The organism is Haloparvum alkalitolerans (genome assembly GCF_055381565.1).
In genome coordinates this window covers 827,964-938,285 of sequence record NZ_AP043938.1, presented here as the reverse complement: position 1 = coordinate 938,285, position 110,322 = coordinate 827,964, and the positions used below count along the sequence as shown (strand labels likewise).

Sequence of the window (110,322 nt, the reverse complement as noted above, 5' to 3'; positions counted from 1 at the left end):
TGGCGAGGTTGTCGTAGCCGATCTTGACCAGCGAGAGCGCCAGCCAGACCAGCACGAAGCCGAGAACCGCCTGGACGCCCGAAGAGACCATCGCGGCGGTGCCGTCCGCGCCGCCTTGCAGGATGTTCGTGTAGATGTTCCGGTACAGGGCGATGAACGTCAGCGCCGTGACGGTGATCGCCACCATCAGCGCCATCGGGACGCCGGTGCTAAGCAGCTGCTTGGACTCGTCCCAGTTGGCGAGCCAGATGGTCGCCGTCAGCAGCGCGAGCGCCGCCAGCAGCTGGTTGGCGCTACCGAACAGTCCCCACAGCGTCACCCACTCGCCGGAGATGACGAGCACGTAGGCGATGACGCCCTGCAGCACGGGGTTGGTGTACCGGCCGCGGGCGAAGCCGCCGAAGTCGCCCGAGAGCCCGGTCGTCGTCTCGCCCGCCGGCGCGCCGACGATCTCCTCCATCATGTAGCGACCCAGCCGGACCGCCGTGTCGGTGGAGGTGAGCAGGAAGCTCACGAGCACGAGCGCCATGAACACGGCGCCGATCGTCTGCGGGATGCCGAGGCTCGTGAGGATGATACCGCCGCCGGCAGCGAAGTTCGGCAGCGCGCCGCCGATACCGCCCGCGGTCGCGTCCGCGACGAAGCCGGCGACCGCCAGCGTCGACAGCGCCAGCGCCGCGAGCAGGCCCTCGCCGAGCATGCCGCCGTAGCCGATCAGGCGGGCGTCGGTCTCCTTGTTGAGCTGCTTCGAGGTCGTCCCCGAGGAGACCAGCGAGTGGAACCCGCTGACCGTCCCGCAGGCGATGGTGATGAACAGCAGGGGGAACAGCGGCCAGACCCCGGCCGCCTCGGTCCCCCAGAAGCCCTCGAACGCGCCGATCGACGAGTCGATGACGAGCGGCTGCGCCGGCGTCGTGATCAGCGTGCCGACGATGATCGCGAGGATCCCCCCGCCCACGCCGGAGTACAGCAGGAACGAGGAGAGGTAGTCACGCGGCTGGAGCAGCACCCACACCGGGAGCGCGCTCGCGACCCCGCCGTAGACGATGATCAGCGGGAGCCAGGCCGCGACGTTCGGCGTCAGGATCGCGTCCGCGGAGACGGTCGCACCGGGGATCCAGCCGCCGGCCCCGAGACCGATCAGCTCCGCGAGGACGAGCGTCCCCTCGGGGTACGCGCCGGCCTCGACGGCCGGGAACAGCGCGAACGGGTACTGGATGCCGACCCAGACGGACGCGAACACGCCGGCGACGAACAGCGCGGTCCCCGGGAGGAACGGTCCGTTGAGCTGGTACAGGTAGACGCCGAACAGCAGCGCCAGCGCCACGTACAGGAACGAGGTGGTCGTCACCTGCGGGAACGCGTTGAACACGATCCCCACCACGAGCGCGAACACCGCCACGACGAGGATGATCGTGAGGAACGCGAACCACAACAGGAGGTTCTTCCCCCGCTCGCCGACGTACTCGCCGACGATGTAGCCGATACTCTTCCCCTCGTGGCGGATCGACCCGCTGAGGGAGACGAAGTCGTGGACCGACCCGATCAGCGGGTTGCCGATGGCGATCCACGCCAGCGCGGGCACCCAGCCCCAGATGGCGCCGGCCGTGATCGGTCCGACGATGGGCGCGCCGCCCGCGATGCTCGAATAGTGATGCCCCAGTAGCACCGGCTTCTTGGCCGGTACGTACTCCTGCCCGTCCTCGTACTTGTGTGCCGGCGTCTCGTTGGCGTCGTCGAGTTCGACGAACCGGGAGAGGTACTTCGAGTACCCCAGATAACCCACGGTGAACGTTACCAGCACGGCAAGCACGATCCAGATTACTTGCGTCATTGTTACCCTACCTCACGCTAAACCATGAGGAAATGGGGACTTAAGTATTGCCACCCAAACCCGGCGAGAAAAGCCGCCGCTGGTGCCGGTTTCACCGGCCTCGGTCTCACTCGGCCGCGGGGTCGACCGCGGTGGGCGGCTCCGCGGCCGTCTCCACGTCGAGTTCCGCGGCCACGTCCGCGAGCAGGTCCCCCTTCACCTCGCTGGTTCTGGTCTCGATCTCCGCGACCAGCGGCGGCGCAAACTCCTCGCGCACGCGGGCGATGCGCTCGCGGTCGGTCGCGACGCGGTCCCGGAGGTAGCGGGCGCCGCGGCCCTCCTCGTCGGGGTCCGGCTCGGGTGTGAGCTTGTTCGCCACCAGCCCGCGGACCGCGAGGTCGCGCTCGCTCATCCCGTCGATGGCGCGGGCGGTCTCGTTGAGCGAGAGCTGGTCGGGGTTCAACACGAGGAAGAAGGCGGCGTCCTCCCGGAGCGCGGCGCCGGCGAACTCGAAGAACTCCTTCCGCTCCTGGAGCCGGGCCAGCACCGGGTCGCCGTCCATCACGCGCCGGGGCTCGCGGTTGCCGATGGCGGCCTTCTCGAAGAGGTCGATGCTCCGCCGGCGCTTGTGGGCCAGCCGCTCGATCCAGTCCTCCAGGAACTCCGGGAGCCCGAGCAGGCGGAGCGTCGAACCGGTCGGGGCGGTGTCGAAGACCACGCGGTCGTACGGCTCGGAGGCGCGCATCACCTCGACGAACCGGTCGAACAGCGCCGACTCGTAAGCGCCCGGCGTCTGGTGGGCCATCTCCAGTTGCCGGTCGATCTCCGAGACCATCGCCGGGGAGACCTGGTCGGAGAGGCGCTGCCTGATGTCGTCGAGGTGGGCCGCCACCTCGTCGTCGGGGTCGATCTCCATCGCGTGGAGTCCGTCGACCCCCTCGACGGGCGTCGGCTCGTCGCCGAAGCGCTGGTCGAACACGTCCGAGGTGGAGTGGGCGGGGTCCGTGGAGACGACGAGCGTCTCCAGCCCCGCGTCGGCGCATTTCTGTGCGTACGCACAGGAGACGGTGGTCTTGCCGACCCCGCCCTTGCCGCCGAAGAAGACGAACGGCTCCATCAGAAGTGGTACTGCTGGCCCTTGCGTTCGATCAGCGTGTCGCGGTCCCACAGTCGGCGCTCCCACGCCTCGAACTCGTCTTCGAGGTACGGAAGCAGTTCGGCCGTGTAGTAGGAGACCGGCGAGGGGATCCCGAAGGCGTCCGGGAAGCACGCCAGCAGGAACGAATCCTCGAGGTCCTCGGCCTCCTTCTCGATCTTCTCGTAGGCCGGGTGGCTGATCATCCCGTGGTAGAGCCCGCGGGCCCACTCGTCGAGGGTCGCGAGGAACCGGTCGATGCGCTCGGCCAGCGTCATGGATTCACACGTAGCGGTCGCCGCGGTAAAAGCTGTCGCGGCTCGGTGCTCGAGACGCCCGCCCGGACCGCGGCTTCAAGGTCGTTCCCCTCCACCGCGTGGGTATGAGCGACGCGATCCCGGTGACGATCCTCTCGGGGAGTCTGGGGGCGGGCAAGACCACCCTGCTGAACCACCTGCTGCGGCACGCCGGCGACCGCGACGTGGCCGTCCTCGTCAACGACATGGGGGACGTGAACGTCGACGCCGACCTCGTCGCGGAGGGCTCGGACCTCGACGTGGAGGGCGGCGTCGCGGAGCTGTCGAACGGCTGCATCTGCTGTGAGCTACAGGACGACCTCGAGACGGCCGTGGTCCGGCTCGCCCGGAATCGCGAGTTCGACCACCTGGTCGTGGAGTCGTCGGGCATCTCCGAACCCGCGCCCGTCGCGCGGCTGTTCACCACCGAGTCGCGCGTCGCCGCGCTGTACGACGTGAACGCGCTCGTGACGGTCGTGGACGCCCGGCAGTTCCGCGACGCGTTCGCGGGCGAGGGGACCCCGGAGCGCCGCGCGGACCCGGACGCCGACGAGCGCCCCCTCTCCGACCTCCTCGTGGAGCAGGTCGAGGTGTCGAACGTCGTCCTGCTCAACAAGGCCGACCTCTGTACCGACGCGGAGCTCGCGGAGGCCGAGGAGCTAATCGCGGCGCTCCAGCCGGACGCGGAGACCATCCGCACGGAGTTCTCCGCGGTCGACCCCGCCCGCCTGCTGGACGTCGACCGCTTCGACCCGGACGAGGTCGGCGACCTGCCGGGCTGGAAGCGCGCGCTCGCGGACGCCGAGGGCCACGGAGGACACGGCGAGGGGGGGCACGGCGGGGACGGGAACGACGAGGGCGACCACGCCCACGACGGCCACGACGGCCACGCCCACCGCCACCCGGACGAGGTGTACGGCGTCACCTCGTTCACCTACCGGCGGCGGCGCCCCTTCCATCCCGGCCGGATCGCCGACCTCCTGCGTGACCTCCCGGAGAGCGTCGTCCGGTCGAAGGGGACGCTGTGGGTCGCGGGCAACGAACACCGGCAGGTCGTCGGGCAGGCCGGCCCCTCGGTTCGCGTGGAGGCGCCCGGGCCGTGGATCGCCAGCCTCCCCGAGATCGACCGGGAGCTCTACCGGTCGAACCGGCCGGACCTGGAGTGGCACGACGAGCACGGCGACCGGCTGACTGAGTACGTCGTCATCGGCACGGGAATGGACCGCGAGGCGGTGACCGAGGCGCTGGACGACTGTCTGGTCACCGACGAGGAGTGGGCGAGACTGGAGGGCGGGGGGTCCCTCGACGCCGCCGACCCCTTCCCCGACGAGCCGGGCGCGGAGGTCGCGCTCCGCGAGCCGGGAGCCTGACCGTTCGCTCGGAAGCCGGCGCAGTCACGCGTCCGGACGCGGCGGTCGCGGACCGGAGCTGTCTCGGCGCTGTGCGACCGCGTATCTGAGGACCGACTGCGGAGTAGAGAGGGCCCGCTGGGGCTTTCCGACCGTCGCGTTCCGAGCAACAGGAGCGACGCGTCGACCCCTCGGTTGAGAAACCCTCATACGCGCGAGCCCCCACCGACCGGTATGGACAGACGGCGCTTCCTCCGGACCGGCGCGCTGGGCGTCGCCGGAGTGGCGTTGGGCGGCGCGGCGGCCGGCGGGTTCGGGGACACGGCGGCCGCGGCGACCGCGAGCGAGCAGGAGTCGACCGCCTACGCCCCGATCGGGCGGCTCGACCTCGACGCCGCTTACGAGGCGGTCGTCGCCGAGGACGGGGCGACCGCCTTCGTCGCCACGGGCGACGGGTTCGTCGTCGTCGACCTCTCCGATCCCGCCGATCCCCGGCCGGTCGCCGAGCGAGGGAACCTGCTCGCCGACCGCGAGAACGGCCCGCTGACGCGGGTCTGGGACCTCTCGGTCGACGGGAGCGACCTGCTGGTCGCCGGCCCCGCGAACCCGAACCGGAGCGTGAACGCCGCCGTGCGCTTCGACGTCTCCGACCCCGCCGACCCGGAACAAGTCGCCGTCGCCGAAGTGGGGTTCCCGGTCCACAACTGCGCGCTCGCGGACGGGGTCGGCTACCTCACCGGCAACGACCGCGACCGGAACCCCCTCGTCGTCGTCGATCTGAGGGAGGATCCGGGGGAGAACGGGAGCGCGACGGCCGGCGAGGAACTCGCGCGCTGGTCGGTTATCGACGCCGACCCCGCGTGGGACGACGTGCGACAGACCCTCCGCGTGGTCCACGACGTGAGCGTGACCGACGGCGTGGCGACGCTGGCCTACTGGGACGCCGGCACGCACCTGCTCGACGTCTCGGACCCCGCGGATCCGGCCTATCTCGGCGGCGTGACGCCGCACGAACCGGGAGAACTGGCCGCGCTGTCGGCCCACGGGGTCACCGTCGAGAACTCGGCGCTCCCGGGCAACCACCACTATGCGGAGACGGACGAGGCCGGCGACCTGCTGGCCGTCAACGCCGAGGCGTGGGCGGTCGAGACCGGCGACGGACTGCGGGGCGGCCCCGGCGGCGTCCACCTCTACGACCGCTCGGACCCGGGCGACCTCACTCGACTCGCGACGGTAGAGCCCCTCGAAAGCCCCGACCCCACGGGCTCGGGCGTCTGGACCACGGCGCACAACTTCGAGCTCCGGGACGACCGCCTCTACACCGCGTGGTACGAGGGCGGCGTGACGCTCCACGACGTCTCCGACCCCGCGGCTCCCGCGGAGTTGGCGCGGTGGCGCGACCCCGCCCACGCCAGTTTCTGGACCGCGCGCGTCGGCGTCCCCGGCGAGTTCTTCGTCGCCCCGAGCACGAGCCACCGGCCCGCGCAGGCCGCCCTCTACACCTTCCCCGACCGCGCCGGCGAGCAGGCCGACCCGCCCGCGCTGCGCGACGCCCTCCCGGACGCGTCGACCGAGACCCCCGCGGCCGCACGGACGCCCGCGGACGCGACCGAAACGCCGCCCCCCGAGACGACCGCGACCGACGGCGCCGCCACGACGGACGGCGAGGCTCCCGGGTTCGGGGTCGCGACCGCTGTCGGCACCGTCGCGGGCGTGGCGGGGGGACTGCGCGTCCTCAGGCGGGTCCACGACGACGGACGTGCGGAATAGTGACACAGTTGCTTGCAAGGAACGGCCGGCCGCCCGAACCGCAAGCTTCCAAAGGCCCCGGCGCCAACTACGGGCAATGAGCGACGAGAGCCTGGCGGACCGGGTGGAGCAGTGGATGGTCGGCCAGATGCCGATCATCCAGATGCACGGCGGGACGAGCGTCGTGCGCGAGGCCGACGCGGAGACCGGCGAGGTCGTCGTCGAACTCGGCGGCACCTGCTCCGGCTGCGGCATCTCCAACGTCACCGCCGAGAACATCCGCCGCGACCTCATCATGGACTTCGACGAGGTGACCGAGGTCCACGTGAAGGTCCCCTCCTCGGGCGACCAGGGCGCCGCCACCGTCGAGGGCGGCCGCGGCGGCGACCTCCAGCACGAAACCGAGAGCGCGGAGCACTTTTAGAACCGACCGTTTTCCCGCCGACCTTTTTCTGCGTTGGGTTCGCGCGGCGCACAGCGCCGCGCTCACCCGTCCTTGAAAAATGTCGATCAAAAAGGGGCCGCGGTCGGCGCTGCGGGCGCTGCGCACCCTCGCGCCGCCGCGGTACCACAACCCCCGACAGAAACCGCAACCCGACCTTTTTCTGCGGTCGGGTCGCGGCGGCGCAGGGCGCCGCCTTGACCGCTCCCTTGAAAAATGTCGATCAAAAAGGGGCCGCGGTCGGCGCTGCGGGCGCTGCGCACCCTCGCGCCGCCGCGGTACCACAACCCCCGACAGAAACCGCAACCCGACCTTTTTCTGCGGTCGGGTCGCGGCGGCGCAGGGCGCCGCCTTGACCGCTCCCTTGAAAAATGTCGATCAAAAAGGGGCCGCGGTCGGCGCTGCGGGCGCTGCGCACCCTCGCGCCGCCGCGGTACCACAACCCCCGACAGAACCGGCACCACACAGCCACAGCACCGCACCGCATCGACACCGCACCACCACAGCACCGCCACAGCACCGCACCGCATCGACACCGCACCACCACAGCACCGCCACAGCACCGCACCGCATCGACACCGCACCACCACAGCACCGCCACAGCACCGCCACCGCACCGCGACCGCGGACGGCAGAGATTGTGTGTCGCGGTACCGTGACACATAATTAAGACGATCCGGCACGTATTGCCGCGTATGGCCTCCGAAGAACCCGTATTCGCGGACGTGACCATCGGACAGAGCGTCTACGACGACGAGGGGAACGAACTCGGATCGGTGCGCGGGGTCGACGACGACGGCTTCTACGTCCGGTCCCCGGACAGCGGCGAGGCGCTGTCGCTCACGCAGGCGCGGGACGTGTTCGGCACCGCCTACGTGATGTGGCGGTGCTGGGAATGCGGCGAGATGGGCGAGATCGGCGACCAGCTCCCGGCGAACTGCCCGAACTGCGACGCGCCGCGAGAGGAGCTCTACTACTGGGCCGAGGACTGACCCGGCGCGCTTCTGACCCCGTCGGTCAGTGCGTGACAACCCCTCACAGGTTCCGAGAGCCGGCTCTAGCGGCGCGAGAGGAGCGCTTTCGAAGGCTTTATTCGCGGCGCGGAGGTGATATCCGACAAGTAACCATGTCAGACAAGCCCGCCTCCATGTACCGGAAGATCGACAAGCCGTCGTACACGCGCCGTGAGTACATCACGGGCATTCCGGGCTCGAAGATCGCACAGCACAACATGGGCGACCTCTCCACGGACCCGGACGACTACCCCGTCGAGATCAGCCTGCGCGTCGAGGAGACGCTCCAGATCCGCCACGGCTCGCTCGAGAGCGCGCGCCTGTCGGCCAACCGGCACCTGCTGAAGGAACTCGGCGAGGGCAACTACAAGATGGTCCTCCGCAAGTTCCCCCACCAGGTCATCCGCGAGAACAAGCAGGCGACCGGCGCGGGCGCGGACCGCGTCTCCGACGGCATGCGACAGGCGTTCGGCAAGCCGGTCGGCACCGCCGCCCGCATCCAGAAGGACGAGGCCGTCTTCACGGCCTACTGTACGCCCGAGCAGGCCCCCGTCGTGAAGGAGGCCTTCCGCCGCGCGTACAACAAGATGTCGCCGCCGTGCCGGATCACGGTCGAGCGCGGCGAGAAGCTGCTGATCTCGTAAGCGACTCCCGTTCTCCCGGTTTTTCCGACGGTTCCAGCGACCGCGTTTCTTCCCCCCCCGGCGTCCTCGTCGGGAAGTGCTTATCAGTCGCGGCGCGGTGCGTACCGGTATGTACGATTTCGCCGTCGTGGGCGTCGGCCCGGCCGGCGCGCGCTTCGCCCGCCGCGCGGCGGAGGCGGGGTACGACGTGATCGCCTTCGAGAAGGGCGAGGTCGGGACCCCGCTGGCCTGCTCCGGGCACGTCTCCGACGACGTGTGGGAGTACGTCCCGGACGCGGCGCGCGAGGAGTTGCTGCAGAACGAGGTGTACGGCGCGCGCTTCCGCGTCGGCGGCCCCGACTCGAAGCCCTACCGCTTCTACAAGGAGGAGCGCGTCTCGAACGTGATCGACCGCGTCGGGCTGGACCGGACGCTCGCCGACTGCGCCCGCGAGGCCGGCGCCGACGTGCGCGAGGGCCACACCGTCACCGGCGTCGACGAGCGCGAGGACCGCGTGGCGCTGGACGTGCGGACGGCCGACCGCGTCGATGGGGGGATCGAGACGGTCGAGGCGCGGATGGTCGCGGGCTGTGACGGCCCCGTCTCGCGCGTCCGGCGCGCGGTCGGCCTCCCGGAACCGGACGAGAAACTGCACGGCGTCCTCGCGTTCGACCGCGACCCGGATCACGGCGACTTCGTGGACGTCCACCTGACGGCGCCCACCTTCTTCGCGTGGCGCATCCCCCGCGGGGAGGCGGGCGTCGAGTACGGGCTCGCCGCGCCACCGGGCGTCGAGGTGAACGAGATGTTCGACGCGCTCACCGACGCCTACGACGTGGAGACGGACCACTTCTGTTCGGGCGCCATCCCCGTCGGCCCGCCGGAGACGGTGACGACCGACCGCGTCTTCCTGATCGGCGACGCGGCCGCGCAGACGAAGCCGTTCACCGGCGGGGGGATCCGCTACGGGATGGCCGCCGCCGACGCCGCGGCGGGGGCGATCGATCCCGCCGACCCCGCCACGCTCGCCGACTACGAGGCGGCGTGGCGCGACGAGTTGGCCAGGGAGATCCGGCTCGGAAAGCTCATCAGGAAGTGCTACTCGCTGCCGGAGCCGGTTCAGCGGCTCGGGCTCCGGGCGCTGTCGGGCGAGATCGGCGTCCACATGGACAGGCCCTCCTCGTTCTTCTCGCGGACGCATCTGCGCCGGCTGCTGCGCTGAGGGGGAGTCGCCGGCTCGCCCCGACCCCCTCCCGGTCCGCTCGACTGCGGCGCCGCGAACGCAGTCCGTGCGGTCAGTCGTCGGCTCCCGATCCGGTCCCGGCGTCGTCGAGCGCCGGGAACCGGAGTTCGACGACCGCGCCGCGGGGCTCCGCCTCCCGGTAGGAGACGGTCCCGCCCACGTCCTCCACGGTCCAGCGGACGAGCCAGAGCCCGATCCCCGAGGCGTGCTCCGTCGGCGTCTCGGCGGTGCCCACGAGCGGCCCCCGGTCGGCCTCCGAGATCCCCGGTCCGTTGTCCGCGACGCGGAGGACGGCCGCGGAGCCCCCGCCGCCGGCCTCCCGCTCCAGTGAGACCCGCACGCGCGGGTCGCGGTCGCAGTGGACGACCGCGTTCGTCAGCAGCTCCTCGACGGCGACCGCGACGCTGTCGTTCGCGAGCACGGAGACGGACGCGAGCGTCGTCTCGATCCCGGCGTGGGGATACTCGTCGCGGATCTCCTCGGCGGCGGTCGCGATCACCTCGTCCAACCGGACCGGCTCCAGGTCGACGTCCCCGCGCAGCGCCGAGCGGAAGCGCCGCGCCGCGTTCGACAGCGACAGCAGGTTCTCGGACGCCTTCTTGATGCGGTCGACGTGGTGGGCGATCTCCCCTTCCCCGGCCTCGATCCCGGACGCGTGCCCGATCACCACGTTGAGGCGGTTGCGGAGGTCGTGTCTGAGCACGCGGTCGAGCACGGCGAGCCGCTGTTCGCGCTCGCGCCGGTCGGTCACGTCGCGCTGGAACCCGAGGAAGTACTCCACTTCGCCGTCCGGGCCGTGGATCGGCGTCACGTCCAGCGCGTTGTACCACTCGCTGCCGTCCGCGCGCCGGTTGAGTATCTCGACGCTGACGGGCTCGCCGGCCGCGATCGCCTCGCGCAGGCGGGCGACCGTCTCCGGGTCCGTGTCCTCCGTCTGGAGGATCCGCGGGTTTCGGCCGAGCATCTCCTCGCGCGAGCGTCCGGTGAGCCGCTCGAACTCGTCGTTGACGTAGATCAGCGGATTGTCCGGAAGCGACGGGTTTGAGATCGTGATCCCGATGGTCGCGTCGTCCATGGCGCGCCGGTAGAGCCGGAGCTGATCCTCCCGGGCCTGCCGGCGCGACACGTCGTGAACGATCACCTGTACCGTGTCCCCGTCGACCGCGGTGGTGGCGATCTCGACCGGGACCGGGCGGTCGTTGCGGCGGATCCGCGCGTCGACGAACTCCGCCTCCCCCGCAGCGTCCGGGTCCGCGATCAGCCGTCGAACGGGGTCGCGGCAGTCCGGATCGATGATGGAGACGAACTCCCGGCCGGCGAGGTCCTCGGGGTCTGTTCCGAGCAGCCGTCCCGCCGCCGCGTTGGCGTAGGTGATCGTCGCGTCGGCGACCAGGAAGGCGGCCGCCGGCGCCTGCTCGATCAGCCGCCGGTAGCGCTCCCGGCTCTCGGCGACCTCGCGCGAGAGCGACCGGGCGCGCGTGACGGTGTTCAGGCGCCGCTCCAGGACCGCGCTTCGGAGCGGGGTCGACAGCACGTCGGTGACCACGGTCGCGAGGTCCTCGGGGAGCCGCGCCAGCACCGCCCCCGGATCGCCCTCCGCCACGAGCAGACACGGCACGAGCGTCGCTTCCCGCTCCCGGATCCGACGGAGTCCGTCCGCGACCGCCCGGAGCGTTCCCGGGTCGGCGAGGCAGCACTCGAAATCCAGCCCCTCGAGGTCGGCCGGCTCGGCGATCACCGGCTCGTAGCCGTGCTCGTCGAGCCACTCCACGAGCAGTCGGCGGTCCTCGCCGGGACGGAGACAGCAGACGACGCGCGGCCGCTCCGGGTCGTCGCCGTCGGTCGGCGGCGAGTCGATGCGGTCTGCTGCCCTCGCTCCCGGTGTGGGGTCACTCATCGTGCGGTGTTCACGCTCACTCGCCGGTGAACTCCGGCGTCCCGGTGAGGATGCCACGCAGGTTCCGGAGCGGCTCGCCGAGAACGATCCCCTCGTCGGTGATCTCGAACTCCCGGAGCGTGCGCTCGAAGTCGCTGGCGCGCATCTTCAGGACGCCCGCCGCCTTCCGGAGTTCGCCCTGCATCTCCAGATAGCGGAGGAACAGCATATTGTCCGCGAGGTAGCTGATCCGGTCGCTCGTCGGTTCGAAGTCCCCCGTGATCGTTCCCACGTCGTCCACGAGGATCGCCGTCACACCCATGTTCCGCAGGTACCGGCACAGCGCGTGGATCTCCCGGAGCAGTTCGTCCGACTCGCCGCGGATCGAGAGGCGGTAGCCGGAGAGGCCGTCGATCAGCACCACGCGGGCGTCGCGCTCCTCGACCTCCTCGCGGACCGCGTGGGCGAACTCGTCCGGCGAGACGGAGAGCGGTTCGACCTCCTCCAGCGCGAGCGATCCCTCACCGGTCATCTCCCCGACCGGGATCCCGACGCTCTCCGACCGGTGGGTGAACGTCGCGGCGTCCTCCTCGAAGAGGTACGCGACGGAGCGCTCGCCGCGGGCGGCGGCCTCCTTCAGGAAGTGCGTCGCGGTGGTCGACTTCCCCACGCCGCTCGGCCCGGAGATGACCGAGACGCTGCCGCGCTGGATCCCGCCCGACAGCATGGCGTCGAGGCGCTCGACGCCGGACGAGATGCGTTCGTCGGTGAGCGAGCGCCCGTGGTCGGTCGGCACCAGCTTCGGGAACACGGACATCCCGCCCTCGTCGATCCGGACGGTGTGTTGGCCGGACTGAAAGCCGGAGCCGCGGAACTTGGTCACCTCGACGGTGCGGCCCTTCTCGGCGTGGCTCAGGTGAACGCTGCCGTCACAGAGGAACTCCAAGTCCTCGACGCTCCCGGTGGTCCCGGGCTGGGTCGAGAAGAGGACCGTCGCGCCCCCCTCAGTGAGGTAGCGCATGAACGACGCCGCCTCCCGGCGGAACTGGTAGTCGTCGCGCACGAGGTGTCTGAGCTGCGTCAGCGGGTCGACGAACACGCGGTCGGGATCGACGCGGTCGACGGCGTCGACGATGGCCGCCGTCACCTCCTCGGACTCCACCTCGTCGGCCGCGAACACGCCGTAGGTGCGGTCCTCGGCGAACACGTCCGCGCCCGGCGAGAGGTCGAGGAACTCGATCCCGTCGAGGTCGAACCCCAGCGACGCCGCGTTCTCGCGGACGCGCTCGGTCGACTCCTCGAAGTTGACGAACAGCGTCGACTCCCCGCGGTCGCGCCCCGCCGTCAGGAAGTGGTAGCCGAGAATGGTCTTGCCGGTCCCCGGGCCGCCCCGGAGCATGTACGATCGGCCGGAGAGGAACCCACCCCGAAGTACCGAATCCAGGCCGGGAATACCCGTCGCCAGCCTACCTACCTCTGACATATTAAACCAGGAGGGGATAGGACCTATTCAATGTGTGTCATAGCCAGAATGAAATTATTCGGATAATATTTACTCCTCAGTCCTCGTAACGTGGCAGACGGGCGGACCGAACGCTCCCGTCGACGAACGGGAGATCCGATAGTTCTGCTGACACTTCATCACCAGCGACGCGCACCGCGAGGTCGGTCGCGTCGAGATCGTACTCGACCAGCGCGAGCGCGATCGGCTCGTCGAGCGTGGGGCTCGCGACGGCGCGGGTCACCTCGCCGACCGCGGCGTCGCCCGCGAACACGGCCGCGCCGGCGTCCGGGAGGGCGTCGTCCGGGGAGTCGGCGTCCGCGTCCGCGTCCGGCTCGCCACCCAGCCGGAGTCCCACGAGGCGGCGGCTCGGGCGGCCCTGGTTCTCGACGCGCGAGACGACCTCCTGGCCGACGTAACACCCCTTCTCGAAGTCGAGCCCGTTCCGCAGGCCGAGGACGTTCGGGACCGTCCCCTCGAGTTCGTACTCGAAGAGGGGGGTGCCCGCCTCCGTCGCGAGCACGTCCCACGTCCGGTAGCCGAACGGCGCGGCGTTGAGCCCCCGGTTGACCAGCGTGTCGAACACGTCGCCGGCGTCCTCGGCCGCGCAGACGACCTCGTAGCCGTCCTCGCCGAGGGGGTTGTCGGTCGCGATCACCGTGACGCCCGCGTCCACCATCGTCCCGCGCTCGAACGTCAGCGCGGGTTCGGGCGCGCCCGCGTGGTTCAGCACGGAGGCGACCTTCTCGGTCGCCATGGGACCGTGGACGCCGAAGACGCCGAACTCCGCGGAGGCGTCCCGCAGGTCCACGTCCTGGATGAACACCTTCGAGGACCAGTCCTCGAGGAGGGGCTCGGCGCGCTCCGGCGGCGTGAACACCAGGAGCCGCTCGCCGGCGTTGTAGACGTACATGTCCGTCTCGATGCCGCCCTGCGGGTCCAGCAGGAGCGCGTAACAGCCCGCTCCGTCCTCCGCGGGCACCCGGTTGGTGACCGCGTTGTCGACGAACTCGACGCGGTCCTCGCCCCTCACGGCGAGGACCCCGTACCCCATCTCGATGGTGCCGACGACGTTGCGCACCGCGCGGGCCGCGCTCTCCGGCCGCCCGTAGTGGTCGACCACCTCGCGCCCGCCGCGGTCGCGGAACGTCGCGCCGTGGTCCGCGTGGGCGTCACTGACCAGCGTCATGAGCGGAGCAAGTGGTGGCGCGGGGAAAAGGGCGCTGGATACGCGGTGTCCGTGAATGCGGTCGTGGATCCTGCTTATCGGAAGGAGAGTGTTCTGAAAGTCGGAGCCGGCTCGACCTAATACTGATCTGCTGCAGACTCTGCTGCTCGGAACAGCACCACCCGGAAAGCCCCAGCCGGCTCGACCGGCCGTCGTGAGACGGTCCGGGCTGCCTGCAGTGGCGGGCTGCCGGGCTGCGACTCACGGGCTCCCGCTCGTTCCTCGCGGGAACGCGACACACGCTGCGCTCCTCGCTCCGCGCCTGGCGAGACAACCCGCGTCTCGCCGCTCTCCGGCGTGCAGTAGCGCGCTGGAGACACCGCTCGCTGCGGTGCCTGAGACGAAGTCTCAGACTAGCGAGTGCTTCGCTCTCGCGTCGCTTGCGGAGCCGGGACCGGATCGAGCCGACTGCCCCTTTCAGTCCCACCCACCGCGACCGCACCGCAGCCTCACACTCCCCAGCCTCGCCGCAGTCGCGGTCGCGCGACTGCGCCGCTGCGCGACCGCGACTGCGGGCTCCACCGAAAATCGGAGATTTTCGAGCAGCCGGCGTGCGGTAGCGCACCGAAAACCGCAGGTTTTCGAGCCGCCGTTCGCTCCGCACCGCGCTCACGGCGACGCCGGCGACCTCGCGCGCGTTTCTCGCGCGCGCCGACCGCACTGCACGTACAGCACCACTTCCGGCGGGCCGAACGTTTTTCGCGGATGCGGCGGAACTCCCGCCGTGAGTGCAGTCGGGTCGGGTGGTCTGTGCGACTCGGTGTCGCGTCCGGCGGGTCAGGCGTCGAGAATCAGGGCTGGCTCTATAACCGGGAGCGGTCGCCCGTCCCGCCGGTGAGCGCGCTGGCGAGGGCGCCCTTCACCACCACCTCGTCGCCGAGGTCGGTGAGTTTGATCTCGGGGAGGTTGATGAACACCATCTCCGAGAGCTGCTCGCGGACCGGGTCGAGCACCAGTTCCGGGTTGTTCAGCGCGACGGCGCCGCCGACCGAGACGACCAGGGGCGCGTACGCGTGGATGACGTTGGCCAGCCCCATCGCGTTCCAGTGGGCGACCTGTGCGACCACGTGGTCGGCGAAGTCGTCGTCGCCGGCGGCGTCGAAGACGTCCTTCGCGGAGAAGTCGGGGTCGTCGACCGGTAGGCTCGTCTCGACGGGGTCCTCGGCGTGTAGCTCGCGGGCGTATCGGGGGATGTTGTTGCCCGAGCAGTAGGCCTCCCAGTGGCCGTCGGAGCCGCAGCCGCACCGCATGAAGCCGTGGGGGTCGAGCGTCATGTGGCCGACCTCGCCGGCGTTGCCGTCCCAGCCGGCGAGCACGTTCCCGTCGACGGAGACGCCCGCGCCGACGCCCGAGGAGATGGTGAGGTACACCATGTCGTCGGGGTTGCGGTCGGCGTGGAACCGCTCGCCGATGACGCCCGCGTTGGTGTCGTTGTGCAGGTGCACCTCGTCGGTGTCGAGCAGCTCCGAGAGGGGGCCGGTCAGGGGGATCCGGTCGATCGCGTCGGGGAGGTTCGCCGGGTTCTCCACGACGCCGGCGGCCAGGTCCAGCGGGCCGATGGAGCCGATCCCGGCCGCGGCGACGGTCGTCGGGTCGACGCCCGCCTCCGCGCAGGCCTCGCGGACGACGCCGAGGACGGCCTCGGTCACCGCGATGCCGGTCGGCCCGCGCGGGGTCGGGCGCTTCGCGGAGCCGAGGATCGCCGCGTCGCCGTCGCCGACGACCGCACGGACGTTGGTCGCGCCGAGGTCGACGCCCACGTAGTGCATCTACGCGTAGGGGGGCTCCGGCGGCACTTAATTGAGACGCTTCCGGGCGCTACTTCGTCCCCTCGCGGACGAACGTCACCGGGCACGGCGAGGAGAGCATGACCTCCTGGGCGACGCTCCCGAAGACGGCCTTCCCGGTGGGGGAACGCTGGCGCCCGCCGACGACCACGCGGTCGGCGTCGGTGTCCTTCGCGACGTCGACGATCTCCTCGCCGCGGTGGCCGACCGCGCCCCGGATCGCGTAGTCGACGCCCGCCTCGTCCATGATCGTCGTCAGGTCGCGGATCGTCGCGTGGCGCTTGGCCACGCCGTCGGGCGTCGCCTCCTCGCTGTCGGGGTCGATACTCAGCTTCTCGCAGGTGTCCTCGAACTCCTCCCTGGTGAACACGTGCGCGAGAACGACCTCCGCGTCGCAGGGGCCGGCCACGTCCGTCGTCTCCTCGCCGAGTCGCTCCACGCGTTCGCGGTCGTCCGCGCCGACCGCCAGCAACATCGTGTCGATGCTCATGCCAGCCCCTTGCCTCCCCGATAACTTAAAACCACCGTCCGTTTACTCGATTTTGAATTAATTTTCAGACCCGAGTTACCACCTCACACGACGAGGCTTTGCCGGTGCGGACGGATCGTCGGGTATGATCGAGCCGGATCTGTCCGGGCGGGTTGCGCTCGTCACCGGGAGTGCGCGGGGGCTTGGACGATCGATCGCGCTCGCGTGCGCCGAGGCGGGCGCGGCCGTCGCGGTCCACTACAACACCAGCGAGGCGGCCGCGGTCGCGACCGCGGAGGAGGCGCGCGAGCGCGGCGCGCCGGCCGCAACCGCGGTCGGGGCGGACGTGACCGACCCGTCGAGCGTCGACGCCGCCTTCGACGCGGTCGCGGAGGAACTCGGCGCGGTCGACGTGTTGGTGAACAACGTCGGCGACTTCGCGCCCGAGCACTGGGAGGCGATGAGCGTCGCGACGTGGGACCGCGTGCTGGAGACGAACCTCAAGGGGACCTACCTCTGCACGCGCCGCGCGCTCCCCGCGATGCGCGAGGCTGAGTGGGGACGCGTGGTGAACGTCGGCTACGCCGGCAGCGACCGCGCGCTCGCGAACCCGAAGAACCTCCCGTACTTCATCGCCAAGACGGGCGTCCTGATGTTCACGCGGGCGGTCGCGCGGGACACGACCGACGACGGCGTCACGGTCAACGCGGTCTCGCCGTACGTGGTGGAGTCGAGCGACGAGTTCCCCGACGAGGCGCCTCGCGGGCGGTGGGCCACCTTCGAGGACGTGCGGCAGGCGGTGCTGTTCTTCCTCGACGAGGGGTCGGCGTACCTCTCGGGCGAGAACGTGGAAATCGACGGCGGCTGGCTCCCCGAGCGGCTCTAAGTCCCATCCCGATCGTCGTCCGCGCCGGCGTCACGGCCGCGGGTCGCTCCGTCGCCACGGTCGTCCGCGACGCCATCACGGTCCGCCGCGTCCGTCGTCGCGACCCCGTTCCGATCGCCACGCTCCAGCGCCGCGACGAGCGTGACGAGGTTCTCGACCGCCTCGTCGGCCAGTTCCCGTCCCTTCGCGGCCGTGGCGCTCGTGGGGTCGCCCAGGTTCCCGGTGTCGGTCAGCGCCGCCATGTCGGTCGCGGTGAGCGCCCACCCCACGCGGTTGTCGCCGAGCGCGTCGTAGTCGGTGAGCGGGAGGCTCTCCGCCGGCGGGTCGACCGCCTCGGCCTCGTCCATGCGGACGAGGTCGGGGAACAGCTCCAGCATCAGGCTCGTCTCGAACTCGGAGGCGTGGAACGTGACGCTGCTGTCGCGGACGCGCGCCGCCGCGTCGGAGAAGACGTCGATCAGGGGGACGTGGAACGCCGCGAGGTCGAACTCCGTCCGGAGGTCCCGCACGACGACCTCGAGTTCGGGGTCCTGTGCGAGGTAGTGGCCGTTCAACAGGAGGACGTTGTCGATCCCCCACTCGGCCGCGGAGCCGGCCACGTCGCGGACGTAGCGCCGGAACGTCTCGCTCTCGACGGTGAACGTTCCCGGCTTGAAGGTGTGGTGCTCGCTGACGCCGTAGGGGACGGCGGGCGCGAGCAGCGCGGGCACCTCCTCGGCGACGCGTTCTCCGATGGCCTCGGGCATCAGCGTGTCCACGCCGAGCGGCATGTGGTGGCCGTGCTGTTCGGTCGCGCCGACCGGCAACAGGAGCGTCGACGTCTCCGCGGTCGCCGCCTCCACGTCGCGCCAGGTCATGCGCTCCAGCCGGAACTCGTCCAGGCCAGCCTCGGACTCGGTCATGTCCCCCGATGCGGTCGCCCGGAGGTAAGCGGTTTCGGCACGGGACACGGCCGCGAACCGATTTTTGAACCTCGGAATGCGGTGCTGATGCGGTCGCGGTGCGGTGCTGATGCGGTCGCGGTGCGGTGCTGATGCGGTCGCGGTGCGGTGCTGATGCGGTCGCGGTGCGGTGCTGATGCGGTCGCGGTGCGGTGCTGATGCGGTCGCCTTGAGGTCGTGGTACCGCGGCGGCGCGAGGGCGCGAAGCGCCCGGAGCGCCGACCGCGGCCCTTTTTGATCGACATTTTTCAAGGACGGGTGAGCGCGGCGCCTGCGCCGGCGCGACCCGACGCAGAAAAAGGTCGGTTTACATGAAGTCAGCAATCCCGCTCTGCTTGTTGGTGTCGTCCTCGAAGACGGACTCCAGCGATTTCTCCAGCACGTAGAGCCGCTGTTTCGTGTAGTCGCGGCAGCCGTACCGTTCGGCGACCTCGATGGCGGTGTCCATGTACTTGTTGACGGAGCCCTCGTGGACGGTGAGGTTGACGCGGCCGCCGCACTCGCGGCAGTCGCCCGACAGGGGCATCCGGCGGTACTTCTCGCCGCAGTCCAGACACCGCGTCTCCTGTCGCGAGAAGGCCCGGAGGTTCCCGATCAGGTCCGGGAGGAAGTGGTACTCGATGACGCGCTCGGCCACGTCGGTCTCGTCGACCGCGCGGAGCTTCCGGGACAGCTCCAGCTGGGCGTCCATCTTGTCCATCATCGAGCCGAGGGTCTTGTACGCCGAGAGGTCCGGCCCCATCGCGATGTCCGTCGTGTCGTGGCTGTGCTCGAAGCCGCGGTACTCGTCGTCGGTGCCGAGGGTGTCCTCGCCGAGCTTGATCAGGTCCTCGACGCTCTCGGGGTCGGCCATCTCGACGGTCGCCTCGTAGAACTCGCGGGGGTACTGCCGGACGATGTCCATGTTGTGCGCCTCGTCGTCGATCTCCGCGGGGTCGATCCGCGAGGACATCACCAGCGGCGCGTCCATCCGGCCGCCGCGTTTGTCGGGGAGGAACTCCTTCGAGAAGTTCAGCAGACCGTCCATCAGGAGCATGACGCAGTCCTCGTCGCCGTCGCATTGCTTAACTGACATGTCGTTTGCGACAAGCGAGTGCGTCTCCGCGACCGTGAGACAATAGACGTGGTCGGCGTCGCTTTCGACGGTTCGGATGTCGTCGATCTCCTCAAGCAGGTACTCTCCAGACCCGCCGTCGAACACGCGACGACTCCGTGGTTCGATCTCCGTAGTGCGCCTCTGCAGACGATCCTGCTTCCGGGTCATGTGAACGTTCACGAGTTCGGAGAACCAAACGGCGTCCTCCGAGGAGATCCCGATGACGTAGCTCTGTGCCGTCAGAGAATCGTAGTCCTCCTCGTAGAACTCGGGGAATTTCACGTGTAGCGGCACGCGCGTCGGCCGCTCGACGGTCGCCTTTATTCCGAGGGCGGAGAGGAGTGCGAGCACGTCCTCCTTGAGTTCGGCGCTGACAGTCGTCGCCTGAACGAGAAGCGAGTCGGCATCGACGTTTCCGTCGCCGCTGACGTACCCACCGAGATACGCCGCGATCACCTCTTCGGACGCGTCGAATATCGGTGCCGGAACGCGTTTCGTGTGCGCGTCGTTCCCCGCGTTCAGAACCGTGTCGAAGAATATCCGGAGAAGACGCCCAGAAACCGTCACCTTCGCGTGGTTCTCCTCGTACGGTTCGACCCCGAACTCGTCACGAAGGGTCCGCAGGAAGAACTGGCGTGCCTCCTCTTCGGTCCCGCAGATCGTCGTCTGATGGATCGTTCCCTCCGGGGTCTCCTGTTCCCGGGCAAAGCCCTCCGCCGCGTAGTATCCGAGGAGCGTCGCGACTCGCTCGTCGAGTTCGACGAACCGATCGATCTCGGTCCGGTCGCGCTTCACTCCGAGCGTCACGTCCTCTGGCACGAACGCCAGCAGGTCGTCCACGGACGAGAAGCATTGTTCGAGGTACGACACCGGGAAGCTGCCGCGGTAGAGGTAGTTGCTCAGCGTCTTCTTGTTCGTCCCGAAGACCTCCGTCATGCTCTGCAGCGGGTAGAACTGTCCCTCCCAGTCGTCCGCGAACGTTCCCTCAAACAGGTCGTAGAGACAGTCCTTCTCCATCCCCTTCACCATGAGGCGGTCGTTCGCGATCTCCTCGGTCTCGATGAACTCTTCGAGCAGATCGAACCGCTTTGTAGACTCCGTCCGTCCGTCCCGGTCGACCGAGCTGGGCGTGACGAGCCGGTCGGTCGCGTCGAGTTCTCGCGCCTCCTTCCCGACGAGTTCGTCGGCTTCGCCCTCGTACACGTGGACCTCGTGGTCCGGTGTGAGTTTCAGTTCACGGCCCGATCGCGTGCGAATACGGATCAGGTGGTCAGGTGCGGGATGCTTACTCACGGCCTCGACCCGCTGCATCTCCTGTTCTCCGTTAGCGCTCATCGACGGGACACGAACCTCGGACTCGACGCCGTCGAGCCTCCCGACGACAGTTCCGAAGTCGTCCTCTTCGACCTCGGAACGCTCGAGATAGCGCTCGACGAAGTCGGCGATCTCCGCGTGGTGTGACGTTCCGGACTTGTCCTCGTACCACACCTTCGTCTCGGGGTGGAAGCAGTTCCGGCGCTTCGCCGCGTGGAAGTACGGGTGAGCATAACCCACCGCCGCCGAGGTGAACCCCACGACGCGGCCGACGGTCGCGGCGCTGGTGTGGGGGGCCATCCCGAAGACGAGTTCGCCGACGAGCTCGTCGCGCTCGTTGACGTTGTAGAAGGCCGGCAGGTCGTAGAACTGCTCCAGCAGGTCGTCGACGAAGTCCGCGGTCTTGAGCATGTGCTCGGCCGCGCCGTCCGAGAGGACGATGTCCTGCACCTTCAGCTCGACCAGCTGGTCGTCGTGGCGCAGGGGTTCGCCGTCGATGTCCGTCTCGTACCCCAGCTCTCGGAAGTGGTCCGCGGTCACGTCGAGCTCCGCGGGGCGGACGGACGTGACCGGGAGGTCCGTCATGTCGTAGCGGACGGTGCCGTCCTTGAACGACGTGACGCCGTTCTTCGCGCGGAGGACGCCCTTCTCGATGGCCTCGGGGGTCTTGTTCGTCGAGGTGAGCCCCTTCACCCCCTTCAGGATCTCGAAGGCGGACTCGCGCTCGCCGACCGACTCTAGCGCGTCGCGATAGGCGGCGTGCACGTCGATCTCGCGGCGGTCCGCAGCCGTGACCTCCCACTCGCAGCGCGGGCAGACGACACGGCCGGCCTCGTCGGGCTCGCACTCGGTGCCGCACTGGCCGCACTCGTAGTGCGGTTCGGTGTGGGTCCCGCAGTCCGGACAGGCGTTGCGGTAAGTGTGGCTCTCGCAGTCGGGACAGACCCGATCCGCGACCTCGACGTTCAACACGCCGCGGCGACCCTGGTCGTCCATCTGTCGGGACGCCTCGGCTACGTCGCGCTGCGTCCCGCCGGCCTCGCCGATGGGGAACAGGGTGTGAACCGCGGGGGAGAGGTCGCGGCTCTCGGACTTCTCCGGGCGACCCATCCGGTTCCCGATCCGGGTCGGCGCGCGCTCCCGGATCTCGAAGGGCGCGACCTCGTTGACGGCCTTCGTCGCGTTCTCGCCGTCGGCCCAGTTCAGGGCGGCCTCGGAGAGGTCCGACTCGTCCCACTCCTTCCGGAGCCCGTCGCCGAGCCCGAGCGAGTGCGCGAGCGGGCGCCACTCGGGGATCCGCAGGGAGTCCGGCGTCTCGGTGTGCGTGACGAGCAGGCGCTCAAGCGCCGCGCGCGTGGTGTCCGTGTGCTCGATGGCGAGGACGCCCTCGACCACGTCGCCGTCCGCGACCGCCTCCGCGAGCGTCAGGAACGACGCGACGCTCACGTCGTGCCAGAGGTAGGTGTAGTCGGGGTGGAGCGGGCAGTCGTACTCGCGCGCCCACTCGAACGCCTCCTCGACGGAGGGGTGCTCCAGGTCCACGCGGGGGTCGTCACGGAGCGCCTGCACGTCCGCGCCCGCCGCCTCGAAATCCTGTACCCACCACTCGAAGACGTAGGAGGCGGGCGCGAGCGGGTGGTTGTTCTCGACGAACTCGCCGTAGTTGACGAGGTACTCGCCGAGGTCGAGGATCTTCTCGACGCCGTTCCTGACCGCCAGCGCCTCCTCGGGGTCGTCGATGTGGCGCACCTCGCCGTTGGCGAGTTTCACGGTCGGGCCCTCGATGGAGTCGACCGGGACGACGCCCGCGGCCTTCCCCGGGCGCTCGGTCTTGATCTGCGTCCCGGTCGCGAGGAAGTCGTCCACGAGGTGCATCGTCGCGGGGTGGACGCCCGCGGTCGCGAACCCGTGGTTGCGCGCGCGGCCGTATCGGAGCCGGAACCCGCCCGACTCCGAAGGGTGCGAGAACACCGGCCGTCCCGCGATCAGGTCGCGCAGGTACTTCGTGGCGGGCTCGACGCGCTCCGGGCCGGCGGGTTCGTTCCCTTCCGGTTCGTCTTCGGACCCGGCCTCGTCAGCGACGGTCTCGCCCGCGCCGTCCGCGTCGGCGGCCGCAGACCCTTCCGAGTCCTCGGCCTCTCCCTCGGCCTCCGCCCCGTCGCTTTCGGTCTCGTCGCCGCCGTCCTTCCCGATGGTGCCGTCGATGAGGTCCTGCAGCCACGGCCAGTCGATCTCGTCGAGCTCGCGGGTGTAACGCTGGATCTTCGGGGCCTTCAGCGCGATCCCCTCGGCCAGAACCAGACACATCCCGCCGCGGGCGGAGTTGGTGTCGACGCGTTCGAGGTCGCGGAAGCCGGACACCTCCTCGTCGCCGGTCGCTTCGCCGTCCAGCATGATCGGCATGTGCTCGGCGATGAACTTCGTCTCCTTGTCCTTCGGCGTGTACTGCAGGCCGGTCTCCTTGTCGTACAGCGCGACCTCCTCGGCGTAGCGCTCGACCTCCTCGGACCGAGCCTTGTACTCGTCGATACCCAGCAGCGCGCGGGCGTAGTCGCCGACGAGCACGGACAGCGCCTGTGCGGTCCCGCCCGCCGAGCGGATCGGGCCGGCGTAGTAGACGTTGATGAACTCCGTGCCGTCGTCGTTCTCCAGCAGCTCGACGCGGTCGATCCCCTCGATGGGTGCCGCGACGACCCCTTCGGTCAGCAGCGCGACCGCGGTCCGGACCGCGCCCTCGACCTTGCCCGCGCGAGAGTCGTAGTCGCCGACGGTCCCCTCGACGAAGTCCGTCACCAGCTCCAGGGCCGCCTCCTCGCGGGACATCTGCCCCTCCAGCTCGCGGACGCGCTCCGCGACGCCGTCGATGCCGAGGATGTTCTCGACGCGGTCCGCCATGTCCCGGGCGACCGGGATCTCGATTTCGGCCTCCGGGTCCTTCCCCTGCGCCTTCGCGGCCTCGGCCACCTCGAACGCCTCGTCCAGCCGGTCCTCGATCCGCGCGAAGTAGCGCTCGTCGTCGGGCCGCACGTCACCGCACCCCCCGCCACGCGCCCGCGGGCATCACAGCCAGAGGTCCAGGTCGGTCGCCTCGTCGTGCGCCCGCTCCAGCGGCTCCTCGAACGCGCGCAGGTACACCTCGCCCGCCCACACGGTCGCGGAGTCGAGGTGGCCCGCGAGCGCCTGCCCGCTCGGCCGCGAGAGCACGGCGTGCGTGTGCGCGAACGTCTCCCCCTCCAGCAGCGAGACGTTCCCGACGCAGGCGGCTACCTCCAGCGGCTCGTCGAACGTCACCGACTGGTACTCCGTCTCCTTCTGGTCGTAGAACCAGACGTCCGCGTCCTGCACCGCGCCCATCGCCGTGAACCAGCCCGCCTCGACGTCCTCCGCGCGGGCCAGCGACTCGATCTCCTCGCGCCAGTCGGCGCCCGTCTCCAGTCGAGCGACGTACTCCGCGCTCGACTCGACCTCCCGATAGTTCATGGAGTCGAGTGACGCGCCGCGAGCAAAAAGCGTTCCCCGTCCGCCGCACCTCGCCCTCGGACGTGACTCGATGGCGCATTTCTGTATCGCGCTATCTGATTTATCGGGGCGTCGGCATCGGCCACGGTCGAACACGACGCCCCGGACGAAATCCGCGTTACAACCGTTCGAGACGGCGATCTACGCCGTTTCCGGAGGCGGGACTGTCGCACGCACGGATGGCACTCAGTCGTGTGCCTCCGAGTGCCTCGGTCGTGCTGTCGGGAACGGCTCGAACAGCGCGGCCGCTCCGGAGGTGAGAAAAACGGGAAGAAGACGGCCTCAGAACGGGGCCTGCGGGCCTTCGTCGTCCTCGCCGTCGGACTCGCCGGGGAACGAGGGACTCATGCCGCTGTCACCGCTGCTGGTGCCGCCGAGGTCGCCGTCCGCGCCGGCGCTCATGCCCGTGTCGGCGTGGACCGTGTCGATCTCCGGGATCTCCTTGACCATCCGGGACTTGATCGCCTGGATCGTCATCGGCGAGATGCCGCAGCCGGAACAGGCGCCGCCGAGCTGGATGTGGACCTCGCCCGCCTCGCGGTCGAGGTGGCTGATGGCCGCGTCGCCGCCGTGCATCTGGATCTGGGGGAAGTTGCGCCGCAGGAAGTTCGTGATGCGGTCGCGCAGGTCGTCCTCCGCGTTCGCGGGTTCCGTGCTCATACGCGTGCTTGGCAGTGTGGCGGCTTATGCCTTTGGTTCAGGTGTGCGCCGCGCGGACGAGAACCCGCCACGTCAGGGCTTCTCGACGCCCAGAACCCGGTGGAGCTCCTCCTCGATGGTCTCGACGTACACCTCGAGCGTCTCCTCGAACTTCTCGTCGTCGACCAGCACGCCGGTGAGCCGCTCCCGCGGGTTCTCGGGGAGTTCGACCCGGAACTCCCCGTCCTCGTAGAACGGTTCCGACTCGTTGAGCACCATCTGGTCGATGCCGTGGATCAGTTCGGAGTCGTACCGCTCGTTCATCTGGTTGAAGGCGTTCTTGTACGCCCGCTGGAGTTCCTGGAAGTAGTGGACGTACTTGTCCTCGAATTTCTCGGGATCGAAATCGGTCATGGCCGACGCTCCGCCGCGGCCGGCAAAAAGTCGGCCGGTACGCGTCTCGAACGCTCGGATCCGTGTACGGCTCGCACGGCATAAACCTCTTAGCGCGATATGGAACGATTGGGTCTGGTCTCCCGTCGGCTCTTGAGTTGGTCTCGGAACCCTAACTGATAGCGATACTGAGTAGAGTACGGTAGTTGTGCTGTTTTTCTGTCAGATTATGCTTCCATAACTGCTGTTGAGCCTGCTGCTCTAGACAGCAACGTCTAGAAAGCCCCAGCCGGCTCGACCGCGCCGGGCCTCGCTGTGCTCCTCGCTCTCAGCACCGCCCGCTGCGGTGCTTGCGTCGTCCGGGCGGGTTCGAGCCGACTGCCCCTTTCAACCCCACCCCGCCCCGCGACCGCACCGTAGGCCTCGCACCTCCCCAGCCTCGGCGGTGGCGCGGCCGCGAACCGCACCGCAATGCGGCCGCGCCGCCGCCTCCCTCGCGCGGTCGCGGCGACACAGGGTCGCCGCGGCGCGCGCCGACAGCACAGCACCGCAACCGCCCCGCTCCGCGACCGCACAGCACCGCACCGCCGGGAATTTCAGAAATGTGGGTGTTTTGCTTCCGTCTGTAACACCCAGTATCGCTATCGCTCAGAATGTCGTCCAGTCACTCGGCCCGTCGACCCGTTCGCGGACGCGGAACTGGCGCTCGTCGCCCTTGACGCGCGTCTCCACGAGCGCGTCGAACGCCTCGTGGAGCGTGTGTCTGACCGATTCGTCGTGCATCGTCGACCCGAGGGTCGCGACGAACGGCCAGCCCTCGTTCGCGGCCTGTGTCGCGAGCGCGCGCGCGAAGCGGTGGACGCGTTCGGGGTCGGAGAACATCAGCAGCTGCGAGAGCGAGTCGAGGCCGACCGCGCGGGAGGCGGTGGGGCCGCCCCCTTCGACGAGCTCCGTGAACTGGACGCCGAGGTCGGTGAGGTTGCCGGGCGAGGCGACGTAGCGGGTCTCGTCGGCGCCGTCGGCCGAAAGCTCGCGGTCGCGGGTCATGCAGTCGATCACGACGACGCGGTCGTCGGCCGCGCCCGTGATCCGCTCGTGGTCGGTCCTGACCTTCCCGGCGGTGCGGCCGGTGGAGATCACGATCGGCGACGAGGCCCACTCGTGGAGCAGACGGTGGAACAGGTCGTACTCCCCGCTCATCGGTGGCCCGGTGAGGAGCACGCTGTCGGCCGCTTCGACGGCCGCTGAGAGGGGGGTCATCCCGCCTCCGCCCGCTCCGTTTGGATACGGAATTGCGTCATGTCGTCGACCCGCAAGCGGCCCCTCTCCGCGTGCTCGTGACGGAGGAAACGTCCATACGTGGATCCACGCCGAGCGAGCGATAAGTGTTTGGTCCCAATTGTCAGCGGTGAGAACTGTGCGGGCGGTGAGAGCCGTTTTCGGTCTAAGGGTGTTACTTCGAGAAACGGAATCATAAGTGCTTCCCCCGTTCTCGCGTTATAACCCTGTGAGAACACGCGTTCGGGTTTGTAAGGTCGCTCCGAGTACGTTCACTTGCTTATGACGAACCAAATCGGCGCTCCCGGTACGGAGCTCTCACGGCGGGATTTCGTGCGTGCGACGGGATCGGCGGGCGTTCTCGGACTTGCAGGGTGTGCTGCGCCCCGAAACGGGACCGCCGACGGGAACGTCGTCGCGCAGGCGGAGGGGGGTGACCTCCCCGCGGCCGCGGCGCCGCAGGTCGTCGACCTCACGGAGCAGAACAATCAGGTGACGCTCCGGTCGGTCACCTCGCGGCTCCCCGTCCATCCCGGCGACGCGATGGGTGGGCCGGTCGAGCTGCCCCGCGTGTGGGCGTGGCAGGCCGACGACCGCGCGCCGAGCGTGCCCGGTCCGGTCCTCCGGACGACCGAGGGCGAGGACGTGGAGGTGACGCTCGACAACACCGACGCCAACATGCCTCACACGGTCCACTTCCACGGCGTCAGCAAGACGTGGGAGAACGACGGCGTCCCGACGACCACCGGGATCACGGTCGCGCCCGGCGAGAGCCACACCTACGAGATCCCCGCGAACGTCCCCGGGACCCACCTCTACCACTGTCACTACCAGACCCACCGCCACATCGATATGGGGATGTACGGCTTCTTCCGGGTCGACCCCGAGGGGTACGAGCCGGTCGACCAGGAGCTGTTCATGACGGTGAAAGACTGGGACTCCCGGCTCAACCGCCAGTTCGCGGGCGAGGACGTCTCCTACAGCGCCCGGGACCGGAGCCCGGACACGTTCACCATCAACGGCCGGTCGGCGCCGCGGACGCTCCACCCCGAGGACGGCTCGCCGATCATCGTCTCGCAGGGTGACACCGTCCGCGTCCACTTCGCCAACAACGGCTACATGAGCCATCCGCTCCACACCCACAACCACCGGTTCAAGGTGGTCGAGAAGGACGGCTCGCCGATCCCGGAGGTCGCCCAGTACGACCAGGACGTGGTCAACATCGCGCCGGCCGAGCGCAAGACGATCGAGTTCGAGGCCGACGCCGACCCCGGGATCTACCTGCTCCACTGCCACAAGGTGAGCCACGCGATGAACGGGAACAGCTACCCCGGCGGGATGGTCGGCGGTATCGTTTACGAGGAGGCGATGGACTCCGACATCTTCGCCCAGCTGATGGACTACGCGGGCTACGAGCTGTAGCGACGACGGGCGGCGGCCGCGCACCGGACCCCCGACCGTTCTCCCGATCGCCGATTTTGTATCGTCGCTTTCGATTTATCAGCGCGTCGCGAACCGCCGGGACGACGGCGTCGGACTCTATCGAACAGCAAAGCCTAATGAGGTGGGCGTCGAATTCGCGCCTGATGCCCACGGTAGAATACCTCAACTACGAAGTGCTCGACGACCACGGTTGGTCGATGGACGACGACGACCTCTTCGAGAAGGCGGCGGACGCCGGCCTCGACGGGGAGGATTACGGCACCCTCGACGTGAACCAGGGCGAGTACATCCTCGAGGCCGCGGAGGCGCAGGGCTACGACTGGCCCTTCTCCTGCCGCGCCGGTGCCTGCGCGAACTGCGCGGCCATCGTCAAGGAGGGTGAAATCAACATGGACATGCAGCAGATCCTCTCCGACGAAGAGGTCGAGGAGAAGAACGTTCGCCTGACCTGCATCGGCAGCCCGGACGCCGAAGAGGTCAAGATCGTTTACAACGCGAAGCACCTCGACTACCTTCAGAACCGCGTCATCTGAGGCCACTCGGCCGCGAGGCCCGACGAATCCGTTTTTTGCCTGACGCCACGCCGCCCGCCAACTCCCCGTGTTCTCCGCCTCCTGTCACTCGCTCTCGTGGGTGTCGCGGCTGGACGACGGTCGCGGCGATGAGCACTCCGCCGGTTCGCGTCTCACCGACGGCGATCCGAACCCCTAACTCCCCGGCGGCCACGGCTCGGGTATGATCGCCTCGGCGCCGGACCTGCTCCGGCTCGTCGCGGTCCCCGTCTTCGCGTGGGCCGCCTATCGCGACGTGCGGACGCGCCGCGTTCCCAACCGCGTCTGGCCGCCGCTGTACCTCCTCGGCGCGGCGCTGCTGCTGTGGGACCTTCTGGCACGCTGGCCGCTCGCGGGAGTCGCCGGTGACCTCTTCGTGACCCGGGTCGCGGTCAGCCTGCTCGTGGTCGCGCCGCTCGGGTACGCCTTCTGGTACGTGGGGGGGTTCGGCGGCGCGGACGCGAAGGCGCTGATCGCGCTCGCGCTGCTGTTCCCCACGTACCCGAGCTACTTCCTGCCGGTCGCGTGGCTCCCGGCGTTTCCGGCGGTGCGGACCTACGTCGGCGTCTTTTCGCTGACGGTGCTGACGAACGCCGTCATCCTCGGTGCGCTGTACCCGCTCGGTCTCGGGGCGTACAACGGCGCTCGCGGTCGGTTCTCCCCGGCCATGTTCCTCGCCAAGCGCGTTCCGGTCGGGCGGCTCCCGCACCTCCACGGGCGGCTGTTCGAGACGCGAGAGGGGTTCACCCGGCGCGGACTCGACCTGGACGCGCTCCGGATGTACCTGCGCTGGCGCGGCCTGACGCTCGCGGACGTGCGGGCCGACCCCGATCGGTTCCGCGACCCCGCGGGCGTCGGTGAGACGAACGACCCGACGGACGGCGGGACCCATGTCGGCCCCGCGACCGACGGCGGGGAGCGGGTCGACGGGGGGGATTCGGGGTCGGACGCGGTGCCGGAGGGGCAGTCGGCCCCGGAGTCGGAAACGGCCACGACCGCGGACCCCTGGGCGGCGGAGCGCTTCCTCGCGGAGATCGAGGGGTCGGCGTACGGTACCGACCCCGAGACGCTACGTGAGGGACTGGAGACGGTCGCCGAACGCGAGGCGGTCTGGGTCTCCCCCGGGATGCCGTTCGTGGTTCCGCTGTTCCTCGGACTGCTGCTCGGCCTGACGTACGGCGACCTGCTGTTCGCGCTGCTGCGCGCGGTCGGGTTCGTCTGAGGGGCGTTCCGCGGTCGGGCCGCCGCGCGCGGTCCCGGTCGTCCGGGACAGACAAAAGGACTATTCGCGGCCTGCCCGTCCCCTCACGCATGAGCGAGGACGCGACCGCGGCGACCGGCGAGGCGGACGGGGATGCGTCGGACGGCGACGACGGGGTCGAAGTGGACTTCGGCGAGAGCGGTCTCGTCCCCGCCGTCGCACAGGACGCCGAGACGGGCGAGGTGCTGATGCTCGCGTACGTCTCCCCCGAGGCGCTCGAACGCACCCGCGAGACGGGCGAGGCGCACTACCACTCCCGGTCGCGCGACGAGTTGTGGCACAAGGGGGCCTCCTCGGGGCACACGCAGGCCGTCGAGGAGGTCCGCGTCGACTGCGACGCCGACGCGCTGCTGTACGTCGTCGAGCAGGCGGGCGGCGCTTGCCACACCGGGCACCACTCCTGTTTCCACCGGACCGTCGACGGCGAGCACGTCGGCGAGAAGGTGTTCGACCCCGACGAGGTGTACTGATGGTGGACGCGGGAACCGACGCGGACGAGGCCGGCGACTCCGGAGCGGTCGACGCCGAGGAACCGGGACCGACCCCGGGCCCGGTCCGGGAGGCGGCGACGGCCGCGGCCGACCTCCGCGAGGCGTACGACGACCTCGCGGCGGTCGAGGCGCGGATCGCGGACCTCGGTCGCGAGCGCGTGGAGGCCGCGGCGGACCGCTACCGGAACGCGGTCCGAGTGCTCGACGACTACGAGGAGGACGCGGTCGGGACGGGCGACTTCGGCGCGTACGTCCAGTTCGAGAGCGCGTTCGAGGGCGTCACGGACGTCGAGGCGGACGCGCTCGCGGCCGACGCCTTCGCGGCGGCCAACGAGGCGGTCGACAAGCGCCGGCTCTCCGAGTCGGACTTCGAGGCGGCCCGCGAGCACCTCGAGGACGCCCGCGAGTACGTCCGCCTGTTGGAGCGGCGCGACGAGGCGCTCGACGACTATCGGCGCGCACGCCGGGACGCCAACGCGGCGCGCTCCGAACTCGACGACCGCGTCGACGAACTGGCCGACCTGGCGGACGCCGCGGAGGTCGACCTCGACGTCCCCCTCGACCGCCTCCGCGAACCGATAACCGAGTACAACGAGGCGGTCGAGGCGGACTTCCGGCGGTTCAAGAAGGACGAGAGCGCCCGCGAGCTGTTCGACCTGCTGGAGCGGGCCGGGTCCGCGCCGCTGATCGACGTGGACGAGCCGCCGACCGACCTGACGGAGTACGTCGCGGAGTACCCCGCCGCCGAGGAGCCGGTGCCGGACCTGCTGGAGTACGCCGACTACTCGCAGTCGAAACTGGACCACTACGTCGATGACCCCGGTGCGCTCCGCCGGACGGTCGCGGTCCACCGGACGTACCTGGAGCGGCTGGACGGCGAGCCGTTCGCGCTGGCGTGGCCCCCGAAGCCGGCCGAGGAGCTCCGCTACCGGATCGAGGAGCTGATCCCGGTCGTCTCCCGCTTCGCCGACGAGGAGACGGTCGCGACGCTGCGTGACGTGCTGACGGCGACGCGCGACGACGACTACGAGCGCATTCGGGAGGCGGCGACGGTTCGGGCGGAGCTGGACGGCGACGAGCTGGAGCTGGTCGCCTCCGGTGCGGTTCACGACCGGCTCGCGGAGGCGCGGGAAGTCCGGGAGCTCGTGCGGGACGTGCTCGCGGAGACGGAGCGGTAGCCGCCGGGGGACGGAAAAAGGGGCAGTTACGTCCGCGACGCGCTACTCGGCGCGCCCGTGGACGTACGTCTGCTCGTGGTCGGGAAACACCTCGGCGACGACCTCGTCGCCGTCCTCCGCGCGGAGGAGCGCGCGGATCTCCCCCTCGTAGTCGGCCTTCTCGATCTTCTCGCTGGGTCCCTGTTCCACCTCGAAGGTGGCGGTCACGAGCCGGTCGACCGCGTGGCGACCGAACCCAGAGAGGGGGGCGATGTAGTCGACGTCGTGTCTGTCCTCGAGGCTCTGCGCCTGCGCGCGTGAGACGGTGGGGACGCGGTCGTCGCGGCGCGTCCCGTCCGCGACGGCGTCGACGTCGAGCCCCGCGACCGTCTCGAGGGCGTGTTCGTGGATGCGCTGGATGCCGTTGCGCGGGAAGCCGTCCTCGCGCATCGTCGCCGCGGCCTCGCGCGCGACGGCCTCGTCGAGGTCGACGCGCTCGAAGGGGAAGCCGAGCGCCTCGGCCGCCCGCCTGGCGTGTTCGTAGTCGTCCGTCAGCCCGAACGTTCCCGTCACGCAGCGCACGTCGTAGAAGCGGTCCAACAGGAGGGCGGCGAGCGAGGAGTCTTTCCCCCCGCTGTACAGCAGGGCCAGCTCCATCCCCTTACCGCCGCCGGATGTCGAAGCTCTTCTGGTCGGGCTGGAGCTCGCGCAGCAGCTCCTTCATCTGGTCCTCGTCGATCCGGCCCTGGATCCGGCCGCTCTGGGCCAGCGCCGCGACCTGCTTTTTGACCTTCTTGGCGAACTCCGGCTTGGACATCTCGACCGCGTTGAGCCGCTGGCGCGCGTCGTCGGTGAGGTGCTGTTTGAGCACGGCCTCCTGCTGGGCCTCCGCGCGCTCCTGGGCGGCCTGCTGGGCCTCGGGGTCGGCCCCGCCAGCGCCGCCCTCGCCGCCGGCGCGCTCCTGTAGCTCCTGCATCTTCTTCTCGCGAAGCTCTTCCAGTCGTTCGTCGTCGGGGTTGCCACTCATACGCGCACCTTGTGCGTACTCGCGAAAAACGATTTCGGAGGATCCGGGGTCGTCGCTACTCCTCGGCGACCGGTCCGCTTCTACTCCTCGAGGTCTCGATCCGCGGTCTCCTCCGCCTCCCGTTCCCCGAGGTGCGCGCGCAGCGCGTCCACGTCCTTGTTGCCCGCGCCCGTGTTCAGCAGGACGACCGTGTCGTCGGGGCCGAACTCGCCCCGCTCGGCGAGTTCGAACGCGCCCGAGACCGCGGCCGCGCAGGTCGCGCCGACCTCCAGTCCCTCGCGGCGCGCGACCTCGATGGCGGCGTCGAGGATCGCCGCGTCCGAGGTGGCGACCGCGCCGCCGTCCGACTCCCGGACCGCGTCGAGGATCAGCGGACTCGCGCCGGGATCGGGGATCGCGATGCCGTTGCAGGCGGTGTCGACCTCGTCGTCGGCGAGCGGTTCGTGCTCGTCCGCGCCGGCCTCGTAGGCGGCGACGACCGGGGCACACCCCTCGGCCTGCGCGACGTACATCGGCGCGAGGTCGTCGGTCCAGCCCAGTTTCTCCGCCTCGACCGCGGCCTTGTGCATGCCGACGAGGCCCACGCCGCCGCCGGTGGGGTAGACGACCGCGTCCGGCGCCTCCCAGTCGAGCTGCTCGAGGAGTTCCAGCGCCATCGTCTTCTTCCCCTCGTGGCGATACGGCGTGACGAACGTCTTCGTGGAGTACCAGTCGGGGTGTCCGTCCATCGCCGCCGCGTACGCGGCGCCCGCATCGCCGATCTGGGAGCTCCCGGCGGCCCCGCCCACGGGGTCACAGACGTGGAGCTCCGCCCCGTGGACTTCGGTCATCGCCTTCTGCGTGAAGCCGGCGCGCTTCGGCAGGTAGACGTGCGCGTCCAGTCCCGCGCGGGCGGCGTAGGCGGCCGCGGCCTGCCCCGCGTTGCCCGCGGAGTTGAGCGCCACCGTCCCCGCGCCGTGCTGGACGGCCGCGGTCATCGCCGCCGCCTGCCCGCGGTCCTTGAACGTCCCCGTCGGGTTGCGCCCCTCGTCTTTCAGGAGGACGCGGCCGACGCCCATCGCGTCCGCGAGCTCGGGACACTCGACGAGCGCCGTCCCGCCCTCGCCCATCGACACCGCCGCCTCCGCGGGGAACGGGAGCAGTTCCGCGTAGCGCCACATCGAGTCCTCCTCGCGGTCCGCGAGCTGCTCGGGCGACAGATCGACACGGTCGTAGTCGTAGGCCGGGTCGAGGATCCCGCCGCAGTCCGGACAGCGGCCGGGTTCCTCGGCGGGGTCGAAACGGTTCCCGCAATCGACGCAGTCGAGTCCGACGAACGCCTCGGAGGTCTGCATACGCGGTGTCTGTGCGCCCGGGGGGGTAATGGCTGTGGCGCCCGATGCGCGGACACGTCGCGAAGCGACCGCGAGCGGGCGCGGCCTTTCTCGGTGGGCTTCCGAGCACAGCGGAACGCCGGCCCACACGAACCCGACGTCGTTCGCGCGGTCGCGGGCATCGGCAACCGTCCCCGCAGTTCGCGGACCCATCTCTCGGCCAGATGCAGACCCATCCCTCGGCCACATGCGGACCGACGAGCTCTCCGATCGGTCACCCGACAGCGCCACGGTCGGCCGCGAACCCTTTTGAGGGAAAGCGCGCCATCCCGCCGCGTGCCAGGGGCTTTCACCCCGGAGCGGGCAGCGGTCGCGCGACACGTCGCTCCGGGAGCGGTTCGTGTCGCCCGTTCGCCCTGATCCCTACCGTCCCGGCTCGTCCGTGTTCTCTCGCGGCGCCCGGTCCGGGCCGGGGTAGTCGCCGTCCCGGACCTCCGGGTAGAGCCGTGCCGCGTCGAAGACGGCCGCGAACGCCCGCGGTTCGCGGACGCTGACCGGCACGCGATCGCGGAGCGCCGCCCCCGCCCCGGCGCTCGTCAGCCGGTCGTCCAGCGAGAGGACGTGCATCGCGCCGCCCCGATAGGCGGACCCCAGCGCCGGGTGGTCGTCCGGGGGATGCACAACCGGCTCGCGCCAGTCCGCGACCGCCGCGCGCCAGTCTGCCGCCAGCGACGCGTCCGCGGGATCCGCGAGGTCCGCGACGACCGACTCGGCGTCGTCGAGCAGCGCGTCGCTCGCCACCAGCGTCGTCCACGAGTGCCGCCACAGCGCCTCCAGCGCCGCCCGCGCGGAGCCCCCGACCAGCAGGTCCGCCGCGAGCACGTCCGCGTCCGCGACGACGCGCGCCGGGGTCGGTTCGGGCGGCGCCGGCGCCGCGTTCTCGGCCGCGTCGTCCCGGCTCGCGTCGCTCCCCGCGTTCCCGTCACTTCCCGTCCGATCGCGAACGCGCACGAGCGCCTCGCGGACGTCCGCCTCGTCGGCGTCGACCGCGGCGGCGCGGCCGAACAGCGACTGCCAGTCCATGTGCGGTCAACGACCGCTCCGGACATCCAACTTGCGGAGCGTCGCCCACGCCGCGGCCCCGGCGACGAACGCCACGCCGACGTTCGTGAGGGCCCCGAGGAGTCCGACGCCGACCGTGGCGAGGCGGTCGTCCCCGGAGAGCGCGGTCCGCGAGAGATCGGCGCCGACGAGCACCAGCAGGACGCCGAGCGCCGCGAGCGGGAACGCCACCACCACGCCCGCGACGAGCGCAAGCAGGAGGTAGCCGATCCCGAGCAGGACGTTCGCGCCGCCCGTGCGCGCCCCGAAGGCGTGCTTGCCGGCGAGGCCACCGCTGCCGTGGCACATCGGGAGCCCGCCCGCGGGAACCGACAGCAAGGTCATCGCGCCCATGCTTCCCGCGAGTCGGTCCGCGGACACCTCGCGGTCGAACAGGTCCTCGCAGAGCAACGCCGTCGCGACGGCCGCGTTGCCGACGGTCATCGCCAGCTGTGCGGCCGCGCCCTCGACCGCCCCGACCGAGAACGAGGGTCCGCCGCCGGCGAACGGCGTGAGTGTCGGCAGCGACGGCGTCGGAACCCCGACCGCGTCGACGGCGACAGCGAACCCTCCGGCGAGCACGACCAGCGCGCTCGCGCTCCCGTGGCCGAGCGCGTAGAGGGTCACGACGACGAGCGCCGCGGCGACCGCGATCTCGGGCGCGCCGACCGCCAGCTCGGCTCCGGTGACGACGAGCAGCAGCCCAACCGCGAGCTGGATCCCGCGGACGACCGGCAGCCCGACGACGCGCTCGACGGCGCCGACGACGCCGAACCGTCCGGCGATCAGCAGGACGACGCCCGCGAGGAGCCCCCCGGCGACGAGTTCACCGTAACTCATCGCGCCGGCGATGGCCAGCCCCGCGAGCGCCTTCATCGGCTCGACCGAGATCGGGAGCCCGTAGACGACGCCCCACACGATCTGGAAGACGCCGAACGCGACCAGCGCGTGCGGGAGCGACAGCGGCGTCAACGCCCCGAGCGCGACGACGATCGGGAGAACCGTAACCGAATCCCCCAACGCGCCGGTCAGCTCGTCGGCGTCGAACCGCATCTCACGGGCGTCCGAAAAGCGCGTTGTAGCCACGCATATGGGTTCTTCCGGGGATACGTGAACGTTTTCAGAAAACGAACGGAGTTGTCCCCGACCCCCGAGTCAACCGAACGCGATTACCCCAATCCCGGAATTATTATGTGTCCGCGGTCAACCGATGTATCCATGACGAAACAACGACGCGAGTTCCTGAGCGCTATCGCGGGTGCGACGGTCGTCGGAAGCGCCGGGTGTCTGGGATCGGGGCAGAGCGGCGGCAACGGAACCGAAGACGGAAGCGGGAGCGGAAGCGGCGGCAGCGTGCCGCCGGTCGCGGAGGAGACGCTCACGCTGACCACGACGACGAGTACCTACGACACCGGACTGCTCGACGCGTTGAACAGCGCGTTCACCGAGCAGTACGGCGCGGAAGTCGAGGCCGTGGCGCAGGGGACCGGCGCGGCGCTGGAGACGGGGCGGAACGGCGACAGCGACCTGGTGATGGTCCACGCGCGGTCGCTGGAGGACGAGTTCCTCCGCGAGGGGTACGGCGTCAACCGCCGCGACCTCATGTTCAACGACTTCGTGATCGTGGGGCCGTCCGACGACCCGGCCGGCATCAGCGGGATGGAGTCCGCGGCCGACGCGTTCGCGACCATCGCGGAGACGGAGTCCGTGTTCGTCTCCCGCGGCGACAACTCCGGGACGCACACGAAGGAACTCATCATCTGGGAGGAGGCGGGCGTCGAGCCGGGCGGCGACTGGTACCGCGAGGCCGGCGCCGGGATGGGCGACGTGCTCAACCAGGCGAACCAGACGCCCGCGTACACGCTCGCGGACCGGGGGACGTTCATCTCGATGCGGTCTGAGATCGACCTCGAGATCCTCGTTCAGGGGCCCATCGAGGGCGGCCCGGAACTGCTGGCGAACCCCTACGGCGTCATCGCGATCAACCCCGGCGTCCACGAGAACGTCAACTACGACCTGGCGATGTCGTACATCGGCTTCATCACGAGCCCGGAGGGCCAGCAGGTCATCGAGGACTACACGATGAACGGGGAGCAGCTGTTCTTCCCGGAGGCGGTCTCCGAGGACCCGAACTTCCAGCAGTACGTCCCCGAGGGCTGGAGCGCCGACGACTCGTGAGATTCATGACGGAACGCGCTCGGATCGGTAGCGTATGACTCCGACCGTCGCGGCGCTCGTCGAGGCGACCCTCGCGCTCGCGACGGTCGGCATCGGTAGCGCCGCCGACGCGGTCGCGGGCGCCGCGCCGCTGCTCGTCGAGTTCCCGTTCCAGCGGAACTACGTCACGAGCATCGTCCGCGTCTCGCTGTACGTGAGCCTCACCGCGGTCGCGCTCGCCACGCTGGCGAGCGTCCCGGTCGCGCTGCTCGTCGGCTTCGTCGACTTCCCCGGCAAGCGGCTGGTCGTCGCCGTGATCAACACGGGGATGGGGTTCCCGAGCGTCGTCGTCGGCCTGCTGGTGCTGGTGTTGGTCTCCAATCAGGGACCGCTCGGTCCGCTGGACCTCGTGTTCACGAAGGAGGCGATGATCATGTCCCAGTTCGTGCTCGCGTGGCCCGTCATCACCGGCGTCAGCCTCGCCGCCGTGACGAGCGTCGAGGACGGCGTTCGGGACGCCGCTCGCGCGATGGGCGGGACGCGGGTCGACGTGGCACTGGTGACGATCAAGGAGGCCAGATACGGGATCGTCACCGGCGTGCTCGCGGGCGTCGGTCGCGCCATCAGCGAGGTCGGGTCGGTGTTCATCGTCGGCGGCAACATCGCCAGCGCCGACGGCACCTCCATCACGCGGACGCTCACGACCGCGATCCAGTTGGAGGCGCGGCAGGGCCGGTTCGAGACCGCGATGGTGCTCGGCGCGATCCTGCTCGTGTTGGTGCTCGGCGTCAACGCGGTCGTTCTCCGACTCGGCGACCAGCGGGGTGGGCGATGAGTCAGCCACAGGAAACCGAGCGGGAGAGCGAGGCGGTAACCGGGGCGCCCCATGACCGTCAGCGCACGGGCGAGTCGGTCGTCTCGCTGGACGGTGTCGCGCGTCGCTACGGCGAGGAGGCGGTGTTCGAGGACGTGAGCCTCGACGCGCGGCCCGGCGAGACGCTGGCGATCATCGGTCCCTCGGGCGCCGGTAAGTCGACGCTGTTGCGGATGTTCGGGCTGTTCGAGCCGCCGGACGAGGGGCGCGTTCGCGTCGACGACACCGACGTGTGGACCGTCGGCGAACGCGAGCGGCTCGCGGCCCGCCGCCGCGTCGGGACCGTGTTCCAGGAGGCGAACCTGTTCGACGCCTCCGTCCAGCGGAACGTCGCCTACGGGCTCCACGTCCGCCGAGCGTGGCCCGAACGGCTCCGGGAGTCGCTCCGCCGGTTCGTCCGGACCGAGCCGCCCGAGGCGGTCCGGGACGCGCTGTCGACGGTCGGACTCGCCGACGCGGCGACCCGCGACGCCGACTCGCTGTCGGGCGGGGAGGCGCAGCGCGTCGCCTTCGCTCGCGCGCTCGCGTACGAGCCCGACGTCCTGCTGCTCGACGAGCCGACCTCCGATCTGGACCCCCGGAACACCGCGGTGCTGGAGAACGCGGTCGAGACCGCCCGCGACAGCGGGATGGCCGTGGTGATGGCGACCCACGACATGCATCAGGCCGAGCGGATCGCCGACCGCGTCGCGGTGCTGCTCGACGGCGGCCTCGTCGAGGTCGGCCCCGCGGAGCGGCTCTTCGAGGACCCCGACGACCCGCGGACCCGGAAGTTCGTGGACGGTGACCTGGTGTACTGAGAAACCTATACAGGTTTCTTCATCTAGGAAACGGAACTACCGAGGGTTACGCGATCCGAAACGGTTTCGGCGGACGCCGCCGAACCGGCCGGTATGCCGACCCGTCGCCGGAGCGTGATCGCCGCCGGTGGCGGACTGCTCGGTGTCGGCGGGGTCGGGCTCTCGACGCTGTCGACGGCCGACGATCCCGACCCGGCGAGCGGCCGCCTCCGTCTCGCCGTGGGCACGACCCTGTACGACTCGGGACTCGCCGAGGAACTGGCGGCCGCGGTCGCCGAGACGCGCCCCGACCTCGCGCCGGCGCCGGTGCCCCGCGGGACCGGGGCCGCGCTCCGGGCGCTGGCCGCGGGCGACGTCGCCGCCGCGATAGTCCACCATCCGCGTGCGGAGCGACGGGCGGTCGCCGCCGGGGACGCCGTCGACCGCCGGCCGTTCTGTGTCAACGACTTCCTGCTGGTCGGTCCGCCGGGAGACCCCGCCGGCGCCGCGGACGCCGCCGACGCCGCGGCCGCGTTCGACCGGGTCGCCGCCGCCGGCGAGCGGTTTCTCTCCCGCGGCGACGACTCCGGAACCCACGCCCGGGAGCGGCGGATCTGGGCCGCGGCGGACCGCGGCCCGCGCGGCGACTGGTACGGGGCAACCGGGAGTTCGATGGGCGAGACGCTTCGGATCGCCGGGTCCGTGGGCGCGTACACGCTCGTCGACCGCGGGACGTTCGTGAGGCGGCGCGGCACGGTCGACCTCGAGACGGCCTTCGCGACCGGCCTCGCCTCGCCGTCGCCACTTCTGCGGAACGTCTACAGCGTGGTGCGCGCGCCGCCCGATCGCGTGGACGACGCGAGCGCCGGGGCCGCTCGAACGCTCGTGGAGCTGCTCGTCGGCGACCCGGGACGAGGGGCGGTGCGGGGGTTCCGGGCGGACGGCGAACGGGCGTACCGGCCGGTCGAGGGAACAGACTCAAGCGACCGGCGGCGCTCCGTGAAGCCGTGACCGACGAGGACCCGGAGGGCGAACCGGCCGCGACCGCCCGCGCGACCCTCCGCCGGAGCGGGATCGCCTTCGACGCGGACGACGCCGCGCTGCTACGGGCCGTCGCCGCGGAGGGGTCCGTCGCGGGAGCCGCGGCGACGCTCGGCCGTTCGCGGGCGCGTGCGCTCGCCCGACTGGAGACGCTGGGGGGCGCGTTCGGCTCGCTCGTGGAGCGAACGCGCGGCGGCGCGGGCGGCGGCGGGAGTCGACTCACGGAGCGCGGCGAGGCGGTGCTGGCGCGGTTCGACCGCCTCGAGCGCGGCCTGCTGCTGTCCGCGCGGGCACCGGAGACCGCGCTGGACGGCGAGGTCGTCGACGTGGACGGCGAACTCGCGACCGTGACGACGGCGATCGGCGACGTGCGCGCGCTCCACGACGGACTGCGTCCGGGCGACGCCGCGCAGGTTCGAGTGGGGGCGGACGCCGTCACGCTTCAGGGGGCCGACGCCACGCCCGCGGCCGACGAGACGAGCGCGCGCAACCGCTTTTCGGGGACCGTCGCCGCGGTCGAGCGCGGGGAGACGGTCGCGACGGTGCGCGTGACCGTCGCGGAGACCGACGTGACGCTCGCGGCGCTCGTCACGGTCGCCAGCGCCGACAGGCTCGCTCTCGAACCGGGACGGGGCGTGACCGTCAGCTGGAAGGCGACCGCGACCGCGGCCGTGGCGCCGCCGTGACGGAGCCCTCTCCCCGGTCCGAGTCCGTCCGACTCAGGCCGCCTCGGCCGCCGTGAGCTCCGCGCGCACGTCCGCGACCGCCTCGGTGGCCGCCAGCAGCGCGATCCGGTCGCCGGCCTCGACGACCGTCCCGGGGAGCGGGATGGTCAGCGACTCCCGGTCGCGGCCGTGCGCGTAGATGCGCCCGCGGTCGCCCAGGTCGATCTCGTTGACGTGCGCGCCGACGATGGGCGCGTCCTCGGGCACGGTCAACACGAGGATCTGGAGCCCCTCGGTCAGGTCCGCGATGGCGTTGAAGTCGCCGCCCAGCAGCGCGGTCTTCGCGCCCGCGGCGCCGAGCCGCTCGGGATAGATAACCTCGTCCACGTCGTCGGAGTAGCGCTCGTAGACGGCCGCCTCCACGTCCTCGCTCACGCGCATGACCGTCCGCGTGCCGTAGTCGCCCGCGATCAGACAGATCTGGTGGTTCGTCTCCGGATCGCCGGTGAAGCCGCCGACCGCGTCCGCCTCCGCGACGCCCGCCTCCTGGAGCGTCGCCTCTCGGGCGCCGTTCCCCTCCACGACGCGAAAGCCCCGCTCCCCCGCGCGCTCGACCTTCATGCGGTCGTTGTCGACCACGACCACGTCGTGGCCCTCCTCGTCCAGCACGCGGGCGACCCGCGAGCCGACCCGACCGTATCCGACGACGATGACGTTCATGCGAGTCCGGTACGACAGGTGACGGCAAAAGTGTGGGTGGTGGTGCCACGACACGGGGACTGGCGCGGCCGGTGCGACGGCGCCACAGCCGATGCGACGGCACCACGACCGTCCGCCGTCGTCCAGCGCGCCGGTCCGGCTTCCGGGCGAGTCAAAACTATTTATTGACCACCTGTGTTAGCGCCGGTATGGTTACCGTCCAGTCGCACGTGCGTCCCGGCGGAGCGGTGAACGAGGACCTCGTCCGGACCCACGGGAACGCGGTCGTCGTGCTGGACGGGGCGACCGGACTCTCGGACCGGAGCGTCACCGACGCGGCGTCGGACGGGCGGTGGTACGTCGAAGCGCTCGCCGAGGAACTCGGGACCCGGATCGACGAGGGCGGGGGTCGGGACCTGCGGGACCTCGCCTCGGAGGCAGTCGCGGCGGTCGCGGACAGGTACGGCGACCACCCGGGCGCCGCCGAGCAGGACTCCCACGAGGTCCCCTCCGCGGCCGGCGCGGTCCTTCGCTGGGACGACGACCTCGAGTACCTGGTACTCGGCGACTGCGGGGTCGTCGTCGACGCCGGACCCGAGTCCAGAGCGGTCCTCGGCGAGGGGCCGCGCGACCTCGACCGGCGGGTGGTCGAGGAGATGGTGGCGATCCGCGAGGCGGCCGACGGCGCGGTCTCCTACGAGTCGCTCCGCGAGCGCGTGCATCCCATGCTGGTCGACCACCGGAAACGGAAGAACCGCGAGGGCGGCTACTGGACGTTCGGGCTGGACCCGTCGGCGGTCGACCACGCCGCGACCGGCTCCCTCGACCGCCGCGACGCCGAGTTCGCTGTCGCGTTCACCGACGGGTTCGAACCGGTGTGTACGACCTACGACGCGTTCGCGGACTGGTCGACGCTGGTTCCGTACCTCCGAACGGACGGCATCGAGCGGGCGGTCCGCGTCCTGCGTGCCTTCGAGGAGTCCGACCCCGAATGTCGCGAGTATCCCCGTCTGAAGCCGTCCGACGACGTCGCGGTTGCGACGGTCGACCTGAGCGAGTGACCCATGGCCGAACTGAGCGACGACCTCGTCGACCGGATCGAGGCGCGAGCGGACGAGTCGGGGACCGACGACCTGATCGAACTGTTCGGGGACCTCCCGCCCGAGACCGACCGCGAGTGGGAGCTCGCGCTGACGCGGCTGATCGAGGTCGCCCCCGACCGCAAGGAGGACCTCCGGCGGGTCTTCGAGTCGGACGACTTCGGCCAGTCTGACCCCGAAACCGTCCGCTTCGCCGCGTTCTTCGCCTACTGCACGTTCCTCCGGCGACGCGGGAACATCAGCGAGTTCGGCCGCGTCCTCGAGAAGCACGCGGAGTTCGACGACCACCCGATGTACCCGCACTTGCAGGGGCTGCAGGCGAAGCAGCTCCGGACCGGGGAGAGCTACGAACGCGCCATCGAGTACGCCCGACGGGCCCAGTCCCGCGTCGGCCCCGATCACGCCGGCGTGAACCACGCCTACGTCACGGCGATCGTGCAGGCGCTCGAGGAGGACAAAGAGGAGTTCCTCGGGACCCCCCGCGAGCAGCTGCTGGAGGAGGCCGAAGGGATCATGGACCAGCTCATCACCGAGCCGGTCTACCCCAAGTTCAAGGTGACCCTCGGCCGGCTCCGCGCCCTCCAGGGCCGGTACGACGACGCGATCCGGCAGATCAACGAGGGCATCGACCTCGAGGACGACTCGAAGGACAGCTACGTCCTCCGCGTCAACAGCTACCGCAACCATGAGTCGCGGGTGTACCTCGACAAGTACGTCGACGAGATCCAGCGCCGGCAGGACCAGCTCAAGGAGGACGTCGACGACGCGCTCGAGGCGGTCGAGACCGCACAGGAGGAGTCGAAAGACCAGATCAAGAAGCTCCAGGGACAGACGCTGCAGTTCCTCGGGTTCTTCGCCACGCTGCTCGCGGTCATCATCTCGACGGTGACGATCACGCTCGAGTTCTCGATCCTCCCCGCGACCGCCCTGATCGTCGTGCTGATCGGCGGGCTCCTGATCGCGTTCGGCGGCTTCACCGTCATGCTCCCCGTCGACCGGGCCCTGCGGAAGGGCTCCGCGCTGTTCCTCATGGGGCTTTTCACCGCCGGGCTGGGGTTCGCCGTCGCCGCCAGTATCGCGGGCGTCGTCTGACCCCGCCCGGGTTACCGCGTCGACGCCAGCAGCTCGTCGAGGTGGCGGGCGCTCCGCTCGACGTACGCCATGTTCGGCGTGGTCACCTCGACGGAGGCCGACCCCGTCCAGCCGTCCGGCAGCGCCGAGAACAGCCGCGCGAAGTCGATCGATCCCGCGCCGAGGGGCAGGTGCTCGTCGGCGGCGGTCCGCGTGTCGTTGAGGTGGAGGTGCGAGACGCGGTCCGCGTGGGCCGCGAGGAACCGAGCCATCTCCGCGTCGTCGTGGCCGTCGATCCGCGCGTGGCCGGTGTCGAACGTCATCGACGCGTCGGTCCCCGCAAGGAGCCCGGGCACGTCGTCGGTCGCCACGAGCGCGTCGTAGACGTTCTCGACCGAGAGCGTCGCGTCCAGCCCGGCCTCGGCGGCCCGCGCGTCCAGTTCCTCTATCGACCGCTCGACCCGCGCCGCGAGGCGCGCCCCGCCGTGTGCCCGCTCCCACGCGAGCGCGGTCGGGTGGAGCACCGCCGTGTCGGCCCCCGCCCGGTCCGCCGCCCGGTGGCAGGCGTGTAGCTCCGCGACGACCGCCTCGCGGACGCCGTCGAACGGCGACCCGAGGTCGAGCCCCTCGAACGGCAGGTGGACCGCGAGCCCGAGGTCGTCGTACCGCTCCAGCAGCTCCCGGCCCTCGCCGGAGAGCCACTCGCGGTCGGTCGCGCCGTCCAGCATCACCTCGACGTAGTCCAACCCGACCGCGTCGGCCACCTCGAAGTACCCCGCCACGTCGTTGTCGGGCTGCGTCACGACGCCGCGCTCGACGTTCATACCTGCACCGTGGAGCCAGTCGGTGGTAAGCCCCCCGCCTTCGCGTCAGTCGTCGTCAGCGGTGTACGCGCCGCCCCGACGCTTGATACGTGCGACGACGAGCCGCCGGTCGTTCTGTCGGAAGCTCACGGAGAGCCGGAACTCCCCGATGCGGATTTTCTTGTACGGGCTGTTCTGGAGCGGCTCGCCGTAGTCCGGCGGGTCGCGCCACGGCGAGGAGACGATCTCGTCGAGTTTGTCGAGTATCCGGTCCTGGTCAGCGGGGGAGAGTCCGCCGAGGTCGTCTTCGGCGGTCGAGGAGAGTTCCCACGTCCACTCGTCGTCACTCATCGCCCGTGCCGAACCGCTCGCGGGCGTCCTCGGCGCTCGTCGTCCGTCCCTCGCGGATGTCCTCCTCGGCTTCGAGCAGGGCGACGAGTTCGTCGCGGTCGAACGTCGGGAACTCGACGGCGTCCCGGAGCGTGTACCGAATGAACTCGCTCCGGCTGTTGAACCCGCGTCCCTGCCACGTATCGTCGATCTCGTCGAGGAACGACTCGGTGAGTTTGAAGGTCACCGTGGTGATGTCGTCCTCGCCGTCGTCGTTTGTAGCTGCTTTAGACATATCTACGTAATACGTATGTCTTACCAATAGTCGTTTCGGCGGAGCCTCACTCACCGCGTACTCGTCGTGAATCGCCGCATCGAGGGGTTTCTGTCACACTCCTGACTAGGGTTCAGTCATCCCTTTGCGAGCGTTGATTAGCGAAATCAGGAGTGTTCCTTGGGGGACGCGCCCCCGGTCGATATCGGGTCTACCCCACCGCAGTCTGTGAATTGGTTTGTGTGTCCTGACACTTCCCCGAATCGCAATACGGCGAGGGATGCCCTGTTTAGCGAGAGACGCGAATCTTGAACGGGTTTCGTTCAGACGAGTGTAGCCAAAAAGTGTACACACAAGGAGTGTACGGAAGAAAGAGCCTAGGCCGGGATTTGAACCCGGGGTCTCGTCCTTACCAAGGACGCGCTTTACCGCTAAGCTACCCAGGCGCGCGTTTTCTCGTTGACCGGATTCGTCTTTAGGCGTTTCGATCCGGACGCCGTCCGCGAGGTCGTCGCACGGTCGCGGTCTGGCCGTCGGCGCTCGCCCGATGCGGGCTGCTTCAACGCTCGATCCGTCGCTTTCGGGTCGAGAAAGATCGGGGTGACGAGCGAAACGCTCCCTCGGCCGCTTCAGACGCGCTCCTCGGAGAGCGCGGCGATGCGGTCGGCGGTGGCGTCGGGGAGCGCCTGCCCCGGCGGTGGGAACTCGCCGTCGTAGTCGGCGGCGAGTTCGCGGGCGTACGTCTGTAGCTCCGTGGGAGGGTCGCCGCCCACGGCGGTCGTCCCGGCGACGACCGCGAGCTCGAAGACGTCCTCCTCGAGGTTGCGGTCGAGGTCCGCGGCCGCGGCGGGCGCGGCCTCCTCGCGGCGGGTCTGGTCGCGGCCGAACGCGCGGACCACGTCGACGGCGGCGGCGGCGGCCTCGGTGCGCGCGAGCAGGTAGAAGCCCCGCGAGACGAGCACGTCCGCGGCGAGGATGTCGAGGTCGGCGGCGATGTCCGCCTCCGCGACCGCCTCCCCGACCCACGGCTCGTCGTGCGCGAGCCGGCGGGTGAGCCGGAGGCCCTCGTAGATGAGCTGGACGCCGGCGGCGCGGTCGGCGACGGCGTCGAGGTCCGCGGCCGGGTCCAGCGCCCGAGTGGCGACGAGCGCGAGGACGCCGGGCGTCACCGCCGCCGCAGCGAGTCTGTCGTCGAGGACCTCGCGGAGGCGCGCCGGCTCGATGTCGGCGACGGCCTCGCGCGCGGCGGCGCGTGCCCGCACGGCGTCGTCCATCGCCGGAAAGGAAGGCCGGGAAGGGCAAAGACCTTTGGAAACGACCCGTCTCTCCCCACCGTGATCCGCGCGACCGCGGACGGCCCGGTCCGGGTCGTCACCATCGACCGCCCCGCCCGTCGCAACGCGCTCCGCCCCGCGGACCTCGACGCCCTCGCGGACGCGGTGCGCGAGACGAGCGAGCCCGTGGCGCTGCTCCGCGGCGCCGGCGACGCCTTCTGTGCCGGCGCCGACCTCGACGTCGTCGCAGACCTCGACGACCCCGAGGCGTTCGCACGTCGCGGGCAGCGGACCGCGCGCGCCATCGAGACCGCCGACGCGGTGGTCGTGGCGGGCGTCGACGGCGCGGCCCGCGGGGGCGGCGTCGAACTCGCGCTCGCGGCCGACGTGCGCGTCGCGACGCCCGCGGCCACCTTCGGCGAACCGGGCGTCACCTTTGGCCTGTTCGGCGCGTGGGGCGGCACCGCTCGTCTTCCGCGGGTGATGGGCGAGGGCGAGGCGCTCGACTTCGCCTGCTCCGGACGCGTGCTCGACGCCGACGCGGCGCTCCGGACCGGCCTCGTCTCGCGAGTCGTCGACGACCCCCGGACCGTCGCCGACGAGATAGCGGCCAACGCGCCCGACGCGCTCGCGGTCCTGAAGCGCCGACTCCGCGACCGCCGGAGCGCGGAGGAACAGGAGGCGGCGGAGGTGGCCGCCTTCGGCGACCTCGTGCGGGAACACGCCGCGGATCTGGCCGCAGACAGGGAGTGACGGCGCCATCGAGCGTGACGGCACTCTGTCACTCGACCGGGATCCGCGTCCTCCCGCGCTGCCGCCGACGGCGCTCCGCGTCGGCCCGTTCGGCCAGCCGCTCGACGCGCTCTTCGGTCGGGGGATGCGTAGAGATCCACCGCTCCAGCGTCGACTCAGTCTCGCGGTTGGTCGAGAGGGGACCGAGCGGCCACGCCGTCTCGGTCGCGCGCTCGATCCGCCGGAGCGCTCGCGCGAGCGCCAGCGGGTCGCCGGTCACCTCGACCGCGCGGTCGTCGGCGGCGAACTCCCGCCGGCGGGAACGAGCGCGCGCGATCAGGGTCGCCGCGAACAGGACCAGCACCGGCGCGGCGACGACGGCCCGGCGGAGCCGGCTCAGGGGACCCCGCCGGTCGCCCGGTCGGCCGCGGATCCACGCCGACCCCCGGGCGAGTCCCGACAGCGCGAGGATCGCGGGCACGAGCGCGACCGTCAGCAGGCCCGCGGCGGTCTGGACGACTCCCTGCGCGAGCGCGCGGCGGAGGCCGTCGTTGCGCTCCAAGTGGGCGAGTTCGTGGGCGACGATCCCCTCCAGTTCCGCGGGGTCGAGCAGGCGGAACAGCGAGCGGTCGAGGACGAGCGCGCCGCGGTCGCTCCCGCCGACGGCGAAGGCGTTGGGTGCGCCCATCTCCCCGACGTACAGCGTCGGCCGGTCCACGCCCATCCGCGCCGCGAGGTCGTCGATCCGGCGGTGGAGCCCGGGGGCGGCCGACCGCGGCAGCCGGTCCGTCGAGAGGGCGGCGAGCAGCTGGCTCGTGCCGACGCGGTAGCTCAGGTACGCGGACAGCAGGGTCGCGCCGGCCAGGACCGCCGCCAGCGTCGGGGCGTCCGGACGCGTCGCCCACAGCCACAGGAGCGCCCGGTAGCCGAGGAGCGCGGCTGCGAGGTAGCCCGCAAGCAGCACGATCCCGACCGCGGCCATGGCGAGACGGACGACGACTCGGCGCATCGGCGTGGGCTACGCCGGGGACCCTGAAACCGATTCCGGCGGGGCGAGGAGCCGCGTCCGCGGCGGCCGCGCCGCGACAGCGAAACCGGTAACACGGCCGGGCGAGACGGGCGCGTATGGACCCGCGCATCCGCGAACACGCAGAGACGATCGTCGACCATTCCGCCGGCGTCGAGGCCGGCGACGACGTGGTCATCCAGATGCCGAAGGAGGCGGCGGACCTCGCCGTCGCGCTCCACGAGCTGTGCGGCGACCGCGGCGCGAACCCCCTCTGGCTCAACAACTCCGACCGCGCCGACCGCGCGTTCAAGCGCGCCGCCGGCGAGACGTTCGAGGAGCCGGCCCACGAGCGCGCCCTCTACGAGGAGACGGACGTCTTCATCATCGCCCGCGGCGGCGACAACGCCACCGAGGGCGCGGACGTCGCCCCCGAGACGAACGCGGCGTACAACCGCGCCCGCGCCGAGATCAAGAAGGAGCGCCTCTCGAAGACCTGGTGTCTCACGCAGTACCCCACCAGCGCCCACGCCCAGCTCGCGGGCATGAGCACCGAGGGCTACGAGAACTTCGTCTACGACGCCGTCTCCCTCGACTGGGACGAGCAGCGCGAGTTCCAGCAACAGATGGTCGAGATCCTCGACGACGCCGACGAGGTGCAGATTCGCAGCGGCGAGGAGACGGACCTGACGCTCGACGTCTCGGGCATGAAGACGCTCAACGACTACGGCGAGGCGAACCTCCCCGGCGGCGAGGTGTTCACCGCCCCCGTCCGCGACGGCGTCGACGGCGAGGTGTACTTCGACCTCCCCCTGTACCGCTACGGGCGCGAGATCGAGGACGTGCGTCTCACCTTCGAGGACGGTGAAGTGGTCGAGCACTCGGCCGGCCGCAACGAGGACCTGCTGACCGGCATCCTCGAGACCGACGAGGGCGCACGGCACCTCGGCGAACTCGGCATCGGGATGAACCGCGCCATCGACCGGTTCACCTACAACATGCTGTTCGACGAGAAGATGGGCGACACCGTCCACATGGCGGTCGGCTCCGCCTACGAGGACTGCGTGCCGGAGGAGAACGAGTTGAACGAGTCCGCCGAGCACGTCGACATGATCGTCGACATGAGCGAGGACTCCGTCATCGAGGTCGACGGCGAGGTCGTCCAGCGCGACGGCACGTTCGTCTTCGAGGACGGCTTCTAGACCGAGACGCTCGAGCCGCCGTCCGATCCGCGTCTCGAAAGGTCCTGTCCGCCTCGACTACGCCCCGCGCTCGGCCTCCCGGATCCCCAGGTCCGGCCCGAGCGTCACCGTTAGCGTCTCGTCGCCCTCGGGGATGGCCACGCGGAGCGCCCACGGGTCGCGGTCGAGGACTTCGACGTACTCGTCGCTGACGCACCACGGGAGCGTCCAGTAGGGGGTCGCGGAGAGGTCGACGCCGCGCTCGCGGTAGAAGGAGACCACGTCCGACTGGTCCAGAAGCGAGAGGCCGACCGACGAACGGAGCCGGTGGCGGCACTGCGCGCAGACGTGCTCGACGTGGACCGAGAGCCCGAGCGGCGCCTCGTCGGGGTCGTCCGCCTCCACGATCTTCGTGGTCATCCGCCCGTTGCACTCGGGGCAGACGCCGTCCGCGGCCAGGCAGTGGAGGTGGCGCACGCGCTGGTCGAACGCGCGCAGCAGTTCGGTCTCGTCGCGGTCGTTGAGCCCGCCCGGCGGGAACGCGTACTTCCCGTGGGGCTTGCCGCAGTCGGGACAGGCGACCGCGAACGTCTCGTCGGCGTAGCTCGCGCGCAGCTCCGCGCCGCAGGCGACGCAGGGGTCGCCGACGCCGAACGGCTCCACGTCCGGCGACTCGTTGAAGGTGCCCGCGAGCACCGCGCGCACGACCGCCTTGCCCGCGTGTCTGAGGTCGTACCCCTCGTCGGTCCGCACCACGAACTGGTCCGTGAGCTTCCCGAGGTGGTAGTTGAACTGCGCGGAGTCGCGCATGCCGACCTCTCGGCGGAGGTCCGAGAACCGCACCGGCGTCTCCTCGCTCCGCCAGAGGGCCTCGAGGATGGACAGCCGCGTCTCGCTGGCCACCACGGAGAAGGCGTCCGCGGGCGACATGCAGTCGTCGCAGGCCAGAAGCTCCTCCGCGTCCGCCTCGCGTCGACCGCGCCGGTCCCGCTCCGGTGACGTGCTCGCCTCGCTCATGCCCCTAAGTGGCGTGTCCGGCCCCATAACCGTTGCCCGAACCGAATTTTTGTAGAACTTATGAAACGAGTGGCGGGGGCCGGCGCCACCACAAGGAACTTGCGTCCCGGCCGTGATCCCCTGACGATGCTCTCATCGATAGCCCTCCAGGGCGGCGCGGGAGCGATCTTCGGCCTGATCGGCATCTTGCTGTTCGTCGCTCACGTCGCGCTGATCGTCTGGACGTACAGCGACGCCGAGTCCAACAGCAGTCACCCCGCGTTCCTCTGGGCCATCGTCGTCTTCCTCGCGCCGCTTCTGGGGATCGTTCTGTACCTGCTGCTCGGTCGCGACCGCCTGTAGCGCGGTCGCCCGGGTGGCGGCGTATCGCCCGGCGCAGGCCGCGGATTCCTCAAACGAGTTTCAGTAAGCTCCGGTACATAATTGTTTTTCTGCTTACACTTATCGGGGTTCCGGTCCATCGTTTACACGAGTCATGACCCCATCCGACTCGACCCGACGGCGCGGACGCGAGACGACCGGCCCCGGCGGCGTCGGCCGCCGCGAACCGCCCGCAGCCCCCTCGATCCGCGCGGTCGCCGCGACGGCGCTGCTCCCGGCCGCGCTCGTCGCGGGCGTGACCGCGGCGCTGTGGCTCCGCGAGGCCGCCCGCGCGGTCGATCCCTCGGCCGAGGCGGTCGCGCTCGCGGTCCTGCTGGTCGGCGTCTCGCTCGTCGCCCGCCCGCTCCGGCCGACCGCGCTGCTCGGCCGGATCGTCGGTCGGCTGCCGGTCCCCCGGCGCACGACCGCGGCCGACGGGGCGTAGACCGGTCCGCGGCGGGCCGATCGCCCTCGGCGCGTCCGCGACGGTTTCCGGCCGAACCGGTTCGAGGACCGGCCCGTGCGACCGGACTCCGCCGACTGCGTCCCCCTTTATCCGACAGCCGGCGAACGCGTTCGCAGTCGTTCTCAGCCGCGTGGAACGCGGTGCACGCTTGACCGGGCGGCCGCCGTACGCTCGCGTACGGACCCGTCACGCCGACGCGTCGGTCGCGTGCGGTCCCGGGCGGCGTGCCCGACGACGCCGGCCGCGCGCGGTCGGGTCCCGGAGGACCGACCATGAGCACTGACGACGACATCGACACGCCACCCGACGACGAGGAGCGGCACAGGCGACTCCTCGACGAGACCGACTACGACACGGACCTCGGGCTGGAGCTCGCGCGGGACGCTCAGCGCGTCACCGCCGGCGAGTTGAGCGAGGCCGCGTTCTACCGGCGCTACCACGACCGGATCGTCGAGGAGTTCGAGGTGGACGACCGCGAGATCGACCTCCCCGACCCCGACGCGCTCGCCGCGGGCGAGGGGGGCGACGCCGGCGGCGACGGGAGCGGCGGCGCAGAAAGCGAGGGCTTCCTCGACCGCCTCGGGGACGCGCTGGAGGGCTTCGACCCCGACGACGAGGAGTCCCGGCGCTCCGTGATGAAGAAGGGGGCCGCCGCGGGCGCGCTCGCACTCGGCGGGCTCGGAAGCACCGGCGGCGCCGGAGGCGGTGACGGGGGCCCGCCCGGCGCGGCCGCCGCCCAGGAGGAGGACGGCGACGGCACTCGCTGGGGGATGACGATCAACCTCAACAACTGCGACGGCTGCCTCGCCTGCATGGTCGCCTGCGACCAGGAGCACAACCTCTCGCGCGGCGCCAACTGGATGTACGTCTTCGCCTTCGAGGACGAGAATCAGGGCGAGGAGACGAACTTCCTCCCGCGAACCTGCCAGCACTGCACGGACTCGCCGTGTACGAAGGTGTGTCCGGTCGGCGCCCGCCACACTCGCGAGGAGGACGGCCTCGTGCTGACGGACTACGACATCTGCATCGGCTGCCGCTACTGCGAGGTGTCGTGTCCCTACGGCGTCAACTACTTCCAGTGGGGCGAGCCCGACGTGCCCGAGTCGGAGATCGACGACGACCACCAGATCGACGACCGCGGCCGGTGGGTCGGCTCCCGGCCGCCCGAGGGCGTCATGGGCAAGTGCACCTTCTGCGTCGACAGACAGGACGGCCAGATGGGCGAGGAGAAGATCGGCACCACCGCCTGCGAGGAGGCGTGCACGATGGACGCCATCCACTTCGGCGACCTGAACGACCCGGAGAGCCCGCCGAACCGGCACCTCCGGGAGTACCGCGAGTCGCAGGAGAACGACCAGTCGGACTACCCGAACCGGAAGGAGCACACCGTCTCCACGTTCCAGCTGCTGGAGGAGCGCGGCACCGACCCCAACGTCACCTTCGTCGGCAACGCGCCCTCGCAGGACGCCCGGCAGGTCGACGGCCCCGTCACCTACGAGGAGATGGGCCTGACCGACGACCGGAAGGAGGTGCTCGATCAGGGCGCCGCCGCGGGAGGTGAGACGGCGTGAGCGTCGACGTGACCGGCGTCGACCGCGACACGCTCGTTCGGCCGATCCGGACGGTCTCGACGCGCTACCTCGCGGCGCTGGCCGTGGCGCTCGGCATGATCGGCGTGTGGCTGTTCTTCTACCTCCAACAGCTCCGGCACGGCCTGGTCGTCACGAACCTCGCCGACTGGGGCTCCGGCGGCGGCGTGCCGTGGGGGCTCTACATCGGCGCGTTCATCTGGTGGGTCGGCATCGCTCACGGCGGGATCATCCTGTCGGCCGCGGTCCGGCTGCTCGGGATGGACACCTACCAGCCCGTCGCGCGGCTCGCGGAGCTGTTGACGATCGCGGCGCTGACCTGCGCGGGGATCTTCATCCTGATCCACGTCGGCCGGCCGGACCGACTCGTCACGAGCGTCATCCCGGCGTGGCCGACCCGCGTCCAGTGGTCGCCGCTGATGTGGGACGTGACGGTGATCACCGCGTACTTCGTGCTGACCGCGACGTACCTCGGGCTGACGATCCGCTACGACCTCCACCGCCTGCGCGACCGACTGCCGAGCCGGCTCGACCCGATCTACGACGTCCTCCTCGTCGGCTACTCCGAGACCGAGGACGCGGTCGTCGAGCGGATGGTCTGGTGGATCGCGTTCGCGATCATCATCATGGCCCCGCTGCTGCTCCACGGCGGCGTCATCCCGTGGCTGTTCGCGCTGCTGCCGTCGATGGCGGGCTGGGCCGGCGGCGTGCAGGGGCCGTCGTTCCTCTCCATCGCGCTGACCTCGGCGGTGAGCGGGATCATCATCGTCGCGGCCGCGTTCCGGTACGCGTACGGCTGGGAGGCGCTGATCCCCGACGCGGTCTTCCGCGGGCTCGGGCAGTGGCTCGGCTTCTTCAGCCTGCTGTTCCTGTGGCTCCAGCTCCAGCAGGTGATCACGGGGATCTTCGCGGCGCCGACGACGCTCCAGCACGCGACGGAGGTGAAGATCGCGACGCCGCTCTACTGGGCCGCGATCGGGGTGGTGGTCGTCGCGATGCTGTACGTCTTCGCGGCGTCGCTGCGCCCCTCGCTGTTCAGCCTCCCGCTGCTCGTCGCGCTCTCGGTCGGCGTGCTCGCCGGGACGTTGATCGAGAAGGTGCTGTTCGTCGTCGAGGGGCTGATGCACGCGCACTTCGACCTCTACGCGGGCGTTCCGGGCGCGTACACGCCCTCCACGGTCGAGCTGTCGGCGCTCGTCGGGACGGTGGGGATCGTGGTGCTGTTCTTCCTCGTCGTCTCGAAGGTGATCCCGGTCGTGGAACTGCACGCCATCGAGGACCACGGGGAGGTGGAGGGATGACGGCTGCACTGGCTCCCCTTCTGCTCCCCCTGCTCGCCGGCTCGGCCGACTACACGTTGCCGTTCGTCGGCCCGGGGACGTACCTGATCTTCGGCATCGTCCTCCTGCCGGTGTACGTCATGGTCGGCGCGTGGTTCCTCGGTGACCCGAGCGACCGGTTCGCGAACCTGCTCGGCGTGGGCTACCTCGCCGGCCTGACGACCGTGCTGTGGGGGAGCCTGCTGGTGGCGACGCTGGTCATCGGGGCGGTGTTCTTCTGAGCCCGCCCCGGCGCAGCGAGCGACCGCGACGCCGCACCGCCCACCGACCGCCCCCGACGCTGCACCGCCCGCCGCCCGCCCCCGACGCTGCACCGCCCGCCGCCCGCCCCCGACGCTGCACCGCCCGCCGACCGCCCCCGACGCTGCACCGCCCGCCAACCGCCCCCGACGCTGCACCGCCCGCCGCCCGCCCCCGACGCTGCACCGCCCGCCGACCGACTCCGACCCCGCATCGCCCGCCGACCGACCGCGGTCCGACCGACACCACGAACCCATGACCATCACCGAAGCAGAACTGACCGAGCGGCTCCGAGCGGTAGCGGACCCCGAGAACGGCGACGACATCGTCTCGATGGGGCTCATCAACGACGTGACCGTCAGCGACGGCACCGCCGAGGTCTCGCTGGCATTCAACGCGCCCTGCGCCCCGGCGGAGATCGACATCGGCGACCGGGTCCGCGAGGTCGTCGCCGACGCCGGTCTCGATCCGGACCTGAGCGCCGGCGTCGGCGAGGCGCACGGCTTCGACCGGAGCGTGCTGCCCGGCGTCCGCAACGTGATCGCGGTCGCGTCGGGCAAGGGCGGCGTCGGCAAGACGACCGTCGCGGCGAACATCGCGGCCGGGCTCGACGAGCGGGGCGCCCGCGTCGGCATTCTCGACGCCGACGTGCACGGGCCGAACGTCCCCCGGCTGCTCCCCACCGAGAACGAGCCGGGCGTGATGCCCGACGGCGACATCGTCCCGCCGCGCTCCGACGGCGTGCTCGTGATGAGCGCCCACCACATGCTCCCGGGCGACGACCAGCCGGCCGTCCTCCGCGGGCCGATGGTGAACAACGTGATGATGAAGTTCGTCAACGAGGTGGAGTGGGGGCAGCTCGACTACCTGATCGTCGACCTCCCGCCGGGAACGGGCGACGCCTCGCTGAACCTGCTCCAGTCGCTGCCCGTCGCCGGCGTCGTCATCGTCACGACGCCACAGGAGATGGCGGTCGCGGACGCCCGCAAGGGGCTCCGTCTGTTCGAGGACCACGACGCGCCCGTGCTCGGCGTCGTCGAGAACATGGCCGCGTTCCGGTGCCCCGACTGCGGGGACACCCACGAGGTGTTCGGCGAGGGCGGCGCGGCGTCGATCCGCGACGACTACGGCGTCCCGGTGCTCTCGAAGATCCCCGTCCATCCGGACTTCGACAGCGAGGGGAGCGACGGACCCACCGTCCGCGACGACGACAGCGACGTGCAGGACGACCTGTTCGACCTCGTGGACGACGTCGCCGACCGCGTCGGGGCGGTGACCCGCCGGCGGGTCGCGCAGCGCGTCGGTGACTGGGACGCCGGCGGAAGCGAGGGACGCGCCACCGAACGCGGCGGTTCCGACGATCACGACGCCGAGAGGCCCGCGGCCGACGGCGGCGAGGACCCGTCGCGCTGCTCCTGCTCGGAGTGACCGGCGGTCGCCTCGGGCCGGTTTTCCGGGCGGTGAGGCAGTGTGTCCCCCGGCCCGAACATCTTCGGCGGAAGCTCCGGGGTGCCGGCGTTCGAGCGTGCGCGTATGGGCGCGACACGATTCACGACTCTCCTGACGGCGAGCGTCGTCGGCACGTACCTCGTCCTCGCGCTCGGCGCGACGACCGCGACGGCGGGGGAAGCGGCGGCGTCCGGGCCGCTCGCATGGGTCGCGTGGGGCCACTACGCCCTCGCGGCCGCAGTCTGGGCGCTGGTCGCCGCGACCGCCGTCTACGCGCGGCGCGAGGATCGCGCGACGGGCGTCCGTGCGGGGCTCGCGCTGGCGACGGTCGGCGTCCCGGTCCAGGGACTGGTCGGGCTGGCGGGGCGCGTCGGGGGCTTCGACGCCGCGAGGTGGGGCGTCGGCGTCGGGAGGATCCACCTCTTCGGCGGCGTCGCGGCGTTTGCCGTGCTGCTCGTCGTGCTGGTCCGACACCTCGACGCGACGGTCGCCGACCCGGACGCGACGGCGGAGGACACGCCGACCGGGGCCAGTTCCCGGCCGTCGCCGGTCGACGCGACCGCTCCGAACGGTCCCGCGGACCGCCTGCGCGCGTACCTCGCGCTGACGAAGCCGCGGCTGATGTGGCTGCTCTGCCTGCTCGCGCTCGCGGGGATGGCGCTGGCGGCGGCCACGGGCGCGGCGGTCGACGGCGTCACCGTGGTCGCGACGCTGGCCGGCGGCGTGCTCGCGGTCGGCGCGGCCGGGACGTTCAACCACCTGTTCGAGCGCGAGCGGGACCGGAAGATGGCGCGGACCGCGGACCGGCCGGTCGCGACTGCGACGGTGCCGCCGCGGCGCGCGGCCGCGTTCGGCCTCGCGCTCGCCGCGGCGTCCCTGGGGCTGCTGTGGACGGTCGTCACCCCCCTCGCGACGCTGTTGACCGCCGGGGCGATCGTGTACTACGCCGTGGTCTACACCGTCCTGCTGAAGCCGACGACGCGCTGGAACACCGCCGTCGGGGGCGGATCCGGCGCGCTCCCGGCGCTCATCGGCTGGGCCGCGGTGACGGGCGGGATCGGGCTCCCCGCCGTCCTGCTGGCCGGCGTCGTGGTGCTGTGGACGCCCGCGCACTTTTACAACTTCGCCATCGCGCACCGCGGGGAGTACGCCCGCGCCGACTACCCGATGCTCCCGGTCGTCGCGGGCGTCCGGGCGACGCGCCGGCGGACCTGTTACTGGCTCGGCGCCACGCTGGTCGCGGCGGTCGCGCTCGGCGTCGTCGCGGAGTTCGGCGCGCTCTACGCCGTGACGACCGCGGGCGCCGGAGGCGTCTTCCTGCGGTCGCTCGTCCGGCAGTACGACCGAGGGACGGACGCGGCCGCCCTCCGGACGTTCTACGCGTCGAACGCCTACCTCGGGCTGCTGCTCGCGGCGGTCGTCGCCGAGGCGGTGGTGGTCTGAATGGCGGACGCGACCCGGACGCGACTCGCCGCACCGCGGCTCCCCCGCTCCACCGCGGTCGTCGCCGCGGTCGGCGACGCCGCCGCGATCTCGGCGTTTCTCGGCGTCGGCCTGCTCGCGCACGCGATCAACCCGATCGCGTTCCCGCGGCACGCGGCGCTGACCGCACTCCCGTTCCTGCTGGCGTGGGCGGCCGTCGCGCCGCTCGGCGGGGTGTACGCGCGCGCCGTCTCGACGGACCTCCACGCGACGACGCTCCGCGTGACCGTCGTCTGGACGGCGACCTCGCTGTTCGGGGCCGGGCTCCGCGCGACCCCGATGCTTCCGGGCGACGCGCCGGCGACGTTCGTCCTCGTGAACGTCGGGATCGGGCTGGCGTTCCTGCTCCCGTGGCGGCTCGCGTTCGCGGTCGCAATCCGTCGGTTCGAGGGGAAATGAAGGGGTTTTGCGGCTGATCTCGTCACATCGCGTCTTCTTCCCGTTTTCCGGATGCTGGACCCCGGCTGCAGCGGCGAGCACTTCGATTCGGTGTCGTGGCGGTGCTCTTCCACTGCAGCGCGTGCGCTGTCAGCGCGCGAGCGACGCGCGCGATGTCGCCGGCGCCGACGTGAGCGCGGTACGGAGCGAACGGCGGCTCGAAACCCCACCGCTCGGACCGCCTCGTCACCACTCCCGCTAGAAACTCCGAGGAGGGTTGCGGAGCGCGAGGGGACGCGAGCGTCGGCCGCGGTCAGGAGGCGTCGGTAGTGCCGTCGGAACCCGCGGAGTCAGCCGCCAAATCGCCGTCCAGAAACCGCCGAAGCGCGGCCGCGCAGTCGGGACACAGCAGCACTTCGAGGTCGCCGTCGGGGTCGAGCACGTCGACCGCGCCGAACTCCTCGCCGGGGCGGATCGTCGCGCCGCAGCGGACGCAGTCGTGTGGGCGGACCAGGGTCATGCGGGCGTCTCGATCGACTGGATCCGGAGTTCGGGACCGAGGACCATCTCCCGCGTGACGTTCTCGACGGTGAGCCGCACGTGGACCGTCAGCGGGTCCCTGCTCGAAACCGCCTCCTGGCGTTCGACGCGGGCGTCCCAGTGCGGCCACTCGAACAGGTCCACGCCCTCGCTCGCGAACGCGGCGACCACCTGCGGGAGCACCAGCGCGGCCCGGGAGGCGCGCGTCTGCATCCACCAGTGGCACCGCGTGCAGTCGTAGCGGAACGCGTCCGCGGAGTCGGACCACCGTAGGCTCCGGACCGGGCCGAGCGCCCGGAGCTCCACGGAGCCGGCGCAGTACGGGCAGTAGCCCTGATGGAGCGAGAGCATGTCCCGCTTGATCCGCTTGCTCGCGGTCTCGAGCAGGTTCGCGGGGAGGTCGTCGCCGAAACAGCCCCCCACCAGCACGTAGCGGACGAGCACCTCGTCACAGCTGCCACACCAGAGCCGGAAGCGATCGTTGGCGTACTCACACCGCAGCGTCCCTTCGCAGTCGTCGCCCAGACAGGGGAGGTCGGTCTCGAACGGGCCGAGGTCCTCGCGCACGCTGTACGCGCCCGCGAGGATGGCCTGATAGATGTCGATCCCCGGGCGAGTCAGGCGATACCCCGCTTCGACGCGCTCCACGAACGTGCCCCGGAGCTTCCCGAGGTGATAGGCGAACCGGCCGTTGTCCTCGACGCCCACCCGGTCCTGGAGCGCGGAGAACGGCAGCGTCACGTAGCCGTCGCCGTCCTCGGCGGGTCCGCCGAGCTCGCGCACGATGGCGAGGCGCGTCTCGTGGGCCAGCGACGCGAACCGCTCGGACGGCGTCGCCGGCCGGTCGTCGGTCATGGTTCGCTGTCGCTGTCACGAAAGTTATGACTGGCGACCGCGGAGGTTACCGCCCGCTACCGGCTTCGTCCGGGTCCCGCACCGCCAGCACGTCGAGTTCGCCGTCGAACGTCACGACGCGGGTGACGCCCTCGACGGTCATCGTCAGCTCCACGCGGAGCGGGTCCTCGGACAGCACCGTCTCCTCCCACTCGTAGGCGTCGCTCCACTGCGGCACCGCGAACGTGTCGACGCCCGCGGCCGCGAACTCGCCCGCGACGGCCGGCTTGATCAGCGCCACCACGGAGGTGCGGAAGTCGATGAACCAGTGACAGCGCCGGCAGGTCCGGCGGCTGGCCACGGGGTTCCCGGCTTCGGTCGGCTCCCGAAGCCGGCGACGCTGACCGCGGTACTCGATGTCGACGGGGCCGGCGCAGTAGGGGCAGAACCCGAGCTCCATCGAGAAGGTGTCGCGCTTGAGCCGGCGGTCGGCCGCCCGCAGGAGGTCCGCGGGCAGGTCGTCACCGAACGCGTGCGGGTCGACGGGGTAGCGCACGCGGAACGCCTCGCAGCCGGCGCACTCGAGGCGGAACCGGAAGTCCTCGTAGCGACAGACGCAGTCGGCGCCGCACGCCTCCGGACAGGGGACGTCGGTCTCCAGCGGGCCGACGTCCTCGTGGTCCGCGTAGACGCCCGCCTGTATCGCCTGATACACCTGGATCCCGGGGACGCGGAGGCGGTAGCCGCGGTCGGTCCGCTCGACGAACCGTCCGACGAGCCTGTCGAGGTGGTAGCTGAACCGGCCGCTGTCGTCGACGCCGACCCGGTCGCGGAGCTCCGAGAAGGGAAGCGCGTCGAACGAGCCCGTCCCCCCGGCGTCGCCCAGCACGCGGATCACGTCCAGCCGGGTCTCGTCGCTCAGCACGGCGAAGGCGTCCGAGACCGCGTCCACCGGAGGCTCGGTGGTCATCCCCGGATACTGTCAGGCGAAACGGAAAAACGTACCGTGTGGGTCTGGATCGTTGCGCCGTGGAACTTGTCTGCGCCGAAACACGAGGTGAAGGGAGTTTCACCGAGACGTTATAATCCCGGCTTCGAAAGCAACGAACGCCGCGCGGGTACCGAAATCGTGTGCCTCTGACATTCCGACTCGCCCCTCGGGCGAGTCCCCGCCCGCGGCATTCCTGTCCCGCCGAGCGACCGCGTTGGTCGCTCCGGCCGTGGCGTCACGCCCGCGAGCGGTAGCGATTTACCGTCGGCGCTCGCCACTTGGAGCATGACCGCGGACGAGCACGACGGCGAGCGGCCGCCCGTTGCGGACGAGCTCCGGAGCCACGGCGTCAGCGTCGAGTCCGTCGACTCGCGGGACCCGCTGACGGTTACCTACCTGACGGCGTTTCCCGCCAACGAAGTCCACCGCCGCGAGGTGGGCCGCGCCTGCAACGCCCTGCTTGACCTGGCGGCGGACGGCGCGTGGGCGCCGACGCGCGTCGAGGCGACCGTCGTCCGTGCCCCGGGCGACGTGCTCGGTACGTGGCACGCGGAGCCGGAGTGGTTCCGCGCGCTGCTCGCGGACGAGATCACCGAGACGGAGTTCTCGGCGCGCGTCGTCGACACGATCGCGCACGCTGGCGGCCCCGACACGGAGGGTGGCCCCGATGCCGAGAGCGACCCCGATGCCGAGAGCGACCCCGATGCGGAGGGTGGCGCGTGACTCGCCGGGACCCGATCAACCGCGCACAGCGGGACCTCGACCGGCCCGCCCGCGAGCGGTACGCGACACGACGGCTCGCCTTCGAGAGCGGCGGCGCGACCTGTCGCGGCGTCCTTCACCTCCCCGCCTCGACCGACGACCCGCCGCTCGTCGTGCTCGCGCCGGACGTGGGCGCCGAGCGCACCGCCGGGCTCCCGGCGGTCGCGGAGCGGTTGGCGGCGGCGGGCTACGCCGCGTTCACCTTCGACTACCGCGGGTTCGGAGCGAGCGACGGCGACGACCGCCGGATCGCGCCCGCCCGCCAGCGCGCCGACCTCGCGGCCGCGGCGGACCGGGCGCGGCGCGTCGACGCGGTCGGCCCGGAGACGGTCCTCTGGGGTGCGGGCCTCGGTGCGGCCCACGCGCTCCGACTCGCGGGCGAGCGCGCCGACGTGGACGCCGCGATGGCGATCACGCCGATCCTCGACGGGCGCGCCTTCCTCCGACGCAACCGCGGGACGAAACAGTTTCTCCGGGCGGTGGCGGCGGGCGTCCGCGATCGCGTCGGCGGCTGGGCGGGCGCGGGCGTCGAGGTCCCGATCGTCGGCGACCCCGAGGCGAACGCCGTCGTGACCGGTCCCGGCGCGAAGCGCGCGTACCTCGACCTGGTCGACCGCGAGTCGGACTGGCGGAACGCCACGCCCGCCCGGTCGCTGCTCTCGCTCGCCCGCTTCCGCGACGACGCGCTCGACGGCGTGCGCGTTCCCGCGCTGCTACTCGCGGGAACCGGCGACGCGCAGGCGCCCGCGAGCGAGGCCGAGCGCGCGGCCGACGCCCTCCCGAACGCGACGCTCGTCCGCATGCCCGCCGACCACTGGTCGCCGTACGCCGCCGATTTCGAGCCCGCGATCGGTCATCAGGTGGCGTTTCTCCGTGATGCGCTCGACGGCTGACCGGCGGCGTGAGCCGCTCTCCGGCGTGGTTCGCGGCCTCCGCGGGTCAGGTTCAGCCGGAGCCTCTGCCGATCGCAGCGGCGCAGCAGGAACGCTCTCGATGGAGCGCTCCCCGACCGTCTTCCGTCTCTGCCTCGGTCACGACCGCTGGCGTTGCGGGCAGCACCACCCAGAGATACCGCGTCGAGTTTTCGCACGGCGGGTTTCCGTTTCCGTCTCGGTCACAGAGCCTGCTGATCCGGGTAGCGACACTCAGACCGCCCCAGCCGGCTCGACCGGCCGCGCATCGGCAGACGGTTCGGGCTGCCTGCAGTCGCGGGCCGCCTGCGACTCGCTGACTCTCGCTCGACACGCTCGTGACAGCGTCGTCGTGCCGGGTCGAACCGGCTGCCCGTTTTCAGTCCCACCCCGACAGCGCCGCGACCGCCCCGCGACCGCCCCGCGACCGCCCCGCGACTGCACAGCACACCACCCCGCGACTGCACAGCACCGCAGCCTCGCACCTCCCCAACCTCGGGCCGGACGCGGCCGCGGACAGCACCACATCGCGGCCGCGTCCAGCCCTCCCTCGCGCGCGTTGCTCGCGCGCGCCGACAGCTCGGCACCGCGACTGTCCGCCCCGCACAGCACCGCGACCGTCCGCCCCGCACAGCACCGCGGCCGGCCGAACGTTTTTCGCGGATCGCGCGGAACTCCCGCCGTGAGTGCAGCTCCATCGCGCCGGCTGCGGTGCGTCGTCCTGCCGACCTACAGCGCAGGATCGGAGACTCTGGAGCGGAATCCGGGATTCCGAAGCGAAAGAAGAATCGAAAGAAGAAGCGAAGAAGACGAAGCGAGTCGAGACCTGGGCACGGGCCGGGAGGGATTCGAACCCCCGACCGTCCGGTTAAAAGCCGGACGCTCTCCCTAACTGAGCTACCGGCCCTCACCTCTCGGTTGCGTCAGCGCACGCATAAGCGTTTACAAAACCCGGCCGGCGCCGGGTTCGGTGCCGGACCGCCACGCCCAACTCCGGCGATGTGGCACGATCCCGAACCGCCGACCCCAACCGTTATTCTCCCCTCCCGCGACCCCCGATTATGGAGTTCGATCTGCGGGCGTTCACGGACCGACTCTGCGGGTTCGCGACGACCGCGGGCGCGGAGGCCCCGGCGGCCGCGTGGGTGCGCGAGCGGTTCGACGCGCTGGGGTTCGAGACGTACACGTGGGACGCCGACCCGACGCTGCTCGCCGACCACCCCTCGTTCCCGGACGACCCCGCCGCGATCGACACCGAGGGACGCCGGAGCGTGGCGGGCGCGCTGGCGTTCGGCGACGCGACCCTCGACGGCGACGACGCGTCTCCCACGCTCCTGTTGAACGGCCACCTCGATGTGGTGCCCGTCGAGCGGTCGGAGTGGGAGACGGAGCCGTTCGAGCCGATCAGACGCGGCGGACCGGACGGGGACGGAGCGCGCTCCGGGGAGGAGACGCTGACCGCCCGCGGCGCGGCCGACATGAAGTCGGGACTCGCGGCCTGCGTGGGCGCGGCGCTCGACCTCCGCGCGGCGGCGGAGGCGGGCGAGGTCGACCTCGACGGCCGGGTCGTGGTCGAGGCCGTCGCCGGCGAAGAGGACGGGGGCTACGGCGCCGCGACCGCGGCGCTCGCGAACCCGTACCCCTTCGAGCGCGACGCCGCGGTGGTCGCGGAGCCGACGGACCTCCGGCCGGTGGTGGCCACGGAGGGGAGCCTGATGGCCCGACTGGAACTCGACGGGCGGAGCGCCCACGCCGCGACGCGGTGGGTCGGCGAGGACGTGCTCCCGCGCTTCGAGGCGGTCCGGGAGTCCTTCATGGACCTCGAGGCCGAACGCAACCGGACGGTGACCCACCCCCTCTACGACCGGTTCCCGGTCGCGTGGCCCGTGGTCTGCGGGCGCGTCGAGGCGGGGTCGTGGGCGTCGACGGTCCCGGCAACGCTGTCCGCGGAGTTCCGGATCGGCGTCGCGCCCGGCGAGACGGTCGCGGCGGTCGAGGAGCGGTTCCGCGAGCGGCTGGCGGCCGCGACCGCGGACGACCCGTGGCTCGACGAGCATCCGCCGCGGTTCGAGCGGTTCTCGGTCCAGTTCGAGCCGGCCGAGGTCGACCCCGACGAGCCGGTCGTCGCGGATCTGCGGGCCGCGATGGAAGAAACCGGGCTCCCGGAGACGGACCCGCGAGGAGCGACCTACGGCGCCGACTCGCGCCATTACGTGGCGGCGGGAGTGCCGACGGTGCTGTTCGGCCCGGGCACCATCGCGGAGGCGCACTTCCCGAACGAGACGGTCGCGTGGGTCGAAGTCGAGAAGGCACGCGAGACGATCGGGGCGACCGCGCGACGGTTCCTTGGCGCGTAGCTCCGGGCCCGGTATCCCGCTCCGGCTCCGCTACTCGGAGAAGTACTCGCGCAGCGCGTCGGCGACGACCGCGCCGGGCTCCTCGTTCCGCATGGAGGCGCGGCGCCGGAGTTCGACGTACTCCGCGACCGGCAGGTCCAGCGTCAGCCGACCGGGGACGACGCCCGCCTCGCGGAGCGCGTCCTCGGCGTCGGCGCCGTCGTTGACGGCGGAGGCGGCGGAGCGGATCTCCCGAACCGTGAGGTCGCCGTCCAGCACCGCCCACGCGAGCAGGTAGCGGTCGTCGCCGCCGACGCGCGCGATGTGCTTGGCGGCGGTGGGGGCGATGTGGCCGCGGGCGACGTGTCTGCGGATCGCCTGTGGGAGGTCGTGGACGCGCGCCCACTTGCGGATGAAGGAGACGGAGACGGCCTCGCCCGCGCGCTCGGCGGCCGCCTTGTACGACCCCTCGCCGCGGACCAGCGCCGCGCAGGCGGCCGCGCCCCGGAGCATCAGGACGTGGTCGTCGCCGCCGACGGCGCCCGCAGCGAACCGGGCGACGGTGTCGGCGGCCTCCGAGACGCTGTCGGGGTCGGTCGGGTCGAACCCCACCGCCTCGGCGGCGCGCTCGCCCGTCACCTCCGGGTCGGCGCGGACGACCGGCTCGCCGACCGGCGAGTGCCGCTCCGACGGTGGCTCCTCACTCATACCTCGACCTGCACGCCGGCCGGCAAAAGTCCCTCGCACGGGGGCAAGTACTGGCCCTTGCGCGGACGGACCCGCGCGAGGGACCGACCTCTCCGCGCTCCCGTCGCCGACCGACACCTTCTCGGCCGGCGCCGCCCCACTGCCGACGATGCCCGCCGAGGACGACATCTCGCTGGCCGAGAAGCGCGTGTACGCCGGGTCGGCCGGCCGGACCGACGTCTACCTCGCGGCCGGAATGGGGCTCGTCCGGGTCGCCGTCTCCGCCGACAAGATCGGCGAGTTCGGGATCGCCGAGCGCGCGGACGCGCGGGACGTGGCGGTCGCCGGCGGTCCCGCGAAGGCGGACGCCGACGCGAACGGGCGGCCCCGGAGACGCCTCGCGCTCGCGACGGCGGAGGACCTGCTGGTCGCACGACTCCCGTCGAGCGCGGAGGCCCCCGACGCACCCGCAGGGAGCCGCGCCGACGCCTCCCTCGAGTTCACGTCGACGGGGCTCGGTCCGACGGCCGCGGTCGGCGTCCACGACGGTGCCTTCGTCGCGGCGACCGCGGACGGCGATGTCCACCGAGTCGACCCCGAAGCGGCGGTCGGGACCGAGGCGGACCACGTCGCGGAGACCGCCGCCGGGACGAGGCTCGGACGCGTCGAGGAGCCGACCGCGGTCGACGGCCCCCTCGTCGCCGGCGCGGACGGCGTCCACCGCGTCGTGGGCGACACGCTGGAGCGCGTCGGCCTCGCGGACGCTCGCGACGTGGCCGGGACGGGCGTGCCGCTCGCGGCGACGGCGACGGGGCTCTACTGGCTCGGCAACGGCTGGATGGACGCCCTCGCCGGCGGTTTCCGGGCGATCGCGGCCGACGGCGATGGCCACGCGCTCGCGGTCGACGAGGAGGGAACCCTCTCGGTCCACGTCGGCGACGGGTTCGCGGGCGACGCGTGGGACGCGGCGTCGCTGCCGGTGTCGGACCCGGTCGCGGCGGTCGGTTACGGTCCCGGGCTGGCGCTCGCGGCGACCGACGCCGGAACGCTCTGCGTCGACGCCGGGGACGGCTGGCGCCACCGCACCGTCGGCGTCCGCGAGGTCCGCGGGGTCACGGCGGTTCGGGCCGCGGACGGGCGCTGAGTCGCCGCCCCGGCGATCGAAACGTGCTGGCGGCCCCCCACGCCGTCGTCCGAATGTGACAGGTTTAAGTAGGACAGCGGCACACGTACAGGTACGGGAAGCGCACCGGTAGTGTAGTGGTATCACGCAACCTTGCCATGGTTGCAACCCGAGTTCAAATCTCGGCCGGTGCATTTTTCAACGACGTGAGAAAGATATCGTCCGGTTCATCCTCCCGTTTTCGACCGCCGAGCCGCGGCGCTCGGTCGCCGGAGCGGCCGCGCGAGTAAGGAAACCGGTTTAAGCGCGTCCGCGGAACCGATAGCCATGATCGTACCCGGGTCGAGCGCCCAGACGCTCGCGGCCGCGCTGGCCGCGGAGACGGGACGCTCGCTCGCGACGCCGACCTACGAGCGGTTTCCGGACGGGGAGGGGCTCGCGTCGGTCCCGGAGTTCGCCGGAGACGCCGCGGTCGTCGTCGCCAGCACCGACAGCGACGAGGCGTGGGTGGAACTGCTCCAGCTACAGGACGCGGTTCGCGAGGCGGGCGCGACGGACGTGACGACCGTCGTCCCGTACATGGGCTACGCCCGGCAGGACCAGGCGTTCAAGCACGGGCAGCCCGTATCGGCTCGCGCGATGGCGCGCGCGGTCTCGACCGGGACCGACCGCGTCGTCCTCGTGAACCCCCACGAGCCGAACGTCGCCGACTACTACGACGCGCCGACGACCGTCGTCGACGCCGCGGGCGTCCTCGCGGCGCCGCTCCCCGACCTCGACGACCCGCTCTTTCTGGCGCCCGACGAGGGCGCGACCGACATCGCGGAGACCGTCCGCGACGCCCACGGCGCCGGCGAGACGGACTTCTTCGAGAAGCACCGCGACCGCGACACCGGCGAGGTCGAGATCTCCCCGTCCGACGCGCCGGTCGCGGACCGGGACGTGGTCGTCGTCGACGACATCGTCGCCACCGGGTCGACGATGAGCGAGGCGGTCGAAGTGCTCGTCGAGCGCGGCGCCGCCCGCGTGCTCGCCGCCTGCGTCCATCCCATGCTGGCGAGCAACGCGGTCACGAAGCTCCGGCGGGCGGGCGTCGAGCGCGTGGTCGGCACCGACACGCTCGAACGCGCCTGCTCCGCGGTCTCCGTCGCGCCGGTGCTGGCCGAGGAACTGTAAGGGGCCGCTTCCGCGCTCGTCCCGCTACTCCGCCGGGTTCGCGAGCAGCCGCTTCGCCCGCGGGAGGAGCGTCTCGTAGCCCAGCAGGTACGCGCCGCCGTACAGCAGAACGGTGCCCATGAACAGCATCCACGCGCCCACCGTCACGTCGCCCGCCGTCACCGCGGCGAGCCCGAGACGCTCCAGGTAGACGCCAATCGATGAGAGCGCGCCGGTACCGACCACGAGCGCGACGAGCTCGACGATTTCGGCCGCGAACGCCTCGACGGTCTTTCTCATGTCCCCCCTGCGGTGGTCGGCCGTTGTCAACCTTTCGAGGCGCTCGCGGTGGCGAACGGGGAGACGGATGGCACCGAACCGGCGGAAGGGACGGCGACGAGTGGCTGTTTCGGCCGACGCGAAGACGGACCGAAACCGATATTTGGGGTCATCGACTCGGTGGCGCGTATGGCTGGACGCTACGGCGACGCGGACTACGGACGGATGACGAAGGGCGGCGCGCTGGTCGGCGGCGCGCTGTTCGTGGCCGGCGCGCTCGCGGAGTACGGCCTCCACGCGACCGGCGGTGCGACGGAGACGCTGAACACCGTGTTCCTGACGATGGAGTTCCTCGGTCCGGTGATCGCGCTGATCTCGGTCGTCGTCTTCGGGGTCGTGATGCCGCTGACGGAGTGACCCGCCCCCGCCGAGAGAGGTGGGGCGAGGGCGCTGTACGGTCGCGGTGCAGTCGCGGTACGTTGCGGTGCGGTCGCGGTGCCGGGCGGTTGCCGTCCCGATCGGTAGCATCCGCGGTCGAGACAGAAACCTCGGAACGCCGCAAAGGCGGCCGCAGAGGCCGCCGGGCGACTTATCGCTCCGCGAACCACTCCGCGAACTTGCCCAGCGCGCGGCCGCGGTGGGAGACGGCGTTCTTCTCGGCGGCGTCCATCTCCGCGAACGTCGCCCCGTCGTGCTCGAAGATCGGGTCGTAGCCGAACCCGCCGTCGCCGCGCGGTGCGACCATGCGGCCGGGGACGGCGCCCTCGAACAGTTTGACCGGGAGCGGGTCGTCGCGTGCGTCGCCGTCCTCGCCCTCTCCGTCCGGCCCGGCCGCGGCCGCGGCGACGCGGTCCCCGCGGTCGACCGGGTCGGGGCTGGCGGCGAACCCCTCGCCGTCGCAGTAGGCCAGCACGCACCGGAACGAGGCGCGGCGGTCCGCCAGTTCCTCGGCGATCGCCCAGACGCGCTCGACCCCGAGCGTGTCCTCGACGTACGAGGAGTAGGGACCGGGGAAGCCGTCTAAGTCTTCGATGAACAGCCCGGCGTCGTCGACGAGCACCGGTTCGCCGGCGTGGCGGTACGCCTCGCGCGCGCCCCGGGCGGCGATGGGCCCGAGTTCGGACGCCTGGATCTCCGTGTAGTCGAACTCGAGTTGGCCGACCGACTCGGTCCCGAGGTACTCCTCGGCCTCGCGGACCTTCCCGGGGTTCGTCGTCACGTAGTTGAGCATGTCGGCGCTGGGACGGGCCGGGAGGAATAGGCGTCGATAGCGCGCGGCGGTCGGCAGGCAACGCGGCGCCGCGCGGAGCCGACTCGGGGCGTCGGTTTCCCGACTCAACGCTCCTCGCGGACCCGGCGCTCGGCGGCGAGCAGTTCCTCGCGCGTGTTGCAGTTCTCGAAGGTGCGCGCGTCGGTGACCCGGCGGATCTCGGCGTCGCCGACGACGACGTGGTCGAGTTCGAACAGCGGTTCGATGATCTTGCGGGCGCCGGCCTCCAGCGCGGCGTCGCAGGCGTCCGCCATCGCGTCGGCGCGATAGACCGCCTGCGTCGTCTGGAACCACTCGTCGTCGAGCTGCGGCACCGCGGCGTCGTGTCCGGCCGCGGCGTCGAACAGGTGCGCGAGGAACGCGGGGTCGACGAACGGCATGTCGCAGGCGACGACCGCGGCGTACTCCCCGGGCGCCGCCCGGCAGGCGTTCCGGATCCCCGCCATCGGCCCCTGGTCCGGGTCGGCGTCCGGCGCGTACGTCACCGGGAGCGGATACCCCTCCAGCGCCGCGTCGATGGCCTCGCGCTGGTCCGGGCGACAGTTGACCACGAGGTCGTCCACGACCGGGTCGCCGCCCGACGCGCGCGCGGCGCCCGGTGCCACGGGGGCGTCCGCCCCCGCCAGTCGGTTCGCGACGCGCCGGATCATGGGGACGCCCGCCAGTTCCGCGACCGCCTTGTCCGCGTCGCCGAAGCGCGTCGAGCGCCCCCCGGCGACGATGGCTCCCGTCGGCATACCCGCGGCTTCGCGCCGGGGGCGCAAGCCGGTTTCCCTTCGGCCGGCGAGCGCGAGAGAGACCCGGCGCGGTCCGACCGCCGACGGAACACTCCGCTCAGACCGCGTCCGCGACCGCGCCGTCGATCAGCCGCCCGAGGACGACGTGCGGGACGGGCACGTCGCCGTCGTGGTGCTCGTGGAAGGCCGCGGCCACCGCGCGGGCGTCGGCCTCGCGGGCGTCGTCGTCCACCTTGTTCACGAGCGGGATCGCGGTCGCGCCCTCCGGCACGCCCTTCAGTCCGCCCTCGCGGCTCGCGAGGACGGCGCCGACGACCTCGGGGGTGACCGGCTCGCCGACCGCGGCGTCGACGCCCGCCGCCTCCGCGACCGCGACGACGCGCTCGGGGCGGTGGACGCGCTCGTCGGTCAGCGGCTCGCCGACGACGCTCGCGCTCGCGACGGGAACGACTACGTCGGTCCGGCTGGGGATCTGCGGCTCGGTCTCCTTCGGCGCCTTAAACTCGCGCATCCGCGCGCCGTCGGCCTTGATCAGGACCGGGCCGTCGTGGGCCGCGATCAGGTCGTCGACGACCGCGGCGTCGTAGCCCAGGTAGCGGTCCTCGCGCTCGCGTTCGGGGACGAGTCCGAGCGGGAACTCCCCGTTTTCGGCGGACGCCAGCCGACCGACCGGGTCTTCGGTCACCGCGACTGCCCCGACGTGGGAGTCGAAGATGGGGATCCGCACGGCGGCGGTCACCACGGCCCGGTCGAGTCGCTCCGCGAGCGCGTACATCGTGGTCTTCTTGCCGCCCGCCCCGACGACCGCGACCGCGGCGTCGTCGGCGCGGAGGGCCTCGACGATGTCCATGCCGGTCGTTCTGCGGCGGGCGCTAAGTGGCTGTCGGCGTATTTCTGTCGGCGTATTTCTGTCGGCGGTGTTTCTGTCGGCGTATTTCTGTCGGCGGTGTTTCTGTCGGCGTATTTCTGTCGGCGTATTTCTGTCGGCGGTGTTTCTTCGGCGGGAGATCGACCGCCCGATCAGGCGCGTCGGAGCGCGGCGACCGACGCCCCCGCGACGCCGGCGACCGCGACGGGGACGGCCGACTGGAACGTCTGCGTCAGGATCGGTCCCCACACCGGGCCGGCGGTGCTGCCGTCCGCCAGGGTGAACGCGAGCACGAGGTAGGCGGCGATCAGGCCGATCAGGCCGCCGCCGAGAAACAGGGCGAACAGGGGCGCGACGGCGGCGCCCGTTCCGCCGTCCGCTTCGCCCGCCTCGACGCCGCCGTCGCGGGCGATCGCGGCGCCCGCGGCGGCCGCAACGCCGAGCGTCAGCACGAAGCCGACGCTCCGGAGCAGCTGGAGCTGGTAGACGACCGCGGTGTCGAGGTCGACGGCGTCGATCGCGATCGGGAAGCTGGCGACGACCGCCGCCAGTCCGAGTCCGGGGACCAGTGCGAGCAGGGCGTGTCTGAGTTGGAGGGCCATCGAGCGGCGATTCAGGCGGCCCGGATAAATGTGCTCGGGAGTTTCGGCGGCGGAAGCCTCCGATCAGCTCTCGGCCGCCTCGGCGACCGCGACCGCGTCCTCGGGCGGCTCCGCGGGCTCGACCCGACCGAGTCGGAGCGCGTTACCGGTGACGCCGAGGCTCATCCCCATGTCGCCGACCAGCACCGCCATCGCGATGGAGACGTAGCCGAAGGGCGCGCCGAGCGCCAGCAGCGCCTTGACGCCGAGCGAGGCGGCGATGTTCGTCCTGATCACCCGCGAGGCGCGCGCGGAGAGGTCCACGAGGTAGGGGAGCCGCGTGAGGTCGTCGCCCATCAGCGCGGCGTCGGCGGTCTCCAGCGCCGCGTCGGTGCCGGCCGCGCCCATCGCCACGCCGACCGTCGCGGCCGCGAGAGCGGGCGCGTCATTGACGCCGTCGCCGACCATCAGGACGCCGCCGTCGCTCGCCTCGCGGAGTTCGCGGACCGCGTCGACCTTCTCGTCCGGCAGCAGGTCCGCGCGCACCTCGTCGACGCCGACGCGCTCGCCGATGGCGCGGGCGGTGCGCTCGTTGTCCCCGGTGAGCATGACGACGCGGCCGATCCCCAACTCGTGCAGGCGGTCGACCGCCCACGCCGCCTCGGGGCGGACCGTGTCCGCGACCGCGACGACGCCCTCGATCTCCAACTCCGTGCCGACGAGGACGACGGTCTTGCCCTCCTTTTGCAGCCGCGGGATGGTCTCGTTGATCAGGTCGACGTACGCGCCCGCTTCGTGGTCGCAGGCGGCGGTCTCGTCGGTGAGTGGGTCCTGCTCGGCTCCCTTCTCGCCCTCCTCGCCCTCCCCGATCATCGCCCCGCCGTCCGCGCGCAGGTGGGCGTGCTCGAGGTCGAAGCCGAGGTCCGCGAACAGCGCGGGCTTGCCGGCGTAGTGGGTCTCGCCGTCGACCTCGGCGCGGACGCCCTTCCCGGTCAGCGCCTCGAAGCCGGACACCTCGCGGTCGGGGAGCCCCGCCTCCTCGGCGCGGGCGACGACCGCGTTCCCGATGGGGTGTTCGCTCCGGCGCTCCAGCGCGGCCGCACACGAGAGCACGTCGGCCTCGTCGGCGTGACCGACCGGCACCACGTCGGTGACCGACAGTTCGCCCGTGGTGAGCGTCCCGGTCTTGTCGACCGCGACCGTCTCGACGTCGCCGGCGTTCTCGAGGTGTCTGCCGCCCTTGATCAGGACGCCGTTGCGGGCCGCCGCGGTGACGCCCGAGACGACGCTGACGGGCGTCGAGATGACGAACGCGCAGGGGCAGGCGATCACCAAAAGCGCGAGCCCGCGGACGAACCAGTCGGTGAAGCCGCCGGCACCGAACAGCGTCCCGCCGACCACCGTGAGCGCCGCGAGGCCGACGATCAGGGGCGTGTAGACGCCCGCGAAGCGGTCGACGAACCGCTCGGCCTCGGTGTCCTCGGCGGTCGCGGACTCCACGAGGTCGACGACGCGCGCGATGGTCGAGTCGTCCGCGGTCGCGGTGACCTCCACCTCGACGTAGCCCGCCTCGTTTATCGACCCGGCGTACACCTCGTCGCCCGGCTCCTTGTCCGCGGGGACCGACTCGCCGGTGATCGGCGACTCGTCGACCGCGGTCTCGCCCGCGACGACCACGCCGTCGAGCGGGACCTTCTCGCCCGGCCGGACGGCGACGCGCTCCCCGACGGCGACCGCCTCGGCGGGGACGGTCTCCTCCGTTTCTCCCTCCGGACCGTCGCGGAGGACGGTCGCGGTGTCAGGCGACAGCTCCATCAGCGCCGACAGGGAGTTCCGCGCCCGGTCGACCGAGAAGCGCTCCAAGAGCTCCGCGGTCGAGAAGAGCACCGCCAGCGTGGCGGCCTCGAACGGCGCGCCGATGGCCAGCGCGCCCGCCATCCCCGCGGACATCAGCAGGTCGATGTCGAGGCTCAGGGTCTTCGCGGAGTAGTAGCCGTTCCGGAGGATCGGCGGGCCGGCGGCCGCCACCGCGAGCACGTACGCGACCCACGCGCCCGTTATCGTCCACGGGCCGACCGTCGCGAACTGCGGGTTCGCGCCCGGGACGGCCCACTCAAGCGCCAGTCCCGCCGCCAGCAGGACCGCCCCGACCCCGGTCGCGACCCCGCGCCGGGTTCTGAACGCCGCGGTGGCCGACTCGGTCCCGGTGCCGCCCGGGGAACCGCCCGCGCCGGCTTCGACCACCTCGTAGCCCGCGCTCTCGACGGCCGCGATCAGGTCGGCCTCGTCGACCGTCTCGGGGTCGTGGACGACGGACACCTCGCCCGCGGTCGGGTTCGTCTCGACGCCGGTCACGCCCGCGGCCTCGAGCGCCGACTCGACCTTCCCGGCACAGGAGGCGCAGTCCATATCCGGGACCGACAGGCGCGTCGTCCGCTCGTCGACCACCTCGTAGCCGGCCCCTTCGACGCGGTCCTCGACCGCCGCGGGCGTCGTCCGGTCGGGGTCGTACCGGACGATCAGGACGCCGCTCGTCGGCCGCGGGTCCACCTCGCGGACGCCGTCGAGGCCGCGGACGCTCCGCTCGACCTTCCCGGCACAGGAGGGGCAGTCCATGTCCGGGACCGACAGTCGGAGGGTGGCCCCGTCTCCAGGATCGCCCGACGCCGCGTCGTCGGGCCCGTTCGTGTCGCTCATACCCGACGGTAGCCCGCGTGGACTTATTAACGCTGCTGACAGGAAACGGGGGTTATCTGTGTGTCTTTGATAACGATACGGGTAGCCGTTCACAACGTTGCGTGGGGCTTTTGCCACCGCGCTGTCTCCGGGCGGTCATGACCGACTGGAAGGCCGTCGTCTACGGGTTCGCCGCGATGCTGCTCGCCGAGGTACTGGCCGTCATCGTTCCGGTGCTGGGACACGGGCTCGCGGGGCTCGTCGGGGGGTTTGTCGCGGGCTATCTCGCCGGGGGCGGCCTCCTCCGGGGGGCGTGGCACGGGCTGCTGGCCGGTTCCGTCGCGGGGATCCTGATCGGGGTCCTGCTGGCCGTGGCCGGGGGGTTGATCGGCCCCCTCGGTGCCGCGCTCGGCGGGAGCCTCCTGCTCGTCGTGGTCGCGTTCACTCTTCTCGGTGCGATCCCGAGCGCGCTCGCCGGCGCCGTCGGCGGGATCCTCGGGTAGCCGTCCCCGGCGTGAACCGGCCGCCGCGGCGAGTCGCGGCGTTGAAACCCCGGCCGCGACTATGGCGACTATGGAGTTCTCGCGACGCGCGCTGCTGACCGCGGCCGGGGCGGGGGTCGCCGGGACCGCCGGCTGTCTGGATTTCGCGGCCGGCGACGGTCCGCAAGGTCCCGAGGGAACGCCCGCGAGCCTCGAGTGCTCGGACGAGGGGTTCGAGCGCTTCGACCCGCCGTTCGACGACGACGCGGTCCAGTACGTCACCGCGCGGACGCCGGACGGACACCGCTTCGAGCTGGCCGCACAGGGGACACAACAGAGCTACGGCAACGAGCTCCGGGTCACCCTCCGGAACCTCTCGGACGCCGAAATCGAGATCGGCCCGAAGGAACTGGTCAGCATCCAGCGCCGGACGGAGGCGGGCTGGCAGGAGGTCCGCGGCGCCGACGGGGCGATCCCCGCGTTCCCCGACGAGGTGCGGACGGTCGGCAGCGGCGGGGGGTACGCGTGGTCGGTCCGGCTCCGCGAGCCGGAGATCGCCGCGCTCGGTCCCGAGGGGCTGCGCGTCTGCCCAGCGCTCGGCCCCGGCGTTCACCGGTTCGTCTTCTGGGGGCTCCCGGGCGACGCCGCGGCCGGCCGGGAGTTTCAGATCATCGGCTGACGTACTCCGGTCGATCTACCCCGTGTGAACGGTCGGTAGAACTCCCGAGGGCGCGTATTTCGTACTAACGACAAAATATTTACGGTCCCGGAGATCACGTACTGGTGACTCACTCGCCCCGCCGCCCGGGACGTGAGTCGTACCGCTTGGCAGTGGTATCGACGCCGGCCTCCCGCCGGCGTTTGGAACGACGCCCGCGAGCGGCGGCGCCGTTCCCCGCGTTCCGGGCCCGGGTCGACCCGCGGCGTCGACCTACCGGTTCAGGGTGTGGATCGCCTGCCCCAGCGCGTTCTCCGCGGCCTCCATGACCGCCTCCGCGAGGGTGGGGTGGGTGTGGACCGTCGCCGCCACGTCCTCGAGCGTCGCGCCCATCTCGATCGCCAGGGTCACCTCGGCGATCAGCTCCGAGGCCTCCGGGCCGACGATCTGCCCGCCGAGCACGACGCCGCTCCCCTCGTCGGCGACGATGCGGACGAAGCCGTCGGTGTGGCCCGTCGTCAGCGCGCGCCCCGAGGCGTTGAACGGCATCTGCCCGACCGCGGGCTCGTAGCCGGCCTCGACCGCCTCGGCCTCGGTCATGCCGACCGTGGCGATCTCGGGGTCCGTGAAGACGGCCGCGGGGATCGCCTGCTGGTCGAGCGCCGCCGGCTCGCCCGCGATCACCTCCGCGGCGACGATCCCCTCCTTCGAGGCCTTGTGTGCCAGCATCGGCTCGCCGGCCACGTCGCCGACCGCGTGGACGTGCTCGACGCTCGTCCGGGTGCGGTCGTCGGTCTCGATGAAGCCGCCCTCGGTCGTCTCGATCCCGGCGTTCTCCAACTCGAGGGTGTCCGTGACCGGCTGGCGGCCGACTGCGACCAGCACCCTGTCCGCGGCGTAGCTCGACTCCTCGCCGTCCTCCGTCTCGGTCGAGATGAGGTAGCCGCCGTCCGGGCCCTCCTCCCAGCCGCTCGCGCCCTCGCCGAAGTGGAACTCGATCCCGAGATCCTCGGCGCGCTTCCGGACGATCCGGGAGACGTCGTCCTCGTAGGGGACGAGGATGTCGTCGAGCATCTCCACGACGGTCACGTCCGCGCCGAGTTTGGCGTAGACGGTCGCCAGCTCCATGCCGATGTAGCCGCCGCCGACCACGACCAGCCGGTCCGGGACCGTCTCGGCCGCGAGCGCGTCCTCCGCCGACCAGACGTGGTCCTCGGCGTACTCGAAGCCGGGGATCTGGATCGGCCGCGAGCCGGTGGCGATTATGGCGTGCTCGAACTCGATGGACTCCGAGCCCTGCCCCTCGCCGCCGTGGGCGACGCGGACCCTGTTCTCGTCGGCGAACGTGGCGGTCCCCTCGACCAGGTTGACGCCGTTGGCCTTGCAGAGCTTCTCGACGCCGCCGGTGAGCTGCTCCACGACGCCGTCCTTCCACGACTGCATGCCCGCCATGTCGACGGCGGGGTCGGCGTGGATCCCCATGTGCTCGGCGTTGCCCGCTTCGTGGGCCAGTCCGGCGCCGGTGATCAGCGCCTTCGAGGGGATACAGCCGCGGTTGAGGCAGGCGCCGCCGTAGGCGTCCTTCTCGACCAGCGTCGTGTCGAGGCCTTCTTGCGCGGCGCGGATGGCGGCCACGTAGCCGCCCGGCCCGGCGCCGATCACCAGTACGTCAGTCCCGGTCGCGATGTCTCCGACGACCATTATGAGTCAAGTAGCAGCAGGGGGCTTTCAAGGTGGTCCATCACGGTGTTGGCGAACTGCGCGGCCACGGCGCCGTCGATGACGCGGTGGTCGATCGACAGCGAGAGCGGGAGCGTCGGCGCCGCGACGACCTCCTCGCCGCCCTCGTCGCCGAGGAACGAGTCGTCCGGGTCGACCTCGCGGACCACGGGCCGCTTCTCGATGGCGCCGAGGCCGAGGATCGCCGTCTCGGGGTAGTTGATGATCGGCGTCGCGTACTCGCCGCCGATGGCGCCGAAGTTGGTGATCGTGAAGGTGCCGCCCTTCATCTCCGCGGGCTTCAGTTTCCGTTCGCGGGCGCGTGCCGCGAGGTCGTTGACTTCCTCGGCCAGCTCGAAGATCCCCTTCTCGTCGACGTCCTCGACCACGGGGACCATCAGGCCGGCGTCGGTGGCGACCGCGATGCCGATGTTGTAGTAGTTTTTCAGGGCGATCTCCTCGTCGTCCTCGCGGAGTTCGCTGTTGAGGTAGGGGTGCTCCTTCAGGCCGGCCACGATGGCCTTCATCACGAAGGGCATGTAGGTGAGCTTCACCCCCTCCGCCTCGGCCTTCGGCTTCAGCGTCTCGCGAGCCTCCACGAGCGCGTCCACCTCGGCGGTGTCGTGGTGGGTGACGTGGGGCGCGGTGTACTTCGAGCGCGCCATCTGCTTGCCGATGGTGCGCCGCACGCCGCGGTACGGCACCGTCTCCTCCGGTTGCGGGCCGGCGACGTCGGCGCCGGCGGTCTCGGTTTCTGCCGCCGCGCCCGGGGTCGCCGCCGGTTCGGGTTCACCGGCCGCGCCCGCCGCGCCCTCGCCGCGCCGTGCGGCCGCGTACGCCTCCACCTGCTCGGCGGTGACGAACGCCTCGCCGTCGCGGGTCTCGTCGGTCGGCACGTCGTCGATGTCGACGCCCGCCTCGCGGGCGGTTTTTCTGGTCGCCGGGACCGCGAGCGTCGTCTCGCGGCCGGCGGGCTCGACGGCGTCGGACGCGCCCGACGCCGTCGCCTCCCCCCCGCGCTTCGAGACCGCGGACTTCCGGCCGGCGTCGGTCGACGCCGGCTCGGGCGCGGGCTCGCCGCTCCCGCTCGCCTCGGAAGCGGTCCCGGCCCCGGAGCCGCCCTCGGCGTGGGCGCGCACGTCCGTCTCGCTCACGCGACCGCCGGGTCCGGACCCGGAGACGGCGCCGAGGTCGACGCCGAGTTCGCGCGCCAGCCGGCGGACCGAGGGCGGCGCGAACACGCGTCCGTCGGGGGCCGGCGGCTCGGCCGGCTCGTCCGCGGAGTCCTCTTCTTCCGCGGCGGCCGTTTCTGCGGCCGCCTCCTCGTCGACCGGTTCTGCGGCCTCCGCACCGCCGGCTGCTTCCTCCTCGGCCGCCTGCTCGCCGCCGTCGCCCTCCTCGTCGACGGTGAAGGTGATGATCACGTCGCCGACCGGGACCATCTCGCCCTCCTCGACGAGCAGCTCCTTCACGGTCCCGTCGTACGACGAGGGGATCTCCACGAGCGCCTTGTCCGTCTCCACCTCCGCGACCGGCTGGTCCTCGGTGACGGTGTCGCCCGGCGCGACGAGCCAGTTGACCAGTTCGCCCTCGGCGACGCCCTCCCCCACGTCGGGGAGCTTGAACTCCTTCGTCGTCATGGGAAGTTCACCGCCTCCTTGACGCCCGCCTCGACGCGCGCGGCGCTCGGCAGGTAGTAGTCCTCGAGCGCGTACAGCGGGAACGGCACGTCGAAGCCGGTGATCCGCTTGACCGGCGCCTCCTGGTACAGCAGCGCCTCCTCCTGGATGGTCGCGGTGATCTCGGCGCCGAGCCCGCCCGACTTGGGCGCCTCGTGGACCACGGCCGCGCGGCCCGTCTTCTCGAACGCCTCGACGATCGCCTCGCGGTCGAGGGGGGAGACGGTGCGCAGGTCGACGACCTCGCACTCGATCCCCTCCTCGGCGAGGCTCTCGGCGGCCTCCATCGTCGGCCGGGTCATCGCGCCCCAGGTGAACACGGCGATGTCGTCGCCCTCGCGGCGCGTGATCGCCTCGCCGAGCGGCACCTCGTAGTCCGCCTCGGGCACCTCGCCGCGGAACGCGCGGTAGATGAGCTTCGGTTCGAGGAAGACGACCGGGTCGGGGTCGCGGATGGCCGAGATGAGCATCCCCTTCGCGTCGTACGGCGTCGAGGGGATGGCGACCTTCAGCCCGGCCTCGTGGGCGTAGAAGGCCTCCTTCGACTCGGAGTGGTGTTCCGGTGCGCGGATCCCGCCGCCGTAGGGGGCGCGTAACGTCATGGGGAGCGTGAACCGGCTCCGGCTCCGGGTGCGGAACCGCGACATGTGGGAGACGATCTGGTCGAAGCCGGGGTACATGAAGCCGGAGAACTGGCACTCCGGCACCGGCCGCATCCCCATCGCCGCCATCCCGACCGCGGCGCCGATGATGCCCGACTCCGCCAGCGGCGTGTCGATGACGCGGTCGCCGCCGAACTCGTCGTAGAGGCCCTCGGTGGCGCGGAAGACGCCGCCGTTCTTGCCGACGTCCTCGCCGAGGACGACCACGTCCTCGTCCGCGCTCATCTCGGTGAACAGTCCGTCCCGTACCGCCTGCACCAGCGTGAGGTTCTGTGTCTCCGTCATCTCAGTCCTCCAGGAACGCATCGTCGCCGTACTCCTCGCGCACCGCGGCGAACTCCTCGTACTGCCGCTCCAACTCGGGCGGCAGGGCCTCGTAGACGTGCTCGAACATCTCGCGCGGCTCCGGCCGCGGCACCGACTCCGCGGCGTCGATGGCGTCGGCGACCTGCTCCTTGACCGACGCCTCGACCTCCGCGACGCGGTCGTCGTCGAGGACCCCCTCCGCGCGGAGGTACTTCTCCAGCCTCGGGATGGGGTCTTTCGCCTTCCACTTCTCGACCTCGTCCTCGTCGCGGTAGACCGTGGGGTCGTCCGCGGTCGTGTGCGCGCCGAAGCGATACTGCACCGCCTCGATCATCGTCGGGCGGAGCCGTCCCTCGTCGGGGTCGCGGGCCTTCTCGACGGCCGCGGTCGTCGCCTTGTACACGGCGAGGGGGTCCATGCCGTCGACGCGGACGCCCTCGAAGCCGTAGGCCTCGGCCTTCTGGGCCAGCGTCGCGGAGGCGGTCTGGCGCTCGCGCGGGACCGAGATGGCCCACTGGTTGTTGTTACAGAAGAAGACCGTCGGCGTGTCGAAGACGCCCGCGAAGTTGAGCCCCTCGTGGAAGTCGCCCTCGCTGGTGGCGCCGTCGCCGAAGTAACAGAGGAACACGTCGTCGTCGCCCTGCAGCTTTTTGGCCCACGCCGCGCCGGTGGCGTGAGGGATCTGCGAGGCGATGGGCACCGCGACCGGGAACACGTTGACGCCCTCGGGCATCCGGTTGCCGTCCTCGTGGCCCATCCAGTAGAGCAGGGTCTGTTTCAGCGGGACGCCGCGAACCAGCGCCGCGCCGTGTTCGCGGTACGAGGGGACGATCCAGTCGTCGTCCGCGAGCGCGAGCGCGGAGCCGATCTGGGCGCCCTCTTGCCCCGACAGCGGCGGGTAGGTCCCCATCCGCCCCTGCCGCTGGAGGCTCACGGCCCGCTCGTCGAAGTGGCGGGCCAGCTTCATGTAGCGGTACATCGCCACGAATTCCTCCTCGGAGAGGTCGGGCACGTCGCCGACGACCTCGCCGTCCTCGTCGATCACGCGAATCGTGTCCTCGGGATCCGTCTCGAGCACGCTCATCCGCGAACCCTCCTGTGCATACCCGGAAGTCCGACGCCCGGCTAATAGGGTTTTCGTAAATAATTTACTATAGTCAGAAATTCTGCCAACCGTTCGCAAACCGTCCACTCGAACCGAACAAAAACTGACGTTCGGCGATCGAAAGCCGTCCTCGACCGGCCATTTCTGGGAAGATCCTCATTTTCCCGAACAGTAATGGACAAACGGGAAGGATATCCGGATCCCCGACCCCCTGACCGACCCCTTTTAGTCGCCGACGGCCCCGTGGGAGGACGTGACGCTCGACCCGATCCACGTCGACAACATCGCGCGGTTGGCCCGTTCCATCGCGGGCAACGTCGACACGACCGACCACGAGGACCTCGCGAGTCGGGTCTGGAGCGACTTCCTCCCGGACCTGCGCCGCGACGGGCGGACCGTCCTCGAACCGGTCGCGGACCACGCGAAGCGCCGGGTCGCGGTCGACGACGTGGCGCTGACGGAGCGCCCGTTCCCGACGACGCACGGCCTCGACTCGGGGACGATCAACCCCACGACGTTCAAGAACGGGCTGGTGGTCGACGTGGCCCACGCCGCGATGGCCTCGGAGCCGACGGATCTCGGCCTCCACCGCTCGCGGACCATCGTCGCGACGGTCCACTCCGCGGACACGACCACCGACCACGACACGGAGTGGTTCCCGCGCGACGAGGGCCACACCCGCCAGCGCGTGCTCCACGTCCCGACCGTCAACCGCTACGCCGAGAGCGTCGTCCACGCGCTCGCGCTCTACCTCGCCGAGAGCAGCCACGCCCTGGAGCACTTCGACGCGGTCGCGGACCTGCTCGTCCTCGACGGCCCCATCTACCCGAAGGAGCTGTTCACCTGGGTCGACCGCGACCCCGAACTCGGCGACCTCGCCCGCGAGGCGAAGCCGAGCGCCGTCATCGAGAACTACGTCCGCCTCGTGGAGCGCGCCGTCGAGGCGGACGTGCCCCTCGCCGGGTTCGTGAAGAACCCCTCCGGGCGCGCGGTCGTCCGGGTCCTGAACGCGAAGGGCATCGAGGCGCCGTGGCCCGACGACGCGGCGCTTTTCACCCGCCTGCTGGAGCGCCGGGACGACGACGGTGAGCTCCAGACCGACGAGCTCACCTGCACGACGTGGTTCCGCGCCCGCGGCGGCACGGACCGCCACATGGCCGCGGACGGCGACGCGCTCGGGATCGACCGCGAACTCGACCCCGAGGCGTACGAGACGACGTTCATGGTGGTCTACGACCCGCGGACCGACGTGCCCTACAAGGTGGAGGCGCCGTACGCGTTCACCCGCGACCCCGGGGTCCGCGACGCGCTCACGACGCAGGCGCTCGCGGACGTGGCCGCGGCCCGCGGCCCGCCCGAAGCGGTCGCGAAGGCCGACGAGCTCGCGCGGATCGGCGCCGAGGAGAAGGCCTCCCTCCGCCGGAAGTTCGAGCAGGGGTTCGACGCCGAGCGCCTGCGGACGTACGACGACGTGCGCTGGGACGCCGCGGAATACTGATTAGGCGAACACGGCGGATAAAGGCCCTTCACCGTTCGTACCCGGTGATTCCGTGTCGATATTTCTGTCCGAGATGCTGGTTCCGGTGTCCGGGAGCGAGATGCTCAGAAAGCCCCAGCCGGCTCTCTATACGCAGGCGATTTTTGAACGGCTGGCGTGTCTGTTAATCTGGACAGCAACACCCGGAAAGCCCCAGCCGGCTCGACCGGCCGCGCCTCGCTGCGCTCCTCGCTCTCCGCAAAGCCCGCTGCGGTGCTTGCGTCGTCGGGGCCGGATCGAGCCGGCTGCCCCTTTCAGTCCCACCCTCCGCACGGCACCGCAGGCCTCACACCTCCCCAACCTCGGCCGCAGGCCGGCCGCGAAACCGCAACGCAGGCGGCCGGCCCGCGGCCTCCCTCGCGCGGTCGCGGCGACACAAGGTCGCCGCGGCGCGCGCCGACCGCACAGTACCGCGACCGCACAGTACCGCGACCGCACAGTACCGCGACCGCACAGTACCGCGACCGCCCCGCAACCACCTCCAACCGCTCCGCAACCGCGCGGTCACGCCACTGTCCCGAACCACAACCAGCTAATACAACCGAGAGATTATTATCGACCGAACATGACCGACGCGTACGATCCGGTCTCGCGGCCGGTGGCGCTGACCGTCGCGGGCAGCGACAGCGGCGGCGGGGCGGGGATCCAGGCGGACCTGAAGACGATGAGCACTCACGGCGTCTTCGGCACTTCGGCGGTGGCGGCGACGACCGCACAGAACACGCAGGGGGTGACGGACGTGCATCCGGTCCCGACCGACCACGTCGCGGCGCAGATCGCGGCGGTCCGCGAGGACTTCGCGGTGCGGGCGGTCAAGACCGGGATGCTGGCGACCGCGGAGACGGTCGCCGCCGTGACCGAGGCTTTCTCTGGCGCCGAGGCCCCGCTCGTCGTCGACCCCGTGATGGTGGCCGCGACGGGGGACCGCCTGCTGGCGCCCGCGGCGGAGGCCGCCTACGAGGACCTGATCGCGGCGGCGACGCTCGTCACCCCCAACGCCGACGAGGCCGCGGTGCTGACCGACCGCGAGGTGACCGATCCCGACGCGGCGGCGGCCGCGGCGCGGGACCTCGTGGGAATGGGCGCCGAAGCCGCGCTAGTGACGGGCGGGCACCTGCCGGGCGACGCCGTCGTGGACGTGCTGGCGCTGTCGCCCGGCCGCTCCGGCGGGGACGGCGGAAGCGCAGCCATCGACGCATTCCGCATCGAGTCGCCTCGCGTCGAAACGCGCGCGACGCACGGCTCCGGCTGCACACTCTCGAGCGCGGTCGCGTCCCGGCTCGCCCGCGGGGAACCGCTCCGGGCCGCGGTCGAGGCGAGCGTCGGGGAGATGGGCGAGGCGCTCCGCCGCGGCTACGACGTGGGGGAGGGACCGGGCGCGGTGAACCCGACGGCGCTGGACCGGTAGCCGCGGGCCGGGGCTCGCGGTCGTCTCCCCCCGTCACGGAACGGAAAAGCTTCAAAGTCGGGCGAGGGGATCCGACACGTCGCGTCGGGGACCCACCGGGTAGGGGCGGGTCAACGACGCGGCAGCCGCCGAGCCGCAGAGCGGCGGTGCCGTCCCGCCGACACGCGCCGCGACGGATCGGTCCCCACACCCGCGCCGACCCGCAGGGTTTTAGCGCGCCACGGCGGGAGTACGGGTATGGCTCAAGGGATCGTCGGGGAGTTCCTCTCGCTGAAGGCGGAGGCCGACGCGGACCTCCTCGCGATGCAGTGCGGCGACTTCTACGAGTTCTTCGCGGACGACGCCGAGACGGTCGGCGAGGAGCTCGACCTGAAGGTGTCCCAGAAGTCCTCGCACGGCTCCTCGTACCCGATGGCGGGCGTCCCGCTCTCGGAGCTGACCCCCTACCTGAAGGCGCTCGTCGAGCGCGGCTACCGGGTCGCGGTCGCCGACCAGTACGACACGGAGGACGGCGGCCACGCCCGCGAGATCACGCGGATCGTCACCCCCGGAACGCTACTGGAGACGACCGACGCCGACGCACAGTACCTCGCCGCGGTGGTGCGCGCCGGGTCCGGCGGTCGAGATCGCTCCAGCGCCGGCCCCGACACGGGCGCGGACACCGACGCGGACGGCCCCTACGGACTGGCCTTCGCCGACGTGACGACGGGCCGATTTCTGGTGACGGAGGTCGCGGACCGCGGCGAGGCGCGTGCCGAACTCTACCGCTTCGACCCGGTCGAGGTGCTGCCCGGGCCGGCCGTCAGAAACGACGACGCGACGCTGTCGGCGATCCGCGAGGCGGTCGACGCCGCGCTCTCGGTCCACGACGCGGAGGCGTTCGCGCCCGGCCGCGCGAAACACGCCGTCCGCGAGCAGTTCGGCGACGAGACCGCGGACGCGGTCGGCCTCGACTCCGAGCCGGCGCTCCGCGCGGCGGGCGCGGCCCTCGCGTACGTCGAGGAGACCGGCGCGGGCGTGCTGGCGTCGATGACCCGACTCACCGCCTACGGCGCGGACGACCACGTCGAGCTCGACGCCACCACGCAGCGCAACCTCGAACTCACCGAGACGATGAGCGGGGACGGCGAGGGGTCGCTGGTCGACGCCGTCGACCACACCGTCACCAGCCCCGGCGGGCGGCTCCTCCGGGAGTGGATCACCCGCCCGCGCCGCGACCGCGCGGAGCTTGACCGCCGGCTCGACGCCGTGGAGGCGCTGGCGTCCGCCGCGCTGGCCCGCGACCGGCTCCGGGAGGTGCTGGAGGGCGCCTACGACCTCGAACGGCTCGCCGCCCGCGCCACGAGCGGGAGCGCCGGCGCGCGCCAGCTGCTGTCCGTCCGGGACACGCTCGGGCTCCTGCCGGCGCTCGCGGACGCCGTCTCCGACACGCCGCTCGCTGACTCGCCGGTGGCCGCGGTGCTCGACCGGCCCGACCGCGAGGCCGCCCGCGCGCTCCACGACGAGCTCGACGAGGCGCTCGCGGAGGACCCGCCGAGCACCGTCACGCAGGGCGGGCTGTTTCAGCGCGGCTACGACGAGGAGCTCGACGCGATCATCGAGGAGCACGAGGCGGCCAAGGAGTGGCTCGACACCCTCGCGGAGCGCGAGAAGCGCCAGTACGGCCTCTCGCACGTCACCGTCGACCGCAACAAGACGGACGGCTACTACATCCAGGTCGGCAAGTCCGTGGCGGATGAGGTCCCGGACCACTACCGGGAGATAAAGACGCTGAAGAACTCCAAGCGGTTCGTCACCGACGAGCTGGAGGAGCGCGAGCGGGAGGTCATGCGGCTGGAGGAGGCCCGCGGCGACCTGGAGTACGAGCTGTTCGAGTCCCTGCGCGACCGCGTGGCCGACCGCGCCTCCCTGTTGCAGGACGTGGGGCGGACGGTTGCGGAGCTGGACGCGCTGGCGTCGTTCGCGGAGCACGCCGCGGCCAACGACTGGACGCGGCCGGCGCTCGCGGAGCCGGGACCGCTGGACGTGGAGGCGGGTCGGCATCCAGTCGTGGAGCGGACGACCGACTTCGTGCCGAACGACCTCCACATGGACCGCGAGCGCGGCTTCCTGATCGTCACGGGGCCGAACATGAGCGGGAAGTCCACCTACATGCGGCAGGCGGCGCTTATCACCCTGCTGGCGCAGGTGGGGTCGTTCGTCCCCGCGCGGTCGGCCCGGATCGGGCTCGTCGACGGCGTCTACACGCGCGTCGGCGCGCTCGACGAGCTCGCCCAGGGGCGGTCGACGTTCATGGTCGAGATGCAGGAGCTGTCGAACATCCTCCACTCCGCGACCGAGGACTCGCTGGTCATCCTCGACGAGGTGGGCCGCGGCACCGCCACCTACGACGGCATCTCCATCGCGTGGGCCGCCACCGAGTACCTCCACAACGAGGTGCGCGCGAAGACGCTGTTCGCGACCCACTACCACGAGCTGACGACGCTCGCGGACCACCTCCCGCGCGTCCACAACGTCCACGTCGCGGCCGACGAGCGCGACGGCGAGGTGACGTTCCTCCGCACGGTCGAGGAGGGGCCCACCGACCGCTCGTACGGCATCCACGTCGCGGACCTGGCGGGCGTCCCGAACCCCGTGGTCGACCGTGCCGGCGAGGTCCTCGACCGCCTCCGGCAGGAGAAGGCCATCGAGGCGCGGGGCGGCTCCGCGGGCGGGCGCGGCGGCGCGGCGACCGGCGGATCCGGCGGAGACACCGAACAGGTCGTCTTCGACCTCTCCTCCGGATCGTTCGCGTCCGCGGGCGGCGGCGACGCAGGCGGCGACGCGGACGACGGGGACGCGGCGCGGACGAACGCCGACCGCGCGACCAGCGCCGCGGACGGCGGCGAGACCGCCGCGGCCGGGGCGGCGTCCGCGCCGGAAGCGGGGTCCGCGGCCGCCGACGAGCCCGCGCTCGACCCGGAGACGGCCGCGGTCCTCGACGCGCTCGCGGACGTGGACGTCAACGAGACGCCGCCGGTCGAACTGCTGGCGAAGGTCCAGGAGTGGCAGGAGAAGTTGGAGTGACCGGCCCATCCGTTTCGAGTCCTCGGATCGGCGGTAGCGACATCCGCCTCCGTCCTGACGGGTAACGTTTATGACGATCTCTGACGTACTCTGACAGACGCGGACACCTATGCCGATCAAGCTCGACCCGGCGGACGAGACGCCGCCGATCAAACCGGAGACGAACGCGCACGAGCTCCTCTCGGTCCTTCTGGACCACCCGGACATGGGGTTTTCTCCCAAGGAATTGGCAGAGATGACCAGCGTTCCCCATTCGAGCGTCCACAAGACGCTCGCCCGGCTTCGGGAGAGGGGTCTCGTTCGGAAGGTCGACTCGTACTGGGCGGTCGCTGACGACGTCGCGGCCTCGCGGGTCGCCAACGCGGTGAGTCTCCGGGAGATCGAAGCGGCGTACGGCGACGACGCGTACGGCGACGACGATGAGTGGGCCGAGTCGGCACCGGACCTCGGAGAGAACGCGTAACGAATGGCGTACGCACACGGAAGCGTCGTTCTCGCACCGGCGACGTTCAAGAGCGGCGTTCGACCGTACCTCGTCGTGTCCAACCGGAACCGCCCGTTCCACGGAGACCGATACACCGTCGCCGTCGTCACTTCCACGAACCGCGAGACGGCGGTCGAGTTGACCGCGGATTCGCTGACCCAGGGCGAACTCAAGACGTATCCGAGCTACGTTAGCCCGTGGTCGCTCCATGTGCTTCCTCATCAGGAAATCGCGAAACGCGTCGCTCAGGTGGACGAGGAGACGATGGACGCGGTCGCGGGGGTCGTTCACGACCTGACGAAAGTGATCTGAGTCCGGTTCCGAGACGGACCCGGACCACCGTCTCGCGTTCTCCGGACTCGTGAAACTTGATCCTCAATTTAAACTTTATCTCGCTGCTCCGCGTAGGTGTGATCGGTGTTACCATGTCCAAGCAGATCCTGATGATCGTCGGCGACTTCGGCGAGGACTACGAGATCATGGTCCCGTACCAGACCCTCGAAGCGGTGGGCCACAGCGTCGACGCGGTCTGTCCCGAGAAGGAGGCGGGCGAGACGGTCAAGACCGCGGTTCACGACTTCCGGGGCGACCAGACCTACCTCGAGGAGCGCGGCCACGACTTCGAGTTGACCGCGACGATGGCCGAGGTCGACCCGGCGGACTACGACGCGCTCGTCGTCCCCGGCGGCCGCGCGCCGGAGTACCTCCGGACGTACGACGCGGTGCTCGACGCGGTCCGACACTTCTTCGAGGCGGACAAGCCCGTCGCGTCGCTGTGTCACGGCCCGCAGATCCTCGCGGCCGCGGGCGTGCTGGAGGGGTACGAGATGACCGCCTATCCGGCGGTGCGCGCGGAGGTCGAGGCCGCCGGCTGCTCGTGGGTCGACGGCGTCGTCCGCGACCGGAACCTCGTGACCGGCCAGGCGTGGCCCGACCACCCCGAGTGGCTCGCGGCGTTCATGGACCTGCTCGGCGACGAGGTCACCCACGGCGACCCGGCGGCCGCCGCGGACGATTGATCGTGTCTCGCGGCCGCTCGCGGGACTTTTCGTAGGGTGTGGTGACGAGGGCGGTCCGATCGCGGGGGCGTCGTTCGGTTCGGACGTTCCAGTCGGCTCCCTCTTGCGGGTGTTCCGTGTCTGTCGCGGACTCTGCTGTTCGGGACAGCACCACCTCGAAAGCCGACTGCCCCGTTCAGTCTCACCCACCGCAACCGCACCGCAGCCTCGCACCTCCCCAGCCTCGGCCGCGGGCGGGGCGCGGAAACCACAACGCACCGCAGCGCGCCCCGCCCGCGACCTCCCTCGCGCGCGTTCCTCGCGCGCGCCGACCGCACCGATCACTGAACGGACAGCCGTCGACGCTGGGTCGGTCCCTCACTGCGGTTGTGGATGGCGCTCAGTCCTCGGCCGCCGCGTTCTCGATCCGTTCCGTCAGCCACTCGTAGTGGTCGAGCAGCCGCTTTTCTCCTTCGTCGGTGAGGCGGTACACGTCCGCGATGCCGTCGACGCGCGCGGCGAGGAACCCCCTGTTCTCCAGCGCGTCGAGCGTCTGCCTGAACGTCCGCGGGTCCACGCGCTCGTCCGCGTGCTCGGCGAGGCGACTCTTGAGCGCTTGCGCGCGGATCTCGCCCGCCTCGTGGACCAGCGCGCAGATGTCGCGCCGGCGTCCGCTGTGGAGCCACCTGGGCATGCGCCGGCGTTGGCGACCGATTGAGAAACGCCTTTCCCCCCGAGGCGCCCGGTTTGTGGTAATGCATGGCAGGTCTCCGGAGGGCGAGGTGCCGACGCGGGTGGCCGAGGCGCTGCCCGAGTTCGCGGACGCGTTCGGCTTCGAGGAGTTCAACGAGATGCAGCGGGAGGCGCTGCCCGGCATCCTCGAGACGGACGGGAACGTGGTCGCGGCCGCGCCGACCGGCGCCGGCAAGACCGCGCTCGCGGAGCTGGCGATCTGCAAGACGCTGCGGGAGGGCGGCACGGCGCTGTTCATCGCGCCGATGCGCGCGCTCACGAACGAGAAGGAGGCGGAGTGGGACCGCTTCGAGGAGTTGGGCTACTCCGTCTACGTCGTGACCGGCGAGCGGGACCTCAACCCGCGCCGCGCCGAGCGCGCGGACATCCTCGTGATGACGCCCGAGAAGGCCGACTCCGCGACGCGGAAGCACGACTCCGCGCGCTACGACTTCATCAACGCGGTCGACTGCGTCGTCATCGACGAGGTCCACCTGCTCGACTCGGACCGCCGCGGTGCGGTGCTGGAGGTCGTCGTCTCGCGGCTCCGCCGGCTCCGAGACCCCCGGATCGTCGCGCTCTCCGCGACGATGCCGAACATCGAGGACGTGGCGGAGTGGCTCGACGCGCCGCCCGAGACGACCTACGCCTTCGGGGACGAGTACCGGCCCGTAGACCTGGAGACCGGCGTGAAGACGTACAGTCACGGCGCGAACGCGTTCGCCGACAAGTACCGCCGACTCTACCGCGCGCTCGACCTCGCGATCCCCCACGTCCGCGAGGACGGGCAGGCGCTCGTGTTCGTCTCCTCCCGACAGGACACGGTGCAGGCGGCCAAGAAGACCCGCGACGAGCTGACCGAGCGCGACGTGCCGGTCGGCGCCCGCGGCGACTACGAGTTCCACAACGACGCGACGGAGCTGTCGAACGACACGCTCCGGCAGTCGGTGCTCGACGGCGTCGGCTTCCACCACGCCGGGCTGGGCAAGGAGGACCGCGACCGCGTCGAGGAGTGGTTCAAACAGGGGAAGATCGACATCCTGTTCTCGACCTCGACGCTGGCGTGGGGCGTCAACCTCCCCGCCCGCTGTGTGGTGATCCGGGACACGAAGTACCACGACCCGCTGGAGGGCGAGACGGACATCTCGCCGATCGACGTGGTCCAGATGCTCGGCCGCGCCGGCCGCCCCGGCTACGACGACGTCGGGTACGGCTGGGTGGTGTGTGACCATTCGGACGCCGACAAGTACCGGAGCCTGCTCTCGGAGGGGAAGGAGATCGAGTCGCGGCTCGCCGAGGAGCTCGACGCGCACCTCAACGCGGAGATCGCGATGGGGACGATCCGCGGGCTCGACGACGTGATGGGGTGGCTGGAGACCACCTTCTACTACGTTCGCGCGCGGTCGGAGCCCGAGGCGTACGACTTCGAGGCGGTCCGCGAGCGCGTGCGGGAGACGGTCGAGGCGCTGGTCGACGCCGGCTTCGCGGAGACCGACGAGAACCTCGGGATCTCCCCCTCGAAGCTCGGCCGGCTCGCCTCGAAGTACTACCTCCGACTCGACACCGCCGAGCGGTTCCGCGAACTGGCCGACTGCGACGCGGTCACGGCCGACGCGATCCTCGAGGCGGTCGCGGCCGCCGACGAGTTCGACTCCGTCTCGGCGCGGTCCGCGGAGGCGGACGCGGTCGACCGCGCGCTCTCGGCCGCGGGCGTCGACACCGACCTGGAGAACGGTCACCGCAAGGTGCTGGCCATCCTCCACGCGTCGACGGTCGACTCGGTCCCCTCGGACCTGCGCTCGGACGCGTGGGTGATCCGGCGGAACGCGCTCCGCCTGCTCGCCGCGCTCCGGGAGTTCCTCGACGCCTTCGCCGGCCCCCGCGCCGCCAACCTCGGGACGCGCGTGGAGGCCCGCGTCGAGCACGGCGTCTCCCGCAACGCGGTCGCGCTCACCGCCATCGACGGCGTGGGCGCCGGGCGGGCGGAGACGCTGGCGGACGCCGGCTTCGCCTCGCCCGCGGCGGTCGCGGACGCCGGCGCCGACGCGCTCGAGGCCGCGGGGATGGCCGAGGGCGTCGCCAGCCGGATCGTCGAGGCCGCGGCGGAACTCCCCCGGATCGACGTGGACTGGGGGGAGTTCCCGGAGACGGTCGCCGTCGGCGAGAACGAGATGGTCGAGGTGACGGTGCGGAACCGCGGCGGCGGCGCGCGCGTCGGCGTCCGCGTGACCGTCAACGACGTGGAGATGAACGAGACGACGACGTACCTCGACGGGCGGACGGCGGTCCCCGTCGGCGTGTTCGGCACCCCGACCGCGGACGAGTTGGAGTTCGTCGTGGAGACGACGTTCCCCGACCTCCCCCTGATGCCGGTTCGCGCGTCGCGAACGGTCAGGGTGGAGTGAGCCGGTCGGGAACCGGATAGTGACGTGCCCCACAGGTACGGCGGAGGAGGGCGGAAATGCGGGCGGTCACACACCGCGAACTCGTGTCCCTATCCCTCGAACCCGTCCTCCCACCGGAACGTGCCGTTCCGCTGGACGACCTCGCCGTCGACCGCGATGAACGACGACTCGCTCACGTCCGCGATCATGTCGACGTGGACCGCGGAGTCGTTGCCCGACTCGCCCGCGGGCAGGCACGCGTCGTAGGCGCGACCGACCGCGAGGTGGATCGTGTCGCCCATCTTCTCGTCGAAGAGGATCGAGTCCGTGAACCGGTCGATGCCGCGGTTCATCCCGATGCCGAGTTCGCCGAGGCGGCGCGCGCCCGCGTCGGTGTCGAGGATGGCGGCGAGTTCCTCCTCGCCGGTCTCGGCCGCGAAGTCGACCACCTCGCCGTCCTCGAAGGTCAGACGCACGTCCCGGACGCGGGTCGCGTTGATCGTCATCGGCACGTCGAAGAACGCCTGCCCCTCCGTGGCGTACGGCGCGGTGAACACCTCGCCGGAGGGGAGGTTGTGGGAGTCGTACGCGACCGACGCCGCGGAGTTGACCACCGTTCGGCCGTCGATCGACATCGTCACGTCCGTCTTCGGCCGGTCGTCGCGGTCGACGACGATCCGGACCTCCTCGCCGGCGTCGAGCAGGTCCTTCATCGTCGCCATCTCGTCGGCCAGCGCCTCCCAGTCGCGGAGGACGGCGTCGTAGACGAACGCCTGGTACTCCTCGTAGGCCATGCCGGCCTGCTGTGCGAGGCTCCGGGTCGGGTGGACCGTCGAGACCCAGTCGGTGTCCATCCGGGCCTCGCGGACGCCCTGTCGGGCGGTCCGGTAGGCGCGGCGCGTCTCGCTCGGCACGTCCGCGGTCGCGGTCGTGTTCCGACCGCCGCCGATCCGGAGCACCGAATCCGCCCGCTCGTAGAGCGCGAGTTCGTGGGCCGGGTCCTCGTCGAACTCGCCGCCGTGTCCGCGGAGGTACGCCCGCGTCACCTCGTCGGAGCCGTAGGTGGGAACGACGTTGGCCCCGCGCTCGCCCAGTTTCTCCGCGACCGCGACGCCGAGCTCGTGGGCGTCCTCGGCCACGTCGAGCACCACGTCGTCGCCCGCCTCGATCCGCGCACTCCAGTCGACGAGCACCTCGGCGTGCTCGCGGACGCGTTCGTCCATGCCCGACGCTCCGCCTCCCGCGACCTAAACCCCGGCGCTCCGCCGGCCGCGGTCCCGTCCCGCGAGGAGGGATATATAGTCGAGAGGCGACACGTCAGAAGTGGTGGTCTTCGGTTCCATCAGAGATCGACTATCGAATGACAACAGTTCCCACAGAGCATCTGAATCCCTGAAACCTCGTTTTTCTGGCGTTTTGACGAATACCCCGTCCGTTCTGCATCTGTCTATATAGAGGATATAGGGATATATACTGGTCTGAACGGTCGGTAGCACTCATAGTAGCCTTCATACCCGAACCAGCGTTCGTTACGGGTGATGGTCGACAACACCGACGACACGAAGCGGACGTGGGGAACCCGGCGGAACTTCGTCGCGGCGGCCGGCGCGGCCGCGACCGCGGGGCTTGCGGGCTGTACGACCGAGGAAGACGGCAACGGCGGCGGGAACGACGGGCTCTCGGGCGACATCAACATCGCCGGGTCGAGCACGGTCTTCCCGCTGATGAGCGCCATCGCGGAGGACTTCGCGTCCGAACACGACGGGGTCAGCATCGACATCAGCTCGACCGGCTCCGGCGGCGGCTTCCAGAACCACTTCTGCGTCGGCGAGACCGACTTCAACAACGCGAGCCGCGAGATCGCCGAGGAGGAGGAGGAGCTGTGCGCCGACAACGGCGTGGAGTACATCGAACTGGTCGCGGCGACGGACGCGCTCACGGTCATCGTGAACAACGAGGCCGACTTCGTGGACTGTCTGACCGTCGAGGAGCTCGCGCAGATCTGGGAGTCAGACGCGGCCGAGACGTGGGACGAGGTCCGCGACGAGTTCCCGAACGAGGAGATCGAGCGCTACGGCGCGGCCGACACCTCCGGGACCTTCGACTACTTCGTCGAGAACGTGCAGGGCGAGGAGCGCGGCCACACCGACGACTACCAGGCGACCGAGCAGGACAACACCATCGTGCAGGGGGTCCAGGGCAGCGAGTACGCCATCGGCTACTTCGGCTTCTCGTACTACTACCAGAACCCCGACCAGGTGAAGGCGCTGGGCATCGACGACGGCGACGGCTGCGTCGAGCCGAGCCTGGAGACGGCCTCCTCGGGCGAGTACCAGCCGCTCTCGCGTAGCCTGTACACCTACCCCTCGGTCGAGTCGCTCGGGAACGACCACGTCGCGGAGTTCGCGCGCTACTTCCTCGAGCAGACGACCAACGAGGAGCTCGTCGCCGGCGACGTGGGCTACGTGCCGAGCACGCAGGAGACGAAGGAGCAGCAGATGGAAAAGCTTGAGTCTGCCATCGAAGAAGCAAACAACTGAGAGCCCCATGTGCCGACCGACGCACCGGCCGACGACGGACCCGGAGTCGACGCCGAGAACAGCCCCCTCGGGGCCCCGCCCACCCTCGCGGAGTGATCCCGCGTGAGCGGCGACGCGGACGCCCCCGACCTGTCGCGGGCGAGCGGCGCGAAGCGGGTCCGGGAGAGCGCCTACGGCGGCCTCTTTGCGGTGTGTGCCGTGCTCACGCTTTTGACCACGGTCGCCATCTTCGCCACGCTCCTATCCGACGCAGTGGTGTTCTTCTCGGAGGTACCGGTCGTCGACTTCCTGACCGGAGTGAACTGGTCGCCCAACCCGCGAGGCGGGTCGCTGGCGTTCGGCCTGATCCCGCTTCTGGTCGGGACGCTGGTGGTGACGATCACGGCCGCGTTCGTCGCGATCCCCATCGGCACGCTCACCGCCATCTACCTCAGCGAGTACGCAACCCCGCGCGTGCGGTCGATCCTGAAGCCGCTCCTCGAGGTCCTCGCCGGCGTTCCGACGGTCGTGTACGGCTACTTCGCGCTCGTCTACGTGACGCCGGCGCTGAAGGCGACGCTCTTCCCGGAGATCAGCACGTTCAACGCGCTGTCCGCCTCGCTGATGATCGGCATCATGACCATCCCGATGGTCTCGTCGATCAGCGAGGACGCCATGAGCGCGGTGCCCGACGAACTCCGACAGGCCGGCTACGGCCTCGGCGCGACGAAGTTCGAAGTCTCGACGGGCATCGTCGTCCCGGCGTCCATCTCGGGGATCGCCTCCTCGTACATCCTCGCCGTCTCGCGCGCCATCGGCGAGACGATGGTGGTCGTGGTCGCGATGGGCGCACAGGCGAACCTCCCGTCGGTCCGGACGGGGCTGATGGGCATCCCCTACGTCACCCCGGGCGACGTCCTGTTGGAACCGGGCATGACGATCACCGTCGCGATGGTCCAGATCGCCAACGGCGACCTCGTCGGCGGGTCGCTGCCGTACCGCTCGATGTTCGCACTCGGGTTCGCACTGTTCGTTCTCACCCTCATCATGAACGTTATCAGCGACCGGATCGCCAACCGCTATCGGGAGGAGTACTGAATGGCGACGAACGACACCGCGTCCGACGCGGGCGCCACCGACGACGCCGGCGGTCCCCGCAACGCGGCCGACGAGGTCGACTTCGGGGAGGTCAGCCGCATCAAGGGGATCGCTTTCGAGTACCTCTCGTTGGGCGCCTCCGTGGTCGGACTCGTCGCGCTCGCGGTGCTTCTGGTGTACGTCGCCGTCGACGCGTTCGACCTCGCGAACGCCAGTCCGGCGTGGCTCCTCACCTACTTCCTCGCGCTCGTGCTCCCGTACGTCGGCTTCTGTCTGTACGCCGCGAACGACCCCGATCTGACGCGGAAGGCGCTGGTCGCGCTCGGCGGCGGTCTCGTCGCTGTCGCGGCCGCGTTCACCGCCTTCGAGGCGCTCGTCGCCCCGATACCGCGGCTCTCGTGGCAACTCGGGTATCTGTTCGTCGTCGTCGCGCCCGTGGCGGCGATCCTCACGCTCGCGGCGAGTCGGGAGCCGGTCGGGGCGGTCGGGTTCGGGCTGATCGGCCGCGTGGTCGGCGGCGCGGCGCTCGGGCTGGTCATCGGCATCCTGTTTCTGGTGTTCGACGCCCGGCTCTGGTTCCTCGCGTACACGATCGGCGTGGTCCCCGGTGCGGCGCTGTACGGCCTCGGTCGGGTCCGTGACCGTCCCAGACTCGAGACGTTCGCGGTCCCCGTCGCCGTGGTCGGCGTCGTCCTCGCGGCGGCGCTCCGGCCCGTGATCGACACCTATCCGACGGACTTCCCGCTGTTCGTGTGGACGATCGCCGTCCCGCTGTCGGCGGCCGGCGCGCTGCTCGTCGCCCGCCGTGGTCGGCCCCGTGCCGCGGCCGCGGTCGGTCTCGGCTCGCTGGGTGCCGGGCTGGCGGCCGGCCTGGGCGCCGGGACGGTCGGCACCGCGCCGGAGACCGCCCTGCTCGTCACCGTCACCACCGCGGTTCCGACGCTCGCGTCCCTCGACCGCCGGATCGCGGCCGGTGAGGGGATCGCGGGGCTGGCCCTGCCGGCGCTGCTGGTCGGCGGGACGCTCGTCGGCGCCCTCATCGTCCAGACGCTCGGGCTCCCCGCGCCGGACCCGTGGCTCGACCCGGGCTACGTGACCGAGGCGCCCTCCCGGACGCCCGAGGACGCCGGCCTCTACCCGGCGATCGTCGGATCCGTCATCATCATCGCGCTGGTCGCGCTCCTGTCGTTCGCGCTCGGAGTGGGCACCGCGGTGTTCCTCGAGGAGTACACGGCCGAGACGGGCGCTATCGGTGTTCTCACCCGCCTGATCCAGGTCAACATCGCCAACCTCGCCGCCGTTCCCTCCGTCGTCTACGGACTGCTCGGGCTCGGGCTGTTCGCGAACCTGCTCGGATTCGGCTACGGGACCGCGGTGACGGCGTCGCTCACGCTGTCGCTGCTGATCCTCCCGATCACCGTCATCTCCGCACAGGAGGCGATCCGCGCGGTGCCGGACGAGCTCCGGCAGGGCTCGGACGCGATGGGCGCGACGCGGTGGCAGACGACGAAGAACGTCGTGCTCCCGGAGGCGCTGCCCGGAATCCTGACCGGGACCATCCTCGCGCTCGGACGCGCCATCGGCGAGACCGCGCCGCTCATCATGATCGGCGCCGCGACGACCGTGTTCAGCGCTCCCGACAGCCTGTTCAGTAAGCTCAGCGCGATGCCGATGCAGATCTACGCGTGGGCGAACTTCCCGCAGGCCGAGTTCCGGTACGGCGTCGTCGCGGCCGGCGTGGTGACGCTGTTGATCGTCCTCGTCACGATGAACGCGACCGCGATCGTCGTCCGCAACCGCTACGAGCGGAGCGGATAGGCGCCTCGGCCGGAGAAGCGCGGTCCGCGCGGGCGATTTCTGTCGGCGGTTTCGCGGGTGAAAGCGTCGAGTTCACGCCGGAGTCCTCCCGTCGCTCCCCCGAACCGGAACCACTACCTCGGGGCACGCCGACCGCTCGCGTATGCAACTGGGCGTCATCGGACTCGGCCGCATGGGCCAGATCGTGGTGAACCGCTCGCTCGACGCCGGCCACGAGGTCGTCGCGTTCGACCTCTCCGCGGAGGCGACCGCGGAGGCGGCCGAGCGGGGCGCGGACCCGGCCGACTCGGTCGAGGATCTGTGTGACCGACTGGACGAGGGGAGCGGCGATGACGGCAAGCGGATCTGGCTGATGGTCCCCGCGGGCGACCCCGTGGACGGGACGCTCGCGGATCTCGATCCGCACCTCACGGACGCGGACGTGGTCGTCGACGGCGGCAACTCCCACTTCGAGGAATCGGTCCGCCGCGCGGAGGCGACCGAGGCGGCGTACCTCGACTGCGGCACCTCCGGCGGCCCGGCCAGCGCCGAGGCGGGCTTCTCGCTGATGGTCGGCGGTCCCGAGTGGGCCTACGAGGCGATGACGCCCGTCTTCGACGCGGTCGCGACCGGCCCGGACGGCCACGACCGCATGGGCGCGTCCGGCGCGGGGCACTACGTGAAGATGGTCCACAACGGCGTCGAGTACGCGCTGATGCAGGCGTACGGCGAGGGGTTCGAACTGCTCCACGACGGCCGCTACGACCTCGACATGGAGTCGGTCGCGCGGACGTGGAACAACGGCGCGGTCATCCGGTCGTGGCTCCTCGAACTCTGCGAGGAGGCGTTCGCGGAGGAGGGATCCGACCTCGGCGACGTGGCCGACCACGTCGCGGGCGGCTCCACCGGCACCTGGACCGTCGAGGAGGCGCTCGAACAGGAGGTTCCCGTGCCGCTCATCTACCAGGCGCTCGCGGAGCGGTTCGACTCGCGGAACGACGGCCGCTTCTCGCGCCGGCTCGCGAACCGTCTGCGGTACGGCTTCGGGCGGCACGAGGTGGCGCGGCAGGGGTAGGCGTTGGCGACCGGCTAGCTTCCATCTGTATCCCCTTTCGACCTCCGGACGCCTCTACTCGCAGCTTTCTCTCGATTATGCAAGGGTCCACAAACATATATGCGAGTAGGACACCAACATCGTTCCAAGAGGTGCCACGCATGTCCGAACCCTCGGAAGATGGGGTCCGATCGTGGACCGAGTCGATGAGCGCCCGCGAACGCATTCGAGCGGTCGCCGAGACGCTCCGCGAACCGCGGTCGATCAACTGGGTCAGCGAGCAGGCCGACGCCGCCTGGAGCACGACCAACGAGGAGCTCCAATCCCTCGTCGAGCAGGGCCAGTTGCGCCGCGTCGAAGCCGGCGAGACGACGCGCTACCAGCCGGACTACACGCGACTGCTCTTCGAGGAGATCCGCACGCTCATCGAGGAGAACACGCGCGAGGATCTCCGGAGCGAACTGGCGGCGATCACCGAGGAGATCGAGGAATGGCAGGCGACCTACGACGTCGAGACGTGGGAGGAGCTCGAACAGTCGCTCGCCGACGGGGACCTCGCGAGTGCCGAGCTTCGCGACCGCCGCGACGTCATCGCGTTCTGGCGCGAGAACGAGGCGGATCGTCGCCTCATCAAGCACGCGCTGGAACTCTACTCCGACGTCGAAGCCGCTCGCGAACGACTGACCGACGTGGCTGACCGGGCCACGAGCTAATCCTCCGCTCTCACGATGATCTTCCTCGCCGGTCGCGACCGCTATACGCAGCGGACCCTTCTCCGCGACGTCCACGACCGATTGACGAGGCAGGCCGGGTGTGAGACGGTGCAGTATCGCCCGTCCCGACGGCGGCCCCGGTACGTCATCGCGGATGTCGATCCGACGACGTTCCTGAGTGACGCGTACGACGCGGCGGCCGCACGACTGGAGATCCGCTTCTGGTACCCCGCCGGCGTCGACCACGAGTACTACCGCATCAACTGGGTCGAGCCGGACCGAAACCTGATGCTCGGGTTCCACCAGGACGCCGACCATCCGGATCTCGGGCCCTGCCACGTCCAACTCAACTACGACGACACGCCGGTCGATCGGCACAGCGCGGCGTTTCTCGATGAGCATCCACTCGCGGTCCTCGATGACCGACTTCAGCAGTTGCCAGCGCTGGCAGAGGCGGTTCGCTGGGACAACGGGACGCCCTCGCTTCCGACCTGGCCAGTCTAGATGGTGGCTCGGATTAGCGAACGCGGCGGACTGGCTCCGAACGAACCGTCAGGTTTCGGAGAACTCGACGAGCGGCGAACGACTCCCGCCCTCTCAGAAATTCCGCCGACCGCGCTCCCCTACTTCTCCTCGGAGTGCCGGATCTCGACCGCGATGCCGCGCGAGGAGTCGACCATTTCGGGGCCGCTCATGGACGCGCGGCCGACCGCGAACGCCTTCGGGCCCTCGACGACGACCTCGTCGCCGGGCCTGATGTCGTCGCTCGCGTCGAGGACGCCGGGCGCGAGCACCGAGCCGCGGGGGACGAAGCCGTCGATCTCGACGCGCTTGGTGGGGGCGTCGCTCTCCACCCAGCGCTTCCCGCCCGCGAGCGTGAACGAGAGGACGCCGTACTGCGGGACCATGGTGGCGAGTTGGGTGCCGTCGTCGCCGACGCCGTCGGTCCACGACTGGAGCTTGGGGTAGCGGCCGGTCGTCCGCAGGTCCGCGGGGAACAGCGCGTCGCCGGCGCCGTCGCCGAGCTGGTAGTCCGCCATCGCGCGGACGGTGGCGTGCTCGCGCTCGCGCTTGCGGTAGGCCTCCTCGCCCTGCAGCGCGGCGTTGAGCTCGCCGAGCGACTCGTCCGTCGTGGGGTGGTCGACGCAGGTGTACTCGAAGGGGGTGTCCACTTCGGCGGCGACGCGCTCGCAGATCTCGCGGTAGCCGTCCTCCGGGACGTGCGCGATCACGCGCGGGTAGTCGTTGCGCTCGAGGTAGCGCCGGAGCACCTCCGCGACGAACTCGATCTCGTCGCCGGACCAGTCGCCCGTGACGACGCTGTCGTAGTGCTGGGCGGGGTAGGTCGTCTCCAGCTCCTGCGGGACGACGCCGATGGGCGAGGTCATGGAGGCGACGTGGCCGCGCCACTGGATGGCGTCGTGGAACTGGCGGTGGCTCTGGGAGTCGGAGTAGGGCTTCGTCGCCGAGCAGGGGACCAGCACGAGCGGGTGGTCCGTCAGCCGGCTGCGGTAGCGGCTGGTGACGCGGTCCGCGAAGCGCTGGATCTCGACGCGCGAGAGGGTGTCCTCCGTCGCGGCCGTCAGCTCCGAATCGCGGATGAGCGGCGTCCGCTCCTCCAGGTACGCCCACTGGTCGTCCAGCCGGCGCATCGTCGCGGTGAGCCACTGGTCGTGGCGGGCCTGTCCCTCGACGTAGTCGCGGAGCCGCCCCTCGCGGATCCGGTGTCTGATCCGGCGCAGTTCGGCCTTCAGGGCGTTGACGTTGTGCGCGGCGCAGTCGGCGCGGTCGAACGCCTCCCGCGGCGTCGCACAGGCCGGACAGGCACAGGGGAGTCCCTCGAGGTCTTCCAGGAAGTACTCGCCCTCGTCGGTGAGGTACATCCCCTCCAGTCCCCTCGCGCGGGCCTTCGTCGCGTCCAGCAGGTCGACGCCCGCGTAGACGAGCGTCGCGGCGTTGCGCGGCGTGGCGACGCCGGACAGAAAGACGGCGGTGTCGGTGGGGAGCGTCTCGCGCACGTCGACGATCGCCTCGACGAACGCCGCGGCGTGGCCGACGAACCCCTCGGCGTCCGAGAGGAGGTAGGCGTCGGCGCCCACGTCGCGGGCGTCGTCCGCGGCCACGACCGCGGCGCTGGGGTAGTCCACGTCCGGGCCGTCGACCCGGAACGACTCCTTGACGGGGTCGCGGGTGCCGGCGGGGAACGCGCGATGCGGGAGGACGGTCAGCGCGTCGTCGTCGCCGTCGGGAACCTCCTGCTCGGCGGCCCAGAGGCTGCCCGCGTCCGCGAGGAAGGGGTCCGCGAGCGCCGGCGTCGTCACCGGGTCCGCGAGGCGCAACTCGCCCAGTCGGGCGGCGCCGTCGCGCTCGTGGACCTCGAAGTGGTCGGTCATACCCGTTCTCGACGGCGGACGGTCAATTGCGTTGCGTTCGCGCTTCGCTATCGGTGCAACTCGGCGAGGTTCTCCAGCGTCACCGCGTCCGGGACGGCCGCGAGCGCGCGCTCGTCCCAGTCGTCGTGGGCGAGGGTCACGTCGGCCTCGGGATTGGCGGCGACGAGTCGGGCGACGCCCGCCGCGGCCGCGCGCTGGAGGTCCGGGTCGGCGCGCTCGGGCACGGTCGCGGTGAGGGGATACGTCTCCGAGAGCGCCGCGGGCGCGGGGCCGAACGGCGGCCACACCCGCCACGCCTCGTCGAAGTCGTGGTCCGAGGGCGCCTTCGATTGCGTGAGCAGCAGGCTGTCGGGGACCGGCAGGCGTTCGATCCGGTCGTGGTAGCGCGCGACCTCGGGCCGGCGGGCCGACTCCCGCGAGAGGTAGAAGAAGCTCCCCTTCGAGACGGGGTCGTGGGCCTCCACCTGCTCGGCGTGGTCCAGAAGGGTCCGATAGCCGTCGAGCATCCTGGGGTGCCCGCGAGCGCGGCGCTCCACGAGCTCCATGAGGTTCCCCGACGCGATGGCCTGCTTGATCCGCCGCATCTCCTCGAAGGTGACGTGGAGGTTGTGCTCGGCGAGCAGGCGCTCCGTCTCGTCGTCGGGCGCGCCGCGGACGTCAGCGGGCGTGTGCTCGGCACAGACCGGACACGAGCAGGGGAAGTGGCGGAGCTCCTCCAGCTGCTCGGTACCGGAGACGGTGAGGTACCGGCCGTCACGGGCCATCAGCGCGTACGCCGCGGAGTCGAACAGGTCGCAGCCACAGGCGACCGCCAGCGCCAGCATCATCGGGTGGCCGGCGCCGAACAGGTGGACCGGCGCGGCGGGGCCCAGCCCGCGCTTCGCGCCCAGCACGGCCTCGACCATGTCCGCGTAGCGGTAGCCGTTCATCATCGGCACGACCGCGCCGACCGGGAACACGTCCAGGTCGGTCGCGGCCGCGTGGCTGCCCGCCTCCTCGCGCAGGTCGGGATACGTCGACCCCTGCACGGGCGCGTTGACCAGCATCTCGCCGGTGTCGACCGTCTCCGCCTCCGCGAGCGCGTCCTTCGTCTCCGCCAGGTCCGAGACGGCGGTCTCGCGGTCGACGTCCGGCGGCGTGGGGATGTCGACGGGCGTCCCGATGTCGGAGCCGATGGCGCGCTGGAACTCGAGGATCTCCTCGGTCGTCACGTCGATGTCGCCGTACTCCGCCAGCTGGAAGGAGCCGGAGTCGGTCATGATCGCGCCGTCGAAGCCGAGCAGCTCGTGGAGCCCCTCCTCCAGCGCACGCTCGCGAACGCGGTCGGTGTTCCTGATGATGTAGGAGTTGGTGATGAGGATCTCCGCGCCGAACTCCTCGCGGAGCCGCCGCGGTTCGATCGTGAGCACGTTCGGGTTGACGACGGGCAGGAGGGCGGGCGTCTCGACGGTCTGGTCCGCCCGCGGGACCTCCAGCCGGCCGAGCCGGCCCATCCCGTCGTGGTTCCGGACTTCGAACTGCTCGCGCATGGACGCAGTCGGTGAGGGGCGGCGGTAAGGATTGCGTTCGGGCGTGGACGGGGTTGGGGAGGTTTCCGTCTCGGTTGCTGGCTCTTTGGACGGCGATTGTTCTGTCTCAGTTGCGGATCCTGCTGATCGGGACGGCAACACCCAGAACGCCCCAGCCGGCTCTCCCGACGACGCGTTTTCTGTGTCTGCTACTGATCCTGCTGTTCGGGACAGCAACATCCAGAAAGCCCCAGCCGGCTCTCTGGACGACGTTTCTGTTTCTGTCGTAGCTCCTGCCGATCTGGACAGCACCACCCAGAAAGCCCCAGCTGGCTCGACCGGCCGCGGCACGCTCTGCGCTCCTCGCTCCCCGCACAGCTCGCTGCGGTGCTTGAGGCGCCGGGGCCGGGTCGAGCCGGCTGCCCCTTTCAGTCCCACCTCGCCCCGCTCCGCACCGTAGGCCTCGCACCTCCCCAACCTCGGCCGCGGGCCGGCCGCGAAACCGCAGCGCGGGACAACCCGCGTCCCGCTGGCCTCCAGCGTGCAGTAGCGCGCTGGAGACACCGCAGGCGGCCGGCCCGCGACCTCCCTCGCGCGCGTTTCTCGCGCGCGCCGACCGCCAGGTACGTGCTGTACAGCAGCGCTTCCGGTCTCGAAGGGTTGCACAACCGTCAGTCGTCGAGCGTCTCGGTGTACGTCTCCAGCGCCGCGACCGCGCCGTCCTCGAAGCCGAACACGTCGACGAAGGCGAACAGGTCCTCGCCGTCGGGGCCGCGGAGCCGCCCCCGTACCGCGACGCCGATCCCCTCGGGGTAGACGCCGTCGACCGCGTGCGTGGTGTCGGTCATCGGACGCTCGTCGCGCATGAACCGGACGAAGGCGCTTCGCCCCTCGAGGGTCCGGTCCGGCCGGTAGTGGACGAACTCCGGGCGAAGCAGGGCCGCGAGGCGGTCGTAGTCGCCGGCGTCGATGGCGTCGTAGTACGCCCGTGCCTTCGCCTCGGCGTCGGCCGGGGTCACGGTCGCGCCCCGCGCGTCCTCGTCTCCCCCGTCATCGCGGTCCCCCGATCACTCCTCCACGAGTTCGATGGCGTCGTCGCCGTGGGGCACCGTACAGAGGAACGCGGCCCGCGTCGTGCCGTCGTTCTCGTACCAGTGCTCGACGCCCGCGGGGATCAGCAGGGAGTCGCCCGGGCCGACGCGGTGCTCCTCGTCGCCGATACCCACCACGTAGTCGCCCGCCAGCACGTACTGGATGTGCTCGACCTCGTTGGTGTGGCGCGGGACGGTGCCGTCCGGTTCGATCAGGAACTTCCGGAGCGCGAAGTTCGGCGCGCCGTGCTCCTCGCCGATCAGGACGCCCTTCCCCATGCCGTCGGCCGCGCCGACCACTTCGTACTCGATCTCGCCGTCGCGTCGGATGACGGGTTCCGGTGCCGCGCCGCCGTCGGTGTCGCCGTCGGGGTCGGTGTCGCCGTCGGTGTCGCTCATACCTCCCCTCGCGGCCGGCGGGACTTATAAGGCCGGTTCGCCGGTCCGCGGCGCGTCGGGGAACGGTTTTTCGGCCGGCCGCGGCACCGCTCGCCCCGCCTTTATCAGCGCGGCCCGCCAATGGCGAGGCATGCGAGGTATCACGATCGGGCGCCTGTTCGGCATTCCGATCAAGCTCAACTGGACGTTCCTGCTTGTGTTGCCGCTGTTCGCGTACCTGATCGGCTCGGACGTGGCGGCCATCGCGACGGTCGTCAACGAGACGATGGGCGCGGGGATCGACGTCGCGTCGCTGGAGGCGGGGACGACCCCGTGGCTGATCGGGCTCGCGTCCGCGCTGGGGCTGTTCGCGGGCGTGCTCGTCCACGAGTTCGGTCACTCGCTGGTGGCGATACGCTACGGCTACGCCATCGACTCCATCACGCTCTGGCTCCTCGGCGGGATGGCCAACTTCGCCGAACTCCCCGAGGACTGGAAACAGGAGTTCTGGATCGCGGTCGCCGGTCCGATCACCAGCATCGGCGTCGGCGTGGTCTGTTACGGGCTGTTCCTCGCGACGCCCGCGGGCCTCGACCCGCTGCTTCTCGTGTTCGGCTATCTCGCCGTCCTGAACGTGGTGCTCGCCGTCTTCAACATGCTGCCGGCGTTCCCGATGGACGGCGGCCGCGTGCTCCGCGCGCTGCTCGCGCGCGGCAAGCCGCACGCGAAGGCGACCCAGCAGGCCGCGGAGGTCGGCAAGGTGTTCGCGTTCCTGCTCGGCATCATCGGGCTGTTCTCGAACCTGTTCCTGGTGCTTCTGGCCTTCTTCATCTACATCGCGGCCTCCGGCGAGGCCCAGCAGACGACGCTGAAGGCGGCCTTCCAGGACGTGCAGGTCGCGGACGTGATGACGCCCCGCGAGGACCTGGACGTGGTCTCCGAGGAGACGACCGTCGCGGAGCTGGTCGACCGGATGTTCCGCGAGCGCCACACCGGCTACCCGGTGCTGGACGGCGACGACCTCGTCGGCCTCGTCACGCTCGAGGACGCCCGCGAGGTCCGCGAGGTGGAGCGGGACGCCTACGAGGTGGCCGAGATCATGGAGCGGGACATCAAGAGCGTCACGCCCGACACCGACGCGATGGAGGCGCTCCGACTGCTTCAGGAGCACGGCGTGGGGCGCCTGCCGGTCATCGACGCGAACGGCAACCTCGTCGGACTCGTCTCGCGGACGGACCTGATGACCGCGTTCAACGTGATCCAGACCGGCGGTCGCCCGGCGTCGCTCCGGCAGCGCGTGCTTCCGAGCGAGGGCGCCGCCGGCTCCGACGACGCCGGGCCGCTGCGGTGAGGCGCGCGCCGACGAGCAGCGCCGCGGTCAGTCCTCCGTCTCCTCCTGGTCGGCGCCGGGCGCGTTGCGCTTGACGCCGTCGACCGCGTCCTCCGCGGCCGACCGCGAGGCGTACCCCTCGCCCGAGTCCGCGAGGATGTTGCCGTTGCGGTGGCGGAGCCGCCAGCGCCATTCGCCGCCCTGGTCCTCGTACACCTCGAAGGCGGCGTCCTCGACGTCGAGCACGTCGGCCTCGGGCGCGTAGTCGCGGACGCGGTCGACCGCCTCGCGCGCGCCGCGCTCGTCGGCGTAGCCCTGCCCGGAGTCGGCGATGATGTTCCCGTTCTCGTGTCGGAGCCGCCAGCGGTACTTCCCGCGCTTGTCCTCGAAGACCTCAAACGTTGCACTCATGGAACGTGTTACCGTGTCTCGATACTCACATAAAGGTGTGCGCCGGGGTCGGGAAACCGGTCGACGGACCGGCCGCCTCAGACGTTCTCGACGTCGGCGTCGGGCGCGTTCGACCGGACGCTGTCGAGTCCCTGTCGGGCCTTCGAGCGCGAGGAGTAGCCCTCGCCGGAGTCCGCCAGCACGTTGCCGTTCTCGTGGACGAGCCGCCAGCGGTGGTCGCCGGCCGCGTCGCGGTAGATCTCGAAGGCTGCGGGGTCGATCCGGAGGTAGTCGGCGCCCGCGACGTGCTCGCGGACGCGGGCGGTCGCGCGCTTCGCGTTCGACTTCGAGGCGTACCCCTCGCCGGAGTCACCGATGACGTTGCCGTTCTCGTGGCGGAGCCGCCAGCGCCAGCCCCCCTCGGCGTCCTCGAACAGTTCGAAGGTGGCCCGGCTCGCCACGTCCTCGTCCTCCGTGGGGACCGCCACGTCGGGGTCGTCCGCGTCAGCGGGCACCGGCTCCGCGTCCGCCTCGCCGGACTCGACAGCGCCGTCCTCCTCAGCGTCGGACGCATCCTCCTGGCCCTCGTCGGGCTCGATCCGGAGCACGCCCGCGCCGAACGCGTTCCGCATCACGCTGTGCATCCCCTGCTGGGCCTTCTGTCGGCTGCTGTATCCCTGCCCGGAGTCGGCGATGACGTTGCCGTTGCGGTGGCGCAGCCGCCAGCGCGTCTCGCCCGCGCGGTCCTCGTAGAGCTCGAAGCGCGCGCGGCTGGTCCGGAGCGTCTCCAGCTCGGCGCTGGCGGCGGCCAGCTCCTCTTCCAACTCGCGGACGCGCGTCTGCGTCTCCTCCAGCTCCGCGGCCGTTTCGTCGAGCTCCGCGGCGGTCTCCTCCATCTCCGCGGCGGTGCCGGCCGACTCCTCGCGGAGCGTCTCGACCTCCTCGTACACCGGGTCGGTGACCATCGGGACGACCGCGCCGGCCAGTCCGATCAGGACGATGCCGGCGGCGTAGAGCGCGTTGACCACGCCGTTGCCGCCGCTTCGCGACCATCCGTCCGGGAAGACGACGAGGAAGTAGACGACCGCGAGCGCGGTCAACAGCGTTCCGAGCGCCGCGAGCGTCGTCGCCGACCGGCGCAGCGGGAACCGGACGACCGCCCCGAGCATCGCAAGCGGCGGCGAGAGCGCGACCAGCGCGTACCCGAGCGCCCGAACGCCCGTTCGCGGCTCCGTCAGGGCGAAGACGATCACGCCGAGGGCGCCACACAGCACCCCCAGCGCGAACAGCCAGTAGCCGCGGACCTCGTCGTCGGTCCGCGCGGTCCCGATGCGGTCCTCGTACAGTTCGGCGAGCGTTCCGGATGGTTTGGCATCAGACATGTGGGATAGGATCGACTTGTGGCTACTTACCTATATGGGTGGGTCACGTGTCAAAAATCAAAAACGCCGCGCCTAAGCGGCCGATCGCTCGGAGAAGGTCCGGGTGCGAGAATCGAACCCGCGTCTCAGCCTCCACAAGGCTGAAGGATAGTCCACTACCCTAACCCGGACGCGCATTTCTGCGTACCGCGCTGTGACGGATATACGTTACGAATCGGGGGGCGCGTGCGAAGCGCGACCACGGGACGGGCGGGTGGTCGGCGGCGCCGCTCCGAGTGACGATGGACGAAAGGACAGACGGCCGCCCCGGGCGGGGGTCGGGGCGGCTGGGGGACGCGCCGCCGCGGTCGCGGGCGAGCGCGGTCGCGAATGGGCGCGTCCGGTGGGGAACGGGTGATGCCCACGGCGTTCCCCGGCGGCCGACGTGCGTCGGCCGAGTGCGGGACGCGGAGACCGTCCCGCAGCCGGCGACTATCGACGCCGGCGTCCCGAACGGCAGCAGCCACGCGGCGTTCGGGAGCGGGCCGCGGCCGGACCGACGGAGACGGTCGGCCGGGCCCGAAGGTGGTCAGTCGTGTGTGAGCGTCCGCGCGTTCCGACCACCCCCTCCCCGGACGTACGGCTCGTCACGCTGCACGCGGCGCTCGGCGGGACGGCACCGCTCGGACGGCCCGACAGGGTGAACGTCGACGCGCTCGACGACGGGGCGTCGCCGATCGACCGTGGTGTTCACACTGGTTTAGGTGGGCCTAATCTACATAAGCGTTTCTGTTTTTGGTCGCCCTAAACGCTACCGGCCGCGCGCTCCAGCACCTCGGCGACGCCGACGAGGGTACCGCCCGCGGTGACGGTCGCCTCGCGGGCGACCGAGTAGGCGATCCCCGCGCGGTCGGTGCGAGCGACCTGCAGCGTCTCGTAGGTCGTGGGGTCGTACAGCGTCCCCACGCGCTCGTCCGCGGCGACCGCGTCGCCGGTGGAGAGGTCCTCGCGGGGGACGAACAGCCCCGAGTCGGCCGCCCGGACGCGCCCGAGGTGGTTCTTCGCGACCGTTCCGGACCATTCGGCCGCCTCGCCCGCGAGCACGCCGGCGTGTCGCAGCGCGCTGAGGGTTCCCGCGACTCCCACCTCGACCGCGTCCTCGACGACCTCCCGGCTGTGGGCGAGTTCGGGCGTTATCGTGGGGATCCCCTCGCGGGTGGCGGCGACGCGGAGTTTGCCCCCGAAGTCGCGCTCGGCCCACTCCGTGTCGGCGTCGTCGCCCGCGGCCTCCGCGAGCAGGAGGTCCGTGCCGAACGCCTCCGCGAGCGCCCGACACTCCTCGTCGCCGCGCATGTAGACGGTGTGGGTCAGCATCGTCGGCGAGCCGGTGTGGAGGTCGACGATGGCGTCCGCCCCGCCCGCGTACGCCCACAGCTTCGCGGCCATGCGCTCGTGGATCGTCCCGTCGGCGTCGCCCGGCCAGCATCGGTTCATGTTCCCGTTGACGGAGTCGAGCGCCTCCGGCGTCGTGTAGGAGACGCGGTCGAACGTCAGCGGGTCCGCGACCGGCACGGCGACCAGCGTTCCGGAGAACTCGTCCCCCGCCTCACCGCCGACGAGGCGCTCGTGGAGTCGGCGGAGCACTTCAGCGCCGTTCACCTCGCGGCCGTGCTGGGCCGCCTGCGCGTAGACGATCGGACCGTCGGCGTCCGCGATCCGGGTGGGGTCGGTCGCGTCCTCGCCGTGCTCCGCGACCGCCTCGCCGTAGACGTGAACCGTCGTGCGGATCGGGACCCCGGAGGGAAGCCGCGCGAGCGTGAGCTCCTGTGCGGTGTGCATGTCCGGGGCCTCGGCCCGCCCGGCCTTATAAGACCGGCTCGCGGCGAGAGGGCGACCTCCGGACGCCGCGGCGCGAGGAAGCCGACGACCCCGTCCCGCGGGGGTTAAGCCGCGGAGGATCCTACTCCGGGGCGATGCTCGACAGCTACCGGGGCGCCCTCGGGGCGATCCCCTACGCGCTGTTCGCGAGCCGGTCGTGGCTCTTCCGGGTCTACGTCCTCGTCGGGACGGCCGCGGCGGCGCTGATCGCCGTCGTGATGACGCTCGCGCTCGTCGTGGAGATGGGCAACACCGAGGACCTGACGACCGGCGGGCTCGCGTCGTTCACGCGCACGCTGTTCGTCCTCGCGGGCTTTCTGACGGCCGGGCCGCTGCTGGCGCCGACGCTTCTGGTCGCCAGGCGCCACCGCCGCGAGGAGTCGGTCGACGACCGCTACGACGCCGCGCTCGCGCTCGCCGGGTTCGGCTTCCTCGCGTCGATCTACCTCGCGCTGCTGATCTCCGCGCCCGCCGAGCTACGCGAACCGACGACCTCCGCCGTCGTCGGCGCGCTCTATGCGGCCCCCTCCGCGCTCGCGGTCGTCCCGCCGCTCCTCGCCGCGACGGCCATCGCGGCGGTCCACCGGCGGCTTCACGACTGACCGATCCGGCGCGACCGACGGGCCGCCATCACGCGTCGCGCCGCCCGTGCCCGGCTGCCGTCACTCGCCGAACCGCCCCAGCCCCGCCTGTCGTCGCGGCCCGACGCCGTCGGGGTCCGCGACCCACGCGCTCCGGGCGTCACGGAGCGCCGCGAGGTCCGCGTCCGGTCCCTCGTCCGCCTCGAACGCCGGACAGCCCTCGCCGCACTCGCCGCCCGGGTGGACCACGCGGTCGAAGTGCTCGCACCGGGGGCGGCCGTCCGCGGTGACCGCGGCCCGGGCGCACGCCGGCGGCGCCGGCCGCCACCCCTTGCCGTATGCGCGCTCGGCGATCCGACGGCGCTTGCGGGCCTTCGCCGCGGCGTCGACGAGCGCCACGTCGGTCCGGAGGCCGCGCTCCTCGCGGATCTCCACGCCCGGCTCGGTCGGGTCAAGCGGCGTGGCCTCCCGGACCACCTCGCGCTCGCCCGTCTCGGGATCGAAGCGCCAGACGCCGACCGAGTCGGGGATCCGGTTGAGGTGCGCGCGGGTGACGTAGGAGGCGGTCGCGAGCACCACCTCGTCGAACAGGCCGAGCGCGACGTCGAAGCGCAACTGCGCCTCCAGGTCGCCCGGCCGGCCGAGGTCGGGTTTGTTCTCGACCGCGGTCAGCGACCCGACCCAGTCGCCGGGGTAGCGCGCGGTCGCGCGGACGCAGTCGACCCCGTCGCGCCGCTCGCGCTCGAGGTAGCCCGCCTCGACCGCCGCGTCCACGATCCCCGCCGCGCGTCCGGGGTCCGTCTCGAAGGCGTCGCGGACCGGGACCGCCGTGCCGGGACCGACGGGCGCCTCGACCGCCGCGGGCGGGATCGTGTCGGACGCGACGGCGGCGCGCTCGTCGAACCCCGGCCCGGGCTCCAGCAGGCAGACGTCGACGACGCGGGACCCGGGCGCGGCGACCGCGGCGCCGAGCTGGCGCGCGACGACGCGGTCCGGCGACTCCAGGGCCGCACACAGCGCCAGTTCGAACCGGTACTCCACGAATGGGGGACGGGCGCGAACCGGCTAAAGCGCGTCGGCGTTGCGAAACCCGTATTCGCCCGTCGGCCCAAGCGGTGCCATGCGCCGGGTCACGCGGAACCTGATCGTCGTCATCGCGCTGGTCGTCGTCGGTCTGCTCGCGCTCGGGGCGCTGCCGGGGTACCTCGGCACCGGCGAGCCCTATCACCTCGTCGTCGAACCGACCGACGAGGAGGGGCCGGCGGTCAACGTCACGGACGTCTCCGAGCGCCGCTACCCCTACCTCACGGGCGCGCTCGCGAGCGAGGACGGCCGCTCGGAGGGGTACCAGACCGGCCCCTACGGGCTGAAGGAGTCGTTCACGCACACGCCCTTCGACGAGGTCGACGCGCTCTCACAGCGCGTGCCCGAGGCGGTCGTCGCGGAGGGCCGCGTCCGGATCGAGTACGAGGGGAACCGCTATTACGCGACCGTGCGGCGGGAGTCCGCATGAGCGACGACCGCGACAGGACCGCAGACCTCCGCGACCACCCCGCGTTCGCGGACGGGCGGAAGCACTCGCTGCCGGGCGCGCCGGAGTGGCCCGTCGAGGAGGTCGCCGTCGAGTACGAGACCGGCTGGATCACCGCGGGCTACGACCGCGTCGAGCAGCCGGACGGCAGCCTGAAGGACTACTACTGGGCGGAGCTGCCGCCGGCGACCGTCGTGGTCGCGGTGGCCGAAGGGGAGGTGCTGTTCGTCGAGCAGTACCGGCCGACGGTCCGGGAGACTCACCTCGAACTCCCCGCGGGCATCGTCGAGCGGGGGGAGTCGTTCACCGCCGCGGCCGAGCGCGAGCTGGCCGAGGAGACCGGCTTCGCGCCCGGGTCGACGAGCCTGCTGCAGGAGACGTGGTGTTCGACCGGCGCGCTCAGACACAAGCGCGGGTACGTCTTCGCGGCGGACCTGGAGCCGGTCGAGCGCGCGCTCGACACGAACGAGTTCCTGATCCCGCGGACGG

At 71.2% G+C, this 110,322-nt stretch carries 103 protein-coding genes, 4 tRNA genes and 1 pseudogene (2 of these 108 running past the window's edge); 55 read left to right on the top strand and 53 right to left on the bottom strand.

The window, feature by feature from the left end:
- The 3 genes from ACZ432_RS07125 to ACZ432_RS07115 form a co-directional block, all read right to left on the bottom strand.
- Window positions 1-1,834, bottom strand: the 5' portion of a protein-coding gene (locus tag ACZ432_RS07125; RefSeq protein ID WP_426964082.1) for a carbon starvation CstA family protein. 41 nt of this gene lie to the left of the window's left edge; 1,834 of the gene's 1,875 nt are visible here — the first part of the coding sequence; its start codon is at window positions 1,832-1,834; its stop codon lies off the left edge, out of view.
- 106 nt (window positions 1,835-1,940) lie between these two features.
- Window positions 1,941-2,930, bottom strand: coding sequence for an ArsA family ATPase (locus ACZ432_RS07120; protein ID WP_426964083.1), 990 nt, complete (start codon window positions 2,928-2,930; stop codon window positions 1,941-1,943).
- Complete coding sequence (locus ACZ432_RS07115; protein WP_058367601.1) at window positions 2,930-3,226, bottom strand: hypothetical protein; 297 nt, start codon at window positions 3,224-3,226, stop codon at window positions 2,930-2,932. Before ACZ432_RS07115 ends, ACZ432_RS07120 begins: the two co-directional genes overlap by 1 nt.
- A gap of 104 nt (window positions 3,227-3,330) precedes the next feature.
- Between ACZ432_RS07115 and ACZ432_RS07110 the strand changes: the two genes are divergently transcribed.
- From ACZ432_RS07110 to ACZ432_RS07085, 6 genes are all read left to right on the top strand, one after another.
- Complete coding sequence (locus tag ACZ432_RS07110) at window positions 3,331-4,614, top strand: CobW family GTP-binding protein (protein WP_426964084.1); 1,284 nt, start codon at window positions 3,331-3,333, stop codon at window positions 4,612-4,614.
- Between the two features lie 213 nt (window positions 4,615-4,827).
- Window positions 4,828-6,363: an LVIVD repeat-containing protein gene (locus ACZ432_RS07105; RefSeq protein WP_426964085.1), complete on the top strand. Its 1,536-nt coding sequence runs from the start codon at window positions 4,828-4,830 to the stop codon at window positions 6,361-6,363.
- A gap of 76 nt (window positions 6,364-6,439) precedes the next feature.
- Window positions 6,440-6,766 (top strand): NifU family protein, encoded by a 327-nt coding sequence (locus ACZ432_RS07100; RefSeq protein ID WP_426964086.1) that lies wholly within the window; start codon window positions 6,440-6,442, stop codon window positions 6,764-6,766.
- Between the two features lie 713 nt (window positions 6,767-7,479).
- The gene (locus ACZ432_RS07095) at window positions 7,480-7,776 is read left to right on the top strand and encodes a DUF7130 family rubredoxin-like protein (RefSeq protein ID WP_426964087.1); all 297 of its coding nucleotides are present in this window, start codon (window positions 7,480-7,482) and stop codon (window positions 7,774-7,776) included.
- 134 nt (window positions 7,777-7,910) lie between these two features.
- Entirely contained in the window at window positions 7,911-8,441 is a 531-nt protein-coding gene (locus ACZ432_RS07090) for a 50S ribosomal protein L16 (RefSeq protein ID WP_426964088.1), read from the top strand.
- 109 nt (window positions 8,442-8,550) lie between these two features.
- Entirely contained in the window at window positions 8,551-9,642 is a 1,092-nt protein-coding gene (locus tag ACZ432_RS07085; protein WP_426964090.1) for a geranylgeranyl reductase family protein, read from the top strand.
- Between the two features lie 73 nt (window positions 9,643-9,715).
- Here the strand turns inward: ACZ432_RS07085 and ACZ432_RS07080 are convergent, their stop codons facing one another.
- The 5 genes from ACZ432_RS07080 to ACZ432_RS07060 form a co-directional block, all read right to left on the bottom strand.
- A complete protein-coding gene (locus ACZ432_RS07080) occupies window positions 9,716-11,560 on the bottom strand; it encodes a PAS domain S-box protein (protein ID WP_426964091.1) in 1,845 nt (614 codons plus the stop codon).
- A 16-nt stretch (window positions 11,561-11,576) separates the two neighbouring features.
- Window positions 11,577-13,022 carry an ATPase domain-containing protein gene (locus tag ACZ432_RS07075; protein ID WP_426964092.1) on the bottom strand — a complete coding sequence of 482 codons (1,446 nt, stop codon included), beginning with the start codon at window positions 13,020-13,022 and terminating at the stop codon, window positions 11,577-11,579.
- A 76-nt stretch (window positions 13,023-13,098) separates the two neighbouring features.
- The gene (gene ygfZ, locus ACZ432_RS07070) at window positions 13,099-14,229 is read right to left on the bottom strand and encodes a CAF17-like 4Fe-4S cluster assembly/insertion protein YgfZ (RefSeq protein ID WP_426964094.1); all 1,131 of its coding nucleotides are present in this window, start codon (window positions 14,227-14,229) and stop codon (window positions 13,099-13,101) included.
- A gap of 842 nt (window positions 14,230-15,071) precedes the next feature.
- Window positions 15,072-16,037, bottom strand: a complete 966-nt coding sequence (locus ACZ432_RS07065; protein ID WP_426964095.1) for an ROK family protein — start codon at window positions 16,035-16,037, stop codon at window positions 15,072-15,074.
- A 49-nt stretch (window positions 16,038-16,086) separates the two neighbouring features.
- Window positions 16,087-16,545 (bottom strand): universal stress protein, encoded by a 459-nt coding sequence (locus ACZ432_RS07060; RefSeq protein WP_426964097.1) that lies wholly within the window; start codon window positions 16,543-16,545, stop codon window positions 16,087-16,089.
- Window positions 16,546-16,669: 124 nt separating this feature from the next.
- Between ACZ432_RS07060 and ACZ432_RS07055 the strand changes: the two genes are divergently transcribed.
- The gene (locus ACZ432_RS07055; RefSeq protein WP_426964098.1) at window positions 16,670-17,410 is read left to right on the top strand and encodes an SDR family NAD(P)-dependent oxidoreductase; all 741 of its coding nucleotides are present in this window, start codon (window positions 16,670-16,672) and stop codon (window positions 17,408-17,410) included.
- Here the strand turns inward: ACZ432_RS07055 and ACZ432_RS07050 are convergent.
- The 6 genes from ACZ432_RS07050 to ACZ432_RS07025 all read right to left on the bottom strand — a co-directional run bounded on the left by ACZ432_RS07050 (window position 17,407) and on the right by ACZ432_RS07025 (window position 26,572).
- The gene (locus ACZ432_RS07050) at window positions 17,407-18,312 is read right to left on the bottom strand and encodes a creatininase family protein (protein ID WP_426964099.1); all 906 of its coding nucleotides are present in this window, start codon (window positions 18,310-18,312) and stop codon (window positions 17,407-17,409) included. The two genes, ACZ432_RS07055 and ACZ432_RS07050, sit on opposite strands and share 4 nt — an antisense overlap.
- Before the next feature lie 346 nt (window positions 18,313-18,658).
- Entirely contained in the window at window positions 18,659-23,788 is a 5,130-nt protein-coding gene (locus tag ACZ432_RS07045) for a DNA polymerase II large subunit (protein ID WP_426964100.1), read from the bottom strand.
- A 33-nt stretch (window positions 23,789-23,821) separates the two neighbouring features.
- Complete coding sequence (locus ACZ432_RS07040) at window positions 23,822-24,241, bottom strand: PPC domain-containing DNA-binding protein (RefSeq protein WP_426964101.1); 420 nt, start codon at window positions 24,239-24,241, stop codon at window positions 23,822-23,824.
- 321 nt (window positions 24,242-24,562) lie between these two features.
- Window positions 24,563-24,940 (bottom strand): NifU family protein, encoded by a 378-nt coding sequence (locus tag ACZ432_RS07035; RefSeq protein WP_426964103.1) that lies wholly within the window; start codon window positions 24,938-24,940, stop codon window positions 24,563-24,565.
- A 72-nt stretch (window positions 24,941-25,012) separates the two neighbouring features.
- The gene (locus tag ACZ432_RS07030; RefSeq protein ID WP_058365772.1) at window positions 25,013-25,333 is read right to left on the bottom strand and encodes a DUF5783 family protein; all 321 of its coding nucleotides are present in this window, start codon (window positions 25,331-25,333) and stop codon (window positions 25,013-25,015) included.
- Between the two features lie 627 nt (window positions 25,334-25,960).
- A complete protein-coding gene (locus tag ACZ432_RS07025; RefSeq protein WP_426963686.1) occupies window positions 25,961-26,572 on the bottom strand; it encodes a DUF7504 family protein in 612 nt (203 codons plus the stop codon).
- A 300-nt stretch (window positions 26,573-26,872) separates the two neighbouring features.
- On the opposite strand from ACZ432_RS07025, the gene ACZ432_RS07020 reads away from it, so the two are divergent.
- The 5 genes from ACZ432_RS07020 to ACZ432_RS07000 all read left to right on the top strand — a co-directional run bounded on the left by ACZ432_RS07020 (window position 26,873) and on the right by ACZ432_RS07000 (window position 31,514).
- Window positions 26,873-28,012 carry a multicopper oxidase domain-containing protein gene (locus ACZ432_RS07020; RefSeq protein ID WP_426963687.1) on the top strand — a complete coding sequence of 380 codons (1,140 nt, stop codon included), beginning with the start codon at window positions 26,873-26,875 and terminating at the stop codon, window positions 28,010-28,012.
- A 164-nt stretch (window positions 28,013-28,176) separates the two neighbouring features.
- Window positions 28,177-28,566 (top strand): ferredoxin Fer, encoded by a 390-nt coding sequence (gene fer / locus ACZ432_RS07015; RefSeq protein WP_426963688.1) that lies wholly within the window; start codon window positions 28,177-28,179, stop codon window positions 28,564-28,566.
- Between the two features lie 202 nt (window positions 28,567-28,768).
- On the top strand, window positions 28,769-29,806 hold the full coding sequence (locus ACZ432_RS07010; RefSeq protein WP_426963689.1) for a prepilin peptidase: 1,038 nt from the start codon (window positions 28,769-28,771) through the stop codon (window positions 29,804-29,806).
- Window positions 29,807-29,895: 89 nt separating this feature from the next.
- Window positions 29,896-30,315, top strand: a complete 420-nt coding sequence (gene hisI / locus ACZ432_RS07005) for a phosphoribosyl-AMP cyclohydrolase (RefSeq protein ID WP_426963690.1) — start codon at window positions 29,896-29,898, stop codon at window positions 30,313-30,315.
- A complete protein-coding gene (locus ACZ432_RS07000) occupies window positions 30,315-31,514 on the top strand; it encodes a DUF7118 family protein (protein WP_426963691.1) in 1,200 nt (399 codons plus the stop codon). Before hisI ends, ACZ432_RS07000 begins: the two co-directional genes overlap by 1 nt.
- A 42-nt stretch (window positions 31,515-31,556) precedes the next feature.
- Here the strand turns inward: ACZ432_RS07000 and ACZ432_RS06995 are convergent, their stop codons facing one another.
- From ACZ432_RS06995 to ACZ432_RS06975, 5 genes are all read right to left on the bottom strand, one after another.
- Entirely contained in the window at window positions 31,557-32,150 is a 594-nt protein-coding gene (locus ACZ432_RS06995) for a DUF7411 family protein (RefSeq protein ID WP_426963692.1), read from the bottom strand.
- Window positions 32,151-32,154: 4 nt separating this feature from the next.
- Window positions 32,155-32,520 (bottom strand): DNA-binding protein, encoded by a 366-nt coding sequence (locus ACZ432_RS06990; RefSeq protein ID WP_426963693.1) that lies wholly within the window; start codon window positions 32,518-32,520, stop codon window positions 32,155-32,157.
- A gap of 80 nt (window positions 32,521-32,600) precedes the next feature.
- Entirely contained in the window at window positions 32,601-33,854 is a 1,254-nt protein-coding gene (locus ACZ432_RS06985) for a threonine synthase (RefSeq protein ID WP_426963694.1), read from the bottom strand.
- A gap of 402 nt (window positions 33,855-34,256) precedes the next feature.
- On the bottom strand, window positions 34,257-34,916 hold the full coding sequence (locus ACZ432_RS06980; protein WP_426963695.1) for a DUF7384 family protein: 660 nt from the start codon (window positions 34,914-34,916) through the stop codon (window positions 34,257-34,259).
- A gap of 6 nt (window positions 34,917-34,922) precedes the next feature.
- Window positions 34,923-35,987, bottom strand: a complete 1,065-nt coding sequence (locus tag ACZ432_RS06975; RefSeq protein ID WP_426963892.1) for a putative sulfate/molybdate transporter — start codon at window positions 35,985-35,987, stop codon at window positions 34,923-34,925.
- A 165-nt stretch (window positions 35,988-36,152) separates the two neighbouring features.
- Between ACZ432_RS06975 and ACZ432_RS06970 the strand changes: the two genes are divergently transcribed.
- From ACZ432_RS06970 to ACZ432_RS06950, 5 genes are all read left to right on the top strand, one after another.
- The gene (locus ACZ432_RS06970; protein ID WP_426963696.1) at window positions 36,153-37,112 is read left to right on the top strand and encodes an ABC transporter substrate-binding protein; all 960 of its coding nucleotides are present in this window, start codon (window positions 36,153-36,155) and stop codon (window positions 37,110-37,112) included.
- A 34-nt stretch (window positions 37,113-37,146) separates the two neighbouring features.
- Complete coding sequence (locus tag ACZ432_RS06965) at window positions 37,147-37,926, top strand: ABC transporter permease (RefSeq protein WP_426963697.1); 780 nt, start codon at window positions 37,147-37,149, stop codon at window positions 37,924-37,926.
- On the top strand, window positions 37,923-38,765 hold the full coding sequence (locus tag ACZ432_RS06960; RefSeq protein ID WP_464378860.1) for an amino acid ABC transporter ATP-binding protein: 843 nt from the start codon (window positions 37,923-37,925) through the stop codon (window positions 38,763-38,765). The genes ACZ432_RS06965 and ACZ432_RS06960 overlap by 4 nt, the downstream gene beginning before the upstream one ends.
- A gap of 93 nt (window positions 38,766-38,858) precedes the next feature.
- The gene (locus tag ACZ432_RS06955; protein ID WP_426963698.1) at window positions 38,859-39,755 is read left to right on the top strand and encodes a substrate-binding domain-containing protein; all 897 of its coding nucleotides are present in this window, start codon (window positions 38,859-38,861) and stop codon (window positions 39,753-39,755) included.
- On the top strand, window positions 39,752-40,471 hold the full coding sequence (locus ACZ432_RS06950; RefSeq protein ID WP_426963699.1) for a TOBE domain-containing protein: 720 nt from the start codon (window positions 39,752-39,754) through the stop codon (window positions 40,469-40,471). Before ACZ432_RS06955 ends, ACZ432_RS06950 begins: the two co-directional genes overlap by 4 nt.
- A 33-nt stretch (window positions 40,472-40,504) precedes the next feature.
- Here the strand turns inward: ACZ432_RS06950 and ACZ432_RS06945 are convergent, their stop codons facing one another.
- Window positions 40,505-41,170, bottom strand: a complete 666-nt coding sequence (locus ACZ432_RS06945) for a potassium channel family protein (RefSeq protein WP_426963700.1) — start codon at window positions 41,168-41,170, stop codon at window positions 40,505-40,507.
- Between the two features lie 188 nt (window positions 41,171-41,358).
- Here ACZ432_RS06945 and ACZ432_RS06940 point away from each other — a divergent pair, with 188 nt between their 5' ends.
- Complete coding sequence (locus tag ACZ432_RS06940; protein ID WP_426963701.1) at window positions 41,359-42,210, top strand: hypothetical protein; 852 nt, start codon at window positions 41,359-41,361, stop codon at window positions 42,208-42,210.
- Window positions 42,211-42,213: 3 nt separating this feature from the next.
- Window positions 42,214-43,341: a tetratricopeptide repeat protein gene (locus ACZ432_RS06935; protein WP_426963702.1), complete on the top strand. Its 1,128-nt coding sequence runs from the start codon at window positions 42,214-42,216 to the stop codon at window positions 43,339-43,341.
- Between the two features lie 11 nt (window positions 43,342-43,352).
- Here the strand turns inward: ACZ432_RS06935 and ACZ432_RS06930 are convergent, their stop codons facing one another.
- The 5 genes from ACZ432_RS06930 to ACZ432_RS06910 all read right to left on the bottom strand — a co-directional run bounded on the left by ACZ432_RS06930 (window position 43,353) and on the right by ACZ432_RS06910 (window position 46,001).
- Window positions 43,353-44,144: a sugar phosphate isomerase/epimerase family protein gene (locus ACZ432_RS06930; protein ID WP_426963703.1), complete on the bottom strand. Its 792-nt coding sequence runs from the start codon at window positions 44,142-44,144 to the stop codon at window positions 43,353-43,355.
- Window positions 44,145-44,189: 45 nt separating this feature from the next.
- Window positions 44,190-44,474 carry a type II toxin-antitoxin system RelE family toxin gene (locus tag ACZ432_RS06925; protein WP_426963704.1) on the bottom strand — a complete coding sequence of 95 codons (285 nt, stop codon included), beginning with the start codon at window positions 44,472-44,474 and terminating at the stop codon, window positions 44,190-44,192.
- A complete protein-coding gene (locus tag ACZ432_RS06920; RefSeq protein ID WP_426963705.1) occupies window positions 44,467-44,748 on the bottom strand; it encodes a ribbon-helix-helix domain-containing protein in 282 nt (93 codons plus the stop codon). Before ACZ432_RS06920 ends, ACZ432_RS06925 begins: the two co-directional genes overlap by 8 nt.
- Before the next feature lie 353 nt (window positions 44,749-45,101).
- Window positions 45,102-45,173 (bottom strand) — tRNA-Thr (locus tag ACZ432_RS06915).
- A 183-nt stretch (window positions 45,174-45,356) separates the two neighbouring features.
- A complete protein-coding gene (locus ACZ432_RS06910; RefSeq protein WP_426963706.1) occupies window positions 45,357-46,001 on the bottom strand; it encodes a DUF7114 family protein in 645 nt (214 codons plus the stop codon).
- 60 nt (window positions 46,002-46,061) lie between these two features.
- On the opposite strand from ACZ432_RS06910, the gene ACZ432_RS06905 reads away from it, so the two are divergent.
- Entirely contained in the window at window positions 46,062-46,754 is a 693-nt protein-coding gene (locus tag ACZ432_RS06905; protein WP_426963707.1) for an enoyl-CoA hydratase/isomerase family protein, read from the top strand.
- A 28-nt stretch (window positions 46,755-46,782) separates the two neighbouring features.
- Here ACZ432_RS06905 and ACZ432_RS06900 read toward each other — a convergent pair whose 3' ends face one another.
- Complete coding sequence (locus tag ACZ432_RS06900) at window positions 46,783-47,742, bottom strand: M48 family metallopeptidase (protein ID WP_426963708.1); 960 nt, start codon at window positions 47,740-47,742, stop codon at window positions 46,783-46,785.
- A gap of 116 nt (window positions 47,743-47,858) precedes the next feature.
- On the opposite strand from ACZ432_RS06900, the gene ACZ432_RS06895 reads away from it, so the two are divergent.
- Complete coding sequence (locus ACZ432_RS06895; protein WP_426963709.1) at window positions 47,859-48,941, top strand: aminopeptidase; 1,083 nt, start codon at window positions 47,859-47,861, stop codon at window positions 48,939-48,941.
- 57 nt (window positions 48,942-48,998) lie between these two features.
- Here the strand turns inward: ACZ432_RS06895 and ACZ432_RS06890 are convergent, their stop codons facing one another.
- Entirely contained in the window at window positions 48,999-49,937 is a 939-nt protein-coding gene (locus tag ACZ432_RS06890; protein ID WP_426963710.1) for a DUF7351 domain-containing protein, read from the bottom strand.
- A 126-nt stretch (window positions 49,938-50,063) separates the two neighbouring features.
- Between ACZ432_RS06890 and ACZ432_RS06885 the strand changes: the two genes are divergently transcribed.
- From ACZ432_RS06885 to ACZ432_RS06850, 8 genes are all read left to right on the top strand, one after another.
- On the top strand, window positions 50,064-50,279 hold the full coding sequence (locus tag ACZ432_RS06885) for a PLDc N-terminal domain-containing protein (protein ID WP_426963711.1): 216 nt from the start codon (window positions 50,064-50,066) through the stop codon (window positions 50,277-50,279).
- Between the two features lie 133 nt (window positions 50,280-50,412).
- Entirely contained in the window at window positions 50,413-50,742 is a 330-nt protein-coding gene (locus ACZ432_RS06880) for a hypothetical protein (RefSeq protein WP_426963712.1), read from the top strand.
- A 293-nt stretch (window positions 50,743-51,035) separates the two neighbouring features.
- Complete coding sequence (locus ACZ432_RS06875; RefSeq protein WP_426963714.1) at window positions 51,036-52,334, top strand: 4Fe-4S ferredoxin N-terminal domain-containing protein; 1,299 nt, start codon at window positions 51,036-51,038, stop codon at window positions 52,332-52,334.
- On the top strand, window positions 52,331-53,653 hold the full coding sequence (gene nrfD, locus ACZ432_RS06870; protein WP_426963715.1) for an NrfD/PsrC family molybdoenzyme membrane anchor subunit: 1,323 nt from the start codon (window positions 52,331-52,333) through the stop codon (window positions 53,651-53,653). Before ACZ432_RS06875 ends, nrfD begins: the two co-directional genes overlap by 4 nt.
- Window positions 53,650-53,913, top strand: a complete 264-nt coding sequence (locus tag ACZ432_RS06865) for a hypothetical protein (RefSeq protein ID WP_426963716.1) — start codon at window positions 53,650-53,652, stop codon at window positions 53,911-53,913. Before nrfD ends, ACZ432_RS06865 begins: the two co-directional genes overlap by 4 nt.
- A gap of 274 nt (window positions 53,914-54,187) precedes the next feature.
- The gene (locus ACZ432_RS06860; RefSeq protein WP_426963717.1) at window positions 54,188-55,360 is read left to right on the top strand and encodes an Mrp/NBP35 family ATP-binding protein; all 1,173 of its coding nucleotides are present in this window, start codon (window positions 54,188-54,190) and stop codon (window positions 55,358-55,360) included.
- Window positions 55,361-55,465: 105 nt separating this feature from the next.
- Complete coding sequence (gene cyoE / locus ACZ432_RS06855) at window positions 55,466-56,824, top strand: heme o synthase (protein ID WP_426963718.1); 1,359 nt, start codon at window positions 55,466-55,468, stop codon at window positions 56,822-56,824.
- On the top strand, window positions 56,825-57,262 hold the full coding sequence (locus tag ACZ432_RS06850; protein WP_426963719.1) for a DUF3054 domain-containing protein: 438 nt from the start codon (window positions 56,825-56,827) through the stop codon (window positions 57,260-57,262).
- Between the two features lie 292 nt (window positions 57,263-57,554).
- Here the strand turns inward: ACZ432_RS06850 and ACZ432_RS06845 are convergent, their stop codons facing one another.
- From ACZ432_RS06845 to ACZ432_RS06835, 3 genes are read right to left on the bottom strand one after another with little or no spacing between them, the layout of a single operon-like run.
- Window positions 57,555-57,761 (bottom strand): hypothetical protein, encoded by a 207-nt coding sequence (locus tag ACZ432_RS06845; RefSeq protein WP_426963721.1) that lies wholly within the window; start codon window positions 57,759-57,761, stop codon window positions 57,555-57,557.
- Complete coding sequence (locus tag ACZ432_RS06840) at window positions 57,758-58,636, bottom strand: winged helix-turn-helix domain-containing protein (protein WP_426963722.1); 879 nt, start codon at window positions 58,634-58,636, stop codon at window positions 57,758-57,760. The genes ACZ432_RS06845 and ACZ432_RS06840 overlap by 4 nt, the downstream gene beginning before the upstream one ends.
- A 46-nt stretch (window positions 58,637-58,682) precedes the next feature.
- A complete protein-coding gene (locus tag ACZ432_RS06835; protein WP_426963723.1) occupies window positions 58,683-59,585 on the bottom strand; it encodes an ArsR/SmtB family transcription factor in 903 nt (300 codons plus the stop codon).
- Between the two features lie 306 nt (window positions 59,586-59,891).
- Between ACZ432_RS06835 and ACZ432_RS06830 the strand changes: the two genes are divergently transcribed.
- Window positions 59,892-60,329: a DUF8159 domain-containing protein gene (locus ACZ432_RS06830; RefSeq protein ID WP_426963725.1), complete on the top strand. Its 438-nt coding sequence runs from the start codon at window positions 59,892-59,894 to the stop codon at window positions 60,327-60,329.
- Window positions 60,326-61,261 (top strand): alpha/beta hydrolase, encoded by a 936-nt coding sequence (locus ACZ432_RS06825; RefSeq protein WP_426963726.1) that lies wholly within the window; start codon window positions 60,326-60,328, stop codon window positions 61,259-61,261. The genes ACZ432_RS06830 and ACZ432_RS06825 overlap by 4 nt, the downstream gene beginning before the upstream one ends.
- 851 nt (window positions 61,262-62,112) lie before the next feature.
- On the opposite strand, the gene ACZ432_RS06820 is transcribed toward ACZ432_RS06825, so the two are convergent.
- Window positions 62,113-62,186 (bottom strand) — tRNA-Lys (locus ACZ432_RS06820).
- A 154-nt stretch (window positions 62,187-62,340) separates the two neighbouring features.
- Between ACZ432_RS06820 and ACZ432_RS06815 the strand changes: the two genes are divergently transcribed.
- A complete protein-coding gene (locus tag ACZ432_RS06815) occupies window positions 62,341-63,636 on the top strand; it encodes a M20/M25/M40 family metallo-hydrolase (protein ID WP_426963728.1) in 1,296 nt (431 codons plus the stop codon).
- Between the two features lie 30 nt (window positions 63,637-63,666).
- Here the strand turns inward: ACZ432_RS06815 and ACZ432_RS06810 are convergent, their stop codons facing one another.
- On the bottom strand, window positions 63,667-64,323 hold the full coding sequence (locus ACZ432_RS06810) for a DUF7119 family protein (RefSeq protein ID WP_426963729.1): 657 nt from the start codon (window positions 64,321-64,323) through the stop codon (window positions 63,667-63,669).
- A 148-nt stretch (window positions 64,324-64,471) separates the two neighbouring features.
- On the opposite strand from ACZ432_RS06810, the gene ACZ432_RS06805 reads away from it, so the two are divergent.
- From ACZ432_RS06805 to prs, 3 genes are all read left to right on the top strand, one after another.
- Window positions 64,472-65,446: an HVO_0234 family beta-propeller protein gene (locus ACZ432_RS06805; RefSeq protein WP_426963730.1), complete on the top strand. Its 975-nt coding sequence runs from the start codon at window positions 64,472-64,474 to the stop codon at window positions 65,444-65,446.
- 102 nt (window positions 65,447-65,548) lie between these two features.
- Window positions 65,549-65,619 (top strand) — tRNA-Gly (locus ACZ432_RS06800).
- A 133-nt stretch (window positions 65,620-65,752) separates the two neighbouring features.
- Window positions 65,753-66,601 (top strand): ribose-phosphate diphosphokinase, encoded by an 849-nt coding sequence (gene prs, locus ACZ432_RS06795; protein ID WP_426963731.1) that lies wholly within the window; start codon window positions 65,753-65,755, stop codon window positions 66,599-66,601.
- Between the two features lie 24 nt (window positions 66,602-66,625).
- Here the strand turns inward: prs and ACZ432_RS06790 are convergent, their stop codons facing one another.
- Window positions 66,626-66,880, bottom strand: coding sequence for a hypothetical protein (locus ACZ432_RS06790; RefSeq protein WP_426963732.1), 255 nt, complete (start codon window positions 66,878-66,880; stop codon window positions 66,626-66,628).
- Window positions 66,881-67,048: 168 nt separating this feature from the next.
- On the opposite strand from ACZ432_RS06790, the gene ACZ432_RS06785 reads away from it, so the two are divergent.
- On the top strand, window positions 67,049-67,276 hold the full coding sequence (locus tag ACZ432_RS06785; protein ID WP_426963733.1) for a DUF7860 family protein: 228 nt from the start codon (window positions 67,049-67,051) through the stop codon (window positions 67,274-67,276).
- Window positions 67,277-67,448: 172 nt separating this feature from the next.
- On the opposite strand, the gene ACZ432_RS06780 is transcribed toward ACZ432_RS06785, so the two are convergent.
- The 5 genes from ACZ432_RS06780 to ACZ432_RS06760 all read right to left on the bottom strand — a co-directional run bounded on the left by ACZ432_RS06780 (window position 67,449) and on the right by ACZ432_RS06760 (window position 73,012).
- Window positions 67,449-68,090, bottom strand: coding sequence for a non-canonical purine NTP pyrophosphatase (locus ACZ432_RS06780; RefSeq protein WP_426963734.1), 642 nt, complete (start codon window positions 68,088-68,090; stop codon window positions 67,449-67,451).
- 104 nt (window positions 68,091-68,194) lie between these two features.
- Window positions 68,195-68,866 (bottom strand): molybdenum cofactor guanylyltransferase, encoded by a 672-nt coding sequence (locus tag ACZ432_RS06775; RefSeq protein ID WP_426963735.1) that lies wholly within the window; start codon window positions 68,864-68,866, stop codon window positions 68,195-68,197.
- Between the two features lie 97 nt (window positions 68,867-68,963).
- Entirely contained in the window at window positions 68,964-69,716 is a 753-nt protein-coding gene (yqeC, locus tag ACZ432_RS06770; protein ID WP_426963736.1) for a selenium cofactor biosynthesis protein YqeC, read from the bottom strand.
- A gap of 170 nt (window positions 69,717-69,886) precedes the next feature.
- Window positions 69,887-70,336, bottom strand: coding sequence for a hypothetical protein (locus tag ACZ432_RS06765; RefSeq protein WP_426963737.1), 450 nt, complete (start codon window positions 70,334-70,336; stop codon window positions 69,887-69,889).
- A 63-nt stretch (window positions 70,337-70,399) separates the two neighbouring features.
- Window positions 70,400-73,012 carry a heavy metal translocating P-type ATPase gene (locus tag ACZ432_RS06760; protein ID WP_426963738.1) on the bottom strand — a complete coding sequence of 871 codons (2,613 nt, stop codon included), beginning with the start codon at window positions 73,010-73,012 and terminating at the stop codon, window positions 70,400-70,402.
- A gap of 137 nt (window positions 73,013-73,149) precedes the next feature.
- Here ACZ432_RS06760 and ACZ432_RS06755 point away from each other — a divergent pair, with 137 nt between their 5' ends.
- Window positions 73,150-73,494 (top strand): DUF5518 domain-containing protein, encoded by a 345-nt coding sequence (locus ACZ432_RS06755; RefSeq protein ID WP_426963739.1) that lies wholly within the window; start codon window positions 73,150-73,152, stop codon window positions 73,492-73,494.
- A gap of 70 nt (window positions 73,495-73,564) precedes the next feature.
- Window positions 73,565-74,152: a hypothetical protein gene (locus ACZ432_RS06750; protein ID WP_426963740.1), complete on the top strand. Its 588-nt coding sequence runs from the start codon at window positions 73,565-73,567 to the stop codon at window positions 74,150-74,152.
- A gap of 252 nt (window positions 74,153-74,404) precedes the next feature.
- On the opposite strand, the gene lpdA is transcribed toward ACZ432_RS06750, so the two are convergent.
- From lpdA to pdhA, 4 genes are read right to left on the bottom strand one after another with little or no spacing between them, the layout of a single operon-like run.
- The gene (gene lpdA / locus ACZ432_RS06745) at window positions 74,405-75,832 is read right to left on the bottom strand and encodes a dihydrolipoyl dehydrogenase (RefSeq protein WP_426963741.1); all 1,428 of its coding nucleotides are present in this window, start codon (window positions 75,830-75,832) and stop codon (window positions 74,405-74,407) included.
- Entirely contained in the window at window positions 75,832-77,490 is a 1,659-nt protein-coding gene (locus ACZ432_RS06740) for a dihydrolipoamide acetyltransferase family protein (RefSeq protein ID WP_426963742.1), read from the bottom strand. Before ACZ432_RS06740 ends, lpdA begins: the two co-directional genes overlap by 1 nt.
- On the bottom strand, window positions 77,487-78,476 hold the full coding sequence (locus ACZ432_RS06735) for an alpha-ketoacid dehydrogenase subunit beta (protein WP_426963743.1): 990 nt from the start codon (window positions 78,474-78,476) through the stop codon (window positions 77,487-77,489). The genes ACZ432_RS06740 and ACZ432_RS06735 overlap by 4 nt, the downstream gene beginning before the upstream one ends.
- A gap of 1 nt (window position 78,477) precedes the next feature.
- Window positions 78,478-79,581, bottom strand: coding sequence for a pyruvate dehydrogenase (acetyl-transferring) E1 component subunit alpha (gene pdhA / locus ACZ432_RS06730; RefSeq protein WP_426963745.1), 1,104 nt, complete (start codon window positions 79,579-79,581; stop codon window positions 78,478-78,480).
- A gap of 274 nt (window positions 79,582-79,855) precedes the next feature.
- Between pdhA and ACZ432_RS06725 the strand changes: the two genes are divergently transcribed.
- From ACZ432_RS06725 to ACZ432_RS06700, 6 genes are all read left to right on the top strand, one after another.
- Window positions 79,856-81,100: a DNA double-strand break repair nuclease NurA gene (locus ACZ432_RS06725; protein WP_426963746.1), complete on the top strand. Its 1,245-nt coding sequence runs from the start codon at window positions 79,856-79,858 to the stop codon at window positions 81,098-81,100.
- Window positions 81,101-81,704: 604 nt separating this feature from the next.
- A complete protein-coding gene (gene thiD / locus ACZ432_RS06720) occupies window positions 81,705-82,547 on the top strand; it encodes a bifunctional hydroxymethylpyrimidine kinase/phosphomethylpyrimidine kinase (RefSeq protein ID WP_426963747.1) in 843 nt (280 codons plus the stop codon).
- 237 nt (window positions 82,548-82,784) lie between these two features.
- The gene (gene mutS, locus ACZ432_RS06715) at window positions 82,785-85,613 is read left to right on the top strand and encodes a DNA mismatch repair protein MutS (protein ID WP_426963748.1); all 2,829 of its coding nucleotides are present in this window, start codon (window positions 82,785-82,787) and stop codon (window positions 85,611-85,613) included.
- A 109-nt stretch (window positions 85,614-85,722) separates the two neighbouring features.
- Window positions 85,723-86,076: a MarR family transcriptional regulator gene (locus ACZ432_RS06710; RefSeq protein WP_426963749.1), complete on the top strand. Its 354-nt coding sequence runs from the start codon at window positions 85,723-85,725 to the stop codon at window positions 86,074-86,076.
- 3 nt (window positions 86,077-86,079) lie between these two features.
- A complete protein-coding gene (locus ACZ432_RS06705) occupies window positions 86,080-86,409 on the top strand; it encodes a type II toxin-antitoxin system PemK/MazF family toxin (RefSeq protein WP_426963750.1) in 330 nt (109 codons plus the stop codon).
- Window positions 86,410-86,522: 113 nt separating this feature from the next.
- Entirely contained in the window at window positions 86,523-87,116 is a 594-nt protein-coding gene (locus ACZ432_RS06700) for a DJ-1/PfpI family protein (protein WP_426963751.1), read from the top strand.
- A gap of 379 nt (window positions 87,117-87,495) precedes the next feature.
- On the opposite strand, the gene ACZ432_RS06695 is transcribed toward ACZ432_RS06700, so the two are convergent.
- Window positions 87,496-87,789: a PadR family transcriptional regulator gene (locus ACZ432_RS06695; protein WP_426963752.1), complete on the bottom strand. Its 294-nt coding sequence runs from the start codon at window positions 87,787-87,789 to the stop codon at window positions 87,496-87,498.
- 61 nt (window positions 87,790-87,850) lie between these two features.
- Here ACZ432_RS06695 and ACZ432_RS06690 point away from each other — a divergent pair, with 61 nt between their 5' ends.
- Window positions 87,851-90,232, top strand: a complete 2,382-nt coding sequence (locus tag ACZ432_RS06690) for a DEAD/DEAH box helicase (protein ID WP_426963753.1) — start codon at window positions 87,851-87,853, stop codon at window positions 90,230-90,232.
- Window positions 90,233-90,321: 89 nt separating this feature from the next.
- Here the strand turns inward: ACZ432_RS06690 and ACZ432_RS06685 are convergent, their stop codons facing one another.
- A complete protein-coding gene (locus ACZ432_RS06685; protein WP_426963755.1) occupies window positions 90,322-91,434 on the bottom strand; it encodes an aminopeptidase in 1,113 nt (370 codons plus the stop codon).
- A gap of 315 nt (window positions 91,435-91,749) precedes the next feature.
- Here ACZ432_RS06685 and ACZ432_RS06680 point away from each other — a divergent pair, with 315 nt between their 5' ends.
- The 6 genes from ACZ432_RS06680 (at window position 91,750) to ACZ432_RS06655 (ending at window position 97,896) form a co-directional block, all read left to right on the top strand.
- Entirely contained in the window at window positions 91,750-92,751 is a 1,002-nt protein-coding gene (locus tag ACZ432_RS06680) for a PstS family phosphate ABC transporter substrate-binding protein (RefSeq protein WP_426963756.1), read from the top strand.
- 102 nt (window positions 92,752-92,853) lie between these two features.
- Window positions 92,854-93,828: a phosphate ABC transporter permease subunit PstC gene (pstC, locus tag ACZ432_RS06675; RefSeq protein WP_426963757.1), complete on the top strand. Its 975-nt coding sequence runs from the start codon at window positions 92,854-92,856 to the stop codon at window positions 93,826-93,828.
- Window positions 93,829-95,646, top strand: a complete 1,818-nt coding sequence (pstA, locus tag ACZ432_RS06670; RefSeq protein WP_426963758.1) for a phosphate ABC transporter permease PstA — start codon at window positions 93,829-93,831, stop codon at window positions 95,644-95,646.
- 142 nt (window positions 95,647-95,788) lie between these two features.
- A complete protein-coding gene (locus ACZ432_RS06665) occupies window positions 95,789-96,700 on the top strand; it encodes a decarboxylating 6-phosphogluconate dehydrogenase (protein ID WP_426963759.1) in 912 nt (303 codons plus the stop codon).
- A gap of 140 nt (window positions 96,701-96,840) precedes the next feature.
- A complete protein-coding gene (locus tag ACZ432_RS06660) occupies window positions 96,841-97,392 on the top strand; it encodes a DUF7342 family protein (RefSeq protein ID WP_426963760.1) in 552 nt (183 codons plus the stop codon).
- A 15-nt stretch (window positions 97,393-97,407) separates the two neighbouring features.
- Window positions 97,408-97,896 carry a hypothetical protein gene (locus ACZ432_RS06655; RefSeq protein ID WP_426963762.1) on the top strand — a complete coding sequence of 163 codons (489 nt, stop codon included), beginning with the start codon at window positions 97,408-97,410 and terminating at the stop codon, window positions 97,894-97,896.
- Between the two features lie 119 nt (window positions 97,897-98,015).
- Here ACZ432_RS06655 and arcS read toward each other — a convergent pair whose 3' ends face one another.
- From arcS to ACZ432_RS06635, 4 genes are all read right to left on the bottom strand, one after another.
- Window positions 98,016-99,785: an archaeosine synthase subunit alpha gene (arcS, locus tag ACZ432_RS06650; protein ID WP_426963763.1), complete on the bottom strand. Its 1,770-nt coding sequence runs from the start codon at window positions 99,783-99,785 to the stop codon at window positions 98,016-98,018.
- A 47-nt stretch (window positions 99,786-99,832) separates the two neighbouring features.
- Window positions 99,833-101,314, bottom strand: coding sequence for a tRNA guanosine(15) transglycosylase TgtA (tgtA, locus tag ACZ432_RS06645; protein WP_426963764.1), 1,482 nt, complete (start codon window positions 101,312-101,314; stop codon window positions 99,833-99,835).
- Window positions 101,315-101,964: 650 nt separating this feature from the next.
- On the bottom strand, window positions 101,965-102,312 hold the full coding sequence (locus ACZ432_RS06640; protein ID WP_426963765.1) for a nuclear transport factor 2 family protein: 348 nt from the start codon (window positions 102,310-102,312) through the stop codon (window positions 101,965-101,967).
- A gap of 48 nt (window positions 102,313-102,360) precedes the next feature.
- Window positions 102,361-102,783 (bottom strand): cupin domain-containing protein, encoded by a 423-nt coding sequence (locus ACZ432_RS06635; RefSeq protein ID WP_426963767.1) that lies wholly within the window; start codon window positions 102,781-102,783, stop codon window positions 102,361-102,363.
- Between the two features lie 130 nt (window positions 102,784-102,913).
- On the opposite strand from ACZ432_RS06635, the gene ACZ432_RS06630 reads away from it, so the two are divergent.
- Window positions 102,914-104,113, top strand: a complete 1,200-nt coding sequence (locus tag ACZ432_RS06630; RefSeq protein WP_426963768.1) for a M50 family metallopeptidase — start codon at window positions 102,914-102,916, stop codon at window positions 104,111-104,113.
- A gap of 27 nt (window positions 104,114-104,140) precedes the next feature.
- On the opposite strand, the pseudogene ACZ432_RS06625 reads toward ACZ432_RS06630, so the two are convergent.
- The 4 genes and pseudogenes from ACZ432_RS06625 to ACZ432_RS06610 form a co-directional block, all read right to left on the bottom strand.
- A pseudogene (locus ACZ432_RS06625) lies at window positions 104,141-105,864 on the bottom strand (HVO_2922 family protein).
- A gap of 97 nt (window positions 105,865-105,961) precedes the next feature.
- Window positions 105,962-106,034: transfer RNA gene (locus ACZ432_RS06620), tRNA-His, on the bottom strand.
- Between the two features lie 398 nt (window positions 106,035-106,432).
- Window positions 106,433-106,597, bottom strand: a complete 165-nt coding sequence (locus ACZ432_RS06615; RefSeq protein WP_426963769.1) for a hypothetical protein — start codon at window positions 106,595-106,597, stop codon at window positions 106,433-106,435.
- Between the two features lie 50 nt (window positions 106,598-106,647).
- Window positions 106,648-107,682 carry a succinylglutamate desuccinylase/aspartoacylase family protein gene (locus ACZ432_RS06610; RefSeq protein WP_426963770.1) on the bottom strand — a complete coding sequence of 345 codons (1,035 nt, stop codon included), beginning with the start codon at window positions 107,680-107,682 and terminating at the stop codon, window positions 106,648-106,650.
- Between the two features lie 134 nt (window positions 107,683-107,816).
- On the opposite strand from ACZ432_RS06610, the gene ACZ432_RS06605 reads away from it, so the two are divergent.
- Entirely contained in the window at window positions 107,817-108,323 is a 507-nt protein-coding gene (locus ACZ432_RS06605) for a hypothetical protein (protein WP_426963771.1), read from the top strand.
- Between the two features lie 60 nt (window positions 108,324-108,383).
- Here ACZ432_RS06605 and ACZ432_RS06600 read toward each other — a convergent pair whose 3' ends face one another.
- Window positions 108,384-109,343, bottom strand: a complete 960-nt coding sequence (locus tag ACZ432_RS06600) for a DUF5787 family protein (RefSeq protein WP_426963772.1) — start codon at window positions 109,341-109,343, stop codon at window positions 108,384-108,386.
- 79 nt (window positions 109,344-109,422) lie between these two features.
- On the opposite strand from ACZ432_RS06600, the gene ACZ432_RS06595 reads away from it, so the two are divergent.
- Together ACZ432_RS06595 and ACZ432_RS06590 are read left to right on the top strand one after the other, a co-directional pair.
- On the top strand, window positions 109,423-109,815 hold the full coding sequence (locus ACZ432_RS06595) for a hypothetical protein (RefSeq protein WP_426963773.1): 393 nt from the start codon (window positions 109,423-109,425) through the stop codon (window positions 109,813-109,815).
- Window positions 109,812-110,322 carry the 5' portion of an NUDIX hydrolase gene (locus tag ACZ432_RS06590; protein WP_426963774.1) on the top strand. Its footprint extends 98 nt past the window's final position, so the window shows 511 of its 609 coding nt (coding positions 1-511); it begins with the start codon at window positions 109,812-109,814; its stop codon lies off the right edge, out of view. Before ACZ432_RS06595 ends, ACZ432_RS06590 begins: the two co-directional genes overlap by 4 nt.

What these genes read in the sequence shown, in the direction of transcription:
- ACZ432_RS07120 (WP_426964083.1), bottom strand. Translation starts at nt 2,930, where the DNA reads ATGGAGCCGTTCGTCTTCTTCGGCGGCAAGGGCGGGGTCGGCAAGACC.
- ACZ432_RS07115 (WP_058367601.1), bottom strand. Translation starts at nt 3,226, where the DNA reads ATGACGCTGGCCGAGCGCATCGACCGGTTCCTCGCGACCCTCGACGAG.
- ACZ432_RS07110 (WP_426964084.1), top strand. Translation starts at nt 3,331, where the DNA reads ATGAGCGACGCGATCCCGGTGACGATCCTCTCGGGGAGTCTGGGGGCG.
- ACZ432_RS07105 (WP_426964085.1), top strand. Translation starts at nt 4,828, where the DNA reads ATGGACAGACGGCGCTTCCTCCGGACCGGCGCGCTGGGCGTCGCCGGA.
- ACZ432_RS07100 (WP_426964086.1), top strand. Translation starts at nt 6,440, where the DNA reads ATGAGCGACGAGAGCCTGGCGGACCGGGTGGAGCAGTGGATGGTCGGC.
- ACZ432_RS07095 (WP_426964087.1), top strand. Translation starts at nt 7,480, where the DNA reads ATGGCCTCCGAAGAACCCGTATTCGCGGACGTGACCATCGGACAGAGC.
- ACZ432_RS07090 (WP_426964088.1), top strand. Translation starts at nt 7,911, where the DNA reads ATGTCAGACAAGCCCGCCTCCATGTACCGGAAGATCGACAAGCCGTCG.
- ACZ432_RS07085 (WP_426964090.1), top strand. Translation starts at nt 8,551, where the DNA reads ATGTACGATTTCGCCGTCGTGGGCGTCGGCCCGGCCGGCGCGCGCTTC.
- ACZ432_RS07080 (WP_426964091.1), bottom strand. Translation starts at nt 11,560, where the DNA reads ATGAGTGACCCCACACCGGGAGCGAGGGCAGCAGACCGCATCGACTCG.
- ACZ432_RS07075 (WP_426964092.1), bottom strand. Translation starts at nt 13,022, where the DNA reads ATGTCAGAGGTAGGTAGGCTGGCGACGGGTATTCCCGGCCTGGATTCG.
- ygfZ (WP_426964094.1), bottom strand. Translation starts at nt 14,229, where the DNA reads ATGACGCTGGTCAGTGACGCCCACGCGGACCACGGCGCGACGTTCCGC.
- ACZ432_RS07065 (WP_426964095.1), bottom strand. Translation starts at nt 16,037, where the DNA reads ATGCACTACGTGGGCGTCGACCTCGGCGCGACCAACGTCCGTGCGGTC.
- ACZ432_RS07060 (WP_426964097.1), bottom strand. Translation starts at nt 16,545, where the DNA reads ATGAGCATCGACACGATGTTGCTGGCGGTCGGCGCGGACGACCGCGAA.
- ACZ432_RS07055 (WP_426964098.1), top strand. Translation starts at nt 16,670, where the DNA reads ATGATCGAGCCGGATCTGTCCGGGCGGGTTGCGCTCGTCACCGGGAGT.
- ACZ432_RS07050 (WP_426964099.1), bottom strand. Translation starts at nt 18,312, where the DNA reads ATGACCGAGTCCGAGGCTGGCCTGGACGAGTTCCGGCTGGAGCGCATG.
- ACZ432_RS07040 (WP_426964101.1), bottom strand. Translation starts at nt 24,241, where the DNA reads ATGAACTATCGGGAGGTCGAGTCGAGCGCGGAGTACGTCGCTCGACTG.
- ACZ432_RS07035 (WP_426964103.1), bottom strand. Translation starts at nt 24,940, where the DNA reads ATGAGCACGGAACCCGCGAACGCGGAGGACGACCTGCGCGACCGCATC.
- ACZ432_RS07030 (WP_058365772.1), bottom strand. Translation starts at nt 25,333, where the DNA reads ATGACCGATTTCGATCCCGAGAAATTCGAGGACAAGTACGTCCACTAC.
- ACZ432_RS07025 (WP_426963686.1), bottom strand. Translation starts at nt 26,572, where the DNA reads ATGACCCCCCTCTCAGCGGCCGTCGAAGCGGCCGACAGCGTGCTCCTC.
- ACZ432_RS07020 (WP_426963687.1), top strand. Translation starts at nt 26,873, where the DNA reads ATGACGAACCAAATCGGCGCTCCCGGTACGGAGCTCTCACGGCGGGAT.
- fer (WP_426963688.1), top strand. Translation starts at nt 28,177, where the DNA reads ATGCCCACGGTAGAATACCTCAACTACGAAGTGCTCGACGACCACGGT.
- ACZ432_RS07010 (WP_426963689.1), top strand. Translation starts at nt 28,769, where the DNA reads ATGATCGCCTCGGCGCCGGACCTGCTCCGGCTCGTCGCGGTCCCCGTC.
- hisI (WP_426963690.1), top strand. Translation starts at nt 29,896, where the DNA reads ATGAGCGAGGACGCGACCGCGGCGACCGGCGAGGCGGACGGGGATGCG.
- ACZ432_RS07000 (WP_426963691.1), top strand. Translation starts at nt 30,315, where the DNA reads ATGGTGGACGCGGGAACCGACGCGGACGAGGCCGGCGACTCCGGAGCG.
- ACZ432_RS06995 (WP_426963692.1), bottom strand. Translation starts at nt 32,150, where the DNA reads ATGGAGCTGGCCCTGCTGTACAGCGGGGGGAAAGACTCCTCGCTCGCC.
- ACZ432_RS06990 (WP_426963693.1), bottom strand. Translation starts at nt 32,520, where the DNA reads ATGAGTGGCAACCCCGACGACGAACGACTGGAAGAGCTTCGCGAGAAG.
- ACZ432_RS06985 (WP_426963694.1), bottom strand. Translation starts at nt 33,854, where the DNA reads ATGCAGACCTCCGAGGCGTTCGTCGGACTCGACTGCGTCGATTGCGGG.
- ACZ432_RS06980 (WP_426963695.1), bottom strand. Translation starts at nt 34,916, where the DNA reads ATGGACTGGCAGTCGCTGTTCGGCCGCGCCGCCGCGGTCGACGCCGAC.
- ACZ432_RS06975 (WP_426963892.1), bottom strand. Translation starts at nt 35,987, where the DNA reads ATGCGGTTCGACGCCGACGAGCTGACCGGCGCGTTGGGGGATTCGGTT.
- ACZ432_RS06970 (WP_426963696.1), top strand. Translation starts at nt 36,153, where the DNA reads ATGACGAAACAACGACGCGAGTTCCTGAGCGCTATCGCGGGTGCGACG.
- ACZ432_RS06965 (WP_426963697.1), top strand. Translation starts at nt 37,147, where the DNA reads ATGACTCCGACCGTCGCGGCGCTCGTCGAGGCGACCCTCGCGCTCGCG.
- ACZ432_RS06960 (WP_464378860.1), top strand. Translation starts at nt 37,923, where the DNA reads ATGAGTCAGCCACAGGAAACCGAGCGGGAGAGCGAGGCGGTAACCGGG.
- ACZ432_RS06955 (WP_426963698.1), top strand. Translation starts at nt 38,859, where the DNA reads ATGCCGACCCGTCGCCGGAGCGTGATCGCCGCCGGTGGCGGACTGCTC.
- ACZ432_RS06945 (WP_426963700.1), bottom strand. Translation starts at nt 41,170, where the DNA reads ATGAACGTCATCGTCGTCGGATACGGTCGGGTCGGCTCGCGGGTCGCC.
- ACZ432_RS06940 (WP_426963701.1), top strand. Translation starts at nt 41,359, where the DNA reads ATGGTTACCGTCCAGTCGCACGTGCGTCCCGGCGGAGCGGTGAACGAG.
- ACZ432_RS06935 (WP_426963702.1), top strand. Translation starts at nt 42,214, where the DNA reads ATGGCCGAACTGAGCGACGACCTCGTCGACCGGATCGAGGCGCGAGCG.
- ACZ432_RS06930 (WP_426963703.1), bottom strand. Translation starts at nt 44,144, where the DNA reads ATGAACGTCGAGCGCGGCGTCGTGACGCAGCCCGACAACGACGTGGCG.
- ACZ432_RS06925 (WP_426963704.1), bottom strand. Translation starts at nt 44,474, where the DNA reads ATGAGTGACGACGAGTGGACGTGGGAACTCTCCTCGACCGCCGAAGAC.
- ACZ432_RS06920 (WP_426963705.1), bottom strand. Translation starts at nt 44,748, where the DNA reads ATGTCTAAAGCAGCTACAAACGACGACGGCGAGGACGACATCACCACG.
- ACZ432_RS06910 (WP_426963706.1), bottom strand. Translation starts at nt 46,001, where the DNA reads ATGGACGACGCCGTGCGGGCACGCGCCGCCGCGCGCGAGGCCGTCGCC.
- ACZ432_RS06900 (WP_426963708.1), bottom strand. Translation starts at nt 47,742, where the DNA reads ATGCGCCGAGTCGTCGTCCGTCTCGCCATGGCCGCGGTCGGGATCGTG.
- ACZ432_RS06895 (WP_426963709.1), top strand. Translation starts at nt 47,859, where the DNA reads ATGGACCCGCGCATCCGCGAACACGCAGAGACGATCGTCGACCATTCC.
- ACZ432_RS06890 (WP_426963710.1), bottom strand. Translation starts at nt 49,937, where the DNA reads ATGAGCGAGGCGAGCACGTCACCGGAGCGGGACCGGCGCGGTCGACGC.
- ACZ432_RS06885 (WP_426963711.1), top strand. Translation starts at nt 50,064, where the DNA reads ATGCTCTCATCGATAGCCCTCCAGGGCGGCGCGGGAGCGATCTTCGGC.
- ACZ432_RS06880 (WP_426963712.1), top strand. Translation starts at nt 50,413, where the DNA reads ATGACCCCATCCGACTCGACCCGACGGCGCGGACGCGAGACGACCGGC.
- ACZ432_RS06875 (WP_426963714.1), top strand. Translation starts at nt 51,036, where the DNA reads ATGAGCACTGACGACGACATCGACACGCCACCCGACGACGAGGAGCGG.
- ACZ432_RS06865 (WP_426963716.1), top strand. Translation starts at nt 53,650, where the DNA reads ATGACGGCTGCACTGGCTCCCCTTCTGCTCCCCCTGCTCGCCGGCTCG.
- ACZ432_RS06860 (WP_426963717.1), top strand. Translation starts at nt 54,188, where the DNA reads ATGACCATCACCGAAGCAGAACTGACCGAGCGGCTCCGAGCGGTAGCG.
- cyoE (WP_426963718.1), top strand. Translation starts at nt 55,466, where the DNA reads ATGGGCGCGACACGATTCACGACTCTCCTGACGGCGAGCGTCGTCGGC.
- ACZ432_RS06850 (WP_426963719.1), top strand. Translation starts at nt 56,825, where the DNA reads ATGGCGGACGCGACCCGGACGCGACTCGCCGCACCGCGGCTCCCCCGC.
- ACZ432_RS06845 (WP_426963721.1), bottom strand. Translation starts at nt 57,761, where the DNA reads ATGACCCTGGTCCGCCCACACGACTGCGTCCGCTGCGGCGCGACGATC.
- ACZ432_RS06840 (WP_426963722.1), bottom strand. Translation starts at nt 58,636, where the DNA reads ATGACCGACGACCGGCCGGCGACGCCGTCCGAGCGGTTCGCGTCGCTG.
- ACZ432_RS06835 (WP_426963723.1), bottom strand. Translation starts at nt 59,585, where the DNA reads ATGACCACCGAGCCTCCGGTGGACGCGGTCTCGGACGCCTTCGCCGTG.
- ACZ432_RS06830 (WP_426963725.1), top strand. Translation starts at nt 59,892, where the DNA reads ATGACCGCGGACGAGCACGACGGCGAGCGGCCGCCCGTTGCGGACGAG.
- ACZ432_RS06815 (WP_426963728.1), top strand. Translation starts at nt 62,341, where the DNA reads ATGGAGTTCGATCTGCGGGCGTTCACGGACCGACTCTGCGGGTTCGCG.
- ACZ432_RS06810 (WP_426963729.1), bottom strand. Translation starts at nt 64,323, where the DNA reads ATGAGTGAGGAGCCACCGTCGGAGCGGCACTCGCCGGTCGGCGAGCCG.
- ACZ432_RS06805 (WP_426963730.1), top strand. Translation starts at nt 64,472, where the DNA reads ATGCCCGCCGAGGACGACATCTCGCTGGCCGAGAAGCGCGTGTACGCC.
- prs (WP_426963731.1), top strand. Translation starts at nt 65,753, where the DNA reads ATGATCGTACCCGGGTCGAGCGCCCAGACGCTCGCGGCCGCGCTGGCC.
- ACZ432_RS06790 (WP_426963732.1), bottom strand. Translation starts at nt 66,880, where the DNA reads ATGAGAAAGACCGTCGAGGCGTTCGCGGCCGAAATCGTCGAGCTCGTC.
- ACZ432_RS06785 (WP_426963733.1), top strand. Translation starts at nt 67,049, where the DNA reads ATGGCTGGACGCTACGGCGACGCGGACTACGGACGGATGACGAAGGGC.
- ACZ432_RS06780 (WP_426963734.1), bottom strand. Translation starts at nt 68,090, where the DNA reads ATGCTCAACTACGTGACGACGAACCCCGGGAAGGTCCGCGAGGCCGAG.
- ACZ432_RS06775 (WP_426963735.1), bottom strand. Translation starts at nt 68,866, where the DNA reads ATGCCGACGGGAGCCATCGTCGCCGGGGGGCGCTCGACGCGCTTCGGC.
- yqeC (WP_426963736.1), bottom strand. Translation starts at nt 69,716, where the DNA reads ATGGACATCGTCGAGGCCCTCCGCGCCGACGACGCCGCGGTCGCGGTC.
- ACZ432_RS06765 (WP_426963737.1), bottom strand. Translation starts at nt 70,336, where the DNA reads ATGGCCCTCCAACTCAGACACGCCCTGCTCGCACTGGTCCCCGGACTC.
- ACZ432_RS06760 (WP_426963738.1), bottom strand. Translation starts at nt 73,012, where the DNA reads ATGAGCGACACGAACGGGCCCGACGACGCGGCGTCGGGCGATCCTGGA.
- ACZ432_RS06755 (WP_426963739.1), top strand. Translation starts at nt 73,150, where the DNA reads ATGACCGACTGGAAGGCCGTCGTCTACGGGTTCGCCGCGATGCTGCTC.
- ACZ432_RS06750 (WP_426963740.1), top strand. Translation starts at nt 73,565, where the DNA reads ATGGAGTTCTCGCGACGCGCGCTGCTGACCGCGGCCGGGGCGGGGGTC.
- lpdA (WP_426963741.1), bottom strand. Translation starts at nt 75,832, where the DNA reads ATGGTCGTCGGAGACATCGCGACCGGGACTGACGTACTGGTGATCGGC.
- ACZ432_RS06740 (WP_426963742.1), bottom strand. Translation starts at nt 77,490, where the DNA reads ATGACGACGAAGGAGTTCAAGCTCCCCGACGTGGGGGAGGGCGTCGCC.
- ACZ432_RS06735 (WP_426963743.1), bottom strand. Translation starts at nt 78,476, where the DNA reads ATGACGGAGACACAGAACCTCACGCTGGTGCAGGCGGTACGGGACGGA.
- pdhA (WP_426963745.1), bottom strand. Translation starts at nt 79,581, where the DNA reads ATGAGCGTGCTCGAGACGGATCCCGAGGACACGATTCGCGTGATCGAC.
- thiD (WP_426963747.1), top strand. Translation starts at nt 81,705, where the DNA reads ATGACCGACGCGTACGATCCGGTCTCGCGGCCGGTGGCGCTGACCGTC.
- mutS (WP_426963748.1), top strand. Translation starts at nt 82,785, where the DNA reads ATGGCTCAAGGGATCGTCGGGGAGTTCCTCTCGCTGAAGGCGGAGGCC.
- ACZ432_RS06710 (WP_426963749.1), top strand. Translation starts at nt 85,723, where the DNA reads ATGCCGATCAAGCTCGACCCGGCGGACGAGACGCCGCCGATCAAACCG.
- ACZ432_RS06705 (WP_426963750.1), top strand. Translation starts at nt 86,080, where the DNA reads ATGGCGTACGCACACGGAAGCGTCGTTCTCGCACCGGCGACGTTCAAG.
- ACZ432_RS06700 (WP_426963751.1), top strand. Translation starts at nt 86,523, where the DNA reads ATGTCCAAGCAGATCCTGATGATCGTCGGCGACTTCGGCGAGGACTAC.
- ACZ432_RS06695 (WP_426963752.1), bottom strand. Translation starts at nt 87,789, where the DNA reads ATGCCCAGGTGGCTCCACAGCGGACGCCGGCGCGACATCTGCGCGCTG.
- ACZ432_RS06690 (WP_426963753.1), top strand. Translation starts at nt 87,851, where the DNA reads ATGCATGGCAGGTCTCCGGAGGGCGAGGTGCCGACGCGGGTGGCCGAG.
- ACZ432_RS06685 (WP_426963755.1), bottom strand. Translation starts at nt 91,434, where the DNA reads ATGGACGAACGCGTCCGCGAGCACGCCGAGGTGCTCGTCGACTGGAGT.
- ACZ432_RS06680 (WP_426963756.1), top strand. Translation starts at nt 91,750, where the DNA reads ATGGTCGACAACACCGACGACACGAAGCGGACGTGGGGAACCCGGCGG.
- pstA (WP_426963758.1), top strand. Translation starts at nt 93,829, where the DNA reads ATGGCGACGAACGACACCGCGTCCGACGCGGGCGCCACCGACGACGCC.
- ACZ432_RS06665 (WP_426963759.1), top strand. Translation starts at nt 95,789, where the DNA reads ATGCAACTGGGCGTCATCGGACTCGGCCGCATGGGCCAGATCGTGGTG.
- ACZ432_RS06660 (WP_426963760.1), top strand. Translation starts at nt 96,841, where the DNA reads ATGTCCGAACCCTCGGAAGATGGGGTCCGATCGTGGACCGAGTCGATG.
- ACZ432_RS06655 (WP_426963762.1), top strand. Translation starts at nt 97,408, where the DNA reads ATGATCTTCCTCGCCGGTCGCGACCGCTATACGCAGCGGACCCTTCTC.
- arcS (WP_426963763.1), bottom strand. Translation starts at nt 99,785, where the DNA reads ATGACCGACCACTTCGAGGTCCACGAGCGCGACGGCGCCGCCCGACTG.
- tgtA (WP_426963764.1), bottom strand. Translation starts at nt 101,314, where the DNA reads ATGCGCGAGCAGTTCGAAGTCCGGAACCACGACGGGATGGGCCGGCTC.
- ACZ432_RS06635 (WP_426963767.1), bottom strand. Translation starts at nt 102,783, where the DNA reads ATGAGCGACACCGACGGCGACACCGACCCCGACGGCGACACCGACGGC.
- ACZ432_RS06630 (WP_426963768.1), top strand. Translation starts at nt 102,914, where the DNA reads ATGCGAGGTATCACGATCGGGCGCCTGTTCGGCATTCCGATCAAGCTC.
- ACZ432_RS06610 (WP_426963770.1), bottom strand. Translation starts at nt 107,682, where the DNA reads ATGCACACCGCACAGGAGCTCACGCTCGCGCGGCTTCCCTCCGGGGTC.
- ACZ432_RS06605 (WP_426963771.1), top strand. Translation starts at nt 107,817, where the DNA reads ATGCTCGACAGCTACCGGGGCGCCCTCGGGGCGATCCCCTACGCGCTG.
- ACZ432_RS06595 (WP_426963773.1), top strand. Translation starts at nt 109,423, where the DNA reads ATGCGCCGGGTCACGCGGAACCTGATCGTCGTCATCGCGCTGGTCGTC.